Annotated in this window: 91 protein-coding genes, 3 tRNA genes and 1 other RNA gene (1 of these 95 cut by a window edge); 29 read left to right on the top strand and 66 right to left on the bottom strand. The window is 59.8% G+C overall.

What is annotated here, in order from left to right:
* The 5 genes in view from garR to MXF20_RS13735 are tightly spaced (at most 52 nt apart) and all read right to left on the bottom strand, a layout consistent with a single transcriptional unit that may run on beyond the window.
* A protein-coding gene (garR, locus tag MXF20_RS13755; RefSeq protein WP_325969825.1) for a 2-hydroxy-3-oxopropionate reductase crosses the window boundary here: on the bottom strand, nt 1-557 show its 5' portion. 328 nt of this gene lie to the left of the window's left edge; only the first 557 of its 885 coding nucleotides appear in the window; its start codon is at nt 555-557; its stop codon lies off the left edge, out of view.
* A 19-nt stretch (nt 558-576) separates the two neighbouring features.
* Nucleotides 577-1,344, bottom strand: a complete 768-nt coding sequence (garL, locus tag MXF20_RS13750) for a 2-dehydro-3-deoxyglucarate aldolase (RefSeq protein WP_325969824.1) — start codon at nt 1,342-1,344, stop codon at nt 577-579.
* Between the two features lie 52 nt (nt 1,345-1,396).
* Nucleotides 1,397-2,728: a glucarate dehydratase gene (gene gudD, locus MXF20_RS13745; RefSeq protein WP_325969823.1), complete on the bottom strand. Its 1,332-nt coding sequence runs from the start codon at nt 2,726-2,728 to the stop codon at nt 1,397-1,399.
* 10 nt (nt 2,729-2,738) lie between these two features.
* Complete coding sequence (locus MXF20_RS13740) at nt 2,739-4,085, bottom strand: enolase C-terminal domain-like protein (RefSeq protein ID WP_325969822.1); 1,347 nt, start codon at nt 4,083-4,085, stop codon at nt 2,739-2,741.
* 10 nt (nt 4,086-4,095) lie between these two features.
* Nucleotides 4,096-5,442 carry an MFS transporter gene (locus MXF20_RS13735; RefSeq protein ID WP_325969821.1) on the bottom strand — a complete coding sequence of 449 codons (1,347 nt, stop codon included), beginning with the start codon at nt 5,440-5,442 and terminating at the stop codon, nt 4,096-4,098.
* Nucleotides 5,443-5,949: 507 nt separating this feature from the next.
* Between MXF20_RS13735 and garD the strand changes: the two genes are divergently transcribed.
* Complete coding sequence (garD, locus tag MXF20_RS13730; RefSeq protein WP_325969820.1) at nt 5,950-7,509, top strand: galactarate dehydratase; 1,560 nt, start codon at nt 5,950-5,952, stop codon at nt 7,507-7,509.
* A gap of 72 nt (nt 7,510-7,581) precedes the next feature.
* On the opposite strand, the gene MXF20_RS13725 is transcribed toward garD, so the two are convergent.
* From MXF20_RS13725 to syd, 4 genes are all read right to left on the bottom strand, one after another.
* The gene (locus MXF20_RS13725) at nt 7,582-8,028 is read right to left on the bottom strand and encodes a flavodoxin (RefSeq protein ID WP_325969819.1); all 447 of its coding nucleotides are present in this window, start codon (nt 8,026-8,028) and stop codon (nt 7,582-7,584) included.
* 12 nt (nt 8,029-8,040) lie between these two features.
* Nucleotides 8,041-8,820 (bottom strand): tRNA pseudouridine(65) synthase TruC, encoded by a 780-nt coding sequence (truC, locus tag MXF20_RS13720; RefSeq protein WP_325969818.1) that lies wholly within the window; start codon nt 8,818-8,820, stop codon nt 8,041-8,043.
* Entirely contained in the window at nt 8,820-9,146 is a 327-nt protein-coding gene (locus MXF20_RS13715) for a YqcC family protein (protein WP_325969817.1), read from the bottom strand. The genes truC and MXF20_RS13715 overlap by 1 nt, the downstream gene beginning before the upstream one ends.
* Before the next feature lie 588 nt (nt 9,147-9,734).
* Nucleotides 9,735-10,283, bottom strand: a complete 549-nt coding sequence (gene syd, locus MXF20_RS13710; RefSeq protein ID WP_325969816.1) for a SecY-interacting protein — start codon at nt 10,281-10,283, stop codon at nt 9,735-9,737.
* A 62-nt stretch (nt 10,284-10,345) separates the two neighbouring features.
* Between syd and queF the strand changes: the two genes are divergently transcribed.
* The 3 genes from queF (at nt 10,346) to xni (ending at nt 13,548) form a co-directional block, all read left to right on the top strand.
* A complete protein-coding gene (gene queF, locus MXF20_RS13705) occupies nt 10,346-11,191 on the top strand; it encodes an NADPH-dependent 7-cyano-7-deazaguanine reductase QueF (protein WP_325969815.1) in 846 nt (281 codons plus the stop codon).
* A gap of 186 nt (nt 11,192-11,377) precedes the next feature.
* Nucleotides 11,378-12,742: a nucleotide 5'-monophosphate nucleosidase PpnN gene (gene ppnN, locus MXF20_RS13700; RefSeq protein WP_325969814.1), complete on the top strand. Its 1,365-nt coding sequence runs from the start codon at nt 11,378-11,380 to the stop codon at nt 12,740-12,742.
* Nucleotides 12,743-12,780: 38 nt separating this feature from the next.
* Nucleotides 12,781-13,548, top strand: a complete 768-nt coding sequence (xni, locus tag MXF20_RS13695; RefSeq protein WP_325969813.1) for a flap endonuclease Xni — start codon at nt 12,781-12,783, stop codon at nt 13,546-13,548.
* A 238-nt stretch (nt 13,549-13,786) separates the two neighbouring features.
* Here xni and rlmM read toward each other — a convergent pair whose 3' ends face one another.
* The 4 genes from rlmM to MXF20_RS13675 form a co-directional block, all read right to left on the bottom strand.
* Entirely contained in the window at nt 13,787-14,887 is a 1,101-nt protein-coding gene (gene rlmM, locus MXF20_RS13690) for a 23S rRNA (cytidine(2498)-2'-O)-methyltransferase RlmM (protein ID WP_021507383.1), read from the bottom strand.
* The gene (locus MXF20_RS13685; RefSeq protein ID WP_325969811.1) at nt 14,880-15,275 is read right to left on the bottom strand and encodes a DUF423 domain-containing protein; all 396 of its coding nucleotides are present in this window, start codon (nt 15,273-15,275) and stop codon (nt 14,880-14,882) included. Before MXF20_RS13685 ends, rlmM begins: the two co-directional genes overlap by 8 nt.
* 50 nt (nt 15,276-15,325) lie before the next feature.
* Complete coding sequence (locus MXF20_RS13680; protein ID WP_010616414.1) at nt 15,326-16,243, bottom strand: transcriptional regulator GcvA; 918 nt, start codon at nt 16,241-16,243, stop codon at nt 15,326-15,328.
* Between the two features lie 342 nt (nt 16,244-16,585).
* Entirely contained in the window at nt 16,586-16,810 is a 225-nt protein-coding gene (locus MXF20_RS13675; protein ID WP_010616412.1) for a YgdI/YgdR family lipoprotein, read from the bottom strand.
* A gap of 208 nt (nt 16,811-17,018) precedes the next feature.
* Between MXF20_RS13675 and csdA the strand changes: the two genes are divergently transcribed.
* Nucleotides 17,019-18,224 carry a cysteine desulfurase CsdA gene (csdA, locus tag MXF20_RS13670; RefSeq protein WP_325969810.1) on the top strand — a complete coding sequence of 402 codons (1,206 nt, stop codon included), beginning with the start codon at nt 17,019-17,021 and terminating at the stop codon, nt 18,222-18,224.
* A 4-nt stretch (nt 18,225-18,228) separates the two neighbouring features.
* Nucleotides 18,229-18,681 carry a cysteine desulfurase sulfur acceptor subunit CsdE gene (csdE, locus tag MXF20_RS13665; RefSeq protein WP_325969809.1) on the top strand — a complete coding sequence of 151 codons (453 nt, stop codon included), beginning with the start codon at nt 18,229-18,231 and terminating at the stop codon, nt 18,679-18,681.
* On the opposite strand, the gene tcdA is transcribed toward csdE, so the two are convergent.
* Complete coding sequence (gene tcdA / locus MXF20_RS13660) at nt 18,669-19,475, bottom strand: tRNA cyclic N6-threonylcarbamoyladenosine(37) synthase TcdA (protein WP_325969808.1); 807 nt, start codon at nt 19,473-19,475, stop codon at nt 18,669-18,671. The two genes, csdE and tcdA, sit on opposite strands and share 13 nt — an antisense overlap.
* A 61-nt stretch (nt 19,476-19,536) precedes the next feature.
* A complete protein-coding gene (gene mltA, locus MXF20_RS13655; protein WP_325969807.1) occupies nt 19,537-20,685 on the bottom strand; it encodes a murein transglycosylase A in 1,149 nt (382 codons plus the stop codon).
* A 206-nt stretch (nt 20,686-20,891) separates the two neighbouring features.
* On the opposite strand from mltA, the gene MXF20_RS13650 reads away from it, so the two are divergent.
* The 3 genes from MXF20_RS13650 to MXF20_RS13640 all read left to right on the top strand — a co-directional run bounded on the left by MXF20_RS13650 (nt 20,892) and on the right by MXF20_RS13640 (nt 21,226).
* A tRNA-Met gene (locus tag MXF20_RS13650) sits at nt 20,892-20,968 on the top strand.
* 52 nt (nt 20,969-21,020) lie between these two features.
* A tRNA-Met gene (locus MXF20_RS13645) sits at nt 21,021-21,097 on the top strand.
* A gap of 52 nt (nt 21,098-21,149) precedes the next feature.
* Nucleotides 21,150-21,226, top strand: a tRNA-Met gene (locus tag MXF20_RS13640).
* Between the two features lie 89 nt (nt 21,227-21,315).
* Here the strand turns inward: MXF20_RS13640 and amiC are convergent.
* Nucleotides 21,316-22,551, bottom strand: coding sequence for an N-acetylmuramoyl-L-alanine amidase AmiC (amiC, locus tag MXF20_RS13635; RefSeq protein ID WP_325969806.1), 1,236 nt, complete (start codon nt 22,549-22,551; stop codon nt 21,316-21,318).
* A gap of 232 nt (nt 22,552-22,783) precedes the next feature.
* Between amiC and argA the strand changes: the two genes are divergently transcribed.
* Entirely contained in the window at nt 22,784-24,112 is a 1,329-nt protein-coding gene (gene argA / locus MXF20_RS13630; protein ID WP_325969805.1) for an amino-acid N-acetyltransferase, read from the top strand.
* A gap of 52 nt (nt 24,113-24,164) precedes the next feature.
* On the opposite strand, the gene recD is transcribed toward argA, so the two are convergent.
* From recD to rppH, 12 genes are all read right to left on the bottom strand, one after another.
* A complete protein-coding gene (recD, locus tag MXF20_RS13625) occupies nt 24,165-26,012 on the bottom strand; it encodes an exodeoxyribonuclease V subunit alpha (protein WP_325969804.1) in 1,848 nt (615 codons plus the stop codon).
* Nucleotides 26,009-29,548, bottom strand: a complete 3,540-nt coding sequence (gene recB, locus MXF20_RS13620; RefSeq protein WP_325969803.1) for an exodeoxyribonuclease V subunit beta — start codon at nt 29,546-29,548, stop codon at nt 26,009-26,011. Before recB ends, recD begins: the two co-directional genes overlap by 4 nt.
* Nucleotides 29,545-32,442 (bottom strand): pitrilysin, encoded by a 2,898-nt coding sequence (gene ptrA / locus MXF20_RS13615; protein ID WP_325969802.1) that lies wholly within the window; start codon nt 32,440-32,442, stop codon nt 29,545-29,547. The genes recB and ptrA overlap by 4 nt, the downstream gene beginning before the upstream one ends.
* Nucleotides 32,443-32,549: 107 nt before the next feature.
* Nucleotides 32,550-35,930 (bottom strand): exodeoxyribonuclease V subunit gamma, encoded by a 3,381-nt coding sequence (recC, locus tag MXF20_RS13610; RefSeq protein WP_325969801.1) that lies wholly within the window; start codon nt 35,928-35,930, stop codon nt 32,550-32,552.
* A gap of 79 nt (nt 35,931-36,009) precedes the next feature.
* Nucleotides 36,010-36,282 (bottom strand): prepilin-type N-terminal cleavage/methylation domain-containing protein, encoded by a 273-nt coding sequence (locus MXF20_RS13605; protein WP_325969894.1) that lies wholly within the window; start codon nt 36,280-36,282, stop codon nt 36,010-36,012.
* A gap of 1 nt (nt 36,283) precedes the next feature.
* Complete coding sequence (locus tag MXF20_RS13600) at nt 36,284-36,712, bottom strand: DUF2509 family protein (RefSeq protein ID WP_325969800.1); 429 nt, start codon at nt 36,710-36,712, stop codon at nt 36,284-36,286.
* Entirely contained in the window at nt 36,709-37,248 is a 540-nt protein-coding gene (locus tag MXF20_RS13595) for a prepilin peptidase-dependent protein (RefSeq protein WP_325969799.1), read from the bottom strand. The genes MXF20_RS13600 and MXF20_RS13595 overlap by 4 nt, the downstream gene beginning before the upstream one ends.
* Nucleotides 37,239-37,709 carry a prepilin-type N-terminal cleavage/methylation domain-containing protein gene (locus MXF20_RS13590; RefSeq protein ID WP_325969798.1) on the bottom strand — a complete coding sequence of 157 codons (471 nt, stop codon included), beginning with the start codon at nt 37,707-37,709 and terminating at the stop codon, nt 37,239-37,241. Before MXF20_RS13590 ends, MXF20_RS13595 begins: the two co-directional genes overlap by 10 nt.
* A 202-nt stretch (nt 37,710-37,911) precedes the next feature.
* Nucleotides 37,912-38,706: a thymidylate synthase gene (gene thyA, locus MXF20_RS13585; RefSeq protein WP_325969797.1), complete on the bottom strand. Its 795-nt coding sequence runs from the start codon at nt 38,704-38,706 to the stop codon at nt 37,912-37,914.
* Complete coding sequence (gene lgt, locus MXF20_RS13580; RefSeq protein WP_325969796.1) at nt 38,703-39,584, bottom strand: prolipoprotein diacylglyceryl transferase; 882 nt, start codon at nt 39,582-39,584, stop codon at nt 38,703-38,705. The genes thyA and lgt overlap by 4 nt, the downstream gene beginning before the upstream one ends.
* Nucleotides 39,585-39,696: 112 nt before the next feature.
* On the bottom strand, nt 39,697-41,943 hold the full coding sequence (gene ptsP, locus MXF20_RS13575; RefSeq protein ID WP_325969795.1) for a phosphoenolpyruvate--protein phosphotransferase: 2,247 nt from the start codon (nt 41,941-41,943) through the stop codon (nt 39,697-39,699).
* 12 nt (nt 41,944-41,955) lie between these two features.
* Nucleotides 41,956-42,486: an RNA pyrophosphohydrolase gene (gene rppH / locus MXF20_RS13570; RefSeq protein WP_031279497.1), complete on the bottom strand. Its 531-nt coding sequence runs from the start codon at nt 42,484-42,486 to the stop codon at nt 41,956-41,958.
* 684 nt (nt 42,487-43,170) lie between these two features.
* Between rppH and mutH the strand changes: the two genes are divergently transcribed.
* From mutH to MXF20_RS13550, 4 genes are all read left to right on the top strand, one after another.
* The gene (mutH, locus tag MXF20_RS13565; protein WP_325969893.1) at nt 43,171-43,857 is read left to right on the top strand and encodes a DNA mismatch repair endonuclease MutH; all 687 of its coding nucleotides are present in this window, start codon (nt 43,171-43,173) and stop codon (nt 43,855-43,857) included.
* Nucleotides 43,858-43,954: 97 nt separating this feature from the next.
* Nucleotides 43,955-44,665: a TerC family protein gene (locus tag MXF20_RS13560; RefSeq protein WP_021506699.1), complete on the top strand. Its 711-nt coding sequence runs from the start codon at nt 43,955-43,957 to the stop codon at nt 44,663-44,665.
* Between the two features lie 116 nt (nt 44,666-44,781).
* Entirely contained in the window at nt 44,782-45,000 is a 219-nt protein-coding gene (locus MXF20_RS13555; protein WP_021506698.1) for a YgdI/YgdR family lipoprotein, read from the top strand.
* Between the two features lie 143 nt (nt 45,001-45,143).
* On the top strand, nt 45,144-46,184 hold the full coding sequence (locus MXF20_RS13550) for an NADP(H)-dependent aldo-keto reductase (protein ID WP_325969794.1): 1,041 nt from the start codon (nt 45,144-45,146) through the stop codon (nt 46,182-46,184).
* 233 nt (nt 46,185-46,417) lie between these two features.
* Here MXF20_RS13550 and lplT read toward each other — a convergent pair whose 3' ends face one another.
* The 8 genes from lplT to MXF20_RS13510 form a co-directional block, all read right to left on the bottom strand.
* The gene (lplT, locus tag MXF20_RS13545; protein WP_325969793.1) at nt 46,418-47,608 is read right to left on the bottom strand and encodes a lysophospholipid transporter LplT; all 1,191 of its coding nucleotides are present in this window, start codon (nt 47,606-47,608) and stop codon (nt 46,418-46,420) included.
* The gene (gene aas / locus MXF20_RS13540; RefSeq protein WP_325969792.1) at nt 47,605-49,755 is read right to left on the bottom strand and encodes a bifunctional acyl-ACP--phospholipid O-acyltransferase/long-chain-fatty-acid--ACP ligase; all 2,151 of its coding nucleotides are present in this window, start codon (nt 49,753-49,755) and stop codon (nt 47,605-47,607) included. Before aas ends, lplT begins: the two co-directional genes overlap by 4 nt.
* Before the next feature lie 90 nt (nt 49,756-49,845).
* Complete coding sequence (locus MXF20_RS13535; protein WP_418936855.1) at nt 49,846-51,237, bottom strand: efflux transporter outer membrane subunit; 1,392 nt, start codon at nt 51,235-51,237, stop codon at nt 49,846-49,848.
* A gap of 12 nt (nt 51,238-51,249) precedes the next feature.
* Nucleotides 51,250-54,351 (bottom strand): efflux RND transporter permease subunit, encoded by a 3,102-nt coding sequence (locus tag MXF20_RS13530; protein WP_325969790.1) that lies wholly within the window; start codon nt 54,349-54,351, stop codon nt 51,250-51,252.
* A complete protein-coding gene (locus MXF20_RS13525; RefSeq protein ID WP_325969789.1) occupies nt 54,348-57,491 on the bottom strand; it encodes a multidrug efflux RND transporter permease subunit in 3,144 nt (1,047 codons plus the stop codon). The genes MXF20_RS13530 and MXF20_RS13525 overlap by 4 nt, the downstream gene beginning before the upstream one ends.
* A complete protein-coding gene (locus MXF20_RS13520; protein ID WP_325969788.1) occupies nt 57,488-58,702 on the bottom strand; it encodes an MdtA/MuxA family multidrug efflux RND transporter periplasmic adaptor subunit in 1,215 nt (404 codons plus the stop codon). The genes MXF20_RS13525 and MXF20_RS13520 overlap by 4 nt, the downstream gene beginning before the upstream one ends.
* 444 nt (nt 58,703-59,146) lie before the next feature.
* Nucleotides 59,147-60,877 carry a penicillin-binding transpeptidase domain-containing protein gene (locus MXF20_RS13515; RefSeq protein ID WP_325969787.1) on the bottom strand — a complete coding sequence of 577 codons (1,731 nt, stop codon included), beginning with the start codon at nt 60,875-60,877 and terminating at the stop codon, nt 59,147-59,149.
* 309 nt (nt 60,878-61,186) lie between these two features.
* Nucleotides 61,187-63,460, bottom strand: coding sequence for a molybdopterin-dependent oxidoreductase (locus MXF20_RS13510; RefSeq protein ID WP_325969786.1), 2,274 nt, complete (start codon nt 63,458-63,460; stop codon nt 61,187-61,189).
* Between the two features lie 196 nt (nt 63,461-63,656).
* On the opposite strand from MXF20_RS13510, the gene galR reads away from it, so the two are divergent.
* Nucleotides 63,657-64,658: an HTH-type transcriptional regulator GalR gene (gene galR, locus MXF20_RS13505; protein WP_031279486.1), complete on the top strand. Its 1,002-nt coding sequence runs from the start codon at nt 63,657-63,659 to the stop codon at nt 64,656-64,658.
* Between the two features lie 128 nt (nt 64,659-64,786).
* On the opposite strand, the gene MXF20_RS13500 is transcribed toward galR, so the two are convergent.
* Nucleotides 64,787-65,239 (bottom strand): GNAT family N-acetyltransferase, encoded by a 453-nt coding sequence (locus MXF20_RS13500; RefSeq protein WP_058757074.1) that lies wholly within the window; start codon nt 65,237-65,239, stop codon nt 64,787-64,789.
* Nucleotides 65,239-66,492, bottom strand: a complete 1,254-nt coding sequence (gene lysA, locus MXF20_RS13495; protein ID WP_325969785.1) for a diaminopimelate decarboxylase — start codon at nt 66,490-66,492, stop codon at nt 65,239-65,241. The genes MXF20_RS13500 and lysA overlap by 1 nt, the downstream gene beginning before the upstream one ends.
* Before the next feature lie 110 nt (nt 66,493-66,602).
* On the opposite strand from lysA, the gene MXF20_RS13490 reads away from it, so the two are divergent.
* The gene (locus MXF20_RS13490) at nt 66,603-67,523 is read left to right on the top strand and encodes a LysR family transcriptional regulator (RefSeq protein WP_325969784.1); all 921 of its coding nucleotides are present in this window, start codon (nt 66,603-66,605) and stop codon (nt 67,521-67,523) included.
* Here MXF20_RS13490 and MXF20_RS13485 read toward each other — a convergent pair.
* Nucleotides 67,520-68,683 (bottom strand): MFS transporter, encoded by a 1,164-nt coding sequence (locus MXF20_RS13485; protein ID WP_021506684.1) that lies wholly within the window; start codon nt 68,681-68,683, stop codon nt 67,520-67,522. The two genes, MXF20_RS13490 and MXF20_RS13485, sit on opposite strands and share 4 nt — an antisense overlap.
* Nucleotides 68,684-69,073: 390 nt before the next feature.
* Between MXF20_RS13485 and MXF20_RS13480 the strand changes: the two genes are divergently transcribed.
* Nucleotides 69,074-69,700, top strand: coding sequence for a serine protease (locus MXF20_RS13480; RefSeq protein ID WP_325969783.1), 627 nt, complete (start codon nt 69,074-69,076; stop codon nt 69,698-69,700).
* A gap of 242 nt (nt 69,701-69,942) precedes the next feature.
* On the opposite strand, the gene lysS is transcribed toward MXF20_RS13480, so the two are convergent.
* Together lysS and prfB are read right to left on the bottom strand one after the other, a co-directional pair.
* The gene (gene lysS, locus MXF20_RS13475) at nt 69,943-71,463 is read right to left on the bottom strand and encodes a lysine--tRNA ligase (protein ID WP_325969782.1); all 1,521 of its coding nucleotides are present in this window, start codon (nt 71,461-71,463) and stop codon (nt 69,943-69,945) included.
* A gap of 9 nt (nt 71,464-71,472) precedes the next feature.
* A protein-coding gene (gene prfB / locus MXF20_RS13470; RefSeq protein WP_152999247.1) for a peptide chain release factor 2 occupies nt 71,473-72,571 on the bottom strand; the annotation gives its coding sequence in 2 pieces (ribosomal slippage) (nt 71,473-72,495 and nt 72,497-72,571; 1,098 coding nt in all).
* 551 nt (nt 72,572-73,122) lie between these two features.
* Here prfB and MXF20_RS13465 point away from each other — a divergent pair.
* On the top strand, nt 73,123-75,885 hold the full coding sequence (locus MXF20_RS13465) for an autotransporter domain-containing protein (protein ID WP_325969781.1): 2,763 nt from the start codon (nt 73,123-73,125) through the stop codon (nt 75,883-75,885).
* A 3-nt stretch (nt 75,886-75,888) separates the two neighbouring features.
* On the opposite strand, the gene recJ is transcribed toward MXF20_RS13465, so the two are convergent.
* Genes recJ through xerD form a run of 3 tightly spaced genes read right to left on the bottom strand, consistent with a single transcriptional unit; the run spans nt 75,889 to nt 79,255 of the window.
* A complete protein-coding gene (gene recJ, locus MXF20_RS13460) occupies nt 75,889-77,616 on the bottom strand; it encodes a single-stranded-DNA-specific exonuclease RecJ (protein ID WP_058771561.1) in 1,728 nt (575 codons plus the stop codon).
* Between the two features lie 9 nt (nt 77,617-77,625).
* Nucleotides 77,626-78,339, bottom strand: coding sequence for a bifunctional protein-disulfide isomerase/oxidoreductase DsbC (gene dsbC, locus MXF20_RS13455; RefSeq protein ID WP_325969780.1), 714 nt, complete (start codon nt 78,337-78,339; stop codon nt 77,626-77,628).
* A gap of 22 nt (nt 78,340-78,361) precedes the next feature.
* The gene (xerD, locus tag MXF20_RS13450; protein ID WP_058757089.1) at nt 78,362-79,255 is read right to left on the bottom strand and encodes a site-specific tyrosine recombinase XerD; all 894 of its coding nucleotides are present in this window, start codon (nt 79,253-79,255) and stop codon (nt 78,362-78,364) included.
* A gap of 100 nt (nt 79,256-79,355) precedes the next feature.
* Between xerD and fldB the strand changes: the two genes are divergently transcribed.
* Nucleotides 79,356-79,874, top strand: coding sequence for a flavodoxin FldB (fldB, locus tag MXF20_RS13445; RefSeq protein WP_010616927.1), 519 nt, complete (start codon nt 79,356-79,358; stop codon nt 79,872-79,874).
* Here the strand turns inward: fldB and MXF20_RS13440 are convergent.
* Nucleotides 79,871-80,290, bottom strand: coding sequence for a protein YgfX (locus MXF20_RS13440; RefSeq protein WP_325969779.1), 420 nt, complete (start codon nt 80,288-80,290; stop codon nt 79,871-79,873). The genes fldB and MXF20_RS13440 overlap by 4 nt on opposite strands.
* Nucleotides 80,265-80,531 (bottom strand): FAD assembly factor SdhE, encoded by a 267-nt coding sequence (gene sdhE / locus MXF20_RS13435; protein WP_325969778.1) that lies wholly within the window; start codon nt 80,529-80,531, stop codon nt 80,265-80,267. The genes MXF20_RS13440 and sdhE overlap by 26 nt, the downstream gene beginning before the upstream one ends.
* Before the next feature lie 228 nt (nt 80,532-80,759).
* Between sdhE and ygfZ the strand changes: the two genes are divergently transcribed.
* The gene (gene ygfZ / locus MXF20_RS13430; RefSeq protein ID WP_325969777.1) at nt 80,760-81,743 is read left to right on the top strand and encodes a tRNA-modifying protein YgfZ; all 984 of its coding nucleotides are present in this window, start codon (nt 80,760-80,762) and stop codon (nt 81,741-81,743) included.
* Nucleotides 81,744-81,795: 52 nt separating this feature from the next.
* Here ygfZ and trhA read toward each other — a convergent pair whose 3' ends face one another.
* Nucleotides 81,796-82,449 (bottom strand): PAQR family membrane homeostasis protein TrhA, encoded by a 654-nt coding sequence (trhA, locus tag MXF20_RS13425; RefSeq protein ID WP_262257245.1) that lies wholly within the window; start codon nt 82,447-82,449, stop codon nt 81,796-81,798.
* 177 nt (nt 82,450-82,626) lie between these two features.
* Here trhA and MXF20_RS13420 point away from each other — a divergent pair, with 177 nt between their 5' ends.
* Both MXF20_RS13420 and MXF20_RS13415 read left to right on the top strand, forming a co-directional pair.
* Nucleotides 82,627-83,358 (top strand): MurR/RpiR family transcriptional regulator, encoded by a 732-nt coding sequence (locus MXF20_RS13420; protein ID WP_325969776.1) that lies wholly within the window; start codon nt 82,627-82,629, stop codon nt 83,356-83,358.
* 124 nt (nt 83,359-83,482) lie between these two features.
* Nucleotides 83,483-84,922 (top strand): 6-phospho-beta-glucosidase, encoded by a 1,440-nt coding sequence (locus tag MXF20_RS13415; protein WP_325969775.1) that lies wholly within the window; start codon nt 83,483-83,485, stop codon nt 84,920-84,922.
* Nucleotides 84,923-84,985: 63 nt separating this feature from the next.
* Here MXF20_RS13415 and MXF20_RS13410 read toward each other — a convergent pair whose 3' ends face one another.
* From MXF20_RS13410 to MXF20_RS13375, 8 genes are all read right to left on the bottom strand, one after another.
* The gene (locus MXF20_RS13410) at nt 84,986-85,729 is read right to left on the bottom strand and encodes an SDR family oxidoreductase (RefSeq protein WP_325969774.1); all 744 of its coding nucleotides are present in this window, start codon (nt 85,727-85,729) and stop codon (nt 84,986-84,988) included.
* Nucleotides 85,730-85,802: 73 nt separating this feature from the next.
* Nucleotides 85,803-88,676, bottom strand: a complete 2,874-nt coding sequence (gene gcvP / locus MXF20_RS13405; RefSeq protein WP_325969773.1) for an aminomethyl-transferring glycine dehydrogenase — start codon at nt 88,674-88,676, stop codon at nt 85,803-85,805.
* Between the two features lie 99 nt (nt 88,677-88,775).
* Nucleotides 88,776-89,162: a glycine cleavage system protein GcvH gene (gcvH, locus tag MXF20_RS13400; protein WP_325969772.1), complete on the bottom strand. Its 387-nt coding sequence runs from the start codon at nt 89,160-89,162 to the stop codon at nt 88,776-88,778.
* A gap of 21 nt (nt 89,163-89,183) precedes the next feature.
* The gene (gene gcvT / locus MXF20_RS13395; RefSeq protein ID WP_325969771.1) at nt 89,184-90,281 is read right to left on the bottom strand and encodes a glycine cleavage system aminomethyltransferase GcvT; all 1,098 of its coding nucleotides are present in this window, start codon (nt 90,279-90,281) and stop codon (nt 89,184-89,186) included.
* A 553-nt stretch (nt 90,282-90,834) separates the two neighbouring features.
* Nucleotides 90,835-92,037: an FAD-dependent 2-octaprenylphenol hydroxylase gene (gene ubiI, locus MXF20_RS13390; protein ID WP_325969770.1), complete on the bottom strand. Its 1,203-nt coding sequence runs from the start codon at nt 92,035-92,037 to the stop codon at nt 90,835-90,837.
* A gap of 20 nt (nt 92,038-92,057) precedes the next feature.
* Nucleotides 92,058-93,236: a 2-octaprenyl-6-methoxyphenyl hydroxylase gene (gene ubiH, locus MXF20_RS13385; RefSeq protein ID WP_325969768.1), complete on the bottom strand. Its 1,179-nt coding sequence runs from the start codon at nt 93,234-93,236 to the stop codon at nt 92,058-92,060.
* Nucleotides 93,233-94,555: a Xaa-Pro aminopeptidase gene (gene pepP / locus MXF20_RS13380; protein ID WP_325969767.1), complete on the bottom strand. Its 1,323-nt coding sequence runs from the start codon at nt 94,553-94,555 to the stop codon at nt 93,233-93,235. Before pepP ends, ubiH begins: the two co-directional genes overlap by 4 nt.
* Nucleotides 94,556-94,605: 50 nt before the next feature.
* Complete coding sequence (locus MXF20_RS13375; protein ID WP_325969766.1) at nt 94,606-95,187, bottom strand: YecA family protein; 582 nt, start codon at nt 95,185-95,187, stop codon at nt 94,606-94,608.
* 170 nt (nt 95,188-95,357) lie between these two features.
* On the opposite strand from MXF20_RS13375, the gene zapA reads away from it, so the two are divergent.
* The 3 genes from zapA to MXF20_RS13360 all read left to right on the top strand — a co-directional run bounded on the left by zapA (nt 95,358) and on the right by MXF20_RS13360 (nt 96,586).
* A complete protein-coding gene (gene zapA, locus MXF20_RS13370) occupies nt 95,358-95,687 on the top strand; it encodes a cell division protein ZapA (protein WP_021506660.1) in 330 nt (109 codons plus the stop codon).
* A 39-nt stretch (nt 95,688-95,726) separates the two neighbouring features.
* A non-coding RNA gene (ssrS, locus tag MXF20_RS13365) (6S RNA) lies at nt 95,727-95,910 on the top strand.
* Nucleotides 95,911-95,980: 70 nt separating this feature from the next.
* A complete protein-coding gene (locus MXF20_RS13360) occupies nt 95,981-96,586 on the top strand; it encodes a 5-formyltetrahydrofolate cyclo-ligase (RefSeq protein WP_325969765.1) in 606 nt (201 codons plus the stop codon).
* A 30-nt stretch (nt 96,587-96,616) separates the two neighbouring features.
* Here the strand turns inward: MXF20_RS13360 and serA are convergent, their stop codons facing one another.
* Together serA and rpiA are read right to left on the bottom strand one after the other, a co-directional pair.
* Complete coding sequence (serA, locus tag MXF20_RS13355; RefSeq protein WP_021506658.1) at nt 96,617-97,855, bottom strand: phosphoglycerate dehydrogenase; 1,239 nt, start codon at nt 97,853-97,855, stop codon at nt 96,617-96,619.
* Between the two features lie 279 nt (nt 97,856-98,134).
* Nucleotides 98,135-98,794, bottom strand: a complete 660-nt coding sequence (gene rpiA / locus MXF20_RS13350; protein WP_325969764.1) for a ribose-5-phosphate isomerase RpiA — start codon at nt 98,792-98,794, stop codon at nt 98,135-98,137.
* 182 nt (nt 98,795-98,976) lie between these two features.
* On the opposite strand from rpiA, the gene MXF20_RS13345 reads away from it, so the two are divergent.
* Nucleotides 98,977-99,882 carry a LysR family transcriptional regulator ArgP gene (locus MXF20_RS13345; RefSeq protein ID WP_021506656.1) on the top strand — a complete coding sequence of 302 codons (906 nt, stop codon included), beginning with the start codon at nt 98,977-98,979 and terminating at the stop codon, nt 99,880-99,882.
* Between the two features lie 126 nt (nt 99,883-100,008).
* Here MXF20_RS13345 and MXF20_RS13340 read toward each other — a convergent pair whose 3' ends face one another.
* Nucleotides 100,009-100,740 (bottom strand): oxidative stress defense protein, encoded by a 732-nt coding sequence (locus tag MXF20_RS13340; RefSeq protein WP_150059333.1) that lies wholly within the window; start codon nt 100,738-100,740, stop codon nt 100,009-100,011.
* Between the two features lie 219 nt (nt 100,741-100,959).
* Between MXF20_RS13340 and MXF20_RS13335 the strand changes: the two genes are divergently transcribed.
* Nucleotides 100,960-102,267, top strand: coding sequence for an MFS transporter (locus MXF20_RS13335; RefSeq protein WP_325969763.1), 1,308 nt, complete (start codon nt 100,960-100,962; stop codon nt 102,265-102,267).
* Here MXF20_RS13335 and MXF20_RS13330 read toward each other — a convergent pair.
* On the bottom strand, nt 102,254-102,952 hold the full coding sequence (locus MXF20_RS13330; RefSeq protein WP_325969762.1) for an IclR family transcriptional regulator domain-containing protein: 699 nt from the start codon (nt 102,950-102,952) through the stop codon (nt 102,254-102,256). The genes MXF20_RS13335 and MXF20_RS13330 overlap by 14 nt on opposite strands.
* Before the next feature lie 61 nt (nt 102,953-103,013).
* On the opposite strand from MXF20_RS13330, the gene MXF20_RS13325 reads away from it, so the two are divergent.
* Entirely contained in the window at nt 103,014-105,290 is a 2,277-nt protein-coding gene (locus MXF20_RS13325; RefSeq protein ID WP_418936854.1) for an FAD-dependent oxidoreductase, read from the top strand.
* Here MXF20_RS13325 and argO read toward each other — a convergent pair.
* The 6 genes from argO to tkt form a co-directional block, all read right to left on the bottom strand.
* A complete protein-coding gene (gene argO / locus MXF20_RS13320) occupies nt 105,269-105,892 on the bottom strand; it encodes an arginine exporter ArgO (protein ID WP_021506651.1) in 624 nt (207 codons plus the stop codon). The two genes, MXF20_RS13325 and argO, sit on opposite strands and share 22 nt — an antisense overlap.
* A gap of 129 nt (nt 105,893-106,021) precedes the next feature.
* On the bottom strand, nt 106,022-106,897 hold the full coding sequence (mscS, locus tag MXF20_RS13315) for a small-conductance mechanosensitive channel MscS (protein WP_325969760.1): 876 nt from the start codon (nt 106,895-106,897) through the stop codon (nt 106,022-106,024).
* A gap of 188 nt (nt 106,898-107,085) precedes the next feature.
* A complete protein-coding gene (gene fbaA / locus MXF20_RS13310; RefSeq protein WP_325969759.1) occupies nt 107,086-108,165 on the bottom strand; it encodes a class II fructose-bisphosphate aldolase in 1,080 nt (359 codons plus the stop codon).
* Between the two features lie 104 nt (nt 108,166-108,269).
* Nucleotides 108,270-109,433: a phosphoglycerate kinase gene (pgk, locus tag MXF20_RS13305; protein ID WP_021506648.1), complete on the bottom strand. Its 1,164-nt coding sequence runs from the start codon at nt 109,431-109,433 to the stop codon at nt 108,270-108,272.
* Nucleotides 109,434-109,484: 51 nt separating this feature from the next.
* Nucleotides 109,485-110,504, bottom strand: coding sequence for an erythrose-4-phosphate dehydrogenase (gene epd / locus MXF20_RS13300; protein ID WP_325969758.1), 1,020 nt, complete (start codon nt 110,502-110,504; stop codon nt 109,485-109,487).
* A gap of 398 nt (nt 110,505-110,902) precedes the next feature.
* Nucleotides 110,903-112,894: a transketolase gene (gene tkt, locus MXF20_RS13295; protein ID WP_325969757.1), complete on the bottom strand. Its 1,992-nt coding sequence runs from the start codon at nt 112,892-112,894 to the stop codon at nt 110,903-110,905.
* Nucleotides 112,895-113,167: 273 nt separating this feature from the next.
* Between tkt and MXF20_RS13290 the strand changes: the two genes are divergently transcribed.
* Nucleotides 113,168-113,926 (top strand): M48 family metallopeptidase, encoded by a 759-nt coding sequence (locus MXF20_RS13290; RefSeq protein WP_325969756.1) that lies wholly within the window; start codon nt 113,168-113,170, stop codon nt 113,924-113,926.
* A gap of 363 nt (nt 113,927-114,289) precedes the next feature.
* On the opposite strand, the gene speB is transcribed toward MXF20_RS13290, so the two are convergent.
* Nucleotides 114,290-115,210, bottom strand: a complete 921-nt coding sequence (speB, locus tag MXF20_RS13285) for an agmatinase (protein ID WP_021506644.1) — start codon at nt 115,208-115,210, stop codon at nt 114,290-114,292.
* Between the last annotated feature and the right edge of the window lie 133 nt (nt 115,211-115,343).

Here is a 115,343-nt window from a genome sequence, read left to right as displayed (position 1 = left end):
TCTGACATCGCCGCGATGTTGAGCGCCACAATCACCTGATTGGCCAGCTTGGTGACGTTGCCCGCGCCGATATCGCCGGTGTGCACCACCGAACCGGCCATCGCCTTAAGAACATCGTAGCACTGATCAAACAGCGCTTTATCGCCGCCGACCATCACCGACAGCGTGCCTTCAATCGCTTTGGGCTCACCGCCGCTCACCGGCGCATCCAGCATCCTGATACCTTTTTCTGCCAGCGCATCATGCACTTCGCGGCTGGCCAGCGGCGCGATAGAACTCATGTCGATCACCACCAGCCCAGCCTTCGCCCCTTCGATGATGCCGTTCTCGCCCAGACACACCTCTTTCACCTGCGGTGAGTTCGGCACCATGGTGATCACCACGTCAACCTGTGCGGCCAGCTCTTTTGGCGTTTTCGCCACGGTCGCGCCCAGCTCCACCAGTTCGGCTTCGTTGCTGGCGTTGTGATCGCGCACTACCAGCGAATAGCCGGCTTTCACCAGGTTTTTACTCATCGGTTTGCCCATGATGCCGAGGCCGATAAATCCAATTTTCATTGCCTTTCCCCTTCGTTAGTTACTGCTTAAATTTGTCGCACAGCGCCTGCGTGGCGTGGCGGAAAACACCCAAATCGCTGCCGACGGCAACAAAGCTGGCGCCCCATTCGAGATAACGGCGTGCATCAGCCTCGACCGGTGCCAGAATGCCGCTCGGCTTACCGGCCGCTTTGGCGCGCTCAAGGATGTAACGAATCACTTTCAGCACTTCCGGATGCGCCGGCTGGCCGAGATAGCCCAGTGACGCCGAGAGATCGCCCGGGCCGACAAAGATGCCGTCTACGCCATCCACCGCCGCGATGGCGTCAATGTTATCCACCGCCTGCTGGGTTTCGATTTGCACCAGCACGGTGATGTTGTCATTGATGGTGGCGTTGTAGTCCGCCAGCGTGCCGTACATGTTGCTGCGATGCGAAACCGACACGCCGCGAATCCCGGCTGGCGGATAGCGGGTCGATGCCACCGCGCGCGCCGCCTCTTCTGCAGTTTCCACAAACGGAATCAGGAAGTTATAGAAGCCAATATCCAGCAGACGCTTGATGATGATCGGCTCGTTGCACGGCGGTCGCACCACCGGCGCGCTCGGGCTGCCTTTCAGCGCCATCAGCTGCGGAATAAAGGTGGTGATGTCGTTCGGCGCGTGTTCGCCGTCCAGCACCAGCCAGTCAAAGCCCGCCAGCCCCAGCACTTCCGTGGTGAGAGGATTGGCAAGGGCGCACCAGCTGCCAATCAGGGTTTCCCCTGCCAGCAGGCGACGACGAAAAGGGTTGGGCCAGGCATTGCTCATGGTCTCTACTCCTGTCATTAACTTGCGACGCCCGTGACGGGCGGCGGAAAAATCAGCGCACCAGGCACGGACGCTTGTTATCAAATGTCCAGTTCGGCACGAGGAACTGCATCGCCTGCGCATCGTCGCGCGCGCCCAGTCCATGTTGCTGATACAGCGCATGCGCCTGCATCACCTGATCCATGTCCAGTTCGACGCCAAGGCCCGGCTTCTGCGGCACCTGCACCATGCCGCCCTTGATCTGCAACGGCTCTTTGGTCAGGCGCTGGTTGCCCTCCTGCCAGATCCAGTGAGTATCAATAGCGGTAATCGCGCCCGGTGCGGCGGCGGCGACATGGGTGAACATCGCCAGCGAAACATCGAAGTGGTTGTTGGAGTGCGAACCCCAGGTCAGGCCGAAGTCGTGACACATCTGCGCCACGCGCACCGAGCCCTGCATGGTCCAGAAGTGCGGATCGGCCAGCGGGATATCGACCGACTGCAGCGACAGCGTGTGGCCCATCTGACGCCAGTCGGTGGCGATCATGTTGGTGGCGGTGGGCAGACCGGTGGCGCGCCGGAACTCGGCCATCACTTCACGTCCGGAGTAACCCTGTTCAGCACCGCACGGATCTTCCGCATAGGCCAGCACGCCTTTCAGCTGTTTGCCGAGCAGGATGGCCTCATTCAGCGACCAGGCACCGTTGGGATCGAGCGTTATGCGCGCCTGCGGGAAGCGCTTCGCCAGCGCGGTCACCGCTTCTGCCTCTTCACCGCCGCGCAGCACGCCGCCTTTCAGTTTGAAATCGTTGAAGCCATATTTTTCATAGGCGGCTTCCGCCAGGCGCACCACCGCGTCCGGCGTCAGCGCCTCCTCATGGCGCAGGCGATACCAGTCGCACGGGTCATCCTGCTGGTTCTGATACGGCAGCGCGGTTTTTTTGCGATCGCCGACATAGAACAGATAGCCGAGCATTTCGACGCGATCGCGCTGCTGACCTTCGCCCAGCAGCGACGCCACATTGACGCCCAGATGCTGGCCAAGCAGATCCAGCAGCGCCGCTTCGATGCCGGTCACCACGTGAATGGTGGTGCGCAGGTCAAAGGTCTGATTGCCGCGCCCGCTGGCATCGCGATCGGCAAAGGTGCTGCGCACCAGGTTGAGGACGTTTTTGTACTCGCCGACGGTTTTTCCGATCACCAGCGCCGCCGCGTCTTCCAGCGTCTGGCGAATTTTCTCGCCGCCGGGGATTTCGCCTACGCCCGTGTGGCCGGCGTTATCTTTGACGATCACGATATTGCGGGTAAAAAACGGCGCGTGGGCACCACTCAGATTCAGCAGCATGCTGTCATAACCGGCCACCGGAATGACCTGCATCGCTGTAATTTTCGGGGTCTGACTCATTTCCTGCTCCTTATGCATGGCGGCGTCCGAAGGCCGGACGCTTGCGGTCGAACGACCATCCGGGAACCAGATATTGCATTGCCGTGGCGTCATTACGCGCGCCCGCCGGCAGCGATTGATACAGAGCGTTAGCCTGGCGCAGGCGATCCCAGTCCAGCTCAACGCCGAGGCCGGGCTTATCCGGCACGGCAATTTTACCGTTGCGGATCTGCAGCGGTTCTTTGGTCAGGCGCTGATCGCCCTCCTGCCAAATCCAGTGGGTATCAATGGCGGTCGGTTTGCCCGGAGCCGCCGCGCCAACGTGGGTGAACATCGCCAGCGATATGTCGAAATGATTATTGGAGTGGCAACCCCAGGTGAGTCCCCACTCATCGCACAGCTGCGCCACGCGCACCGCGCCGCTCAGCGTCCAGAAGTGTGGATCGGCCAGCGGAATATCCACCGCGTTGAGCATCACCGCGTGGTTCATCTCCCGCCAGTTGGTGGCGATCATATTGGTGGCGACCGGCAGACCGGTGGCGCGGCGGAACTCCGCCATCACTTCGCGACCGGAATACCCCTGCTCGGCACCGCACGGATCTTCGGCATAGGTCAGCACCTTATCCATGCCTTTGCACAGCGCGATGGCTTCATCCAGATGCCAGGCGCCGTTGGGATCGACGGTGATGCGCGCATCGGGGAAACGCTGCTTCAGCGCTACTGCAGAAGCGATCTCCTGCTCGCCCGGCAGCACGCCGCCTTTGAGTTTGAAATCTTTGAACCCATACTTGTCCTGCGCGGCTTCGGCTAAGCGCATCACCGCGTCCGGCGTCAGCGCCTCCTGATGGCGCAGGTGATACCAGTCGTGACCGGCCGCCTCGCCGCTCAGATACGGCAAATCGGTTTTACGCCGATCGCCGATGTAAAACAGGTAGCCCAGCACCGTGACCTCATCGCGCTGCTGCCCCGGCCCCAGCAGCTCAGCTACCGGCACGCCGAGGCACTGGCCGAGCAGGTCAAGCAGCGCGGCTTCCAGCGCCGCTACCGCGTTGACGCGCAGCTCAAACGTCCAGGCACCGTTGCCGAAGGTGTCGAAATCCGCCGACTGATTGCCTTTGTGCACCTGCTGCACCAGCCGGTTCATGCGCGCTACCTGCTGCCCTTTTACCTGCGGGATGGCATCAATCAGCGTCTGGCAGATGGTTTCACCGCCCGGCGCTTCGCCGACGCCGGTGTGGCCGGCGCTGTCGGTCAGCACCACGATATTGCGCGTGAAACAGGCGCTGTGCGCGCCGCCGATGTTCAGCAGCATGCTGTCGTAACCCGCCACCGGAATCACCTGCATATCGGTAATCACCGGGGAACTTTGCGTATTCATGTTCCGCCCCTTATGGCCGTGGTTTGAGTTCGACACGTTTGATATCGCCGGTAATGATCAGGAAGCTGAACGCCGCCACAAAGGCGTGGATGCCGACATAAATCAGCGCGCCTTCAAACGATCCGCTGGAGGCGATGATGTAGCCAATGGCAATCGGCGTGACGATGCCAGAGAAGTTACCGAACATATTGAACAGACCGCCGCTCAGGCCGCTGATCTCTTTCGGCGCGGTATCTGCCATCACCGCCCAGCCCAGCGCGCCGATGCCTTTACCAAAGAACGCCAGCGCCATAAACAGCACCACCACCCATTCGGTTTCGGTGTAGTTACACATCACCATGCTGATGGAGAGCAGCATGCCGATGACGATTGGCGTTTTACGCGCGATGTTCAGCGAGCCGGTTTTACGCATCAGGTAATCTGAAATCACGCCGCCCAGCACGCCGCCGAGGAAGCCGCAGATAGCGGGAATTGAGGCGATCATGCCGGCTTTAAGAATCGACATACCGCGCGCCTGCACCAGATACACCGGGAACCAGGTAATGAAGAAGTAGGTGAGCGCGTTAACGCAGTACTGGCCCAGGTAAATGCCCCACATCATGCGGGTGGAAAGCAGCTGCTTGATTTGAAACCACTTCTCATCCCAGCTCACTTTGCGATCGGCTTTCTTCGCATCCATGTTGATCAGCGCACCGCCCTGCTCCATGTACTCCAGCTCGGCTTTGTTCACGCCAGGGTGATCGTTCGGATCGTGAATCACCTTCAGCCAGATAAAGCTCAGAATGATGCCCAGCCCGCCCATGAACCAGAACACATGCGCCCAGCCCACTTCGGCCACCAGCCAGCCCATGATCGGTGCGAAAATTACCGTGGCGAAGTACTGGGCGGAGTTAAAGATGGCGACGGCAGTGCCGCGCTCCTGCGCCGGGAACCAGGCGGCGACAATGCGGCTGTTGCCCGGGAAGGACGGCGCTTCCGCCAGCCCCACCATGAAGCGCAGCAGGAACAGCGACACCACAATGCCGAAGCCGCTAAAGATATCGACAAAGCCCTGCAGCAGGGTAAACAGCGACCACAGGAAGATGCTCCAGAAATAGACGCGTTTGGAGCCAAAACGGTCCAGCAGCCAGCCGCCCGGGATCTGACCGATAACATACGCCCACGAAAAAGCGGAGAAGATGTAGCCAAGGCCGACGGAATCGAGACCGATCTCCTTCGACATTGCCGAACCGGCAATCGAGATGGTGGCCCGGTCACCGTAGTTGAACGAGGTGACGATAAATAACATCACCACAATCCAGTAACGGGCGTTGGTGCGCTTCTGCACCGCTGCCGCTGTCTGGCTGTAACTATTCATGATGCACTCCTGAAATATAGCGAACGCTACATTCACTCTGACTGCATACACATCGCGTTGGGTATCAGAATGATGTTGGGTTAAACACGGCGATTGTTGTTATGGCAAAACGATGATGCGTCGTGACGAATAACCAAACGTCGAAGAACGGCAATCAGTATAGAAACAGCCCTGCCGCGAAACACTGGAAGAACGCCCGAGGATATTCCCCGCTGCGGTCTGATTTTGTGGCATTTGCCCATAACGCTGCGGCGTGGCTCACGGAACCATCAATCCAGCTGCGATATTGCTGCAAAAGTGAACAGCGCTGATGCGCTTTGTGAGGATCTTCACTTGCGTTTGGTAAAACGAACCAAACTGCGCGCCGATCGCGGCGTAAAGCCGGTCAGTTGCACAATGCGCACGCCTTTACCCCTGCTTATACTGAGGCTGGCAAATAACGATGATGTGACGGACACCATTTCAACCGCGCCGCCATGTACGGTGCGACCAACCGGAAGGTGAGCAATGAACCGACCTCTGACAGATAAACCGCTCTACATTAAAGTGCACGACGCCGATAACGTGGCGATTGTGGTCAACGATCAGGGACTGCCCGCCGGCACCTGCTTTGATGACGGTCTGCAGCTGACCGAACATGTGCCGCAGGGGCACAAAGTGGCGCTAAGCGATATCGCCCTGCATGGCGACATCGTGCGTTACGGTGAAGTGATTGGCACGGCGCTGCGTCCGATTGCGCGCGGCAGCTGGATTGAGGAGTCGCTGGTGGCGCTGCCCGCCGCACCGCCGCTGGCCAGCCTGCCATTAGCGAATAATGTTCCGCCGCCCTTGCCGCCGCTGGACGGCTACACCTTTGACGGCTATCGCAACGCCGACGGCAGCGTCGGCACGCGCAATCTGCTCGGCATCACCACCAGCGTGCACTGCGTGGCGGGCGTGGTGGATTATGTGGTGCAGCTGATTGAGCGCGATCTGCTGCCGCGTTATAGCAATGTCGATGGCGTGGTGGCGCTCAACCATTTATATGGCTGCGGCGTGGCAATCAATGCACCGGCCGCGGTCGTGCCGATTCGCACCATCCATAACCTGGCGCTGAACCCTAATTTTGGCGGCGAAGTGATGGTGGTGAGCCTCGGCTGCGAGAAATTACAGCCGGAGCGCCTGCTGACCGGAACGCCGGACGTGCAGGCCATCTCGCTGGATGAGCGCGATATCGTGCGCCTGCAGGATGAGCGTCACGTGGGTTTTGGCGCGATGGTCGATGAAATTCTGCAGGTGGCCGAGCGCCATCTGAAAAAGCTCAACCAGCGCCAGCGCGAAACCTGCCCGGCGTCGGCGCTGGTGGTCGGCACCCAGTGCGGCGGCAGCGATGCGTTTTCCGGCGTGACCGCCAATCCGGCGGTTGGCTTTGCCTCGGATCTGCTGGTGCGCTGCGGCGCGACGGTGATGTTTTCGGAAGTGACCGAGGTGCGCGATGCGATCCATCTGCTGACGCCGCGCGTGGTAAACGAAGCGGTGGGTAAACGGCTGCTGGAGGAGATGGCGTGGTACGACGACTACCTGAGTCAGGGGCAAACCGACCGCAGCGCCAATCCATCGCCGGGCAATAAAAAAGGCGGTCTGGCCAATGTGGTAGAAAAAGCGCTGGGCTCGATTGCCAAATCCGGCCGCAGCCCGATAGTCGAAGTGCTGTCACCCGGACAACGCCCGACGCAGCGCGGACTGATTTACGCCGCCACGCCGGCCAGCGATTTTGTCTGCGGCACCCAGCAGATGGCTTCCGGCATTACGCTGCAGGTGTTCACCACCGGGCGCGGCACGCCCTACGGTCTGGCGGCAATTCCGGTAATCAAAATGGCGACGCGCAGCGCGCTGGCAAACCGCTGGCACGATTTAATGGATATCAATGCCGGCACCATCGCGACGGGCGAAGAGAGTATTGAACAGGTCGGCTGGCGGTTGTTCGAGCTGATTCTGGATATCGCCAGCGGCCGCAAACAGACGTGGTCCGATCGCTGGGGAATCCGTAATCAGCTGGCAGTATTCAATCCGGCACCGGTCACGTGAGGTGGAAATTAACTTTCGGTGCGATCGGTTCCCTCTCCCGCCTGCGGGAGAGGGTTAGGGTGAGGGCCTGATTTACAACAACTTACCCCAGCTCTCAACCCACGGCGTGGTCACTGACTCGGGCTCCGGATTTTCCGTTGCATCCACCAGCAGCACCTCACCAACACGCTGCGCCTGCTGCTCCTGCAGCGTGGCATCGAAGGTTTTACCAGCCCCGCAGAAGTGGTCGTAACTGCTGTCGCCTAAAGCGATCACGCCATAGCGCAGCTCAGGCTGATAGCCCAGCTCATCGCGCACCTGCACATACAGCCGCGCGATATTGTCCGGAAAATCGCCCTGCCCGGTGGTCGAGGTAATAATTAACGCGACCTCTTTACTGTAAACCTGCCAGTCGGCGAGTGACGGATCTTCAAACACCTTCACCTCATGCCCCTGCGCTTCCAGCACCGGCTGCGCCTCTTCGGCAACCAGCAGCGCGTTGCCGTACACCGTACCTGTAAAAATGCCAATCTTTGCCATCTTGCCGCTCCTTTATTCTGTCGGCTTATCCTGGACTGCCTCAGCGGCAAACTCAACCCTCGGCACATCAGGCAATTGCTGCTGCCAGCCAAACGGGTGCAGCATCTGCTGCCAGACGCGATCCAGCCCGGCGCGAATTACCAGCGGTTCGCCGGTCACCGGGTGCGTCAGCGTCAGCGCACTGGCGTGCAGCATCAGGCGATCCATACCAAAATGGGCCGCGGCACCGCGGTTCTGCCGCAGATCGCCGTGCGAGCTGTCACCAATAATCGGATGGCGCAGGTGCGCCATATGGCGCCGCAGCTGATGCTTGCGCCCGGTGTGCGGCGACAGCTCAACCAGCGTATAACGGGCGCTGGAATACTTGCCGATAGCCACCGGCAGTTCCGCCTGCGCCAGCGCGCGGTAATCGGTGACCGCCGGCTGCGGCGCACGCGGTTCCGTGACAAACTTGTCCGCAATTTTATCCAGCTCTTCCAGCAGCGGATAATCCAGCGTTGCGCTCCCGTCCAGCCAGCCGCGCACCACTGCGTGATAGGTTTTCTGAATCTGATGCTGCTCAAACTGCTGCGCCAGCAGTCGCCCGACTTCGCTGGAGAGCCCCATCAGCAGCACGCCAGACGTGGGACGATCGAGGCGATGCGCGGTAAAGACGTGCTGGCCAATCTGGTCGCGCACCGTCTGCATCACCACCACTTTCTCTTTGCGATCGAGCCAGCTGCGATGCACCAGCCAGCCCGCCGGTTTATTCACCGCCACCAGCCATGCATCCTGATAAATGATCTCCAGCATCAGGCGGCCGGCGGCGCAAACAGCGCATCAAGCTGGCTGAGCGTCAGCAGCAGCGCTGCATGGCCCGGCGTGGTGGGTGGCAGGGCCATCTCATAATACGGCGTAACGGTGACGTTTTGCGGCAGCGCGGCGTCGGCGTCGATCAGCGCCTGCATGCGCGGCAGCAATACCCATTGCAGCCACTCGAGCGGTTGCAGAGTATCGAGACAGAAAGGTTGCGTGCTATTGAAGGCTTCCGCCACCGGGGGCTGCGCCTGCCAGTGGCCGTGTTCGCGCATTACCGCTTCGACCTGCTGCAGCCGCTGAATAATCAGGTGCGTCGACATACGCTACCTCCGCGTCAAAAAGGGGCGGCAAGCATATCATTAGTGGGTGCGCGTGCAAAAACGGCATAAAAAAAGGGAGCACTGTGATTACAGTGCTCCCGGTTCGTTTGCAGCATTCCCGCCACCGCTGTGCTCCCTGCTCATCCATGACAACTGTTCCTGCGCTTTCCGTCGCCTGTCGTCGTGACATTGGTCCTTAGCATCCTGGCCCGCCACATCCCGCGTGGCTCTCATTCTCCATCCTGGAGGTGTCCTTTACTCACTCCGGAGTGTCCTGCTTCATCCTGAAGCCTTCCCTGTGACGTAAACTCCGTTACGTTCCTGCCGCCTGGCTGACATTCTCCTGAACGTCTCTCAATCCGTGGCTTCCTGCCAGTGGTGACTATTCTGGCAGAAACCATCGCAATAACAAGTCAGTAAGCGCCGTTAAAGGATTAAGCCATGTCTTAATTTTCAGATTGATGCCATAACTGCATGATTCACAATCTTTTTACATTTAGTCCTTCCGGAAGTCTGCGCAACGATCTGGCGATCTCGCACAGCAGATGTGAGAGATCTCTCACAGTGGCTGCGAGAAAAATCTGCAACTCAAAGACTAACCGGTTGTAAAGCATTAAGAAATGTCTGAATACCTGAGGCCAGTACCTGCCGTTTTTTCGTGCCGGGCTGCTCGAGGATCACTTCGCCGCTCAGATTACACACCGCGATAACATCCTGCTCAGAATCTGTCGTGGCGATAAACAGTGTCGGGCTCTGTTTCAGGCGGCGCTTCATCACCAGGTGACCAATCAGGTTCTCCTGCAGACGCGTGAAATCGGCCTCGCTCCACACCTGCAGCAGCGTCAGCGGCTGCTGCGCAAACTGCGCGTGCATGTCACCGGCAAACTGCGTGGTGTAAAACGCGGTGATGTCCGGCTGCAGCTGAATATCCAGTGCGCGCTCAACGGCTGCCAGAGAAGCTGGCAAAGTAAAATCCTGCGGCTGCCACAGGACGCGCTGATCCAGCTCACTGATGATGCAGGGCGACGGCACGCCATACAGCTCTTCGCTGGCAGGAAAGTGGCCGTGCTGCTGCTGCCAGTGCGTTACATAACGGGCGGTAAAATCGCGCAGGGCCTCTGCGGTTTGCTGCATCATTCATCTTCTCGCTGGTGATCGGTTACACTGACTTTCTTTGATAGATTTTAGTGGTAACCGTTATGTCTTCTGAAAACCGGGATGCGGCGCTAAGCGGCCTGACTTTGGGTAAGCCCACCGCGTATGTTGATCGCTACGATAACACGCTGCTGCAGGCGGTGCCGCGCAGCCTGAACCGCGAGCCGCTCGGGCTCTATCCCGACAACCTGCCGTTCCACGGCGCAGATATCTGGACGCTGTATGAACTCTCCTGGCTGAACAGCAAAGGCGTGCCGCAGGTGGCGGTCGGCGAAGTGGTGCTAAGCGCCGACAGCGCGAATCTGATCGAGTCCAAAAGCTTCAAACTCTATCTTAACAGCTTTAACCAGACGATTTTCGCCGACTGGGGCGACGTGCGGCAAACGCTGGAGCGCGATCTCAGTGCCTGCGCCAATGGCGAGGTCAGCGTGGCGCTGTTTCGCCTGAGCGAAGTGGAAGGTCAGCCGATTGGGCATTTCGCCGGCGACGTCATCGACGAGCAGGATATCACCATCAGCGATTACGGTTTCAACGCTGACTACCTCGCCAGCGCCACCGGCAGCGAAGTGGTTGAAGAGACGCTGGTCAGCCATCTGCTTAAATCGAACTGCCTGATCACCAACCAGCCGGACTGGGGCTCGGTAATGATTCGCTATCAGGGGCCGCGTATCGATCGCGAAGCGCTGCTGCGTTACCTGATTTCGTTCCGCCAGCACAATGAGTTTCACGAGCAGTGCGTCGAGCGTATCTTCAACGACATTCAGCGTTTTTGTCAGCCGACGGCGTTGACCGTTTATGCGCGCTACACGCGGCGCGGCGGGCTGGATATCAATCCGTGGCGCAGCAATGTCCCCTTCACGCCGGGCTATTCCCGCCTGGTGCGCCAGTAACAGATTGCGAGATGTCTCGCAGGCCGCCGCACGGATGCGCGGTTCCACTTGAGCATTCGCGGCCGACAACGTTACTCTGGTGCAGGCGCGAGGGCGACAGCGTGCTTACCGAAGGATTTTCGTCACTGCGCTCAACGGGTTAAGCGCAGCGTCATCAGTCACGCATTTGCGTGTAAAGGAGTTCTCTTGATTACACATATCAGCCCGCTTGGCTCGATGGATCTGCTCTCCCAGCTGGAAGTCGACATGCTGAAGCGTACCGCCAGCAGCGATCTCTACCAGCTGTTTCGTAACTGCTCGCTGGCGGTGCTCAACTCCGGCAGCCAGACCGACAGTAGCCATGAACTGCTTTCCCGCTTTGAAAACTTTGACATCAACGTGCTGCGCCGCGAGCGCGGTGTGAAACTGGAGCTGATCAACCCGCCGGAAGAGGCGTTCGTCGATGGCCGGATTATCCGTTCACTGCAGGCGAACCTGTTTGCCGTGCTGCGCGACATTCTGTTTGTTAACGGTCAGCTCTCGGCAGCGGATCGTCTGCAGAATCAGGATGTCACCGACTCCGCGCACATCACCAACCAGGTGTTCTCCATTCTGCGCAATGCGCGCGCGCTGCACGTGGGTGAATATCCCAACACCGTGGTGTGCTGGGGCGGCCACTCCATCAACGCGGTCGAATATCAATATTGCCGCAATGTCGGGACGCAGATGGGCCTGCGCGAACTGAACATCTGTACCGGCTGTGGCCCGGGCGTGATGGAAGCGCCGATGAAAGGTGCTGCAGTAGGTCATGCGCAGCAGCGCTATCACGACAGCCGTTTTATCGGCCTGACCGAACCGTCGATCATCGCTGCAGAACCGCCTAACCCGCTGGTGAATGAACTGATCATCATGCCGGACATTGAAAAGCGTCTGGAAGCCTTTGTGCGCATCGCGCACGGCATTGTGATCTTCCCGGGCGGCGTCGGTACGGCAGAAGAGCTGTTGTATCTGCTGGGTATTCTGATGAATCCGCAGAACAGCGATCAGGTGCTGCCGCTGATCCTCACCGGGCCGAAAGAGAGCGCCGACTATTTCCGCGTGCTGGATGATTTTATCGTTAATACGCTGGGTGAAGCCGCGCGCCGGCATTACAAAATCATCATTGATGATGCTGCGGAAGTGGCGCGTCTGATGAAGAAAGCCATGCCGCAGGTGAAAGAGTACCGCCGTGAAACCGGCGATGCTTACAGCTTTAACTGGTCGATTCGTATTGCGCCGGATCTGCAGGTGCCGTTCCTGCCAACCCACGAAAATATGGCCAACCTGAAGCTGTTCCCGAATCAGCCAGCGGAAAAACTGGCGGCGGACCTGCGGCGTGCCTTCTCGGGCATTGTGGCCGGTAACGTTAAAGAGATGGGAATCCGCGAAATCCGGGAAAAAGGTCCATACAGACTGCACGGCGACGCCGATCTGATGCACCGTATGGACGAACTGCTGCAGGGCTTCGTCGCGCAGCAGCGCATGAAGCTGCCGGGCAGCGCTTACATTCCCTGCTACGAAATCATCAAATAACCCATCAGGAAGGCAGCCTGCGGGCTGCCGGTATCACTATGTCGCTTCATCTGCTTATTATCGACGCGCTCAATTTAATCCGCCGTCTGCATGCGGTGCAGGGATCGCCCTGTCGCGAGGCCTGCGTGGCGGCGCTGCATCAGCTGCTGGGCCACACGCGCCCGACGCACGTGGTGGCAGTGTTTGACAGCCATGAGCGACAGCCCGGCTGGCGTCATCAGTTATTGCCGGACTACAAAGCGGGTCGCCCGCCGATGCCGGACGATCTACAACAGGAGATGGCGTCGCTGCAGGCGGCCTTCGAGGCCAGCGGTGTCAGCTGCTGGGTTGCCGATCGTGATGAAGCGGACGATCTGGCCGCGACGCTGGCGGTGAAGATGGCCGACGCCGGTCATCAGGCCACCATCGTTTCCACCGATAAAGGTTACTGCCAGCTGCTGGCTCCAAATATCCGCATCCGCGATTATTTTCAGAAGCGCTGGCTGGACGTGCCGTTTATCGAACAGGAGTTCGGCGTCGCGCCGGCGCAGCTGGCGGATTACTGGGGATTATGCGGAATCAGCAGCAGTAAAATTCCTGGCGTACCCGGCATCGGGCCGAAAAGCGCGCGGGAACTGCTGCTGCAGTTTGGTTCGCTGGAAGCCCTGTATCAGCAGCTGGATCAGGTACCTGACAAATGGCAGAAGAAGTTACGCGATCACCGCGCCATTGCGGAGGTGTGCCGACAGGTGTCAACGCTGAAGCGGGATTTGGTGTTGCAGGGGAATTTAAATACGCTGCGGTATCAGGGTTCGGTGCGTCATTGAGGTCGCCATAAATGGCGCCCCTACAGCAGGATGGCGAGCCTGAGCTGCTCCGGGAAGTTTCACCCCTACTCATTGCGCGATGAATCGCGCCGCTACGGATGAGTGCAACTAAGTTCTGCGAAATAATTTGTGCTAGCGCAAGGCGGCAAGCCTGGGAGTCCCCGGGAGCATACATCAGTATGTGACCGGGGCGAGCAGGCGCAGCCAACGCCGCGATAGTGCAAAGTATGAAGCAGAACTAGCGTTCGTCGCGCCGTCCGCCGACGGCCGCCCAGATCCGGCGCACATGCACGGTCACTTCTTCGCGGTCGTGATACAGCTGGCGCGCCTGAATCTGCGCGTTTACGCCCTTCTCCTTCAGCGCCGCGTCCATCATTGCCAGGTTCTGCGTAACTTCTTCATAGCGCTTTTTCATCGGCAGCTTGAGGTTGAAGATCGCCTCACGACACCAGCCGTTGACCAGCCACTCGGTCATCAGGCTGGCGACGCGCACCGGTTTTTCCACCATGTCGCACACCAGCCAGCTGATGTTGCTGCGCGGCGGGCGGAATTTGAAACCGTCTTCGCGGCAGTGTGTAACCTGGCCGGTATCCATAAGGCTCGGCGCCATCGGACCGTTATCCACCGCGTAAACCCACATGCTGCGCTTCACCAGCTGATAGGTCCAGCCGCCTGGGCAGGCACCGAGATCGACCGCATACATGCCGCTGCCCAGCCGTTCATCCCACTCATCGGCCGGCACGAACACGTGGAATGCTTCTTCCAGTTTCAGCGTGGAGCGGCTGGGCGCATCGGCCGGGAACTTCAGGCGCGGAATGCCCATATAGAACGGCGAGTTGTTGTGCGGCAGCGAATAACCGACATAACAGGTGCCCGGTGCGATAAAGAACACATGCACTACCGGACGTTTGTTGCTCTCATAATTCAGCAGAATTTTGCTGTCGCGCAGGCTGGCGCGCAGCGGTACCGTCAGCTTGCGGCAAAATTTGGTCAGCTCTTTGGCTTCATTGGTGTCGGGCACTTCAACGCGCAGCTCGCCGCCCTTCTCCACCACGCCGCTCAGCATGCCGACGATCGGGGTAATACGATCTTCCGGCGGAAGATCGCGCAGCAGCTCGCCCACCACCAGCATTTGCCGGGCAAAAATCAGCTCCGCGAACGGCAGCGTGGCGATCAGTTTTTCCGCCTCTTCCGGCTGATAGCACTCAAACAGCACGTAACCGGCGTCATCTTTAACGCGCGGAAAACCGTAGATTTCGCGCTCCGCTGCTTTGGCACTGATTTCTGCCGCGCACTCTTTCTCAAATCCCGGACGGCAATAGAGTAAAACTTTATTCATGGCGATCTGCCTTTCGTTTCAGACGCAGCGCGCCAATCAACATCAAAAACCAGCCAATCAGGAAGCACAGGCCTCCAACCGGCGTAACAAACACCCAGAACTTCAGGTGCGACAGCGCCAGACAATACAGACTGCCGCTGAACAGGACGGTACCGAGCGCCATCGCGGCGCTGCTCCAGTAAAACCAGATATTGGCGCGACGCAGCATCGCTGCGCCAATACCGATAATCGCCAGCGTATGATACGCCTGATATTCAAGGCCGGTATGGATCCACGCCATCTCGGCCGCGCCAAGCGCTTTGCTCAGCACGTGCGCCCCAAAAGCACCAAACGCCACCAGCAGAAAGCCGCTGATGGCGGCAAATATAAACATGGCTCGACTGGACATTCATTTATCCTCAAGGTGAAACCGCACATCACTGTGCGGCAGGCAACGCGTTAGTGATCGTAGCGGAAGCGGAATTTTTCTTGTTCAGTTGCGGCTTTTTCCAGAATCCACTGCCGAAAGGCGGCTATTTTACCCAGTTCTGCCTGGCTGTCATGACAAACCAGATAAAAAGCATTTTTACTCACCAGCACATCGTTGAAGGGACAGACCAGACGCCCGGCCTCAATTTCACTCTGCGCCATCACGTTATTCGCCAGCGCCACGCCCTGGCCGTGAATCGCCGCCTGCAGCACCATGGCGCTGTGGCTGAAGATCGGCCCCTGCTGGACATTAATGTGCTGCAAGCCCAACTGACGAATATAGGATTGCCAGTCACGGCGCGAGGCGTCATGCAGCAGCGTGAAATGCGCCAGATCGGCCGGCGATTTGAGCGGATTGTCGCCGGTCAGCAGCAGCGGCGAGCACACCGGCAGCAGATATTCGGCATACAATTTTTCGACCCGCAGACCGGGCCAGTTGCCGCGGCCGTAAAAAATCGCCACGTCGACATCGTCGGCCAGCTTCTCCTCATCCCGGTCCACCGCCTGGATACGTACATCGATGCCCGGATAAGCCAGATTAAAGCTGGAGAGACGCGGAACCAGCCACTGAATGGCGAAACTCGGCAGCAGGCTGACGGTCAGCGCGCCTTTGGCACTGCGCGCCTGCAGCTTACGCGTGGCATCGTTCAGTGCCGAAAAAATTTCTTTGATATCGAGATAGTAGCTTTGACCCTCTTCGGTGAGTAACAGCGAACGATTGCGCCGGCGAAACAGCTTGAGACCGAGAAAATCTTCCAGCGATTTGATCTGATGGCTGACAGCCGCCTGGGTAACAAACAGCTCCTCAGCGGCTTTGGTGAAGCTCAAATGACGGGCCGCAGCGTCGAAGACGCGAAGAGCATTAAGCGGCGGAAGGCGTTTTGACATGGTTTTCCGTACCCGGATTGACAGCGTAACACTGCAACTTATACAAAGTCGTTACGTATTAGATTTTTTAATCCGAGACATTATAATTTGTCCGTTGAGGAAGCTCCAGCAAATACCTATAGTTGCCGCACTTCCTGAGCCGGAACGAAAAGATTTCTGGAAACGTGCGAGAGATCGCAGACTTTTGGAGAGCTTTTGGCTTGTGGTCGTGATGTTGTGTTTGCATTTTGATCTGACGATTGCAGATCAAACTTTTAATTCCTGTAGATTTACCCTGTCTGTCCATAGTGATTTTAAATAGCACCGCAAATTGCGGTGCTTTTTTTTACCTGCTTGCCGGGCTTACTGGCCCATTTCCACCATCTCTTTCACATCTGAGCGGTTAATCTGCTGCTCGTTGCCATTGGCATCTTTATAGCTGATCATACCGGTTTCATCGTCAACTTTTGGTTTGCCATCCGCAACAATGGTGCGACCATCATTGGTATGCATGACGTAGTTGCTGGAACAGGCGGCCAGGGTAAAGGCCATGGTGCACACGGCCAGCACTGCGGCGAGTTTATTCATCTTCTATCTCCTTGCAGATTGATTGCATTAAACCACCCGCGTGCGCTGACCAGTGGCAGCAAACAGAGCGATCGACTGGAACAGACCGATTCGTTATGCGGGTTTCGGTTCAAACCTTGCAATAATTAGCATAACGCGCTTTTCCAGCTTTGCCAGGCCACGGCGTGGCTTTCAGCCTGGTCCTAACATCCAAGTAAGTGAGCTGAGTATGACCCATTTCTCTCCTGGCGAGTTTCGTCAGCAGTTTCCCGCGCTGAGCGATGCGGGCGTCTATCTCGACAGCGCCGCCACCGCGCTGAAGCCGCAGGCAGTGATTGATGCGACCGCGCAGTTCTATGCGCTGAGCGGCGGTACCGTCCACCGCAGCCAGTTCGCCGCTGCCCGGGCGCTGACGGCACAGTATGAACAGGCGCGCGCACGCGTGGCGCACTGGCTGCATGCGGCGGACGATCGGCAAATTGTCTGGACGCGCGGTACCACGGAGGCGATTAACCTGGTGGCGCACAGCTGGCTGGCACCGCACCTGCAGCCGGGCGACGAGATTGTGGTCAGCGAAGCCGAGCACCACGCCAATCTGGTGCCGTGGCTGATGGTGGCGCAGGCCAGCGGCGCGAAAGTGGTGAAATGGCCGATTGGCGCAGACCGGCTGCCGGATATCGCGCTGCTGCCGCAGTTACTCAATGTGCGCACCCGGCTGCTGGCAATTGGCCAGATGTCCAACGTGACCGGTGGCTGTCCCGATCTGGCGCAGGCCATTTCGCTGGCGCACGGCGTTGGCGCGAAAGTGATGGTTGATGGCGCTCAGGGCGTGGTGCACTGCCCGCCGGATGTGCAGGCGCTGGACATCGACTTCTACGCCTTTTCCGCGCACAAGCTGTACGGTCCGATGGGCACCGGCGTGCTGTACGGCAAAGCGGAGCTGCTGGACGCGATGCCACCGTGGCAGGGCGGCGGCAAAATGCTGACGCAGGTGGATTTCAGCGGCTTCACGCCGCAGCCGGTGCCGTGGCGCTTTGAAGCAGGCACGCCGAACGTAGCGGGCGTGGTCGGGCTGAGCGCAGCGCTGGAGTGGCTGACACAGTATGATGCTGAGAAAGCCGAACGCTGGAGCCAGCAGCTGGCCTGCCTTGCCGAAGAGCAACTCAGCGCCATTCCCGGCTTTCGCAGTTTCCGCTGCGGCAGCGCCAGCCTGCTGGCGTTTGATATCGCCGGCATTCACCACAGCGATATCGTGACGCTGCTGGCGGAACAGGGCATCGCGCTGCGCGCCGGTCAGCACTGCGCCCAGCCGCTGATGGCGGCGCTTGGCGTCAGCGGCACGCTGCGCGTCTCTTTTGCCCCCTATAATAATCTGCAGGACGTGGACGCGCTGGTGCGCGCCATGCACCATGCCGTGGATTTACTGAGTGAGTAACGTAATGACATCAGCCCTGCTTGCCCCCCATCCGTTTGGCGACCTGATTACCGAAGCCAGCCTGACGGAGAAGTTTGCCCATTTTCATCAGTGGGAGGATCGCTATCGCCAGCTGATTCAGCTCAGCCGCCAGCTGCCGGCGCTGCCGGAAGCGCTGAAAACGGCGGAAATTGAGCTGTCCGGCTGTGAAAACCGCGTCTGGCTCAGCAGCCAGCAGCGGGGCGACGGCACGCTGCATTTTTACGGCGACAGTGAGGGACGCATCGTGCGTGGCTTGCTGGCGGTGCTGCTGACAGCGGTGGAAGGAAAAACGCCCGCCGCGCTGTTAGCCACGGACCCGCTGGCGCTGTTTGATACCTTAGGGCTGCGCGCGCAGCTGAGTGCCTCGCGCAGCAGTGGTTTACAGGCGCTGGCTGAGGCAGTACAGCGTGCCGCGCGCGCGCATCAGGCAGACTGACGCGCCGCACGCGCGAGGAATTTTTTCAGCGCGTGCGACACCGCAACAAAGCCAAAAGTGGCGGTCACCATGGTGGCCGCACCGAAGCCGGCGGCACAGTCCATGCGCTTTGGCCCTTCCGCCGTGCTGCGCGAAGCGCACACCGTGCCGTCCGGCTGCGGATACACCAGCGCCTCGGTAGAGAACACGCAGTCGATCCCCAGTTTGCCCTTGCTGTTTTTCACCACGCCAAAATCACTTTTCAGCCGCTCGCGCAGTTTGGCAGCCAGCGGATCCTGAATGGTTTTAGCTAAATCACTGACCTGAATCTGCGTCGGATCGATCTGCCCGCCCGCGCCACCGGTGGTGATCAGCGGGATCTTATTGCGCCGGCACCAGGCGATCAGCGCAGCCTTGGGGCGCACGCTGTCAATTGCGTCGATCACATAGTCGAATCCTGCCGCCATCAGCTCAGCGGTATTGTCCGGCGTGATGAAGTCATCGATGCAGATCACCTCACACTCCGGATTGATGGCGTGAATACGCTGCGCCATCACTTCAGTTTTGGCCTGGCCGACATTGCCCTGCAGCGCATGAATCTGGCGGTTGGTATTGGTAATGCACACATCATCCATGTCGATCAGGGTGATTTTACCGATGCCGGTGCGCGCCAGCGCTTCGGCCGCCCAGGAACCGACGCCGCCGATGCCGATGACGCAGAAATGCGCATCGGCAAAACGCTGCAGTGCTTCCTGCCCGTAGAGACGCGCCGTGCCGCCAAACCGCTGGCGCCAGGCGTCGCTGACAACTTTCATAGCTTACCTTTTAATACGATGCGCAGATGCGCACCCGTCAAAACCCAGGGTGCGCAGCCTATCAATTCGCACCGATAATCAATGAACCATTATTGCCGTTTTGCGGATTACTGAACAGCGGCTGACCGGTTCCCGGCGCAGCTTTCAGCACCCAGACGCGGCCATAATGGTTGTAGAAGCCCGCCAGATGCGCCGCATCCGGGCCGACGCCCTGATAGATATCGAAGTGCTGGCCTTTAATCGCGCCGCCCACGTCGAGCGCCACCATCAGGCGCATCTCGTATTTGCCGTTGAATTTGCCCTTCTCATTCAGCTGCGGCACTTCTGCCAGCAGCGCTGTGCCGGCGGGAATCAGTGAACGATCGGACGCCACCGAGGCTTTGGCGATCAGCGGTACCGCGCTGGCACCGCGCACCGGCACATACTCTTCCGGCTTGAAGAACACGAACGACTGGTTGGTTTCCAGTACGTTGCGCACTTCCTGCGGCGAGTGCTCCTGCGCCCACTGGCGAATCGCCTGCATCGACATGTCTTCGCGCTTCACTTCGCCGCGATCGATCAGCTCTTTACCAATGCTGTGGTAAGCCCAGCCGTTCTTGCCGCCGTAACCGAAGAAGCGCAGCGGACGGCCATCGCCGAAATCGACATAGCCGCTGCCCTGCACGTCCATCATAAAGTTGTCGATCAGCGAGTTGCTCCAGGCAATCACGTAGCGCTCATCCAGTGCGCCATTATAAATAGAAGCGCGACTTGGCAACTTCTGACCGCGCGGACGCGGCGGCATACGATAAATCGGATACTGGAATTCGCCCTGACGGGTATAACGCGCTTCCACTACCGGCGTGTAGTAACCGGTAAACTGCACGTTGCCGTAGCTGTCGGTGCCTTCCATCTGATAAGCATTCAGGCCGAACTGGCGCAGCTGGCGCGTATCGGCGCCGGAGAGCAGCCAGTTCTGAATCGCACTGTAGGTGCCGAGGTTGCGGCCATACAGACCGGATGACGCCGACTGAATCTGCTGCACCTGCACGCCGAAATCACGGCCATTGACCGGACGCCCTTTGGCGTTCGGCTCATTCACCAGCCCGAGCGGTTGCTCCAGCTTGCCATCAATATATTGCTGACCGCGATCGGTCGGCTTCGAGCTACAACCGGCTAACAGCGCCAGAAATGCGCCAGTAAGTGCATACTTCGCCCAATGTCCTTTCATTACCTTCTCTTTATACGCTGGTTGTTGGCACGGCGACGATAGCAAAGGGGCAGACAGAATGAAATCTGCCGCAGGCTACCGCGCTCACATCTGTATAATAAATCGCCCAATGGCCAAATAATTCAGCAACTGTTTGTCTATTTAAGGCTTTAACGCAAAAAGGGGTTGCATCATCATACGCCCGGTGTATAGTGCGCATCCACGGACGCGGGGTGGAGCAGCCTGGTAGCTCGTCGGGCTCATAACCCGAAGGTCGTCGGTTCAAATCCGGCCCCCGCAACCAATTCTTCGTGATGAAGAGACAATATGGCAGGTCGCTTAGCGCGACAGACGGACGCGGGGTGGAGCAGCCTGGTAGCTCGTCGGGCTCATAACCCGAAGGTCGTCGGTTCGAATCCGGCCCCCGCAACCAATTGTCTTAACGAAGAATACAATGTGCAAGGTCGCTCAGTGCGACAGACGGACGCGGGGTGGAGCAGCCTGGTAGCTCGTCGGGCTCATAACCCGAAGGTCGTCGGTTCGAATCCGGCCCCCGCAACCACTTCTTCTGCGGAAGAACATCACAACACCCTGACGGGTGTTTTTTTGTTTCTGCGCCCGGTAAAAAAGCGGCATCGCTGCCGCCCTGCCCTAACGTCGTGCCAGCACGCCGCCTTTGTCAAAATACGCCTTGATCCCGTGCAGAATGGCTTCCGCCACCTGATGCTGGTAGCGCGACGTGCGCAGCTTTCGCTCTTCTTCCACATTACTGATAAACGCCGTTTCCACCAGAATCGACGGAATATCCGGCGCTTTCAGCACCGCAAAACCCGCCTGATCCACCGTGCGTTTATGCAGATGGTTGATATGCCCCATGCGCGCCAGCACCTCTTTGCCAAACTTCAGGCTGTCGCTGATGGTCTGCCGCTGCACCATATCGAACATGGTGTGGTCGAGATAGCGATCGCCGCTCATGCTAACCCCACCGATCAAATCCGCCTCGTTTTGCGTCTGGGCGAGAAAGCGCGCGGCGGCTGAGGTCGCACCGCTGGTGGAGAGCGCGAACACCGAAGAGCCGCGCGCCGCCCGGCTGGTAAAGGCGTCGGCGTGAATAGAGACAAACAGATCGGCGCGCTGCTTACGCGCTTTCGCGACTCGCACGCGCAACGGTATAAACACATCTTCGTTACGCGTCATGTAAGCCTTCATATTACGTTCTTTGTCGATCAGCGCCTTCAGATAGCGCCCGATCTTCAGCACGATATCTTTCTCGCGCGTTTTGTACTTGCCGTGCGCACCGGGATCTTCGCCGCCGTGACCGGGATCGATCATGATAATAATCGGTCGATCGCGCCCGGCTTTACCCGGCAGCGGCGCCTGCGCCGGTTGATCGCGCTCCAGTTCGCCCTGGTTGTAATCCTTCAGTAACGCCAGCAGCGGATCCTCTTCCGGTGACGACTGGCTGGGATAGAGATCAACCACCAGCCGGTGGCGAATGCCGGCGACCGGATCGAGGGTGAAGGTTTTCGGTGCCACGCTGCGCTTCAGCTCCAGCACCACGCGCACCGTGGTGGGATCGAACTGACCGACACGCGCGGTTTTGATGTAAGGATCGTCCACCCGCACCAGCTTATCGATGCCTTTCAGCGCGCTGTTGATGTGCAGGTTCTGGATATCAATCACCAGCCGATCGGGATTGCTCAGCGTGAACTGCTTATAGTGCAGCGCCGCGTTGGATTCCAGCGTCACACGCGAGTAAGTCGAGGATGGCCAGATGCGCACGGCCACAATGTGCTGACTGGCCGCAAAACCGCTGCGCGTCACACTCAGTAACCACAGCGCACCTGCGCCCTGTAAAAGTCGTCTTCGGGTAAAAGCTTCGGACATGCCGCTCCAGCTACTGTGTTATGTCTAAAAAATCGTCAGTTGACGAGCAGAAGGCGAAAACTTTATTCAATCAGGAATGTCTTGTCTTGCCGGAAAAACCAGATAATGCAGTCTGTTAGCGTGGCATGCATCAGGAAAATCGTAAAGTAACGTCAGGTCCGATGCTTGCAATAAGCGGCGAAAGAGCATAAAAATACATAAATTCCGAATAACCATTCACAGAGGGTTTGCCGTGAAGGAACGCAGTACCGAACTGGTTCAGGGTTTTCGCCATACCGTTCCCTATATTAATGCCCACCGTGACAAGACGTTCGTCATCATGCTGGGTGGCGAGGCCATCGAGCACGAGAACTTCTCCAGCATCGTTAACGATATCGGCCTGTTGCATAGCCTCGGCATTCGCCTGGTGGTGGTTTATGGTGCACGGCCGCAGATTGATGCCAGCCTGGCCCAGCAGCAGCTGGAGCCGATTTACCATAAACACACGCGCGTAACCGATGCGCAGTCGCTGGAGCTTGTGAAGCAGGCGGCCGGGCGTTTACAGCTCGATATCACGGCGCGTCTGTCGATGAGCCTGAATAATACGCCGCTGCAGGGCGCGCATATCAACGTGGTGAGCGGTAACTTCATCATCGCCCAGCCGCTCGGCGTCGATGACGGCGTTGATTACTGCCACAGCGGTCGCATCCGCCGCATTGATGAAGAGGCGATTCATCGCCAGCTGGATAACAATGCGATTGTCCTGCTGGGTCCGGTGGCGGTCTCGGTGACCGGCGAGAGCTTCAACCTGACCTCGGAAGAGGTGGCGACGCAGCTGGCGATTAAGCTGAAAGCCGAGAAGATGATCGGTTTCTGTTCCGAACAGGGCGTGACCGATCGCGAAGGCACCATCATTTCAGAACTGTTTCCAAATGATGCGCAGACGCGTATCGATGAAATGGAGAGTGACGGCGATTTCCTCTCCGGCACCGTGCGTTTCCTGCGTGGTGCGGTCAAAGCCTGCCGCAGCGGCGTGCGCCGCAGCCATCTGATCAGCTATCAGGAAGATGGCGCGCTGCTGCAGGAGCTGTTCTCACGTGACGGGATTGGTACGCAGATTGTTATGGAGTCGGCCGAGCAGATTCGCCGCGCCAACATCAATGACATCGGCGGGATTCTCGAACTGATTCGTCCGCTGGAACAGCAGGGCATTCTGGTGCGCCGCTCGCGTGAGCAGCTGGAGATGGAGATCGACAAATTCACCATTATTCAGCGCGATAACATGACCATTGCCTGCGCGGCGCTCTATCCGTTCCCGGACGAGCAGATTGGCGAGATGGCCTGCGTGGCGGTGCATCCGGACTATCGCAGCTCTTCACGCGGCGAGCTGCTGCTGGATCGCGTGGCGCTACAGGCGCGGCAGATGGGGCTGAAGAAGCTGTTCGTGCTGACCACCCGCAGTATTCACTGGTTCCAGGAGCGCGGCTTCACGCCGGTGGATATCGAATCGCTGCCCGAGAGCAAAAAGCAGATGTACAACTATCAGCGCCGTTCCAAAGTGCTGATGGCAGACTTACGCTAAGCGCTACTGCTGATCAAAGCGCCGCTGAGGGAAAGGCCCCACAGCGGCGCACTCATCTGCCCTCTTCTCCCCCTAAGCGATCCAGCAGCCCGCTGCGCCGCTGCGTGCGCAGCTGCACCGCGCGGCGGAACACCGTTTCGTCACTGAACAGCGTCAGCTGGCTGCGCGCCCGGGTGATGGCAGTGTAAATCAGCTCGCGCGTCAGCACCGGCAGGAACTGGGCCGGCATCACCAGCGCGGTGTGATCAAACTCCGAGCCCTGTGATTTGTGCACCGTCATCGCCCAGGCCGTGTCATGGGCCGGCAGGCGACTCGGCTGCACCGCTTTGATGCTGCCATCGGGCAGCGGGAAGAACACTTTGAGCAGCCCTTCCTCATCGTACAACGTAATGCCGATGTCGCCATTGAACAGGCCCAGCGCGCTGTCGTTGCGCGTCACCATCACCGGACGTCCCTGATACCAGCGGCTGCCGCCCGGCGGACGGCGAATCAGCTGCAGCTGCATCAGCTTGTGCTCGATACGCTGATTGAGCCCCTGCACGCCAAACGGCCCTTCACGCAAGGCGCACAGCAGCTGGTAACGACCAAACGCAGCAATCACCTCAGCCGCTGCGGCGCGCTGGTTAATCAGCTGCAGAAACGGCCGGTAGCCTTCGGCAATCTGCGTCAGCATCGCCTGATAGGCTTCCGCATCGTTGAGCGGCTGGCGCACGATATCGCTGAAGCCCGCCTGGAAGGCCGCCTCGACCGCCTGCGCTTCGCCGGCGTTGACCGCTGCCGCCAGCTGCCCGATGCCGGAGTGCGCCGCAAAACGGTAGCTCTTGCGCAGCAGGCAGATGGCATCGCGCACCGCCGGGGCCACGGCGTCTTCGGTGCCGGCCACCTCGCAGCCGGTCAGCGTGGTGAGCTGCAGCGCGCGCACCGGGCTGTAGCCCGCCTCGGCGCAGCGACAGATGTCACCCAGTACCGCACCGGCTTCAACCGAGGCCAGCTGGTCACGATCGCCGAGAAAAATCACCCGCGCGTGGGCGGGCAGCGCGGCAATCAGGTTCGCCATCATGCCGAGGTCAACCATCGAGGCTTCATCGACCACCAGCACGTCGAGATGCAGCGGATTACCGGCATGGTAGCGCAGGCGCTGCGTCTCCGGCTGGGCGCCGAGTAAACGGTGCAAAGTGGTGGCTTCTGCCGGAAAACGCTGGCGCTCCGCGTCGCTGACGTCGAGACTGCGCAGCGCTTTACCCAGCGATTCGGTGAGCCGCGCCGCCGCCTTGCCGGTCGGCGCGGCCAGCTGAATCCGCAGGGCACCTTCGCTGAGGCGAATCAGCGCCGCCAGCAGCTTCGCTACCGTAGTGGTTTTGCCGGTGCCAGGGCCGCCGGAGATCACCGCAGTCTTTTGCGTGAGCGCTACCGCGGCGGCAATTTTCTGCCAGTCATCGGGCTCACAACCGAAAAAGGTATCCAGCACGCTGCGCACCTGTTCTGGCGCAAACAGCTGCGGCGCCACCTGCGGCTGGAAGAAGCGCGCCACTTCCCCTTCGTGATGCCAGAGCCGGTGCAGATAGAGCCGGTTATCACGCAGCACCACCGGCGCCGGACGATCGCTGGCGCTCAGCGCCGCCCAGTCCGCCAGCAGTGTCTGCCAGTCCTGCGGCTCGCCGGCGGCCTGCCAGATGGCGTGCGCCAGCTCCGGATGACGCCCGCTGAACAACCCTTCACGGGTGAGCTGAGACAGCGGCAGGCAGACGTGACCGTCACCGGCTTCCGCGCTGAGACAGGCTGCGGCCAGCAGGTGCGCGGGGCGATCGTCGTCGGCCAGCAGCCGGGCAAACTGAATATCCAGCGCCCGCAGCAGGCGCAGTTCTGCCGCCTGTGCCAATAGCGTACTCATGCTACTCATGCTGCTGCTCCCGGCCCGCGAAACAGGCTATCCAGTTGTAAAACGAAGTCTGAGGTTGGTCGGGTGTGGAACACCCCGTTATCCGGCGAACTGCCATCCATACCGCGTAAAAACAGGTAAAAGACGCCGCCAAAGTGCTGTTCATAATCGTAATCCGTCAGACGGTGCTGCAAATAGCGATGCAGTGCTAGCGTATACAGCTGATACTGCAAATCGTAACGGTGGTCGATCATCGCCTGCGCCATCGCCTGCGGCGTGTAAGCCTGATGGTTCTCGCCCAGCCAGTTAGATTTATAATCCAGCAGATAGTATTTGCCCTGCCAGCGAAACACCAGGTCGATAAAGCCTTTCAGCATGCCCTGCACCTGGCGGAAGTCGAGCGGCGGTGCCTGACGTGACAGCGGATCCTGGCGCATTAACGCGTCCAGCGCCGGTGCCGTCAGCAGCCCGTCGATCGGCAGATAAAACTCCATCTCGATTAAGCGATCGCCGGGCGTAACACCACTCAGCCGGATTCCGCCGGCGTTGAGCGGCGTGTTCACCACGCGCGTGATCCAGTCGCTCAGCATCGGCTGCCAGTGCAGTGGATAACCGCTCTGCTGCAGTTGTTGTTCCAGCTGCAGCGCTGACGGCGGCTGGGTGAAGTCGATCGATTCAAACAGCGTGTGCAGGAAGGTACCGGGCGCGGCGCCGCGCGGGAAATGGTGCGGCGTCAGCGCCGCTTCCAGCCCGTCCGCCTGACGATCTTCGCCAACTGCTTCCGCGTCGAAGCCCGGCATCACATCCAGCAGACGGTGACTGCCGTGCTGCTGCAGCCCGGAATAGCTGGTGACCCGCCACGGATCGGCCAGCGCACGCGTGATACTGCGCGCATCCAGCGTATCGTCAATCTCGTCCGGCGTCTGCCAGCGTTCGTGGCCCTGCGGCTGCGCCAGCACCACTTCGGTGCCCGTCACGTCGATGTCGTGCAGCAGGGTCGCCAGCTGTTCTGCCGTAGCCGGCTCACCGCGCTGCAGCAGAAAACCCAGCGCGCTTTTGTGCACATCGCTTTCGCCCTCTTTCTTACGCGTACCGCGAAACAGCGGGGCGACACCAACGCTGCAGTGATACACCGAACGCGTCAGCGCCACGTACAGCAGACGCAAATCCTCTGCCAGCCGCTCCTGTTCCGCCAGCGCCAGGCTCTGCTCATCATTCTGCAAATCCAGCACCGCGTTGTAATGCTCGCGGTCGTGATAGAGCGCGATATCGGCCTCGCGGAAACCGGCGGCAAACGGCAGCCACACCAGCGGATACTGTAACCCCTTGGATTTATGGATGGTGACAATCTGCACCAGATGGCGGTCGCTCTCCAGCCGCAGCTGCTGGCTCGCCGACTGGCTGTCCGGTCGGGCAATTTGCTGCGCCAGATAGCGCACCAGCGCGTGCGGACTGTCGAGCTGGGCCGCCGCCTCCTGCAGCAGTTCGCCGAGGTGCAGCAGATCGGTCAGGCGACGCTCACCGTTCTCTGAGGCCAGCAGGTTTTCTGCCAGCTGGCGTTCCAGCATCAGCTGACGCAGCATCGGCAGCACGCCACGCTGGTGCCACAATTGCTGCCAGCGGGCAAAGGTATCCACCAGCGCATCCCAGCCGCGCGCATCCTGATCCAGCGCGTCCAGCTGCGCGGCATCAAAGGCAAACAGCGAGGTGGCCAGCGCGGTGCGCAGCATACGCTCCTGCTCGGGCGCGAGGATCGCCTGCAGCAGCCACAGCAGCTCGCGCGCCTCGGGCGTGGTGTAGACGCTGTCGCGGTTGGAGAGATACACCGACGGGATGCCGAGCTGATTGAGCGCGGCACGAATCAGGTTGGCCTCGTTCCGACTGCGCACCAGCACGGTGATGTCCGAGGCCTGCACCGGCCGCTGCTCAGGCATTTTGCCCAGCAGCGCGCGCTGTTGCTGACCGGCCTGCAGCCAGCGGCTGATATCGGCGGCACACTGCTGCGCCATCAGCTGCTGGTATTCGCTGACGCTGCAGCCTGCGCCCGGCTGCAGCCAGAAGCGCAGCGCAGCCTGCTCGTCACCGTCGATGCTCAGCGACAAACGCTGATTGGGCGGCGCGGCATTGACCGGCAGAAACGGGATGTCCGCAAACAGAAACGGTGCGGGCTGGCGCATAAACAGCTGATTGACGCTCTCCACCATCGCCGGTGACGAACGCCAGTTGGTATCCAGCGTGTAGTGCGCGTGCACTTCACTGCGCGCGCGGATGTAGGTAAAGATGTCGGCGCCGCGGAAGGCGTAAATGGCCTGTTTCGGGTCGCCAATCAGCAGCAGCGCGTGCTGCGGCTGCTGTAAATAGAGCGTGCGGAAAATGCGGTACTGCAGCGGGTCGGTATCCTGGAACTCGTCAATCAGCGCCACTGGAAAGCGCTGACGAATCGCCTGCGCCAACTGCTCGCCGCCGGACTGCTGCAGGGCTTCATCCAGCCGGCTCAGCAGATCGTCGAAGCCCAGCAGCGCCTGCAGGCGTTTCTCTTTGCGCACCGCGTGACGCACCTCCACCAGCGCACGCGCAATCACCAGATCGCGTAGCGACAGCGGCTGCGCCAGAAACGTATCAATGGCGGTAAACAGCGGGTGCTGCGGTGGCGCGCCCTTTTTGGTTTTTTCATTCAGCACCTGCTGACCGAAACGCGCCAGCTCGGCGGGAATCTGATAATCCGCGGTCTCACTCTGCGCCCAGGCGCTGACTTTGCTGACCCACAGCGGCAGGTTTTTGCTGCTGTAGCTGCGCTTGTCGACGTCCGACTGCCCGACCAGCGTTAGCACCTCTTCGCCCAGCGCTCGCCACTGCGCTTTCATATCGGCAATGCGCGCCAGGTTACTGTGGTGGCGCGACGTCAGGGTTTCACTGTCGTGCGGCGCCAGGCGCAGGCTGGGCGATTCGCCCTGCAGCCACGGGCGCAGCGTCGACAACAGCTGTTCCGGCCCGTTCCATTCGGTCACGATGACGCGCGCAATATCCAGCGTCAGCGGATAGCAGTGGCGCCGCCAGAAATCGGCCGTCGCCTGACGCAGCAGCTGCTGTTCATCTTCAATCAGCTGCTGCTCGAACAGCATGCCGGACTCAAACGCGTTGAGGTTCAGCATGCGCTGGCAGAAGCCGTGAATAGTAAAAATCGCCGCCTCGTCCATCTGACGTTCAGCGGCCAGCAACAGCGAGGCCGCCTCAGCGGGCTGGGGAATGTCGGCCAGCAGCTGCATCAGCATCGGATTTGCGCTGACGCCGCGCAGGCAGGCCAGCCGCAGCTCGTGAATATTTTCCCGGATACGCCCGCGCAGCTCGGCGGTGGCGGCTTCGGTAAAGGTCACCACCAGAATCTCTTCCACCGACAGCGGGCGCGCATAGGCATTCTGCCCGCCAAGTCCCAGCAGCAGACGCAGGTACAGCAGACCAATGGTAAAGGTCTTACCGGTGCCGGCGGAGGCCTCAATCAGTCGCTCACCCTGCAGCGGTAGCGTCAGAGGATTGAGCGATTCAGGGCGCTGACTCATGGCGCATCACTCTGCACGGAGAGCGACTGCTGCAGCCGGGCGACTTCATCCCAGGTGGTAAAGCCCGGCAGCGGCGCGTAATCAGCATCGTGAGTACCATCGTGACTGCCGCCAATCTGCGAGATCATCGCCATACCCTGCTGCCCCAGCACCGCCTGATGGAAAAAGTCAGCCAGGCTGGCTGGCGTCAGCTGCTGAATTTGCGCAATGGCTTTTTCGCGCGTATCAAAGGCGAAGTTCTGGCGATTGAAATCGCGGCTGTAGCGGTTGGCTTCTTCATCCAGCGTTTGCGGACGCTGTTTCAGGTCATTGATCAGTGCCTGCTGATACTGGGCAAAATCCTCCGCTTTCATGCTGCGCAGACGCTGTTCCGCCTGCGGATAGAACGCCTGAAAGCGCTGCAGCAGATAAGCCGGTGGTTTACTGTTGCTTTGCAGCAGGAAGCCAATGCCCCACTGGCGGCCAATCGGCATCTGATAAGCGAACACCGCATAGCCCAGCTGCTCCTCGGTGCGCAGCTGATTGTAGAACCACGGCTGCACAATCTGGCTCAGCATGGTGCTGTTAGCCATACTTTGATACTCGCTGTAGCCGAGCGGTACATACAGCGTCGCCAGCGCCGAGTCGGTACTACTGCCGGCCTTCTGCAGGTTGGCTTTGGTCGGCTTGTCTACCACCACATAATCACTGTGCCAGTAACCGTTCCCAGTAGTGTGCAGCTGCTGTTTAAGCTCTTCGCCCAGCTGCTTTACGCGATCGGCCGACAGATTGCCGACCACCATCATTTCCGGCGTGGCGTGCTGGATCAGTGCATCGCGGTAATCGGTCACCTCCTGCAGCGTGATCTGTTTCACCAGCTGGCGTCGCGCCTCACGCTGGGTGTAGGGCAGCTGGGACAGCATTTGCATCGGCTGAATCGCCTGTTCAAACGCTTTGCCCTTTTCCGCTGCTTCCAGCCGATCCAGATACCAGGATTTCGCCTGCTCGAGCTGCTGCGCATCCGGCTGGAAGCTGGCGTAGCCTTCAACCAGCTTTTTCAGCAGCTCCGGCAGGCGCTGGGTGAAGCCGCTGGCATTGAACACCAGCCCGTCGTCCTCACCGGTAGAGAAGCTGATGCCGCCCACCGAAGCCTGCGAATTCAGCTCATCCAGCGCCAGGCTGGAGAGGTAGTCGTTGAGTCCAAACAACACCTGCTGGCGCGCATCGCTGATCGCGGATTTGTTTCGCAGTGCGAGCGTAATAGCGGCCTTCGGCTCGCTGGCGTAGAACTGGCTCGGCATCCAGTAGATGCGCATGCTGTCGCCATTGGTCAGCGCCACCGGATGATCGTAGTGCTTACCGTCAGAGGGGATGAGGGAGAAATCCGACGGAATGTAGGGATTCAGGGTCGGCAGCGACAGCGGGATCTGCTGCGCCTGCTGCTGCCAGGCGCTGAACTGCGCGGCGGTGATTTTATCCACCTGATAAGGCGCATTCACAAAGTAAGCCTGTTTGTTGTGCGGCTCAGCGGGACTGATGTACCAGATGCGGGCGTTCTGCGGCGTCATCTCAGCCAGACGGGCGTTGATCGCGGCCGCATCATAGCGGTCGGCCAGATAAGGCGCATCCAGCGTGTGCGTCACCGGCACGCGCAGCATGGTATCCACCAGCCACTCAATGTAATCCATATCGCGGGTAATTGACGGATAGCGGAAATCCAGCGCCAGCACATGCGCGACTTCATCGAAATAACGCTTGTCGATGCCTTGCTGGCACAGCATATCGAGGTAGCTGAATACCGCAGCCACCACGCGATCGCGCTGCGCCAGACCTTTATCGGTCAGCGAAACCGAGATGGCAAACACGCCGCTGTTGCGCTCGGTCATCGGATCCGCGCCGGCATTGACGCCATCAGCCAGTCCCTGCTGCTGCAGCCAGTCGTTCAGGGTATTTTTGCTGCGGTTGCCCAGCAGATAGCTGATTAAGGTGTCGGTTTTGCTGCGAAACTGGTCGCTGTCGTTGGCGATGCGAAACTCAATTTTCAGCTGCTTGCGCGGCTGCGCTGGCACGTAATGAATGATGATGCCTTTCTGCGCATCGGTAACCACCGGTACGCTAATCTCCGGCACGCTGGCCTGGTGATTGGCCACGCGACCAAAGGTCTGGGCAGCAATCGTCGCCATCTCCGGCAGCGGTTTATTACTGTAAATCACCGCTTTCATCAGATTAGCCGAGTAGTGACGGTGATAGAAATCCAGTAGCGCCTGATGCAGGTTGCTGTCGGGTTTGTCGCTCAGGGTATCAAGGTTACCGCCCGAATAACGCGAGCCGGGGTGCGCCGGATTGAGGGTTTCCGCGCCAACCTGCGCCATACGCAGCCCATCACGCGAGCGCGCCATCGTCAGCTCGGCGTTAACCGCATGCCGCTCGCGGTCGGCGTTGGTCGGGTCGAGTAAGGGTTGCGCGATCGCATCCGCCAGCCGATCCACCGCCGGTTGCAGCGCATCGTTTTCGACTTCCAGGTAAAACGCGGTGCGGTAAGAAGCTGTGCTGGCATTGTGGCTGCCGCCGTGCTTCTTGAGAAACTCCGCCAGGTTATCCGGCTGCGGATAATTTTTTGACCCCATCAGCACCATGTGTTCCAGATAGTGCGCCAGGCCCAGCTGACTGTCGGGATCGTCCAGCGAGCCGATCGGCAATGTCAGCGCCGCCAGCGATTTCGGCGCGGCGGCATCCGACACCAGCAGCACCGTCATGCCGTTGCTCAGGGTGATGGCCTGATAACTGCGCGGATCGTGATCGCTCTTGCGGATGGTTTCATCAATTGGCTGCCAGCCGCGACCGTCGTCGGCAAAGGCATTCAGCGCCAGCATGCTCAGCAGCAGCGCTCCTATCCAGCGTGCGTAAATCCGCATTTCAACCCCTTAACATTACCCTTATCCGCCGGCGTTGCGCCGGTCGGGCTACTCAAACACTTTCTTATAAGACGGCGGCAGCCGCTGTCCAGGCCGCACGTCCGTTGCTATTCATCATCCTGATGCGCGAGGCGCACCGGCAAGTACCACTGACGCGCCGCAGCGATAATCTGCTGCTGCGTCGGCTCGTCCAGCGTGCGGCACAGCCGCTGCAGATAAGGATCGCTGCCCTCACCTTCAACCTGATAGCCGCCCTGCCATGCCTGCAGCAGCTTGTTGAGCGCCTTTTTCTGCGTGGCGTCGTCTTCCTGTAGCTGGCCGGATTTGCTGTCAAAGCTGGCGTCCAGCCAGGCACCACCGGATTTATTCAGCAGCAGCAGCGGCTGGGCCAGCCCCGCTTCGCAGGCAGCCACATACTCTGTCAGCTGCGCCAGCGCCTGTTCAGGCGCCACGGCCGCAAAGCGCCAGCGGCTCTGTTTACGACCGTACATGCGGCTGGTGCCGCTGCCGCCCAGCGCACAATACACCAGATGCTCCAGCCACAGCAGCAGGCCATCGTTGATGTTGAGCACGCCCGGCCGCCAGCGCAGCAGCCCATCAGCTTGCACCTGAGTCAGCCAGCCGGTCAACTGCGTTGCACCCAGCGTCAGATTGACTTCCCAACTCTCTGCCGGCAGCCGTTGCGCGCTGACTTCTGCCGCCACCTCCTGCATCTCTTCGGTCTGGCTTTGCCAGAAAAGTTCCCCGAAGGCACCGTAAGGCAGATTACCGGCGGCGCGGTGGTGCGCATACAGCTGGGCCGGATCGTCACCGTTGACCAGCGTATTAAGCAGTTCGGCATTAATCTGGTAGCGCTCCAGGCTGTCCGGGGCAAACGGCTCGCTGTCCGGCAGCTCGCTCTCCTCCATCCAGAAGGCCACGCCAAGGCGCTGCTGAAACCACGCCCGTACCGGATGACGCCAGAAGCGCAGCAGCTGCTCCAGCGACAGCGTGGTCAGCGGCTGGACCGGCAACGGCTGGATAAATTCGGGCTGCGCCACGCCGCTGCCGGTCGCCGCCGGCAGCCATTCTGCCGCGAAGCTTTGCACGGGGCTTCCCGGCTGGAAATTTTCCGCCGCAAACGGCATGCGGCTATGCAGCCGTTGCAGATGCGCCCGCACGCGCTGCTCGCTGACGTCCGGCTCACAGGCTTCGTCCCCCGGTAAACAGAAACTCTGCGCCAGATAATCCACCAGCTCAGTCACCAGCACCGAGGGATAGCGCTCGGTGTTGTCCTGAATCGCCCGGCCAATGTAGCTGATGTACAGCTGCTGCTGCGCCGAAATCAGCGCCTCAAGGAACAGATAGCGGTCATCATCGCGCCGGCTGCGATCGCCTTTGCGCGACTGCTGCTGCATCAGATCAAAACCGAGCGGCGCTAAGGTGCGTGGATACACGCCGTCATTCATCCCCAGCAGACACACCACTTTAAAGGGGATTGAGCGCATCGGCATCAGCGTGCAGAAGTTGATCGGCCCGGCCAGGAAGCGCTGGCTGATGCGCTGCTGATCGAGGCGCGCACGCAGCTCATCACGCAGCAGCGTGACCGGAATCGGCTGCTGATAAGCGGCCTGCATGCCCTGCTCAATGATCTCCTGCCACTGGGTTTCCACCAGCAGCAGCGCCGCCTCGCTGTCGGCATCGCCGCTGAAGAAGCTGTCGATCAGCTCGCGGCACAGCGGCAGCCATTCGGCCAGGGTGCGTGTCTGCGCAAGGCGCGTGCGCCAGCTGTCGAGCCGTGCCAGCAGCTCGGCCAGATGGCCCGCCAGCTCGGCGATCAGGCCGCTGGATTCGTCATACGGCATAATGCCCTGCCAGTCACCGTTGCGGCTTTCCAGCGCGTAGCCCAGCAGCATACGCTGCAGGCCGAAGCGCCAGGTGTGCTGGCCGGTTACCGGCAGCGCCAGCGCTTCCACGCTGGCGTCATCCAGTCCCCAGCGGATGCCGGATTCCATCACCCAGCGGCGCAGCAGGCGCAGCCCGCTCTCCTCCACCGAGAAGCGCTGTGCCAGCGCCGGCACCTCCAGCAGCGCCAGCACCTCTTCCGAGGCAAAGCGGCTGTCCGGCAGCGCCAGCAGGCTGAGCAGCGCGAGGATTGCCGGATGCGCCTGACTGGCGCGCCGGTCAGAGATGGCGAACGGCAGGTAACGCTCAGGCGGTGCGCTGGCAAAAGCCGCCTGGATAAAAGGCGCGTAGCTGTCAATGTCTGCCACCATGACGATAATATCGCGCGGCTTCAGTTCCGGGTCGGCTTCCATCAGTGCCAGCAGGTGATCCTGCAGCACTTCCACTTCACGCTGGGCGCTGTGACACACCTGGAGCGTGATGGAACGATCGTGCGGATCGAGCCGGCGCTTGTCCGTGCTGTCTGCCAGTTCGCCAGCGCTGAGCCCGATCACCGCGCGATCCTCAAGATTGAGCAGATCGGCCTGCAGGCAGTGCAGCAGGTTGTCCGGTGACATCTCCACAAACGCATCAATGTCGTTGGCGGCGGACTCCATCTGGCTCAGCAGAAACAGGTTGTCGCGGCCCAGCTTGCCCCACGAGGCCAGCAGTGGATTGGTCAGTTGCTGCTCGCCCAGTTCGTTAAACAACGCCGGTGCGGCATCGGGATCGCGGAACAGCGGCTGTGTCTCCTGCGAATGCAGCCGCAACCGCTGGCGGCTCTGCAGCCTGGCGAGAAACGCATAATCCTGAATGTCGCCCCAGTAATCGCGACACGGATTGGTGAACAACAGGTGAATATCAATATGACGGCCGAGCGCTTCCAGCGCCTGCAGATACACCGGCGGCAGCGCAGAAATACCGCAGATGAAGACGCGTTGCGGCAGCCCCGGCGGCGGCGTTGACGCCTGCTCCAGCGCCTGGATAAACCGGGCGTAAAGATTGGCACGGTGCCACATCGGCTGACCGAGGCTGCGGGTGAATTCAACCAGATCGCGCCACAGCGCCGCCTGCCACTGCTGAGCATCGCTCAGGCCGTCCACCTTTTCACCGCGCTCCCAGCGGTTCAGCCAGTCGGAGCGGTAGACCAGATACTGGTCGAACAGATCCGCCACGCGTGCGCTCAGCTGGTAGAGTTTACGCTGATCGTCGTCATCATGCAGATAGCCGCGCAGCGGCTGGAATGCCTCCTGTTCCAGCAGCACCGGCAGGCGGTGCATCAGCTTCCAGCTCATGCTGGCTTTGGTGAAAGCACTCTCTTCCGGGATATCCGGCAGCACTTTGACGAACATGCTCCAGATGAAGCTGGCGGGCAGCGGAAAATCGATGTTGGCAGCAATATTGAAGCGGTTAGCCAGCTCCATTTGCAGCCACTGCGCCATGCCCGGGCTCTGTACCAGCACCTGCTCAGCCGCGAGCGGATCGGCCAGCGGCTGGAGTTTTATCAGCTCTACCGCTAAGTCTTTCAATAAATCTAACCGATTGGAGTGGTAAACCCGGAACATAAAACTCCTTAAACGAGGGAAAGCGCAGCCCGGTCACTCTACCCTTAATCGTCTGGCCTGCCTACCCGCCGGCATCACCTTAGCGGCAATTGAGCCGCGCCAGCGAAGCCGTGCGCTGATGAGGTCCGGTGACGGTAACGCGATCCAGCACGCAGCCGCCAGGTAAGCTCTGCGGCTGGTGCACAATCTGCCAGCCGGTGGTGTCGCGCCCGAGCAGCGCCTGCCCGGCCACCTGCCAGGCCTGGCGCTGCTGCCACTGCTGGCTGAACCCCAGCGCCAGCGCGCGATGATACTGCAGCAGCGCGCTGATGGTCATCGCCAGCAGCAGCATGGCAACCAGCGTTTCCGCCAGGCTAAAACCCTGCTGTTGCCTCGGGCTGCGGACACTGTTGCGCCTTCGCCAGCGGGCAGTAGTCGATCCAGCCATGCGGCTGTGGCTGCAGCTGACCGTTGCGCAGTGAAACCCATTGATAAAGCACGAGCGAGCGCCCGGTGCCAAGCGCCGATAATAAGCCATGATTCTCCTCCTGCCGCAGCAGACAGCTGTGCCACGCGTCGCCCAGACCGCTCTGACACTGCCAGCCCGCGGCCTGCGGCCAGTTTTGCTGCAGGCCCCACTGTAACGCGGCCCGCGCCAGCCAGAAATCCTGCTGATGCTGCTGCTCGTCGGCCACCAGCGCCATGCCCTGTGCCAGCTGCGTACGTGTGGCGTGCAGCGTAAGGCCGCCCATCAGCAGTAACATCACCACCATGCCGAGCGTGCTGTTGCCCTGCTGCTTCACAGGTTGAGTCCCTCAATCATCATCGTCAGCCCGGCCTGCTGGCTGCCCGCCGTGGCGGCCAGCTGCAACAGCAGCCGCGCGTCCTGACGCTCAACCCGGAAGGTGCTGAGGGTGAGGAATGCCGGATCGGTGATGCGCTCCCAGCCGTTGCTGCTGCACTCGTCCACGCCGCGCTGCATCTCCAGCTGTCCGCTGCGCAGGCGATAGCCGTAAAAATCGCTTTCACTGTGGCCGACGCCTTCCCAGCGTCCATTGCTGTTTTCATCCCAGCGCAGCAGTACACAGCTGCCGCCGCTCACCAGCGTGAGCGCCGCACCGCTGCACTGCCCATGACAGTAACCGGCACGGCGCAACGCTTTGGCCAGTGAGCCGGCAATCTGCTGCAGCTCCTGTTGCAGCTGGACCCGCTGCTGCAGGCGCAGGTTCTGCTCCAGCAGCAGCGGCAGAAAGCGGCCAATGCTCACCATCAGTACCGCACCAATTGCCATGGCGATCAGCATCTCCAGCAGACTGAAGCCCTGCTGCGCTATTCGCATCCCTTTTCTCCCGGCTGGCAGACGCGGATGCGCGCCCGGGCGGAAAGGATGACGCGCCAGCGGCCGGCCACGCTTTCCAGTTCGATACTGCCAGGCCGGGCAACATCGCGTCTGCCGTAAAAGCCCGGCTCACCGACCAGCGCGGTGATACGCACCTCGCGATAAGGCGGCCGGTACAGCCAGCGCGACGGCAGCTGACACCCTTCTGCGGGCTGCGGCCCGGTACCCAGGCAGCCGTTTTCGCCCGGCTGCAGCCACAGGCTGAGGTCGCGATTGTGCCAGCTGGCGTGCGCGCGCAGCCGCAGCAAAAAGCTCTGGAGCTGCAGTACGCTGTCGCGCAGTTGCTGATACTGCTGCCAGCGCTGCCAGCCCTGTAAGGCTGCGACGCTGAGGATGCCGGCGATCACCATCACCAGCAGCAGTTCCGGCAGCGTAAAGCCGGCGTTTGCGTTTCTGTTCATAGCCAGCACTCTGCGCCAGCCGGATGCAAAGCAACAGCAGCAAATGGAGAAGATGGAAAGTGTGCCGCAGGAGAATGATGTGCGTTGCAGACCCATACCGTTTTTTGCGCGGCGGATTCAGAAAACTTCCGGAGAAGCGAACGGAGAGCAGGCAAAAAAAAGCCCTGCGCGATGGCAGGGCCTGATGCGGAACAGCGGCAGATTACACGGCCACTGGCGCTTTGATCGCCGGATGCGGATCGTAGCCTTCTATCTCAAAATCATCGAACTGGTAATCGAAGATTGACGCGGGCTTACGCTTAATCACCAGCTTCGGCAGCGGTCGCGGTTCACGCGTCAGCTGCAGGCGCGCCTGTTCGAGATGGTTGCTGTACAGGTGCGTATCGCCGCCGGTCCAGACGAAATCGCCCACCTCAAGATCGCACTGCTGCGCCACCATGTGCACCAGCAGCGCATAGCTGGCGATGTTGAACGGCAGGCCGAGGAAGATATCGCATGAACGCTGGTACAGCTGGCAGGACAGCTTGCCGTTCGCCACGTAGAACTGGAAGAAGGCGTGGCAGGGCGCCAGCGCCATCTGATCCAGCTCGCCAACGTTCCACGCCGAGACGATAATGCGGCGCGAATCCGGATCGCGTTTCAGCTGCTCAATCACCTTGCTGATTTGATCGATCTCTTCGCCAGAAGCCGTGCCCCAGCTGCGCCACTGCTTGCCGTAGACCGGGCCCAGATCGCCGTTTTCATCCGCCCATTCATCCCAGATGGTGACCTTGTTCTCTTTCAGGTAACCGATGTTGGTGTCGCCTTTGAGGAACCACAGCAGCTCATGAATGATCGAGCGCAGATGCACCTTCTTGGTGGTGACCAGCGGAAAGCCGTCCTGCAAGTTGAAACGCATCTGGTGGCCAAAGATGGAGAGCGTGCCGGTGCCGGTACGGTCGGCCTTTTCTGCGCCTTCATTCAGCACATGTTGCATCAAATCCAGATACTGTTTCATTTTACCTCACGCGTTTGTTGCTGCGGGCGACGACGATACGCCCAGACCATCATAATTACGCCGGCCAGAATCATCGGGATCGACAGAATCTGGCCCATACTGATACCGCCTTCGAACAGGCCAAGCTGGGCATCCGGCTGGCGGAAAAATTCCACGATGATGCGGAATGCGCCGTAGCCAATCAGGAACAGGCCGGAGACGCTGCCCATCGGGCGCGGCTTGCGAATAAACAGGTTGAGAATGATAAACAGCACGATGCCTTCCAGGCACAGCTCATACAGCTGTGACGGATGGCGCGGCAGCACGCCGTACGTATTCAGCAGTTGCTGATACTGCGGGTTATTGGCCGCCAGCGCGAGGTCTTCACTGCGCGAACCCGGGAACAGCATGGCGAATTTAAAGTCAGGCGCCACGCGGCCCCACAGTTCGCCGTTGATGAAGTTGCCGAGACGGCCGGCACCGAGGCCAAACGGGATCAGCGGCGCAATGAAATCAGAGACCTGGAAGAAGGTGCGTTTGGTGCGACGGGCGAAGATCAGCATCACCACGATCACCCCAATCAGACCGCCGTGGAACGACATGCCGCCGTCCCACACTTTGAACAGATAAAGCGGGTTGTCGAGGAACAGCGGCAGGTTGTAGAACAGTACGTAGCCGATGCGGCCGCCGAGGAACACGCCGAGGAAGCCCGCGTACAGCAGGTTTTCAACCTCTTCTTTTTTCCAGCCGCTGCCGGGTTTGTTGGCGCGGCGCACCGCCAGCCACATAGCAAACACAAAGCCTACCAGATACATCAGGCCGTACCAGTGCAGCGAAACCGGTCCGATGGAGAAGATCACCGGATCGAATTGGGGAAATGAAATGTAGCCGTTAGTCATCTTTCACCATGTTTTTTCTGCCCGCAAAAGGGCGTGGCTAAAGGGCCATACAATAAAAGGCTGCGCATCATAGCACAGCCGCTTTTCACAATTTCCGCAGAAATGTAAACAGTTAACGTCCGCCGCGAATCAGTCCGCCCAGGCCGCGCCGCTCCATGAACGCCGATACCAGATGGCGCACCTCAGACGCGGTATGCGCCATTACGCCCTGCTGGCTCAGCTTGTGCGCCTCTTCATAATCGAGGTGGCGCAGCAGGTATTTGACGCGCGGAATGTTCTTGCCGTTCATGCTGAGATGGTGATAACCCAGCCCCACCAGCAGCGCGACGCACATCGGATCGCCCGCCATTTCACCACACAGACACAGCTCCAGTTTGGCCTGGCGGGCTTCGCTGGCGATGGTTTGCAGCGCACGCAGCATCGCCGGATGCAGCGAGTCGTAGAGGTTGGCGACGCGGGTGTTGTTGCGATCGACCGCCAGCAGATACTGGGTGAGATCGTTGGTGCCGACGGAGATAAAGTCCACGCGATCCGCCAGATGCGGGATCAGGAACAGCATCGACGGCACTTCAATCATCACGCCAATGCGCGGTTTCGGAATGGCATAACCGAGCATCTCCTCCACTTCGCGACCGGCGCGATCGATCAGGCGCCGCGCCTCTTCGATCTCGTCGATATGACTGATCATCGGCAGCAGAATGCTCAGGTTGCCGGAGGCGACGTTGGCGCGCAGCATGGCGCGCACCTGCACCAGGAAGATCTCCGGCTGATCGAGCGTCAGACGAATACCGCGCCAGCCGAGACACGGGTTCTCTTCGCTGATCGGCATATAGGGCAGCTGTTTGTCGGCACCGACATCCAGCGTACGCAGCGTCACCGGCTTGTCGTAAAACAGTTGCAGCATGCCCTGGTATTGCGCCACCTGCTCCTCTTCCGACGGGAAGCCGCTTTGCAGCATGAACGGAATTTCGGTGCGGTACAGGCCGATGCCATCGACCCAGCTGTCGAGCGCCTGTTCATGTTCCGGGCTGAGACCGGCGTTGAGCATCACCTGCACGCGTTCGCCGCTTTTCAGCTCGCCGGGCTGCTCCACCACGTCTTCGGCCATTTTGCTCAGCGCGTTCTCTTCGCTGATCAGCCGCTGGTACTCCTGCACCAGCACCGGTTCAGGATCGATCAGCACTTCGCCGCGATAGCCGTCAACGATCAGCAGTCGCTTATTGAGCTGCGACGGCAGAATGTCTGCGCCCATCACGGTCGGAATGCCCATGGCACGCGTCAGGATCGCCGCGTGCGAGTTGGCTGCGCCATCGCGCACCACCACGCCCGCCAGCCGCTCCTGCGGCAACTCTGCCAGCGTGGTGGCGGTGAGTTCATCGGCCACCAGCACAAAGCGTTCCGGCCAGGCATTGGTGCCCACCAGCGTGTCGTCAAGGTGGAACAGCAGGCGCTGGCCGAGCACGCGCAGATCCCCGGCGCGCTCGCGTAAATAGTGATCCTGCAGGCTGGCAAACTGAGCGGCGAACTTCTCGATCACCGTTTTCACCGCCCACTCAGCCACCGATCCCCGTTCGATCTCGGCAAACAGATCTTTTTTCAGCCGCGCATCGGTGAGCAGGTGTGAATAGAGATCGAAGATCGCCGCGCTCTCTTTCTGCACGCTGGCCGCGAAACGTTTGCTGAAGCGACGAAATTCGTTGCCCGCCTCGCCCATCGCAACGACCAGACGCTCGCGTTCACGCTGCGTATCAAGCGTGGAGGCGGCGGAAACCTGGTCGAGCAGCGGCTGCGTTTCATCAACCCAGCCCGGCGCGACGGCCACGCCCGGCGCGGCAGCAATCGCTTTAACGCGCGTCTGGCGGAACTGACCGAACAGCTGACCAAGCTGCGACTGCGACAGCAGCACGGCCATCTGCGTCGCCAGCGTCACCAGGAACGACTCTTCACTCTCGTCGAACTGGCGATGTTCGCGCTGTTGCACCACCAGTACGCCCAGTAGCTGACGACGGCTGATAATCGGCACACCGAGGAATGAGCGGTAGCGCTCTTCTTTTACGGAGGGAATGTATTTAAAACTGGGATGGCTTTGCGCATCGGCAAGGTTGATCGGTTCGGCCAGGCGGCCCACCAGCCCGACGATACCTTCGTCGAACGCCAGCGTAACGGTGCGGCCGCGCGGCTTTTTCAGGCCGCGCGTCGCCATCAGGTAGTAGCAACGTCGATCGTGATCGGCGAGGTAAACCGAGCAGACCTCGGTCTCCATCGCCAGGCATATTTCGTTGACCAAAATGTCGAGTGCTTCATTCAGACGCGGTGCACTCGCCACTTTCTCTACAATTTCGCGCAACTGAGTGAGCATAAAGGGCGTGGCCTATCCTCTTTTACGTCGATGGGCGGCGTTGTTATTGCGCTGCCCCGCACTCTCCTGCATAGACATCACCACGCCAGCGAATTCCTTCATCACGCGGCGATACACATCGCGCTTGAAAGAGACAACCTGACGTACCGGATACCAGAAGCTGACCCAGCGCCAGCCGTCGAACTCCGGCGTGCTGCTGTGTTGCACATTGATATCCGCGTCACTACACATCAACTGCAGAAGAAACCACTTTTGTTTCTGGCCGATACACACCGGCTTTGTGTCCCAACGCACCAAACGTTTTGGCAACTTGTAACGTAACCAGTTACGGGTTGAAGCAAGTATTCGAACATCTTTGCGGTGTAAACCCACTTCTTCGAACAGTTCGCGATACATCGCCTGTTCAGCGGTTTCACCCGGATTGATGCCTCCCTGAGGAAACTGCCAGGAGTGCTGTCCGAAGCGCCTGGCCCATAACACTTGTCCCTGCCTGTTACAGATTACGATACCAACATTCGGGCGGTAGCCATCATCATCGATCACTGGACTACCTCAAAGCTAAATTTGAATAGCCTGATTGTTTCACACTCCTTACAGGCGGTAAACCACTGGATATTCGTGTCGCCAACCGAATAACAATGGGATAACTCACAGATAATAGCCATGTTATAAACAGAAAGGGGCAATTAACGGCGATCTTATTCACCTTTTCTGTGGATAGCTTTGTGCAGAACACGGGAATTAGCTGAATAACCGCTTCAGAAAACTCTTATGGTCACCGTAAGCGATAGCATTTAAAAATATAAAAATCATAAAGATAAATAGCATCCGCGTTCAAATGCATCCCGCGATCGTCAGTTATTAAGCGCCTGACTTTTGCCGCTGCTCAAAGATCCATCACCGTTGATTTTATCCACAGAGAATGTCCTAAACCTGGGCAAAGAACGAAAAAAAAGCGTGCAAAACGCTAAAGTCAAGGCTGTAAATGGAAACAGGGGTGGGCAAAACACACGGTTATCCCACTTTTCTGTGGATAACTGGGTTTAAGATCCTGTTCATTGTCGATAACAAACCGGGATAACCGCATGTTACTTCTGCAGGCAGCAGGCCAGTCGCGTTAAAAAAGCATGCTGAATCATGCTATTATCACGGTTACTCAGTCCGGCATGATGTGAACAACCTGCACTGAGATTTACTGCTTACCTTTTAACCAATGCGAGCGTTATGATGAATTCCCCTGCCGCCTTGCCCGCTGCGCCCCTCAACGAAACCGAACTGCTGCAGCGTGCCCAACAGCTCGCTGGTCAGCGCTTTGAAGCGCTGGCGGCGCAGCTCGGTCTGGCGATGCCGGCTGATTTACGCCGCGACAAAGGTTGGGTTGGCATGCTGCTGGAGCTGCATCTGGGTGCCAGCGCCGGCAGTAAAGCCGAACAGGATTTTGCCCATCTGGGCATTGAACTCAAAACCATTCCGGTCGATGCGCAGGGCAAGCCGCTGGAAACCACCTTTGTCTGCGTGGCACCGCTCACCGGCAACAGCGGCGTTACCTGGCAAACCAGCCACGTGCGCCACAAACTGGCGCGTGTGCTGTGGATCCCGGTGGAGGGCGATCGCGCCATTCCGCTGGCCGAGCGCCGCGTCGGCACGCCATTGCTGTGGCAGCCGAACGCAGAGGAAGAGCAGCAGCTGCGCGAAGACTGGGAAGAGCTGATGGACATGATCGTGCTCGGCCAGGTGGAGCGCATCACCGCCCGCCACGGCGCGTGGCTGCAAATCCGGCCGAAAGCCGCCAACAGCAAAGCGCTGACCGAAGCCATCGGCGAACACGGCGAGCCGATCATGACGCTGCCGCGCGGTTTTTATCTCAAGAAGAGCTTTACCGGACCACTGCTGGCACGCCATTTTTTACTGTAATCCCCTCTCCAGCGTGGCTCTTGCAGGATCGCTTTAGGCACCACCGCCCGGGCCGTGTATAATTCCCGTTTACTTTTCGTTTAGGAATGAAGGATTCATGTTTGACTGGATTGCTGATCCCAACGCCTGGCTGGCGCTGGGAACATTAACCATTCTGGAAGTGGTGCTGGGTATTGATAACATTATTTTCCTGTCACTGGTGGTCGCGAAACTGCCGCAACACCAGCAAAACCGGGCGCGCCGGCTGGGGCTGATGGGAGCGATGTTGATGCGCCTCGGGCTGCTGGCCTCCATCGCCTGGGTGGTGCGGCTGACGCAGCCGTTGTTCTCTATCATGGATCACGCCTTCTCCGCGCGCGATTTGATCCTGCTGTTCGGCGGCCTGTTCCTGCTGTGGAAATCGAGCATGGAGATCCACGAAACCATCGAAGGCGGCGAAGAGGAGCACAAAACCAATGTGCACTCCTTCTTCGGCGCGATCGTGCAGATCATGCTGCTGGACATTATCTTCAGCCTCGATTCGGTGATTACCGCTGTCGGCCTGTCCGATCACCTGTTCATCATGATGGCAGCGGTGGTCATCGCGGTGCTAATGATGATGGTGGCCGCGCGCGCGATCGGCGAGTTTGTTGAACGGCATCCGTCGGTCAAAATGCTGGCGCTGGCGTTTCTGATTCTGGTCGGCTTTACCCTGATCCTCGAGAGTTTTGGTATGCATGTACCAAAAGGTTACATTTATTTTGCGATGTTCTTCTCCATGGCAGTAGAGTGTCTGAACCTGATGCGCAGCAGGAAAAACAAAGCGTAACCTGTCAAGGGCGAGCGCATCTCGCCCTGTTATTTTAGGAATGATGCGATTACTCCAGCTGGCAAAAGCATTTATTACTACACTTTTGCTGTTGAAGTGGCTTGAGGGAGCTGAGAATGAAAGGGTTGGTAAGTGCAGTGGGCCTGCTGCTGGCGGCGCTGGCATTAAGCGGTTGCAGCAGTGATTACGTTATGGCCACCAAAGATGGCCGCATGATTATGACCGAAGGTAAGCCGTCGATTGATAAAGAAACCGGTCTGGTGCAGTACACCGACGAACAGGGGCACGTTATGCAAATTAATGGTGACGAGGTGTCCACCATCATTGAGCGTTAAGTGCCAAATTGCCTCGCCTGTACGCGTTTTCCCCCTGTGCAGGCGATTTCCCGAACTTTCCCCCCTTCCTTCTCCGCCACTTCACAGGCTATAGTCCCAGAGAACACAACATTCCGTTTCATAATGAAAAAAGGAAGCCGGCAATGCATTATCACCGTATCCCCCATAGCACGCTGGAAGTCAGTCAGCTGGGGTTAGGCACGATGACGTTTGGTGAGCAGAATAGCGAAGCCGACGCCCACCAGCAGCTTGATTACGCCGTTAGCCAGGGTATTAACCTGATTGATACCGCCGAGATGTATCCGGTGCCACCGCGTCCGGAAACGCAGGGCCTGACCGAAAAATACATTGGCAGCTGGCTGCAAAAGCGCGGCAGCCGCGACAAAATCATTCTGGCGAGTAAAGTCGCCGGCCCGGTACGCGGCAGCGATGCGCTGATCCGTCCCAACCAGGCGCTGGACCGCAAAAACATCCGCGAAGCGCTGGATGCCAGCCTGAAGCGCCTCAACACCGATTACCTCGACCTCTACCAGCTGCACTGGCCGCAGCGCCAGACCAACTTCTTTGGCAAGCTGGGTTATCAGTACAGCGACAACACCGCCACCGTTACGCTGCTGGAGACGCTGGAGGCGCTGACCGAACAGGTGCGCGCGGGCAAGATTCGCTACATCGGCGTGTCTAACGAAACCGCGTGGGGCGTGATGCGCTACCTGCAGCTGGCAGAGAAACACGAGCTGCCGCGTATCGTCACCATTCAGAATCCGTACAGCCTGCTGAACCGCAGTTTTGAAGTGGGCCTGGCGGAAATCAGCCAGCACGAAGGCGTGGAGCTGCTGGCTTATTCCAGCCTGGCGTTTGGCACGCTGAGCGGCAAATACCTTAATGGGGCGAAACCGGCCGGCGCGCGCAATACGCTGTTCAGCCGCTTTACCCGCTACAGCGGTGAGCAGTCAGAACAGGCGATTGCTGCCTACGTGGCGCTGGCGAAACAGCACAACCTTGATCCGTCGCAGATGGCGCTGGCCTATGTGCGGCAGCAGCCGTTTGTGGCCAGCACCCTGCTCGGTGCCACCACCATGGAACAGCTGAAGGTTAACGTGGAGAGTTTTAATCTGACGCTGAGCGGCGAGGTGTTAGAGGCGCTGGAAGCGATTCACCGTCAGTACACGTATCCGGCACCGTAATCCCCCTGGTGCGCGTTAACGCGCACCCTACAGGCTTTGTGCTGCGGTTGTGGTGCGCGTAAACGCGCACCCTACAGGGTTTGTTACCCCTGGCGTACCTGCTGTGGTTTCGGTGCGCGTTAACGCGCACCCTACAGGGTTTGTGACCTTCGCATACCAGCTGTGGTTTTAGCGTACGCGCCAGTCCAGGGTAGGGTCGCCATTCATGGCGACCTGGTCCCTTTCTGCGCCGCTCAGCGACGCGCTTTCCACCACAGCACGGCAATCGCCATGGCGAACAGCGCGCCGAAGCCCACCCCCGTCGCGACCGCTGGCGCACCCAGCTTAATCGCCACGGTATACAGCCCCAGCATCATCAGCATCGCGCTGTTCTCACCGAGATTTTGCACCGCAATGGCATTACCTGAACCCACGGTATCTTTGCCGCGCTCCTGCAGCAGCGCGTTGAGCGGCACCACAAAGAAGCCGCCGAGCGCACCAATCAGCATCAGCAGCAGATACGCATTCAGCAGGCTGTGCTGCAGCGAGAACAGCACCACCATCACGCCAATCAGCACGCCGGCCGGCATGCAGCGCCGCACCGTTTGCAGCGTGACCAGCTTTGCCGCCGCGGCCGCGCCGATCACGATACCGATCGCCACCATGGCATTTAGCGTGGTCGGCGTTTTGTTGTCTGTAATGCCGAGCGCCACCGGCACCCACAGCACCAGCAGGAAGCGCAGCGTGACGCCGGCGCCCCAGAACAGGCTGGTGCCGAGCAGCGAGAAGCGCGTTTCACCGTTACGCCACAGCAGCTGTGCCGAGGCGATAAAGCTGCGCAGCATCACGCCAGCGTGCCAGCTCTGGCCGGGGCGCGCTGGCTGCAGACGTGGAATGAACAGGTTCGCCACCACCGCCAGTGCGTAAGTGAGCGCACACACCACCAGTGCCGCCAGCAGATGCCAGTCGGCGAGCACGCCACCCGCCACCGAGCCGAGCAGAATCGCCGCAATGGTTGACGACTCCATCAGTCCGTTGGCTTTCACCAGCCGTGCGCCGCTGGTGATCTCCGTCAGGATGCCGTATTTGGCGGGCGAATACGCCGCCGCGCCGACGCCCACCAGCGTATAGCCGAGGAACGGGTTGAAGCCGAAGCAGATCGTCAGCGCCCCAAGCAGCTTGAGGCTGTTGGCGAACATCATCACCCGCCCTTTGGCAAAGCTGTCGGCCATCTGCCCGACAAACGGCGCGAGCAGAATGTAAGTGGCCACAAACAGCATCTGCAGTATCGGCTGGCTCCAGTCCGGGTAGAACTGGTTTTTCAGCAGCGCCAGCGTGGCGAACAACAGCGCGTTGTCGCCAAAGGCAGAGAAAAACTGTGCCACGATCACCGCCAGCATACTGCGCGACAGCAAAGGGGCGTCCGGATTCACCGTCTGGCTCATGCCCGTTCCTCTTCTGCCAGCTGTTTCAGGCTGACGTAGTCTGGTTTACCACTGCCCAGCATCGGCAGTTGCTTCATGTAGCGAATGTCGCGTGGCACCGCCAGCTCTGGCGCACCGATCTCACGCGCGGCCTGCTGCAGCCGGTCGCGGCTGAGCTCGCTGTCGGTGGTAAACAACACCAGCGCTTCACCGCGCTGGCCATCGGGCCGCAGCGACGCCGCGTGCTGTTTCTCCGCCGAGGCTTTCAGGGCGATCTGCTCCACGCTCTCCAGCGACACCATCTCACCGGCGATTTTGGCGAAGCGTTTGGCGCGCCCCTGAATCTGACAGAAACCGCCCTCGTCAAAGCTGACAATGTCACCGGTATCGTACCAGCCGGCTTCCTGTTCGCCTTCGCCGTTATCCGCCACCGGCGGCTCCAGCACGCCGGGGTTTTCCACCCGCAGATAGCCGTTCATCACGTTCGGACCGCGCAGCTGCAGGCGTCCGCCCTGTTCAATACCCGGTACCGCAATCAGACGTGAATCCATGCCCGGCAGAATACGCCCGACGGTATGCGATTTGGCGGCCATCGGCACGTTAATGGCCACCACCGGTGCACACTCGGTCACGCCGTACCCTTCGAGGATGCGGATGCCGTATTTCTCCATGTAGATCTGGCGCGTGCCTTCCTGCAGCTTCTCAGCACCGGCCACCACGTAGCGCAGCCGGGCGAAATCGTACGGGCTGGCAAAGCGCGCATAGTTGCCAAGGAAGGTGGAGGTGCCAAACAGCACGGTGCAGTTACGGTCGTATACCAGTTCCGGCACGATGCGATAGTGCAGCGGGCTGGGATAGAGAAACACCTGCGCGCCGGTCAGCAGCGGCGTGAACAGCCCGACGGTGAGGCCGAAGGCGTGGAACAGCGGCAGCGCCGACATAAAGCGGTCGCGCGGGGTGAAATCCGCCACGGTGCGAATCTGCTCCACATTCGCCAGCAGGCTTTTATGCGAGTGCACCACGCCTTTGGGATTGCCTTCCGAGCCGGAGGTAAACAGCACCATTGCCGCGTCTTCTGGCTGCTGGGCAACCTGTGCCCGGCGTGGCAGCAGCAGGTGCGCGAGGATCCACAGTTTGTCCTGCAGCGTGACGGTATCTTTCAGATCCTCCAGATAGATCCACTGCACCTCCGTCAGCCCCTGCGGCAGGTGCCACAGGTTGCCCTTCTCCAGGAACTGGCGCGAGGTAAACACGGTTTTTACCTGCGAGGCGGTCAGCGCCGCGCGCATGCCGTTGATGCCGGCGGTATAGTTGAGCATGGCCGGCACGCGGCCGCGCAGTGAAGCGCCGAGAATCGCCGCCGCGGTCACCGTGGCGTTCGGCAGTAGCAGGCCAACGTATTCGCCCTGCTGGCTGTAGCGCTCCAGAATGCGTCCGACGCCGAGCGCTTTTTTCAGCAGCCCGGTGTAGCTGTCCGGCTTAAAGTTAATGTCTTCGATGCAGGATTTGGTCAGCCCGTAGCGAGTGCGCGCGTTGAGAAAGGCCTCAAACAGCGTTTCGCGCGGGCGCACCGCCATGCGCGCTTCCATCATCACGTGGTGTAAGTGCTCACCGGCCAGCACGCGACGGTCGCGCGCGCGTTTTGCCTCTGGCATCGGAATCACCGTGGCCGGCAGCACCGTCAGGGTGATGCGCGGGAACAGGCGGCGTTTAAACACCCCGGCCAGGCGGCCAAACGGCGTGTACTCTGCGCCTTCAATGCGCATCGGCACCACGGTGGCGGCAGATTTCGCAGCGACGAAGCCAGCACCGCTGTAGATTTTCATCAATGAGCCGGTGACGGTAATGCGCCCTTCCGGAAAGATCACCACCGGGCGCCCTTCGTTGATCATGCGCACCAGATGTTTGATCGACATCGGTTTGGTGGGGTCGAGCGGCACGAAGTCGATGACCGGCCTGAGCAGGCGCATATACCACTGTTCGCTGATCGAAGAATAGACGGCGAACACCGGTTTGATGGGCAGAAACAGTGCCAGCAGCACGCCATCGAGAAACGACATGTGGTTTGGCGTGATCAGCACTTTTTCTTTGTGCAGGGCAGTCAGATCGCCACGCAGCTCAACGCGCCATAACAGGCGACAGAGGAAACGCAGAACGGTAAATAGCATGCCAGCTCCTTAGCAGCGGTAAAAAATGGTTCTTACCTTGCAGGATCCGGGGATGTTCGACAAGTAGCGCAGTGATTTATCGTGATGCATTCAGGGTGATTCGCCCTGCCAGCCGCCGCCCAGCGCGGCGATCAGCGCCACGCTGCTCACCCACTGGCTACTCTGCAGCGACAGCAGGCTCTGCTGTTCGCTCAGGCTGCTGTTTTCCGTGGTAGCGACATCAAGGTAATCGATCATGCCGGCGTCATACTGGTTACGCGTCACGCGTGCTGAATCCTGTGCCGCCACGGCGGCGCGCTGCTGCGCGGCGATTTCCCCCTGCAGGGTGTTCAGTTCCACCAGGTTATCTTCTACTTCTCCCAGCGCCGTCAGCACCGTCTGGCGATAGGTGGCCACGCTGGCGTCATAGTCGGCACGCGCCTGCGCCACTTTCGCCGAGGTCGCGCCAAAATCGAGCAGCGTACCGCTAAGCTCCGGCCCCAGCGACCAGACGCGATTCGGCAGCGACAATAAGCTGTGGAGGGCTGAGGCGGTCACGCCACCGCTGGCGCTGAGCGTCAGGTCGGGATAGTAACCGGCAATCGCCACCCCGACCGCTGCGTTGGCGGCCGCCACGTTACGTTCGGCATAGGCGATGTCCGGCCGGCGCTGCAGCAGTGCCGAAGGCAGGCTCTGCGGAATGGACGGCAGCGTGACATCCAGCTTCGCCACCGGCAGCGTAAAGTCGGCTGGCGCACGCCCCAGCAGCAGCGCCACCGCGTGCTCCAGCTGCGCGCGCTGCCACTGATAATCCTGCGCCGAAGCGCGGGCGCTCTCCAGCTGCATCTGCGCCTGCGCCAGGGTGGCGCGGGATTCGCTACCGGCGCGGTACTTGTTGTCGATCACGCTGAGATAGCGCTGATAAGCTTCAATGCTGCGCTGATAGAGCGCGATCTTTTCGTCGATGATGCGCAGCTGAAAATAGTCCTGCGCCAGTTCTGACTGGGCACTCAGCGTGACATTGGCCAGTTCAGCCTGGCTGGCCTGCGCGCTGGCCTTATCCTCTTCCTGGGTGCGGCGCAGTTTGCCCCACAGATCCAGCTCCCAGCTGGCACTCAGCGTGGCACTGTGGCTGTTGCTGACGCTGCGCTGACCGCTGGTGCTGGCGCGGCTGCCGCTGCGCGTGCTGCTGGCATCGTAGTCGAGTGACGGGAACAGCGCGGCGCGGGACTGCGCGCTCAGCGCCTGGGCTTCACGATACTGCGCCGCATAACTGGCGACGTTCTGGTTGGAGATGCTCACCTGGCGCAGCAGGCTGGACAAGGTGGCATCGTGATACACCGTCCACCATGCCCCTTTGCGGCTGGCGTCCTGCGGCGTGGCCGGCGTCCAGCCTTTGGCCTCTTTATAATGCGTAGGCAGCGCCATCGCCGGACGCTGATAATCGGGGCCAACGCTACAGCCAGTAACCAGCAGCGCCGCCGTCAGCGCGCCAATGTTCATCATTTTCATCAATCAGGATTCCCCATGACGCACGCGCCGCCACTGACGCTGGGTGGCGCGGCTGAGACGATCCAGCCAGAGATAGACCACTGGCGTGGTAAACAGGGTCAGCAGCTGGCTCAGGGCCAGACCGCCGGCAATGGCAATCCCCAGCGGACTGCGTAAATCAGCGTCGCCACCGCTGCCCAGCGCCAGCGGCAGAGCACCGAAGAAGGCGGCCAGCGTGGTCATCATGATCGGCCGAAAGCGCATCAGGCACGCCTGCGTAATCGCCTGCTGCGGCGACAGCCCCTGGCTGCGCTCGGCGTGCAGGGCAAAATCGATCATCATGATGGCGTTCTTCTTGACGATACCGATCAGCAAAATGATGCCGATCAGCGCAATCACCGTCAGCTGCGTGTTGGTCAGCAGCAGCAGCAGCAGCGCCCCGACGCCCGCCGACGGCAGCGTGGAGAGAATGGTCAGCGGGTGAACGTAACTCTCATACAGCACGCCCAGCACGATATACACCGCCGCCAGCGCCGCGATGATCAGCCACGGCATGGTGGCGCTGAGCTGAGAGAACGCCGCGGCGGTGCCGGCAAAGCCCGCCTGAATGCCGGACGGCAACCCCAGCTGTGCCATCGCCTGTTTGATCAGCGTCTGCGCCTGCTCCAGCGACACACCGTCGTTGAGGTTGAAGGCGATGGTGCTGGTCGCTGACTGGCCCTGATGCGCGACCGACAGCGGCGCGTTGCCGCCGCTGAAGCGGGCAAAGGCCGCCAGCGGCACGCGATCGCCGCTGTCGTTAATCACATACAGTTGCTGCAGCATCGCCGGATCGCGCGTGTCGCTATCCTGCAGAGCCATCACCACATGGTATTGATTGAGCGTGTGATACAGCGTGGCAATCTGGCGCTGGCTAAAGGCATTGTTCAGCAGGGTGTCCAGCATCTTCACGTTAACGCCCAGCCGCGTGGCACGGTCGCGATCGATGTTGATCACCACCTCCTGTCCGCCGGTTTGCGCATCGGAATCCACGCTGTTGAGTTGCGGTATCGCGGCCAGCGCCGCCTGGACTTTTGGCGTCCAGCGGCGCAGCAGGTCGAGATCGTCCGCCTGCAGGCTGTACTGATAAGTGGCGTTGGCGCTGCGCCCGCCGATGTGCAGATCCTGCGCGGCCATCAGGAACAGCTGCGCCCCGGCAATATGGCGGGTTTTCAGGCTCAGCCGGTTAGCCACTTCGGTGGCACTGGCGCTGCGCTGGTCAAAATCTTTCAGCCGGACAAAAAAGTTGGCGCTGTTGCGCGCGCCAAACATGCCGCTGCCCATTGACGACATCACGCTGTCTACCGCCGGATCGGCCTCAATGATTTTGGTGAACGCCAGCATCTTTGGCTTCATCGCCTGGAAGGAGATGTTCTGGTCCGCACGCAGGGCGCCCATCAGCAGGCCAGTATCCTGGTTGGGGAAAAAGCCCTTTTGCACCACGCTAAACAAAAACAGATTGAGCAGCACGGTGAGCAGCAAACTCAGCAGGGTGATCTTCTGGTGCGCCATTACCCACGTCAGGCCACGCGCGTAGGCGGCCAGTAGCGCGTTGAGCGCCTTTTCGATCAGCTGATAGAGCGGATGCGGCCGCCGGGTGACCGATGGCTTCGGCCGCAGCAGCCGGGCGCACAGCATCGGGGTCAGACTGAGCGAGACAAACATGGAGATCAGCAGCGCGACCGTCAGCGTCACCGCAAATTCCCGGAACAGGCGGCCAACAATACTGCCCATCAGCAGAATCGGGATAAACACCGCCACCAGCGACACCGTCATCGACAGCACCGTAAAGCTCACCTCATGGGCACCGCGCAGGGCGGCGCGCAGCGGACTCAGGCCGGCTTCGATGTGCCGGGTGATATTTTCCAGCACCACAATGGCGTCATCGACGACAAAGCCGGTGGCGATGATCAGCGCCATCAGCGACAGGTTATCGAGACTGTAGCCGAGCAGATACATCACCGCGCAGGTGCCGATCAGCGACACCGGCAGCGCCAGCGCCGGAATCACCACCGCCGGCAGATTACGCAGGAAGACAAATACCACGGCGATCACCAGCAGCATCGCCACCAGCAGCGTCTCTTCGGTGTCATACAGGGAGGCGCGCACCGTTGGCGAGCGGTCGATTACCACTTTCAGCTGGGTATCGGCAGGCAGATCGTTCTCCAGCTGTGGCAGCTGCGCTTTGATGGCGTCAATGGTGTCGAGCATGTTAGCCCCGGCCTGACGCTTGATGGCGATCATCACCGACGGCTGTGAATTGAGAAAGCCGGCCTGATACTGATCTTCCACCGCGTCATACACCGTGGCGACGTCATGCAGTCGCACCGCTTTGCCCGCGTGGTAGCTGACTATCAGATCGCGGTACTGTGCCGCTTTGTCCAGCTGGCCGTTGCTGTCTACCATCCACGACTGGCTGCGGCCCTGCAGCATGCCTTTCGGCAGATTGGTGGTACTGCTGGCGACGGCGCTGCGCACCGTATCCAGCGCAATGCCATAGTGCGTCAGCTGTTGCGGCTGCAGATCGATGCGGACCGCCGGCAGCGCGCTGCCCATCAGCGACACCTCGCCCACGCCCCTGACCTGCCCCATCGCCTGCTCAATTTTACTTTCGGCGAGGTCGTACAGTTCACCCGGCGTGCGCGTGGCGGAGGTGAGCGCCAGCATTACAATCGGCGCGTCCGAGGGATTCGCTTTGCGATAGGTCGGCAGCGACTCCATGGCGCTCGGTAACAGGCTGCGCGCCGCGTTGATCGCCGCCTGTACGTCGCGCGCCGCGCCATTGATATCGCGGTCAAGTTCAAACTGCAGGATCACGCTGGTCGAGCCCTGCGAGCTGGTCGACGTCATCTCCGTCACACCGGCAATCTGGCCGAGCGAACGCTCCAGCGGCGTCGCCACCGTGGCCGCCATGGTTTCCGGGCTGGCACCGGCCAGGCTGGCGCTGACCATGATGGTAGGAAAATCCACCTGCGGCAGCGGCGCGACCGGCAGCAGGCGGTAGCCCAGTGCTCCGAGCAGCAGGATCGCCAGCGTCAGCAGCAGCGTCGCCACCGGGCGAAAGATAAACAGCCGGGTGAGGTTCATGACTCGCCCCGCGCCTGCTGCTGCCTGCGCTGCACGTAGCGCTTACCGCGCTGCGCCAGCCCATCAAACCACAGATAGATCACCGGGGTGGAGAACAGCGTCAGCACCTGGCTCACCAGCAGGCCACCGACAATCACCAGCCCGAGCGGCTGACGCAGTTCAGCACCGGAGCCGGAGGCCAGCATCAGCGGCAGCGCCCCGAGCAGCGCCGCCATGGTGGTCATCAGAATCGGCCGGAAGCGCAGCAGGCAGGCCTGATGGATCGCTGCGCGCGGCGTCATATGCTGCTTGTGCTGCGCCTCCAGCGCGAAGTCGATCATCATAATGGCGTTCTTTTTGACGATGCCAATCAGCAGAATGACGCCAATCAGCGCGATCAGGCTGAATTCGCTGCCCGCCAGCATCAGCGTCAGCAGCGCCCCGACCGCCGCCGACGGCAGCGTGGAGAGAATGGTCACCGGATGGATAAAGCTCTCATACAAAATGCCCAGCACCACGTACATGGTGATCAGCGCCGCCAGAATCAGCCACAGCGTGTTGCCGGTGGCGCTCTGGAACGCCGCGCTTTCACCCTGATAGCGCAGCGTTATGCTGGCGGGCAGTTTAAGCTGCTGCGTAACCTGCGCAATCGCCCGCTGCCCGTCCTCCAGCGAGTAACCGGGGTTAAGATTGAACGACACCATTACCGCCGGGAACTGATTCAGGCGCATGTGCATCAGCGCCCCGGTGCGGGAGTGAACGGTGGCGATCGCGGTGAGTTTCACCATGCCGTCGGTGGTGGTTTCGCTGTCGCTGCTGGTCGATGCGCTGCTGCTCACCGGCAGATACACGTCATCAAATGACGCCGGCGACTGCTGATACTGCGGCGCCACTTCCAGCACCACGCGATACTGATTCGCCTGGGTAAAAATGGTGGACACCAGCCGCTGACCAAAGCTGTTGTACAGCGCGGTATCGACGTCAGCCGCGGTAATGCCGAAGCGCGCCGCCTTGTCGCGATTCAGTTCCACATAGGCCACGCGTCCCTGATCCTGCAGATTACTGACCACGTTGTTAAATTCCGGCCGCTGCTGCAAAGCCGCAATCAGCTGCGGCGTCCAGCGCACCAGGTTTTCGCTGTCGGCATCATCGAGGGTGAACTGGTACTGGCTCGGCGTCACCTGATCGTTGACCGTCAGGTCCTGTGCGGGCTGCAGATAAAGCTGAATGCCGGGCACCTGACGCGCCGCCTGCTGCAGCTGCGCAATCACCTCATCGGCTTTGACGTCGCGCTGGTCAAACGCTTTCAGGTTGATCTGCAGACGCCCGCTGTTGAGGCTGGTGTTCGTGCCGTCAATACCAATGGTTGAGGACACACTCTCAACCGCCGGGTTTTGCAGCATCACCTTTGCCAGCGCCTGCTGACGCTGCGCCATCGCCGTGAAGGAGACATCCTGCGACGCCACGGTCACGCCCTGAATCAGCCCGGTGTCCTGGGTGGGAAAGAACCCTTTCGGGATGGCGAGATACAGCAGCGCGGTGAGCGCAAAGGTCGCCAGCGCCACCAGCAGCGTCAGCTTCTGATGGTTGAGCACCACGCTGAGCAGCCGGTCATAGCCGCGTACCAGGGTGTCAAACAGCGCGCCGCCTTTGCGCGCAAAGCGTGACTGCTGCGCCTCCGGAATATGCCTTAATAGCCAGGCACACAGCATCGGCGTCAGCGTGAGCGACACCACCATCGACACCAGAATCGACACGGCCAAAGTGATGGCGAATTCGCGGAACAGCCGGCCGACCACATCGCCCATAAACAGCAGCGGAATCAGGACCGCAATCAGGGAAAACGTGAGGGAAATGATGGTGAAGCCAATCTGCTGCGAGCCTTTCAGCGCCGCCTGCATGGGTGTCTCGCCCTGCTCCAGCCGGCGCGAAATGTTCTCCACCACCACAATGGCATCGTCGATGACGAACCCGGTGGCAATGGTCAGCGCCATCAGCGACAGGTTGTTGAGGCTGAAGTCGGCGAGATACATCACGCCAAAGGTGCCAATCAGCGACAGCGGTACCGCCACGCTGGGAATCAGCGTTGCCGCCACATTGCGCAGAAACAGGAAGGTCACCATTACCACCAGCGCGATCGACAGCATCAGTTCAAACTCGACGTCGCTGATCGAGGCACGGATGGTCTGGGTGCGATCGGCAAGCACGCGCATTTTCACGCCATCCGGCAGCGCCGCCTGCAGTGCCGGCAGCTGTTTTTTAATGCTATCCACCACCTGAATGACGTTGGCACCGGGCTGGCGCTGCACGCTGATGACAATCGCCGGACGGTCATTGGCCCACGCCGACTGAAAGCTATTCTCCGGCCCCTGTTCGATATGGGCGATATCCCTGAGCCGCAGCGCCGCGCCGTTCTGCCAGCTGAGAATCAGATTGCCGTATTCGGCCGCGGTGCGCAGCTGATCGTTGGCGTCGATGGTCACCGAGTGATATTTGCCATCGAAGCCGCCTTTCGAACCGTTAACGTTGCTGTTGGTAATCAGCGTATTGACGTCTTCCAGCGACAGCTTGTGCGCCGCCAGCGCTTGCGGGTCCATCTGCACGCGAATCGCTGGCTGATTGCCGCCCGCCAGCGTCACCATCCCCACGCCGTTGATTTGCGACAGCTTCAGCGCCACGCGCGTGTTCACCAGATCCTGCACCTCCGTCAGCGGCAGCGTGTCGGAACTGACCGCCAGCGTGATCACCGCACTGTCGGCCGGATTGACCTTTTTATAGGTCGGCGGATTGGGCAGATCGTCCGGTAACAGATTATTCGCCGCGTTGATCGCCGCCTGCACTTCCTGCTCGGCGACATCAAGCGACAGATCGAGGCTGAACTTCAGGGTGATAATCGATGACCCACCTGAGCTGGTTGAGGTCATCTGGCTGAGGCCGGCCATCTGCCCGAGCTGGCGCTCCAGCGGCGAGGTCACGGACGAAGCCATCACGTCCGGGCTGGCGCCAGGATAGAGCGTCGTGACCTGAATGGTCGGATAATCCACCTGCGGCAGCGCCGAGGTAGAGAGAAATTTCCAGGCGAACAGACCGGCGATCAGCACGCCGACCATCAGCAGAATCGTCGCCACCGGACGCTGGATAAACAGACGGGACGGATTCATGGCTGGGTACTTTTGCTGTCGTCAGCCAGCTGGACTTTGCTGCCGTTGGTCAGACGATCGATCCCCTCGGTCACCAGACGATCGCCCGGTGCCACGCCCTGCAGGATCGCCTGGCGATCGTCTCCCACGGCCGGACCGGTAGTGACCGCTTTGCGCGTTACACTATGGTCTTTGTTGATAATAAACACAAAGCTCCCATCGCTGCTCAGCTGCAGCGCCTGCGCCGGGATCACCGTGGCGTTTTTCAGCGTGGCAGTTTGCAGACGCAGATTAACAAACTGATTGGCAAACAGCGCTTCGTCTTCGTTGGGAAAGGTGGCTTTCAGTTCGATGGTGCCGGTGCTGGTATCGATCTGATTGCTGATGTACTTCACTTCACCCTGCGCCAGTACGCTGCTGTTGTCCTGATCGAAAGCGGTGGCGGGCAGGCTCTGGCCGCTGCGCAGGGCGCGCGTCAGCTGCGCGATGTTGCTCTGCGGCACGCTGAACGTCACGGCGGCAGGCTGCATTTGCGTCACCACCACAATGCCGGTGGTGTCGCTGGTTTGCACCATATTGCCGGGATCGACCAGCCGCAGACCGACGCGGCCGCTGACCGGCGAGGTGATGCGGGCATACTCAATATCCAGTTTCGCGCTGGCGATTTGCGCCTGATCCGCCGCCACCGCGCCCTGATACTGGCCGACGGTGGCAATCTGGGTATCCAGATCCTGGCGCGACAGCGAGTCCTGCGCCGCCAGCTTTTTGTAGCGTGCCAGCGTCAGTTGCGCACTGTGCAGCAGCGCCTGGTTCTGGCTGAGATCGCCCTGATACTGCGCCAGCGTCGCCTCATAGCTGCGCGGATCGATCTGCGCCAGCAGCTGACCGGCGCTGACTTTCTGCCCTTCCGTAAAGAACACCTGCTGCAGCTGCCCGGCCACGCGGCTGGTGACGGTGACGCTGGCGTTGGGGATCACCGTGCCGAGCGCGTTCAGATATACCGGCACATCGGCCGTGGTGGCAACGCCGCTGTGCACCAGCGTTGCCGGGCCGCCCTTCTGCGCCGCGCCCGCGCCGCCGCGCAGCGCGCCCGGCGGCAGGTCACCGGGTGCTCCACCTCGCTTGCCGCCTGCCACACGCCAGATCACGCCTGCCGCAATCAGCAGCACCAGCAACACAAGCAGCCATTTCAGCCAGCGGGAGAAACCAGAACGGGGAGCATGGATAGTCATCAGCGTCTTCAGATCAGCAAAAGTGTGGGTAAAACCCCGACAAACAGGGGATTATTGCAGCGAAAATCATCACGACGCGCATTATCAGCGGAACGCCAGCGCGTTTTCTATACGCAAAAAGTAAGCGTTTCGTTAAGAGATGCAGGATTTAAAACCCGCGCCCGGCAGCGGGCGGTGATGGCATGCGCAGGCGCGGCCAACGGGAGAGGAGGACAATTTACAGGCAAAAAAAACCCACGCATCCGCGTGGGTCGGTGCAACCGAACAGGGTGAATACCACAAGGGTATTGCTGCCGCAGCAGCCGATCTTCACACCAATCAATACCTCTGGGACCTTTATCGTCGCGCAATGGCGGCGCGGATAACAGCCGCAAATCGCAACGGAGTTCGGCGAAATGCAACGAGGTGTGAAAAGCTCGACTGCGCGTTTACATCCTGATTTCGTTAAGATTTATCTGAGGTTGGTTTGCTGTATATCGCGTCCGGTGCCACGTTCATGTGCTTCAGCACCGGCCCCATGATGTTGCCAAATACCGGCGCGGCCACCGAGCCGCCAAAGTGATCGCCAGCAGTCGGATGGTTAATCATCACCACCAGCGCCACCTCCGGATGGCTGGCCGGCGCGATGCCGGCGGTGTAGTTGACGTAGCCGCCGTCATATTTGCCGCTGCTGCCCATCTTCTCCGCAGTACCGGTTTTGGTTGCCAGCCGGTAGCCCGGCACTGCTGCTTTCACCCCGGTGCCGCCCGGCAGCACGTCGCTCTCCAGCATGTGCACCACGGTTTGCACAATCTGCGGATCGGCGACCTGTTTGCCCAGCACCGGCGGCGTCACTTTGGTGATCGACAGCGGACGATAGACACCGTATGAGCCGAGTGTGGCGTATTCACGCGCAATCTGCAGCGGTGTTACGCGCAGTCCGTAGCCGAACGAAAAAGTGGCGCGCTCAATGTCTGCCCAGCGCTGGCGGTGCAGCGGGAAGTAGCCCACGCTCTCGCCGGTCAGCCCCAGCCCGGTCGGTTTACCGAGGCCAAACGCCTGATAGGTGTTCACCAGCGCTTCCGCCGGCATCGCCAGCGCGATGTGCGACACGCCGATGTCGCTGGATTTCTGCAAAATGCCGGTCATGGTCAGGCGCGGCCAGTGGCCGACATCGCGAATCAGGTGGCCGTTGACGCTGTAAGGCGTGGTGTCGATCACCGAATCGGGCCGGACCAGATGGCGCTGCAGCCCTTCCATCACCACCAGCGGCTTGACCGTCGAGCCGGGTTCGTAGCTGTCGTTGATGGCGGTATTGCGCATTTGCGCGGGCGTGGCGTTGTCATAATTGTTGGGGTTGAACGACGGATAGGACGCCATGGCAAGGATCTCGCCGGTGTCGATCTTTACCAGCACCGCTGCGCCCGAGTCGGCTTTGTTGAGCAGCACGCCGTCGCGCAGTTTGCTATACAGCGTAAACTGGTCAAACTTATCGATGCTGAGCTGCACCGTCGGCGGCTGCTTCGGCGGCTCGTAATCGATCATCGCAATGATGTTGCCGTCCCCGTCCTGGCGATACACCTCTTTACCCGGCTCGCCCTGCAGCACCCGGTCAAAGCCCTTCTCCAGCCCGTTGAGCCCGTTGTTGTCCGCCCCGACGATACCAATCAGCGGCGCAGCGGCTTCACTCATCGGGTAGAAGCGGCTGTCATCATACACCGAACTGATGCCTTTCAGATGCAGCTCAGCGATATCTTTGGCAATGCCCAGCTCGATTTTGCGCCCGAGATAGAGGAAGCGCTTTTTCGGATTGGCGGTGATCTGCGCGCGCAGCTCTTCCGGCCGCAGGTTCAGCGCCGCCGCCAGATAGCTCCATTTGGCGCTGGTGAAATCGGGATTGGCCTCCAGCACGCGCAGCGGATCGGCGATGATATCGCGCGATGGTACGCTGAGCGCCAGCGCCTGGCCGTCACGGTCGAGCAGCGTGCCGCGATTGGTTGGCAGCGTCACGGTGCGCAGCGAGCGCTGGTCCGCCTCGTGCTCCAGCATCGGATGGTTGATCAGCTGCAAATCGCCGACGCGCGCCAGCAGCAGGCCCATGCAGCCTAATACGCCCAGACAAATCAGACGAAAACGAAACGGGTTGAACGGGGCTTTAATCTGGTCTTTTCCCAGAAATTTTTTAATCGGGGGCATGGCGATCCGCTGCGATAAAAGATGAATCCAAGGGGTTAGCTGCAGTTATAAAGAAAGGTAAAGCGAGTTGACAGGAAAACAATGTATCAGTTCGTTTATGCCCGGTTGAGGCACCAGCGGCTGACCGCATCACCCGGCAGATCGCGGGCAAAAAAAACCTGCGCATCTGCGCAGGTCGGTGTAATCAAGAAAACTGTTGATGTTCACCCATCAATACCTCTGGGACCCTGACTGTAGCAAGTTGCTCAGCGCAGAAACTATCACTCAAACGCAACAGTTACCGGCAAAATGTAACCAGCGGTGAGATTGTTAGCCGATTGTGCAACTGGCGTGTTTTTTGATTTCCACCAAGCAGCTCATGGCGTTTGGTCCCTGGGTTAACGACGACGTTCCGATGTCGAGCGTCAGCACGTTAGGATTGCCGGCGCGGTCCCACGGCTGCCACGCTTTGCCAAAACCGGGATCGAACCAGGCACCAGTGGCGATGATCACCACGCCCGGCGTCAGACCGTCCGTCAGGCGAACGCCAGCCAGCATACGGCCACGCGCATTGCTCACTTCAATCTCATCGCCGTCGCTGATACCGCGCGCGGCGGCATCTTCAACGTGCATATACAGCGTTTCGTGACCGGCGGTTTTGCCGGCCTGCACCGTAGCAGTGGCATCCAGCTGACTGTGCAGGCGATCCGCAGGCTGCACCGAGATCATGTGCAGCGGGAACTGAGCGCTGAGCGCTGCGCCAAGCCACTCCTGCGGCGCGCGCCACTCCGGATGCCCGGCGAAATCCGCCAGTTGGTAATCGGCGATGGTCTGGCAGAACAGCTCAATTTTGCCGCTGGCGGTGTGGATCGGATGCGCCTGCGGATCGGCGCGGAAATCATCCATAAACACGTACGGCTTGCCGCCCTGCGGAATTTCAACAAAGCCGCGCTGCCAGAATGCCTCGAACTCCGGGAAGGCGATGTCCAGCTGCGCATGTGCCTGCGCGCACTGCTGATAGAGATGCTCAATCCACTGCATCTCATTGCGTCCCTCGGTAAAGCGATCGTGGTAGCCAAGGCGATCGGCCAGGTCGGCAAAGATATCAAAGTCGTTGCGCGCCTGATGCTGCGGTTTAATCGCCTGGTGCATCGCCAGCACGAAGCGGTCACGCGACGAGCCGCCAATGTCGTTGCGCTCCAGCGTGGTAGTGGCCGGCAACACGATGTCCGCCATCTGCGCCGCGGGCGTCCAGACGATATCCTGCACGATGACCGTATCCGGGCGCTGCCAGCCTTCGACCAGCCGGTTAAGCTGCTGGTGATGGTGGAACGGATTGCCGCCCGCCCAGTGCACCAGGTGAATGTCGGGATAGTGCAGCGTTTCGCCCTGAAACGCGTACGGCTGGCCGGGATTGAGCAGCATGTCGCTGATGCGCGCCACCGGGATCGACAGGTTCGCCGGATTCGGGCCGGTGCTCATCATCGGCGCCGGGCCTTCCTGGCGCGGATTGCCGACGCTGTTCATCGAGCCATGGCCAAAAGAGAAGCCGCCGCCCGGCAGTCCCGGCTGGCCCAGCATCGACGAGAGCGCAATCATCATCCAGTACGGCTGTTCGCCGCGATGGGCGCGCTGCACCGCATAAGCGCAGGTGATAAAGCTGCGTTTGCCCGCCAGCTGCTGCGCCAGCAGCGCGATACGCGCCGCCGGGATGCCGGTTATCGCACTGGCCCACGCGGGCGTTTTCGCCACGCCGTCGCTTTCGCCCAGCAGATAGGCACGCAGCTGCGGCCAGCCGGTACAGTGGCTGGCGAGGAAAGCCTCATCGATGGCGTTGTGACGGGTAATTTCATGGCCGAGCGCCAGCATCAGCGCCACGTCGGTGTTCGGGCGAATCGGAATCCACTCGGCGTTAACGAACGCCGGGCAGTCATCGCGCATCGGGCTGATGTTAATGATCGGCGTGCCTTTGGCGCTCAGCTGCTGCAGCGCCGGTTTCAGGCTGTGCTCGCCGGCACCGCCGGAGGCCACCTGCGCGTTCTTCAGCGCCAGGCCGCCAAAGGCGACGAAAATTTCTGCGTGCTCCACCACCTGCGGCCAGTCGGTGACGCGGCCGGTGAGCGGCATGTAGGTGCCAATCACGTACGGCAGAAAGAACTGTGCCGCGCCCCAGCTGTAGTTGCCTTGCTGATCAACGCCGCCGCCGCCCTGGAAATAGAAGCGACGAATCAACGTGCGCGCGTGGTTAACGCGGCCAGCTGATGACCAGCCGTACGAGCCGTTGAAAATGCCGGCAGCGCCGTAGCGATCGCGCACGCGGCGGTTCTCTTCCGCCACCAGATCGAGCGCGGTGTCCCAGTCCACGGCGACAAAATCTTCCCGGCCGCGCAGCGTGCGATCGCTGTTTTCACGCGACTTCAGCCACGAACGGCGCACCATCGGCTGACGGATGCGCTTGTCCGAGTAGACCAGCTCAGGAATGGTGTGGATCATCGGTGACGGATCGGCATCGGCGAAGAAAGGTTCGCAGGCAATCAGGCGTTGATTTTCGGTGACGGCGGTAAACGCGCCCCAGTGCGCAAGGTGCGGCACACGAGTTTTCATGGTTATGGGTCCGGCAGGCAGGTGTGATTCAGGCTGGCAGCATAGCACGGTGCCGTTAGCGGGCTAAAGCCTCGCCGTGAGCGTCTGATTTTCCGCACTTTTGCGACAGCGCTGACATTCTGGCGGGTTGCGGCTGCCGGGCTTTTCCGTAACACTGAGAGCATGTGTAAACGTTTTCCCGGATGTCGACCATTGCATGGCTACTATTAAGGATGTTGCCCGCATGGCGGGGGTGTCGGTCGCGACCGTGTCCCGCGTCATCAATAATTCGCCCAAAGCCAGCGAGAGTTCGCGCCTCGCCGTTACCCAGGCCATGGAACAGCTGCAGTATCACCCTAACGCCAACGCCCGCGCGCTGGCGCAGCAATCCACCGAAACCCTCGGACTGGTGGTGGGCGATGTGTCAGACCCATTTTTCGGCGCGATGGTGAAAGCGGTCGATGAAGTCGCCGGACAAACCGGTAACTTTCTGCTGATTGGTAACGGTTACCATAATGAGCAAAAAGAGCGTCAGGCGATTGAACAGCTGATGCGTCATCGCTGTGCCGCGCTGGTGGTGCACGCCAAGAAAATTCCCGATGATGATTTAGAGCTGCTGATGAAGCAGGTGCCAGGCATGGTGCTGCTGAACCGGCTGCTGCAGGGGTTTGAGTCGCGCTGCATCGCGCTCGATGACCGCTACGGCGCCTGGCTGGCCACGCGCCACCTGATTCAGCAGGGTCATACGCAGATCGCCTTTATCTGTTCGACGCACACCATTTCTGATGCCGAAGATCGGCTGCAGGGCTACTACGATGCGCTGAAGGAGCACGGCCTGCCGTGCAACGACCGGCTGGTGGCGTGGGGAGAACCGGACGAAGTCGGCGGCGAGCAGGCGATGACGGAACTGCTCGGACGCGGCAAGCAGGTGAGCGCGGTGGCGTGCTACAACGATTCCATGGCGGCCGGTGCGCTGGCGGTGCTGAGCGATAACGGCATTCGCGTGCCGGAAGAGATGTCGCTGATTGGCTTTGATGATGTGCTGGTGTCGCGCTATGTGCGCCCGCGCCTGACCACAGTGCGCTATCCGATTGTGACCATGGCGCAGCAGGCCGCGCAGCTGGCGCTGGCGCTGGCCAACGGCACCGCGCTGCCGGAGGTGACCAATATGTTTAGCCCGACGCTGGTCAGGCGGCATTCGGTGGGTGGACCGGGTTAAACGGGTGCGGGCTTTCCCTCACCCTAACCCTCTCCCTGAGGGAGAGGGAACGTTGCAGAGCGCGCGGTCAGCCCCCTCGCCCGCTTGCGGGAGAGGGTTGGGGTGAGGGCCAGCGCGCACCCAACCCACTATAAATCCTGCGAATACACCTTCACCTGCACCTCGGGAAACTCCAGCGCATCACACTGATACTGCCAGCCGAAGCGCTCGTAATAACCGCCAAACGTTGACCACAGCCACACCGTTGCATAGCCGCGCTGGCGGGCGTAATCCAGCACGTGCTGCTGCAGCGCGGCGCTCAGCCCCTGCCCGCGCGCCGCTTCATCCACATACAGCGCGGCAACCCACGGATAGAGATCCTGGCGGCTGATCAAATCGCAGCGCCAGAACCCTACCGTGCCGTGCGGCACGTCATCGTCGTCCAGCGCGACAAAGGTCACCGGAAACGCGGCCCCGTTCAGGCTGCTGCGCACAATGCTGTCGTAAAACGCGCGCGAAGTGCCGTCACCAAACGCCTGCCACAGCCAGTCGGTGATCTGGCTGGCGTGATGCGGCACGCTGCTGAGCGGCACGATGCGCATCAGTTCAGCTCCAGCGCCAGCAGTTCCTGAATGGTCTGCGCGCGGCGAATTTCACGCGGCACGCCCTGCTCAAACAGAACCTCCGGAATCAGCGGACGGCTGTTGTAGTTGGAGGACATCGATGCGCCGTAAGCGCCGGTATCATGGAATACCAGATAATCGCCGACCTGTGCCGCCGGCAGCGCGCGGGTTTCCACTTTGCCCCCTTCCAGCTGGGTAAACACATCCCCCGACTCACACAGCGGCCCGGCCACCACGCTTTCCACATTCGCCTCACCTGGCGTGCGGCCATCGGCGGGCAGCAGCGAAATATGGTGATAGCTGCCGTACATCGACGGACGCATCAGGTCGCTGAAACCGGCATCCACCAGCACAAAGTGACGGCTGCCCATCTGCTTCACCGCGCGCACCTGCGACACCAGCACGCCCGATTCCGCCACCAGGAAGCGGCCCGGCTCAATCTCCAGCTTCACCGCATGGCCGAGGTGCGCCGCGATACGCTCGCGCGCGCCGTTCCACAGCCCGTAATAGTGCTGCGTATCTATCGCCTCCTCACCAAAGCGGTAAGGAATCGACAGCCCGCCGCCCGCCGAAATGGCCTGCAGGTCCTGGCCAAAGGCCACTACCTGATCGACCATCGCGTCGCACACCTGCTGCAGATGGCCGTAATCGACGCCGGAGCCAATGTGCATATGTAGCCCCACCAGTTGCAGGCCGTGTTGCTGAATCGCCGCCAGCGCCAGCGGCAGATCGCTGTGCCAGATGCCGTGCTTACTGTTTTCGCCGCCGGTATTGGTTTTCTGGCTGTGACCGTGACCAAAGCCCGGATTAATGCGCAGCCAGACGCTGTGGCCCGGCGAAACCGCGCCGAGCTGATGCAGCATATCCACTGAGCCAGCATTCACCGGCACCTTCAGCTCGGCGATACGCGCCAGCGTCGGCTGATCCAGCACGTCAGCGGTGAACACAATATCCTCACCGCCCGGCTGAAAACCGGCGGCCAGCGCACGTTCGATCTCGCCGAGCGAGACCGAATCGACCTTAACGCCGGCAGCGCGCATCAGGCGCAGAATATGAATATTTGAGCAGGCCTTTTGCGCAAAGCGCACCACGTCAAACGCGCTGAGCTGCGCAATACGCTGCTGAATGATTTCGGCATCGTAAGCCCAGAACGGGCCGCTGTAGCGCTGCGCCAGCGGCAGCAGAGTTGTGGCGTTAAGCGCCGTCTGGGAATCGTTAAGTGGACGTGGCATGAACATTCTCCTGAGTCGTTGCTGTCATTTAGCCACAGCACAGCGATGCAGAAAAATATCTGTTTAAGCATTAGCTATGCAAATATGATATGGGTGACACGGAGGCGACGATGGCAAAAATTAACTGGCGGCATATCGAAATCTTTCATGCGGTGATGACCAGCGGCAATCTGACGCAGGCCGCCACGCTGCTGCACACCTCGCAGCCAACGGTGAGCCGCGAACTGGCGCGGCTGGAACAGCAGCTGGGTTTACAGCTGTTTGAGCGCGTGCGCGGCCGACTGCAGCCTACTGTGCAGGGGCTGCGGCTGTACGAAGAGGTGCAGCGCTCATGGTACGGACTGGATCGCATCATGGATGCCGCCGAAGGGCTGCGCCAGTTCCGCCAGGGCGAGCTGTCGATCGCCTGCCTGCCGGTCTTTTCCCAGTCGCTGCTGCCGCCGCTGCTGCAGCCGTTTTTACAGCGCTATCCGCAGGTGAGCCTGAATATTATTCCGCAGGAGTCGCCGCTGCTGGAGGAGTGGCTGTCGGCGCAGCGCTACGATCTCGGTCTGACCGAAACCCAGCATGCGCCCGCCGGTACCGAACGCCTGGCGCTGCTGACCTGCGACGAAGTGTGCGTGCTGCCGCCGCAGCATCCGCTGTGTCAGCGGGCGGTGCTGACACCACAGGATTTCCACGGTGAAAACTACGTCAGCCTGTCACGCAATGATAGCTATCGTCAGTTGCTGGATGCGCTGTTCCATGAGCAGCAGGTGGAGCGGCGGCTGGTGCTGGAGACGCACAGCGCCGCATCGGTGTGCGCGATGGTGCGCGCCGGGGTGGGTATTTCGATTGTTAATCCGCTGACGGCGCTGGATTACGCCGACAGCGGTGTGGTGATGCGCCGCTTCAGTATCGCCGTGCCGTTCACGGTGAGTCTGGTGCGGCCCCAGCATCGACCGGCATCGGCGCTGGTCGATCACTTCTGCGACCACCTGCAGCAGCAGGTGGCCACCTTTCCGCAGCGCATCGCCCGGCGGCTGGCTTAAGCGCGCACCGTCTCACGCTGGCCACCCGATTTACGGAAGGTCAGCAGACAAACCACCAATCCCGCTGCCGCCAGCGCCGCCGCCGCGACCGGTACCGCCGTCAGGCCATAGCCTTTGTCGATCACAGCGCCACCTACCCACGCACCGAGTGCGTTACCGACGTTAAAAGCCGAGATGTTGAGCGTTGACACCAGGTTCGGCGCGTCTTTGCCGTGGCGCACCACGTTGATTTGCAGACCCGGCACGGTGGCGAAGGTCGCCATCGCCCACAGGAACAGGGTGATCTCTGCCAGCCACAGCGCATGGCTGGTCCAGCTGAACAGCAGCGAGAACACGGCGATCAGCGAAAAGCTGAGGATCAGGCTGAACGACACTTTCCAGTCCGCCAGTTTGCCGCCAACAATGTTACCCACCGTCAGACCCGCGCCAATCAGGAACAGCGTCCAGCTGACGCCGCGATCGCTGATGCCGGTCACCTGCAGCAGCAGCGGCGCAATGTAGCTGAACAGCGCAAACATCGCGGCAGCAAAACACACCGTCATCAGCAGGGACAGCCACAGCTTGCCGTTGGCCAGCGCGCTGATTTCGCTCGCCAGATGCACCGGTTTTTCATCTTTGTTGGTCGGCAGGCTGACAATCAGCGCAATGAACGCAAGGATGCCGATAATCGCCACGCCCCAGAAGGTGGCGCGCCAGCCGAACAGCTGACCAAACCAGGTGCCAAGCGGCACGCCCAGTACGTTGGCCAGCGTCAGACCGGTGAACATCAGCGCTACCGCCGACGCCTGACGGCTCGGTGCCACCAGGCTGGCCGCCACCACTGAACCGATGCCGAAGAACGCACCGTGACACAGCGCGGTAATGACGCGCGCCAGCATCAGCAGGTTATAGGTATAAGCCAGCGCACAGAGTACGTTGCCGATGATGAAGATGATCATCAGCAGAATCAGGGTACGTTTGCGCGGCAGTTTCGCGGTCAGCAGCGCCATGATTGGCGCGCCGATGGCCACGCCCAGCGCATAGCCGCTGATCAGCCAGCCCGCAGATGGAATCGACACCTGCAGGTCACCTGCCACTTCCGGCAGTAACCCCATGATGACGAACTCCGTGGTGCCGATGGCGAACGCACTCAGCGCCAGCGCAAGCAATGCAACAGGCATAACACACTCTCCCAAAATAATTTTGCAGGCGGCCGCACGACGATCGCCGTACGGTTAAGACAGACGCGTATCCCTCCGACAGTGCGGGGATGTTTATTTTTGAACTGCGTCACAGTCTGCTATTAAAGCACAGCCTCTGACTCTCAACCACCCGGGCGGCAGCAAGGCTATTTTGCCTGCGCGGCAATAATCCCGGCGCTAAAAAGTGTCGCTTATACATCACTAAGACAGGACGGGGATAACAGGCTACGCTTGATAGCAGGTTGTGATCGCTGTCACGGCGACGCCGCTTTCTGGCGTGAAATCAGGCAGTAAAGGATAGTCGCGCATTGCCGATACCCCAATGGATTGCCCGGTGATGCGGCGTCAACACAACAGGGGGACAGAGTTATGCGATGGATCATCGCGCTGGCGATCGGCGGCTTAAGCGGCTGCTCGGTCGGGCACTATGAATACAGCTCAGAAGCGGCCAGGCGCGTCGACATGACCGTCACCGGCATTCCCACCGTGCTCGGCGTCGGCGCGCTGGGCACCACCATCCCCCTGACGCGCGAGTACAGTCTGACGGCGGCACATGTCGCCAAATATTCGCTGTATCGGGTGAAAGCGTGGCATCCGGAGTGCGATATCGCCGTGGTTTATCATCAAAATAACGAAGCCAACCTGCCCCCGCAGTTCCGCAATAGCCATATTGGCGACAACGTTAATCTGTACGGTTATAGCTTTATCTCCGCGCTGCCGGTGGCATCAAGCGGGACCAACCTGATCAATACCACGCTGAGCAATGACTGGAACAAGGCCAGCTGCGTGGTGGTGGCGGCCAATGCCGGCGTGGTGAAAGGCATGTCCGGCGGCGCGGTGTATAACGCCAGCGACGACACGCTGGCCGGGGTGATTGTCGGCTATAGCAGTCGGATTGATGATAACAAGAGCGGTAAAACGCTGTTTAAAGATGTGGCGCTGTATGTGCCTTATGCGCGGTTTCAGGCGTGGCTGGAGGGCGTGATGAAGTCTTAGGGTGGGTGCGCGCTGATGCCCTCACCCCGGCCCTCTCCCACAGGGAGAGGGGGAAAACCAGAGCGGCCCTCTGCCACAGAGAGAGGGAGAAAACCAGAGCGGCCCTCTGCCACAGAGAGAGGGAGAAAACCAGAGCGGCCTTCTGCCACGGGGAGAGGAAGAAAACCAGAGCGCTCTCTCCCACCGTGGAACAAGCAAGTCCCCTCTCCCAATGGGAGAGGGTTAGGGTGAGGGCAACCTGATTACTTACCGGTCGGGCGCAGTGCCGGGAACAGGATCACATCACGGATGGTGTGGCTGTTGGTGAACAGCATGACCAGACGGTCGATACCAATGCCCAGACCCGCGGTCGGTGGCAGACCGTGCTCCAGCGCGGTGACGTAGTCTTCGTCGTAGAACATCGCTTCGTCATCACCGGCGTCCTTCGCGTTAACCTGCTGCAGGAAACGCTCGGCCTGATCTTCCGCATCGTTCAGCTCGGAGAAGCCGTTACCGATTTCACGGCCGCCGATGAAGAACTCAAAGCGGTCGGTGATTTCCGGGTTCTCGTCATTACGACGCGCCAGCGGTGACACTTCTGCCGGATACTCGGTGATGAAGGTGGGCTGAATCAGGTGCGCTTCGGCGGTCTCTTCAAAGATCTCAGTTACCACGCGGCCCAGACCCCAGCTCTTTTCCACTTTGATGTGCAGCGCATTGGCAATCGCTACCGCTTTGTCAAAGTCATCCAGATCGGCGAGGTCCGTTTCCGGACGGTATTTTTTGATCGCTTCACGCATGGTGAGCTTCTCAAACGGCTTGCCGAAATCGAAGGTGTGGTCACCGTAAGGCACTTCCGTGGTGCCCAGCACGTCCTGCGCCAGGGTGCGGAACAGGCTCTCGGTCAGCTCGATCAGATCTTTGTAATCCGCATACGCCATATAGAGTTCCATCATGGTGAACTCTGGATTGTGGCGCGGCGAGATCCCTTCGTTACGGAAGTTACGGTTGATCTCGAACACGCGATCAAAACCGCCGACCACCAGACGCTTGAGGTACAGCTCCGGCGCGATACGCAGGTACATGTCGATGTCGAGCGCGTTGTGATGGGTGATAAACGGACGCGCAGAAGCGCCGCCAGGAATCACCTGCATCATCGGGGTTTCCACTTCCATAAAGTCGCGGTTAACCATGAACTGACGAATGCCGGCCATGATTTGTGAGCGAATTTTAAACGTCTTGCGCGAATCGTCGTTGGAGATCAGGTCAAGGTAACGCTGACGGTAACGGGTTTCCTGATCGGCGAGACCGTGGAATTTGTCCGGCAGCGGACGCAGCGCTTTGGTCAGCAGACGCAGCTCAGAGATGTGGATCGACAGCTCGCCGGTTTTGGTTTTGAACAGCTTACCGCGCGCGCCGAGGATATCGCCGAGATCCCATTTTTTGAACTGCTCGTTGTAGACGCCTTCCGGCAGATCGTCACGGGAAACGTAGATCTGGATCTGGCCGCCCACATCCTGCAAAGTGGCGAACGACGCTTTACCCATGATGCGGCGGGTCATCATACGCCCGGCTACGCTCACCTCAACGCCGAGCGCTTCCAGCTCTTCGTTCTCTTTGCTGTCATAGTCGGCATGCAGACGATCGGAGGTGGTGTCACGGCGGAAATCGTTAGGAAACGCCACGCCCTTTTCACGCAGCGCGCTGAGTTTTTCGCGACGCGCTTTCAGTTCGTTGTTTAACTCAAGGGCGGCATCAGCGCTCTGCGGTTGTTGTTCAGACATGTCGGTTCCTTATAGCCCTGCTTTTAAACTTGCTTCAATAAAACGGTCAAGATCGCCATCCAGCACGGCCTGGGTGTTGCGCGTTTCTACGCTGGTACGCAGATCCTTGATGCGCGAATCGTCAAGAACGTATGAACGGATCTGGCTGCCCCAGCCGATGTCCGATTTGTTCTCTTCCGCCGCCTGCTTGTCGGCATTCTTCTTCTGCATTTCGTATTCGTACAGCTTGGCGCGCAGCTGTTTGAAAGCCTGATCTTTGTTTTTATGCTGCGAACGATCGTTCTGGCACTGCACCACAATGTTGGTCGGCAGGTGGGTAATACGCACCGCAGACTCGGTTTTGTTGACGTGCTGACCACCGGCACCCGAGGCGCGATAAACGTCGATACGCAGGTCGGCCGGGTTGATTTCGATGTCGATGTTGTCATCCACTTCCGGATAGATAAACACCGAGCTGAATGAGGTATGACGACGACCGCCGGAATCGAACGGGCTCTTACGCACCAGACGATGGACGCCGGTTTCCGTGCGCAGCCAGCCGTAAGCGTAATCACCAATGATTTTGATGGTGGCTGATTTGGTACCGGCCACTTCGCCTTCGGACTCTTCGATGATCTCGGTTTTAAAGCCTTTGGCTTCTGCCCAGCGCAGATACATACGCAGCAGCATGCTGGCCCAGTCCTGCGCTTCGGTGCCGCCGGAACCCGCCTGGATATCCATGTAGCAGTCGGCGCTGTCGTATTCGCCCGAGAACATGCGGCGGAACTCCAGTTCACCCAGCTTCACCTCCAGCGCGTCCAGCTCGACCACGGCTTCGTTGAAGGTCTCTTCGTCGTCGGCTTCCACCGCCAGCTCCAGCAGACCCTGCACATCTTCCAGCCCCTGCTGCATCTGGTCGAGGGTTTCAACCACCGCTTCCAGCGAGGCGCGCTCTTTGCCCAGCGCCTGCGCGCGTTCAGGTTCGTTCCAGACGTCCGGCTGTTCCAGCTCGGCGTTTACTTCTTCAAGGCGTTCTTTCTTGGCATCGTAGTCAAAGATACCCCCTAAGAACGCTGCTGCGCTCGCTGAGGTCCTGGATACGATTTTTGACCGGATTAATTTCAAACATGGCTTTTCAGTCTTTTTTGACGATTCGGTGAGAGGAGATAAAAGTAACGCGCTAGTTTACCCGAAAGCGCGTCTGGTTTGTAGCTTTGCACATCAATGGCTATACCGCGTATGAACCGGCAGAAAATAATTGCGCCACTTCTGGAAACTGACTGGCGTCGCCATTACCAAAAACGCCGCCAGCGCCTGCAGCCCGAACCGGGCACCTTCAGAATTTTCCTACATAATCACGGCAATAAACGCCAGCTGGCGTCATTAAACACCATGATTTATCAGGCAAAATCGTTAAAACTCCACCATCAGAAATGTCTGGTTCGTAGCGTGATATAGCGCGATTAACCTGCGCAATGCTGCGCTGTCCTGGCCATCGACCGGCCAGCGCATACCTTACCATTTCTGCACCCTGGCGGAATCTCAGGGGTTCGTGCTTCATCTCTTGCGCTCTGTCTGTCAACCACGTTGCTCAGGATTATTCGTGACAGGGAAAGACTGCATTCAGGCCCGTTGACGTGAACGGGCGACAACATGCCCTGAGAGGCATGAGGAGTTGCCATGCATTATCCTGTTGTTACTTTTCGACCCTCACCGCGCCTGCTGGCGCTCCTCATCCCGTTCCTGCTCAGCGCCTGTGGTGGCGGAGGCGGCGGCGGTGGTGGTAGCGGCGGCGGCAGCACCTTAACCCCGGTCACGCCCGTTGTTGAACCCACAGTGCCGGCCATCGCTGCCAGCAGTAAAGTGGGCATCATTGACTCCGGTCTGGCACCCGGGCGCAGCGAAATTAACTATGCCAACGTGAATTTCTCCAGCTATGTCGACAGCAACACTGCGCTGAACGACAACATGGGGATCAACGGCCACGGCACGCTGGTGGCGATGACGCTGCTGGGGCTGTCGCCCGACAGCGCGCTGTATGTAGCGCAGGCGTCACAAAATAACATTTTCAGCTATGACAATACTGCGCGCGCGGTGCAGGGCTTAGTGGCGCAGGGCGTGCGCATTTTCAATATGTCTTACGGTTCGCAGGAGCGCTTTACCAGCCAGCAGGCGCTAACCGATGCGCGCCAGCGCTATCAGTCCCTGTATCAGGGGCTCCACGCCGTGGCTGCGGCAGATGGGCTGGCGGTGATGATCACCGGCAACAATAGCGGCGCCACGCCGGCACCGGACGTGCTGACGCCGCTGATGTATAACGACCCGCAGCTGGCCCGTAATCTGCTGGCGGTCACCGGCATCCTGAGTCATACCGGTTATGATTTGCCGGGCCGCTCAGCCGGTACCGGGCCGTTTGACGCCTGCGGCGCGGCCGCCGCGTGGTGCCTGACCGCGCCGGGCTATACCGATTACCTGTATCAAAACTCTGATGGCAGCTGGGTGCAGGCGCGCAGCTACGGCACCTCGTTTGCCGCACCGCGTGTGACGGCTGCGGCCTCGCAGCTGCTGCAGCGCTTTCCGTGGATGAGCGGCCACAACCTGCAACAAACCCTGCTGACCACCGCCACTTACCGCAGCGATGCGCACGATAACGTCGCCGACAGCGCCAACGGACAGCCTTATAATGAGACATTCGGCTGGGGCGATCTTAACGCCGCGAAAGCCTTAAACGGTCCGGGACAATTCTGGGCAGAGGACTTCCACGCGCGCCTCGACGGCGGCCAGTATGTGTTCAGCAACGACATCAGCGGCGATCGCGGGCTGGTGCTGGACGGCAGCGAGCGCAGCGGTACGCTGCAGCTGACCGGTAACAACAGTTATCAGGGTCTGACGCAGGTTTCCGCCAATAGCCTGCTGATTGACGGTGCGATTGCCGGCAACGCGCTGGTGAACGGCAGCGGCAAACTGGGCGGCAGCGGACGCATCGGCGGCAACCTGGTTAACCAGGGATCGGTTAACGGCGGCCTGCAGGTGGCGGGCAACTATCAGCAAAGCGCCGACGGTACGCTGAACGTCACGCTGAATAATCCGCTGCGCGTGGCCGGTAACGCGGCGCTCGACGGTACGCTAAACCTGGCGCCGCCCTCCTCCAGCTACGTGGTGAAACAGCAGGAAACGCTGCTGACCAGCGCCGGTGGCGTAAGCGGTCAGTTTAGCCAGGTCAATACCGGCGTGTTTCTTGAGGGTTCCGTCAACTATGACGCCCATAACGTCACCGGCCAGCTGACGCGTAAAAACACCGCCGCCGCGGCACAGGCGATGGGAATGGATAGCACCAGCGCACAGCAGACCAGCCGCAATCTGGAGCAGGCGTTTGAGCTGGCGGACCGCTGGCAGGGTCAGGCGACGCTGAGCAGTGCGCAGCAGTCAGCGCTGGCGGCCGCTGGTGCCTTCCAGACGCTGGCGGACACCCGCAGCGCGCAGGCGGCGATCAACTCCCTGTCCGGTCAGGCGCATGCCTCCGGTAATGCGGTGCTGTTTAACGCGCTGGATTATCAGACGCGCCTGCTCAACAACCGCATCGATGATGCCAGCGAACAGGGGCGCTTTGGCTTCTGGCTGGAGAGCGGCCAGCTGCGCGGCTCGCTCGATCAGGACGGCTATCTCGGCAACCGCTATCGCAATACCCTGACGGCGCTGGGTGCCGACAGCGACTTTGGCCTGCCCGGCCTGCGCCTCGGCGTCGCCTGGACGCACACTCAGCTTGATGCCACCTATGACGACACCGGCGGCAACAGCCAGAACAGCCTGCAGGGCGTAATGCTGTATGGGCGTTATGCGGTGACGCCAGCCTGGTACTGGCAGGGCAACCTCAGCTATCAGCATGGACGCGATAAGCTGCAGCGCCTGGTGCTGCTGGACGAGGCCGCGCCGGTCTCCTCTTCCGCCCGCACTGACAGCTGGCAGGCTGCGCTGCAGAGCGGCTATCGCTGGACGCTGCAGGAGGATTATCGCATTGAGCCCTATCTCGGCTGGCGTGAAACCGGCCTGCAAACCGGCAGCTTCAGCGACAGCGGCAGCGCGTTTGGTCTGCAGGGCGACGGCGACAGCTATCGCCGCAGCGTCGGTTACGGTGGCCTGAATCTCAGCGCGCGCCAGGACTGGTCGGCGGGCTGGTGGAGCATGCTGAGCCTGTACGGCGAATACCAGTACGCGTTCAGCAATCCGTCGATGGACGTCAGCGCGCGCTGGAGCGGCTTCGGCAGCGGTCAGCAGAGCTTTACCATCCCGGGTATGCAGCTCGATCGTCGCTCGCAGTGGTTTGGTGCGCGCGTTGATCTGGTGCAGTCGGCACGCGCGCGGTTGTTCCTGCGTGCCGACCGCCACGTGGCCGATCGCGGCGATGAGAAGGTGCTGCGCGGCGGTGTCGATGTGACGTTCTAAGCGTTACGACTGCGGCCAGATATGGTCGATGATCAGCTGTACCGAGCGATTGCCGCGGTATTCGTTGATATCCAGCTTGTAGGCCAGCTGCACCTGACGCACGCTGCTGTCTGGCCACAGGCTGGTGTCCACGTTAAAGGCAATGCCATCCAGTAACGGGCCGCCGCCCAACGGCTCGACCATCACTTTAAGGTGACGCTCGCCGACCAACCGCTGCTGCAACAGCTTGAACTGACCGTCAAATACCGGCTCCGGGAACGCCTGGCCCCAGGGGCCGGCTTCACGCAGCATTTCCGCGGTGTGCAGGGTGAACTCCTGCGCATGCAGTTCGCCATCGGACCACATCACACCCTGCAGCGCCTCGCCTTCCAGCCATTCGTCGATCAGTGCGGCAAAGCGCTGGCGGAACTCATCATACTTCGCCTCTTCCAGCGACAGCCCCGCCGCCATGGCGTGCCCGCCAAATTTGATGATCAGGCCAGGATAGAGCGTGTCGATGCGTTCCAGCGCGTCGCGCAGGTGCAGCCCGGCAATCGAACGGCCGGAGCCCTTCAGCGTGCCGTCACCGGCGGGCGCGAAGGCGATCACCGGGCGGTGGAAACGCTCTTTCAGGCGTGACGCGAGAATGCCAACCACGCCCTGATGCCACTCCGGGTGATAAAACGCCAGCCCGAGCGGCAAATCGCGATGCTGGCGCTCCAGCTCATCGCACAGTGCCAGCGCTTCGCTCTTCATGCCCTGCTCAATCTCTTTACGCGTCTGATTGAGCGCATCAAGTTCGCTGGCCAGCATGCGCGCCTGGGCAATATCCTCGGTCAGCAGCAGCGCAACGCCAACCGACATGTCGTCCAGACGGCCGGCAGCATTGAGGCGTGGCCCGACGGCAAAGCCGAGATCGCTGGCCGCCAGCTGACGCGCATCACGGTTGGCAATCTCCAGCAGCGCGCGGATGCCGGCGCGGCATTTGCCGGCGCGGATGCGGCTTAGCCCCTGCCACACCAGAATGCGGTTGTTGGCATCCAGCGGCACCACGTCGGCCACGGTGCCGAGCGCCACCAGATCCAGCAGTTCGGCCAGATTGGGCTCACTGCGCCCGTCACTGAACCAGTTCTGCTGACGCAGATGGGCTCGCAGCGCCAGCATCAGATAAAACGCCACGCCGACACCCGCCAGCGAACGCGACGGGAATGCGCTGTCGCTCAGGTTAGGGTTAACGATGGCCTCGGCCGCCGGCAGCGTTTCGCCCGGCAGGTGGTGATCGGTGATCAGCACCGGAATCCCGTGCTGGTGCGCCGTGTCCACGCCCGCGTGCGACGAAATACCGTTATCCACGGTGAGGATCAGCTCCGCGCCGCGCGCGCGCGCCTGCTCCACCACTTCCGGGCTCAGGCCATAGCCGTCCTCAAAGCGGTTCGGCACCAGATAATCGACGTTACCGCCCATGCTGCGCAGCGCCAGCACGGTGAGCGCGGTGCTGGTAGCGCCATCGGCATCGAAATCGCCCACCACCACGATACGGCGTTGCTGCTGCAGCATTTCATGCAGCAGCGTCACGGCGCGCTCAATGCCGCCAAGACTTTGCCACGGCAGCAGGAATTTCGCGCCGCGTTCCAGTTCGGCGGCGTCTTTAACGCCGCGCTGCAGGTAGAGACGACGCAGCAGCGGCGGTAAATCATCGGGTAACTGCGCATCGGCCTGGGCTTCACGCCGACGCAATTCTACAGAGTGCATCACTGTGTCTTAACCACCACGCTTCTGGCCGTCCAGCACCTGCTTCAGCTCCTGCGGTCCCTGGTAGCCAGGAATCATCATGCCGCTGTCGGTGAGGATGGCGGGCGTGCCCTGAATACCAAACAGAATGCCCAGCTTGTAGTGCTGGTCGAGATTGATTTTGCAGCTCGCCGGCGCATCCATTTGCGGTGCGTCGCCCTTCATCGCGGCATCAAACGCCTTGTTGCGGTCAGCGCTGCACCAGATAGCCTTCATGGCTTTCTCCACCTGGCCGTGCAGGCCTTCACGCGGGAACGCCAGGTAACGCACGGTGATGCCCAGCGCGTTGTAGTCAGCCATCTGCTCGTGCAGCTTGCGGCAGTAGCCGCAGGTGATGTCGGTGAACACGGTGATCACGTGCTGCTCTTTCGGCGCTTTGTAGACAATCATTTCCGGGGCCAGCGCGGCGACTTTTTTATCCAGCAGCTGATTGGTGACGTTCACCGGCTGCGCGCCGCTGACATCGTACAGCGGGCCCTGAATCATGTGCTTGCCGTCCTCGGTGACGTACAGCACGCCGCTTTCGGTCATTACCGTTTTGATACCCGGCAGCGGCGACGGCTGAATTTCCGCCTGCTGCATACCCAGTTTTTTCAGGGATTGCTGAATCGCGCTGTCATCGGCATGGGCCAGCGCAGAAAAGGCGCTGACCAGCAGAGCCAGCGTCGTAACGGTTTTTTTCATCTCAAATCCTTGTTGCCGCTGCTCAGGCGCGCGGATGATGCTGTTGATGTAACTGACGCAGGCGCTCAGTCGCCACGTGCGTGTAAATCTGGGTGGTCGACAGGTCGCTGTGCCCCAGCAACATCTGTACGACGCGTAAATCGGCACCATGGTTCAGTAAATGTGTGGCAAATGCGTGGCGCAGCACGTGCGGTGACAGCTTTTCGCTGTCGATGCCGGCAAGGGTGGCATAGTGTTTGATGCGATGCCAGAAGGTCTGGCGCGTCATCTGCTGCGCGCGATTGCTGGGGAACAGCACATCAATAGTCTGTCCGTTCAGCAGCCACGGCCGCCCGTGTTCCATATAGTGCTCCAGCCAGTAAATCGCTTCTTCACCTAATGGCACCAGCCGCTCTTTATTGCCTTTACCAATCACGCGCACCACACCCTGACGCAGGCTGACATCGCTCAGCGTCAGACCGACCAGCTCGGACACGCGCAGCCCGGTGGCGTACAGCAGCTCCAGCATCGCTTTGTCACGCAGTTCGAGCGGTATGTCCGTCGCCGGTGCCTGCAGCAGGCGCTCGACCTGATTTTCTGACAGATCTTTCGGCAGGCGCTGCGGCAGCTTAGGCGCTGAAAGCAGCGCGCTGGGATCGTCACTGCGCAGCTTTTCGCGATACAGATACTGGAACAGACGGCGCATGGCGCTCAGGGTGCGCGCCGAGCTGGTGGCTTTGTAACCGCCCTCAATCCGCTCGGCGAGAAACTGCTGTAAATCGGCGGCTTCCAGCGTCAGCAGCGTGCGCTCATGGTGGTGCAGCCAGGCAGTGAGCGTCTGCAAATCCTGACGATAGGACGCCAGCGTGTTCTGCGCCAGGTTGCGCTCAATCCAGAGCGCGTCGAGAAACTGTTCTATCAGATCGCTGTCCTGCACTGTTGCCCCTCGCCGTGTGAAATCGTGCTCATTATGCCTGAAACTGGCCTGCTTCTGGTACAATTGCGCCAGAGTGAGTTTCAGTCAGAGCATTAATTGCATGAATATCGGTCTGTTTTACGGTTCCAGTACCTGTTACACCGAGATGACGGCGGAGAAAATCCGCGACTTTATCGGTGAAGAATTAGTCACACTGCATAACCTGAAAGATGACGACCCGTCGCTGATGGAGCAGTACGATCTACTGATTCTCGGTATTCCGACCTGGGATTTCGGCGAACTGCAGGAGGACTGGGAAGCGGTGTGGCAACAGCTGCCGGCGCTCAACCTGCAGGGCAAAATTGTGGCGCTGTACGGCATGGGCGACCAGGTCGAGTACAGCGAATGGTTCCTCGATGCGCTGGGCATGCTGCACGAACTGCTGCTGCCGATGGGCGTGCAGTTTGTCGGTTACTGGCCGCTCGACGGCTACCAGTTTACCAGTAAGAAACCGCTGACCGCCGATGGTCAGCAGTTTGTCGGTCTGGCGCTCGACGACGTTAATCAGTTTGAGCTGAGCGAAGAGCGCGTCGAGCAGTGGTGCGAACAGATCCTGACCGAGACCGCCGCGCTGCTTTAACGCGCCGCTGCCGCCTCACGCAAAAAACAGCAGGCGCGTAACGTGCGCCACGCGCCGGGCGGCATGCTGTCGTGCAGCAGCCACAGCCGCCAGCGCTGCCCGCGACGGTTACGCAGCACCAGCCTCACGCCCCACGGCAGCCAGTCCGGCTGGCGTTGCAGCTGCCAGCGCTCACCGCGCCAGTGCCAGTCACCTTTGTCATCCAGCATGAGCGCGCCGCAGCGCTGCTGCAGGCGACGCGCATTGCGCCAGCACTGCAGCAACAGCAGGATGAGCAGCGTGGCCTGAAGCCAGGCCCAGCCCGCCGGCCAGCGACAGGTCAGCAACAGCGCGCCACACAGCCCGAACAGCGTCACATTCAGCGCCCGCGCGCTGCGTGACGCGCGCAGATCACATTGCCACCGGCCCGCGTTCACAGTTGCGCTGCTGAATCAGTTTTACCATGCGTTTGAACTCGGGATCGGCCGGTTCGCCGTGGTTCATCATCCAGTTAAACAGGTCTGGATCGTCGCTCTTCAGCAGCGCGACAAATACCTGCTTGTCGATGTCGCTCAGCGAATCATACTCATATTTAAAGAACGGCATGATCGAGACATCCAGCTCCAGCATGCCGCGACGGCATGCCCACTGGACGCGCGCTTTGTCATGAATATCCATGTGTCTTCTTCCACAGCTGATAACAGTGGCGCTCAGTGTACCTGCTTTTTCGCCGCGCTGCAGGCGTGCAACCAGACGCTGCGCGCCGTGACGCACAGCAACGCCACCGGTTACAGGGTTATCACGCGATTTGTGCGCCAGATTCCGCAAACAGGTTGCAATGGCGCACTGCTCTTTTAACATTGGTAAGCATATTACTGGATAAACCTTATTGATCAGGACGGACTCATGCCGATTTTCACCCTTCCGCCTCGCCAGCCCGCTGCGGCGTCGCGCCTGCCTTTAACACTGATGTCGCTCGACGAGTGGGCGCTGGTGTCGGTGCAGGGCAAAGACAGCACTTCTTATCTGCAGGGTCAGCTGACGCTGGACGTGGCAGCGCTGGACGCGGCTCAGCATCGTCCGGCGGCGCACTGTGATGCCAAAGGTAAGATGTGGAGCAATCTGCGCCTGTTTCATCGCGGAGAAGGTTATGCCTACCTGGTGCGCCGCAATCTGTGCGAGCAGCAGGTCACCGAGCTGAAAAAGTATGCGGTGTTCGCCAAAGTGACCATCGCGGCGGACGATGATGCGGTGCTGCTTGGTGTTGCCGGTTTTCAGGCGCGCGCCGCGCTGGCTAACGTTTTCGCCACGCTGCCGGATGCGTCTACACCGGTGGTGCAGCAGGATGACAGCACACTGCTGTGGTTCGCCGAACCGGCCGAGCGTTTTCTGCTGGTTACCACGCCGGCGCAGGCCGAAGCGCTGCAGCAGAAGCTGGCCGGGGAAGCGCAGCTGAATGACAGCACGCAGTGGCTGGCGCTGGATATTGCGGCGGGCGTGCCGGTGATCGACAGCGCCACCACGGCGCAGCTGATTCCGCAGGCCACTAACCTGCAGGCGCTGGATGCCATCAGCTTTAAAAAAGGCTGTTATACCGGCCAGGAGATGGTGGCGCGCGCCAAATTCCGCGGCGCCAATAAACGTGCGCTCTACTGGCTGGCGGGCAGCGCCAGCAAAGTGCCGGACGCGGCCAGTTCGCTGGAGCTGCAGATGGGCGACAAATGGCGTCGCACCGGTACGGTGCTGAGCGGCGTGCAGCTGGATGATGGCAGCGTGTGGGTGCAGGCGGTGCTGAACAACGATCTGGAGCCGGATAGCGTGCTGCGCGTTGAAGGCGATGAAAGCGGTAAACTGACCATCCAGCCGCTGCCCTATTCGCTGGAAGAGTAACGGTTACGGCTGGTATGCCGCAGGGTCGCCATCAGTGGCGACCCTTGCCTTGTTACATCACGTAAAAATAGATGGCGCAAAAGTGCAGCACGCTGCCGCCCAGCACGAAACCGTGCCAGATGGCATGATTGTACGGGATACGGCGCGACACATAGAAAATCACCCCAAGCGAATAGACAATCCCGCCCGCCGCCAGCAGCCAGACGCCGCCGGCCGACAGTTTGGTTGCCAGCTGATAAATCACCACCAGCGACAGCCAGCCCATGCTGAGATAGGTCACCAGCGACAGCACTTTAAAACGATGCGCAATGGTCAGCTTAAAGATGATGCCCGCCAGCGCCAGACTCCAGATCACCACCATCAATCCCTGCGCCAGCGGCGATTTCAGCCCGACCAGCAGAAACGGCGTGTAAGTCCCGGCGATCAGCAAATAGATGGCGCAATGGTCAAATTTCTTCAGCCAGTACTTAGCGCGCTGATGCGGAATCGCGTGGTACAGCGTCGAGGCGAGGAACAGCAAAATCATGCTGCCACCGTACAGGCTGTAGCTGGTGATGGCGGTGATATTTGCCTGCATTTCAACCGCCTGCGTTAGCAGCAACACCAGCCCGACGATGCCAAACACACAGCCCAGACCGTGGCTGATGCTGTTGGCGATCTCTTCTGCCAGTGAATAGCCCTGGGCGATAAGTCGGTTCTGTACCATGGCGGCGAATTCCTGAGGGTGATAACAAAAATTGTGCTTTTTCTGTGCACCAGAGTAGCGAAGAACATTTTCAGAGTACACATGTACGCTAAAATAATTCTGTGAAGAGGTGTGACAACCCAGCGGCAAACCAATCTGTTACACTGAGGCTTCATTTTCTCCGCGAGCGCCGTCCGAATGTTTTCACACAGCGACCTGTCCCGTTTGAATGACCTTGAGATGCAGATATATCACTTCATCATCAAACACCGGGAAAGTGTCAGTTATATGACCATCCGCGAACTGGCGGCGCAGGCTGGCGTCTCGACCACCACGGTGCTGCGCTTCTGCCGCAAAATGCACTGTGACGGCTGGTCAGAATTCCGCATCCGTTTTCGCCTGGCGCAGGAGCAAAGCGCGCCGGTGCTGCTGCCCTCCGGCGTCGGGGAAATGCTGAGCTTTTTTAAAAGCATCAATAACGCCGAATTTGATCAGCAGATTGCCACTGCGGCGCAAATGATCATTGAGGCTGAGCACATTTTCTTTATTGGTGCCGGCACTTCAGGCAGCCTTGGCAAATATGGCGCGCGCTACTTTTCCAATATTGGTAAATTCAGCCATCACATCGACGATCCTTATTATCCGGTGAGTAAAAGCGCCTGGGAAAATGCGCTGGCGATTATTTTATCCGTCTCTGGCGAGACCGAAGAGATTCTGCGCTTTGCCAGCCAGTTCAGCCTGCATCACTGTAAAATCATCTCCATCACCAACCACGACAACTGCTCGCTGGCGAAAATGGCGGATTTCAATCTCTCCTATCATGTGCCGCAGGAGAAACTGCCTGACCGCTACGATATTACCACCCAGGTACCGGTCATTTATATTCTGGAGACGCTAGGCCGATATATTGCCCGCCTCACGCAGGTGTAAAACAACCTGTTTTTCGGCGGTAACAAGTCACATTTCCGCGCCGGTGTTATAGCGTGACTTTGCTATTTCAGTTGTTACACTGCGGGCAGTATTATTTTCGCCAACAGCGTGACGAGGTAATGAAATGAGTGAAGGATTGCAGTTACCCAGCGGATTTCTCTGGGGCGGCGCAGTGGCAGCCCATCAGGTTGAGGGCGGCTGGGATCAGGGTGGCAAAGGCGTCAGCATCGCCGATGTTCTCACCGGCGGCGCACACGGCGTTGATCGTGTTATCACGCCCGGTGTCCAGCCCGGCCAGCACTATCCCAACCATCAGGCGGTGGAATTCTATTCGCACTATAAACAGGATGTGGCGCTGTTTGCTGAGATGGGGTTCAAATGCTTCCGCACCTCGATTGCCTGGACGCGCATTTTCCCCAACGGCGATGAGCTGCAGCCCAATGAAGCCGGCCTGCAATTTTACGATGACCTGTTTGATGAGCTGCTGAAATACGGCATCGAACCGGTGATCACCCTGTCGCACTTTGAGATGCCTTATCATCTGGTTAAAGAGTACGGCGGCTGGGCTAATCGCAAAGTGGTCGATTTCTTTGTGCGCTTCAGTGACGTGGTGATGACGCGCTATAGCCACAAGGTGAAGTACTGGATGACCTTCAATGAAATCAATAATCAGCGCAACTGGCAGTATCCGCTGTTCGGCTACTGCTGCTCCGGCGTCGTGTTCACTGAGCATGAAAAGCCCGAGCAGACGATGTATCAGGTGATGCATCACCAGTTCATCGCCAGTGCCAAAGTGGTGAAGCGTGGCCACGAAATCAACCCGGATTTCCAGATTGGCTGCATGATCGCCATGGTGCCGGTCTATCCGTTCTCCTGCCATCCGGACGACGTAATGCGCGCACAGGAGTCAATGCATCAGCGCTACGTGTTCAGCGATGTGCAGATGCGTGGTGCGTATCCGGCTTATACGCTGAAAGAGTGGGCGCGCAAAGGCTATCACATTGAGATGGAAGCCGGTGACGCCGAGACGCTGCGTCAGGGCTGCTGCGACTACATCGGGTTCAGCTACTACATGAGCAACGCGGTGGACACCAAAGCCAGCGGCGTTGACGACCCGATCACCGGTTTCGACGGCGTGGTGCCTAATCCGCACGTCAAAGCGTCCGACTGGGGCTGGCAGATTGATCCGGTCGGCCTGCGCTATGTGCTGAACGCGCTGTATGAGCGCTATCAGAAGCCGCTGTTTATTGTTGAAAACGGCTTTGGTGCCATTGATAAAGCTAACGCGCAGGGCGTGATCGAAGATGATTACCGCATCGATTATCTGCGCGCGCACATCGAAGAGATGAAAAAAGCGGTGGCGCTGGATGGCGTCGATCTGCTGGGCTATACGCCGTGGGGCTGCATCGACTGCGTTTCCTTCACCACCGGCCAGTACAGCAAGCGTTACGGCTTTATCCACGTCGATAAAAACGATGACGGCAGCGGCAGCTTTGCCCGTTCGAAGAAGAAAAGCTTCGCCTGGTATCAGCAGGTGATCGCCAGCAATGGTGAAGTGCTGTAACGCTAATGGCGCGCGACGTGTTGATGTGCGCCGCGCGCTCACAGGCTATTTATGACGGGCCGCTCAACGCCCGCCTGACGCATCAATGAAGCTGCCGGTGACGTAGGAAGCGGCGTCACTGGCCAGCCAGGCGATGGCGGCAGCAATTTCTTCCGCCTGACCGCCACGCTGCATCGGCAGTGAAGCCGCCAGGCGATCAACGCGCCCCGGCTCGCCGCCGTCGGCATGCATATCGGTGTAGATCAGCCCTGGCCGCACGCTGTTGACGCGAATACCCTGCGCCGCCACTTCCAGTGACAATCCTCTGGTCAGCGTGTCCATCGCGCCTTTCGACGCCGCATAATCGACATACTCATTGGGCGAGCCGGTACGCGCGGCCGCCGATGAGACATTAACAATGGCGCCGCCCTGGCCGCCGTGCGCGGTGCTCATGCGCTTCACCGCTTCGCGGCAGCAGATAAACGTGCCGGTGACGTTGGTTGCCAGCACGCGCTGAATGCGCGCAGCATCCAGATCCTCAACCCGGCACTGGGAGAAGAGAATACCGGCGTTATTCACCAGCACGCGCAGCGCGCCCGGCTGCTGATCCAGCTGCTGAAACATGCGCACCACCTGCGCTTCGTCGGCAATATCCGCCTGTAAGGCAAACGCACTGCCGCCCTGCGCTTCGATATCTGCTACCACCTGCAACGCTTCTGCTTCGCGCTGCCGGAAATTGACCGCCACGCGATAGCCCGCCTGCGCCAGCAGCAGCGATGTTGCCCGTCCAATTCCGCGGCTACCGCCGGTCACCAGTGCCAGATCCATATGCTTCTCCCATAAAAAAAGGCCGACAAATCGGCCTTGAGTATTACTGAAGGGTTTGGCTTGTGCCTGGAAATTACTGGTATTCACTCATCGGAACGCATGAACAGAATACATTGCGATCGCCAAACACATCGTCCAGACGCTTAACGGTCGGCCAATATTTATTGACGCTGCCAGCCGGGAAGACCGCCAGTTCACGGCTGTACGGATGAGTCCAGTCGCCGACGATTTCCATCTGGGTGTGCGGTGCATTCACCAGCGGGTTGTCGTTTGCTGGCCATTCACCGTCGGCCACGCGGTCGATTTCCATGCGAATTGCCAGCATCGCGTCGATAAAGCGGTCCAGCTCGATTTTGCTTTCGGACTCGGTCGGCTCGACCATCAGCGTACCGGCGACCGGGAACGACATGGTCGGCGCATGGAAACCATAGTCGATCAGGCGTTTCGCGATATCCAGCTCGCTGATGCCGGTCTGCTCTTTCAGCGGACGAATGTCGAGAATGCACTCATGCGCCACGCGGCCGTCACGACCGGTGTAGAGAATCGGGTACGCCGACTGCAACCGGCTGGCGATGTAGTTGGCGTTGAGAATCGCCACCGAACTGGCCTGCTTCAGCCCTTCGGCGCCCATCATACGAATATACATCCAGCTGATGGGCAGAATAGACGCGCTGCCGAACGGCGCGGCAGAAACCGCGCCCTGCTGGGTCAGCACGCCGTCAATTTGCACCACACTGTGGCCGGGTACGAACGGCGCCAGGTGGGCTTTCACCCCGATAGGCCCCATGCCCGGACCGCCACCGCCGTGCGGAATGCAGAAGGTTTTGTGCAGGTTGAGATGCGACACGTCAGCGCCGATATAGCCCGGCGTGGTGATCCCTACCTGCGCGTTCATGTTTGCGCCGTCGAGGTACACCTGGCCGCCGTACTGATGCACGATCTGGCACACTTCGCGAATGGTCTCTTCGTAAACGCCGTGCGTCGACGGATAGGTCACCATGATGCACGACAGCGCATCACCAGCCTGCGCCGCCTTTTCACGCAGATCGCCGAGATCGATGTTGCCCTGCTTATCACAGGCCACCACCACGACCGCCATGCCCGCCATCTGCGCGGACGCCGGGTTGGTGCCGTGCGCCGAGCTCGGGATCAGACAGATAGTACGGTCACCTTCATTACGGCTCTCATGATAGCGACGGATCGCCAGCAGGCCGGCGTATTCGCCCTGCGCACCAGAGTTTGGCTGCATGCACAGCGCATCGTAACCGGTGAGCTGGACCAGCCACTGTGACAGCTGGCCGATCATCTGCAGGTAGCCAGTCGCCTGCTCTGCCGGACAGAACGGGTGCAGTTCAGCGAATTCCGGCCAGGTGATCGGGATCATTTCGGCAGCGGCATTCAGTTTCATGGTGCATGAGCCGAGCGGGATCATCGCCTGATTCAGCGCCAGATCCTTTTTCTCCAGGCTGTGCATGTAACGCATCATCTCGGTTTCGCTGTGATGACGGTTGAACACCGGATGGGTGAGGAAGTCGCTGGTGCGTAACTGGCCAGCCGGAATGGCGCTGTTTTCCGCCGCCACCGCCGCATCCAGCGCCTCGATGTCCTGTCCGTGCGCGTCGCCCAGCAGAATGGCAAACAGCGCCAGCACGTCTTCACGCGTGGTGGTTTCATCCAGCGTGATACCGACGGCGTTGAGAATGTCGCTACGCAGGTTGACGCCGAAGCTTAGCGCCCGGTTCAGCACCGCCGCCTTGTCCGCGACTTCAACGGTCAGCGTATCGAACCAGCTGTGATGGCGCAGCTTCAGGCCGCCGTTTTGCAGGCCTGCCGCCAGAATCGAGGTGAGACGGTGAATACGCGAAGCGATACGCTTCAGACCTGCCGGACCGTGATAAACCGCGTACAGGCCGGCGATATTCGCCAGCAGCACCTGTGAGGTACAGATGTTGGAGTTGGCTTTCTCACGGCGGATGTGCTGTTCACGCGTCTGCATCGCCATGCGCAGCGCGGTGTTACCGGCGGCATCGCGTGACACGCCGATGATGCGGCCCGGCATGGAACGCTTGTGCTCATCACGGCTGGCAAAGAAGGCCGCGTGCGGACCGCCGTAGCCCATCGGTACGCCAAAGCGCTGGGCGGAGCCGAAGACAATGTCAGCGCCCTGCTTGCCCGGCGCTTCCAGCTGCACCAGCGCCATGAAATCCGCCGCTACGCTCACTACCACTTTACGGCTTTTCAGCTCAGCAATCAGTTCACGGTAGTCATGCACTTCACCGCCGGTACCCACCTGCTGCAGCAGCGCGCCGAACAGATCGTCGTGCTCACGCGCTTTTTCGGCGCGATCGATAATCAGCTCAAAGCCAAAGGTTTCGGCGCGGGTGCGCACCACATCCAGCGTTTGCGGATGGATGTCATCAGCAATAAAGAATTTCGTCGCGTTCTTCAGCTTGCTGACGCGTTTGGACATTGCCATGGCTTCGGCCGCCGCGGTGGCTTCATCCAGCAGCGAAGCAGAAGCAATATCCAGCCCGGTGAGATCGAGTGTCAGGGTCTGGAAATTGAGCAGCGCTTCCAGACGGCCCTGCGACACTTCCGGCTGATACGGCGTATACGCCGTGTACCAGCCCGGATTTTCCAGCATGTTGCGCAAAATCACCGGTGGGGTGATCACGGCGCTGTAACCCATGCCGATCCAGGATTTGTAACGCTGATTCTGGCTGGCAATGGCTTTCAGCTCTGCCAGCGCCTGCTGTTCAGTCGCGGCATCGCCTACCGCCGGCGGACCCGGCAGCTGGATATCGGCAGGCACAATCGAAGCGATCAGCGAAGCCAGCGAGCTGGCACCAATCGCTTCCAGCATGGTGGCCTGCTGAGCGGCATCAGGACCGATATGGCGCTCAATAAAAGCACCGTTATGTTCGAGCTGGCTGAGAGTCTGGGTCATTTGCAGTACATCCTGAATCGGGCTGGGTGACAAAAATGGCATTAAATCAGGCAGATAAAAAAGAAGGCGCCGCAGTGCGGCACCTTCAGAGACTACCGGTTACTCGTCGATAGACGCTTTGTAGGCGGCGGCATCGAGCATCGCGTCGAGCTCGGACTCGTCGCTGGCTTTAATGCGGAACAGCCAGCCGGCGGCGTACGGTTCGCTGTTAACCAGCTCCGGGGCATCGCCCAGCGCGTCGTTAACCGCCACGATTTCACCGCTCAGCGGCGCGTAGATGTCCGACGCCGCTTTCACGGATTCGGCCACCGCGCAGTCGTCACCGGCGGCGAAGCTGGCACCCACGTCCGGCAGGTCGACAAACACCATGTCGCCCAGCAGTTCCTGTGCGTGCTCGGTGATGCCCACGGTAAACGTACCGTCAGCTTCTTTACGCACCCACTCGTGGCTATCACGGTACTTCAATTCATTTGGCACATTGCTCATCGCCATTTCTCCTGAAAAAAATTACTGAGCGACCGGCTTGCCGGCGCGAACAAAAATAGGTTTAGTCACTTTCACCGGCATTTCACGATTGCGGATTTCAACAATCGCCTGCTCACCGATACTGGCCGGCACGCGCGCCAGCGCAATGCTGTAGCCGAGCGTTGGCGAGAAGGAGCCGCTGGTAATGATGCCCTGCTGCGGTTGTCCCTGCGCGTCGGTAAAGCGCACCGTAAGACCGTTACGCAGCACGCCTTTTTCGGTCATCACCAGCCCGACCAGTTTTTCCGTGCCGTTCTCGCGCTGTGCTTCCAGCGCTTCACGGCCAATGAAATCACGCTCGGCGGGCTCCCAGCTGATGGTCCAGCCCATGTTGGCGGCCAGCGGCGAAACGCCTTCATCCATCTCCTGACCGTACAGGTTCATGCCCGCTTCCAGACGCAGCGTATCGCGTGCGCCCAGCCCGGCAGGTTTTACGCCAGCGGCCAGCAGTTGCTGCCAGAAATCGGCGGCTTCCGCGGCTGGCAGAGCGATTTCATAACCGGCCTCACCGGTATAACCGGTGGTGGCGATAAACAGATCGCCGGCCTGTACGCCAAAGAACGGCTTCATGCCTGCCACCGCGTCACGCTGTGCCGCGCTAAACAGGCTTTGTGCTTTTTGCTGTGCCTTCGGTCCCTGTACGGCGATCAGTGCCAGATCGTCACGCTCGGTCAGTTCAACACCAAACGGCTGCGCATGCTCAGCGATCCACGCCAGATCCTTCTCGCGCGTGGCGGAGTTGACCACCAGACGGAAGAAATCTTCGCTCATAAAGTAAACAATTAAATCATCGATGACGCCAGCTGACGCATTCAGCATGCCGGTATACAGGGCTTTGCCGGGCTGAGTCAGTTTGGCGACGTCGTTGGCCAGCAGGTAACGCAGAAATTCGCGGGTGCGCGCGCCGTGCAGATCGACGATGGTCATGTGGGAAACGTCAAACATTCCGGCATCGTTGCGCACCGCATGATGCTCATCCATTTGCGAGCCATAGTGCAGCGGCATCATCCAGCCGTGGAAGTCCACCATGCGGGCACCGCAGGCCTGATGCTGTTCGAATAGAGGCGTTTGCTGAGTCATAACCATCCTGTGAAGACAAGTGAGTGTGACGCGCCTGCGCCGTCAGTTTTGAGCGACGCAAACGTTCTCTTTCTACTGACGTTACCACCGAATGTGGCAATTAACCATAAGGAAAACGAGGGTGAAACCTTATCATCCTTTGTCCCTGCCCGGCAGCCATACCAGCATATTTCACTGCATTTATGTGATTTACCGCGCATACAATTCACCTGTTGCGCAGTAATTCAGCCGAATAATGGAAGCTGTGCCGCAGGAAGGAGAAATGGTTCGGTGGTAAAAACCACTTTAGATTAGTTTAAGTAATGCGAATTGAGACCTGAAATTAGAATAAATCAAATGAAGGGCAATTCGGGTGCAGCGATGCACAATAATGGTGCTGATGGGGTTTTGCAGTGCGTTTGCCGGGTGCGCACAAGGTCGCCATGGAGAGCGACAGCGCTGTGCAGTTTGGTAATTCATGAGCAGCAGCCGGCCGCTGGCCCACCCTTTAGGGCAATCGCGTAACGTCGGTGCAGAAAAAACGGCACCTGAAACGGTGCCGTGATGAGGAGAGTTAGCGGATCCAGCCGGGTAGATCACTGAGCCCCATAGCCTGCTTCAGCAGTAATGGCTTCACGCCGGGCAGCGTGTCGGCCAGCTTCAGCCCGACGTCGCGCAGCAGTTTTTTCGCCGGATGCTGCCCGGCAAACAGCTCACGGAAACCCTGCATACCGGCCAGCATCAGCGCTGCGCTGTGCTTGCGGCTGCGCTCATAGCGACGCAGATAAAGGTGCTGGCCAATATCTTTGCCCTGCTGATGCAGGCGGCGGATTTCGCCAATCAGCTCGGCGGCATCCATAAAGCCGAGGTTTACCCCCTGCCCGGCCAGCGGATGGATGGTGTGCGCCGCATCGCCCACCAGCGCCAGCCGGTGCGCAGCAAAGTTGCGGGCGTAACGCGCCATCAGCGGGAAGGTTTTGCGTTCGCTTTCCACCTGACACAGGCCGAGGCGCATATCGAATGCCACTGACAGCTGCTGGTTAAACAGCGCTTCCGGCATGGACTGCAGCCGCGCCGCTTCCTGCGGTGACAGCGACCAGACGATGGAACACAGGTGCGGATCCTGCATCGGCAGGAAGGCCAGAATGCCGTCGCCGTGGAACACCTGACGCGCAATGGCATCGTGCGGCATATCGGTGCGTATGTTGGCAACCAGCGCGTGATGTTCGTAATCCCAGAAGGTAATCGGAATGTCCGCTTTGTCACGCAGCCACGAGTTGGCCCCGTCCGCAGCAATCAGCAGGCGCGCGCTCATCATGCTGCCGTCCTGCAGAGTAATAAAGGCTTCGTTATCGCCAAACGCGACCTGCTGCAGCTGAGCCGGCGCGATCAGCGTTACGTCGCTACACTGGCTGGCGCGCTGCCACAGCGCGCTGTGGATCACCTCGTTTTCAATGATATGTCCGAGGTGCGACAGCCCCTGCTGCTCGTCATCAAAGCTGATCGAGCCAAAGCTGTCCTGATCCCACACTTCCATGCCGTGATACGCGCTGGCGCGCAGCGCGAGAATGGTGGACCAGACATCCAGTTTTTGCAGCAGACGCTCGCTGGCGGCGTTGATGGCCGAGACGCGAATCGACGCGGGCGCCGCCGCATCAAATTGTGGCTCTGGTGCTTTCTCCAGCACGGCAACGCGCAGGCCGCTGCCCTGTAAGCCACAGGCCACCGCCAGACCGACCATGCCGCCACCGGCAATCGCCACATCAAATGTTTGCATTGCTGCCCCTTAATTCATGCTTAACGCTTAACCCAGCCGAGCGTGCGCACGGCAAGTGGGTTTCGCAGCCATGGCAGGTGGTCCATTGCCACCAGCCCAAGATTTCGTCCTGCCACCAGCGGGGCATAACGGTTGGCGAACAGCCGCACCAGACCGTCGGTGACGCCAATGGTCGCCGCGCGATCTGGCTGGCGGCGCGCAGCAAAATGGTGCAATACCGCGTGGCTGCCGGGATCCTGCTGGTGACGATGCGCCGCCGCCAGGGTTTCCGCCAGCGACATCACATCGCGCAGACCGAGGTTAAAGCCCTGTCCGGCGATCGGATGCAGCGTCTGCGCCGCATTGCCGACCAGCGCCAGCCGGTGTGTCACCTGACGCTCTGCGGTCTGCAGCGCCAGCGGATAGATTTCGCGCTGGCCGGCATGGGTAAAGCGCCCCAGCCGCCAGCCAAAAGCACGCTGTAATTCATGCAGGAAGGTAGCGTCGTCCCACTGCTTAACCGTGGCTTCGGCGGCCGCCGGATGACACCACACCAGCGACAAACGGTTGCCGGACATCGGCAGCAGCGCCAGCGGACCATGCTGTGTGAAGCGCTCAAACGCGCGGCCCTGATGCGGCAGCTGCGTCGCGACGTTTGCAATCACCGCCAGCTGCTGATAGTCCTCGCGCTGCCAGCGCATGCCGCACGATGCTGCCAGCGGCGAGCGTGCGCCGTCGGCGGCCACCAGCAGCGCGCCCTGCAACGTGTCGCCGCTGCTGAGCGTCACCTGCACGCTATCGGCGCTGCGGGTTACTGAGGTGACGTGATCCGGACAGCGCAGCGTTACGCCGGGTGCCGCACGCAGACGTGTAAACAGGCGCTGGCCGACATCATACAGCTCGACCACGTTGCCCAACGCCGCCAGCTGGTAATCCTCCGCCTGCAGCTGGACAAACCCGCTGTGGCCGCGATCGGAAACGTGGATGTCGGTAATGGGCGTGGCGCAATCCGCCAGCGACTGCCAAAGGTCAATATCCGCCAGCTGCTGACAGGTACCCGCCGCCAGCGCGATGGCGCGCCCGTCAAAGCCCGGGTGCGCGCGGCTGTCCGGCTGATGACGTTCAATCAGCGTCACCGGCAACTGGCCCTGCGTCAGGTGCGAAATCGCCAGTGCCAGCGTGGCGCCGGTCATGCCGCCGCCTGCAATCAGGATACTCATACGCCGCGCGCCGCCGCCATTAGCGCTTCGATTGCCTCAGGGTCTTTCACCACGCTGTCGGTCAGGTTTTCATTACCGTCGGCGGTAATGACGATGTCGTCTTCGATGCGGATGCCGATGCCGCGATATTGCGCCGGCACTTTGGCATCCGGCGCGATATACAGGCCCGGTTCAACGGTGAGAACCATGCCCGGCTCAAGCAGACGGTCACGGCTGGGCGTGCCGTAATGGCCGACGTCATGCACGTCCAGCCCCAGCCAGTGGCTAAGGCCGTGCATGAAGAACGGCCGGTGCGCCTGCTCTTCAAACAGCGTATCGATATTGCCTTCCAGAATGCCGAGATCGACCAGGCCGGTGATCATGATGCGCACCACTTCGTCATTGACTTCATGGATGCTGATGCCCGGGCGGAACATCGACAGCGCCTTATACAGCGAGGCGAGCACGATGTCGTAGATCTCGCGCTGTGGCTGGCTGAATTTACCGTTGACCGGGAAGGTGCGGGTGATATCGCCGGCGTAGCCATGGAATTCGCAACCGGCATCAATCAGCACCAGATCGCCGTCGCGCATTTCGCTTTCGTTTTCGGTGTAGTGCAGAATGCAGCCGTTCTCACCGGAGCCCACAATGGTGTTGTAAGACGGAAAGCGCGCGCCGTGGCGGGTGAATTCGTGATGGATTTCGCCTTCCAGCTGATATTCAAACATGCCGGGACGGCACGCCTGCATGGCGCGGGTATGCGCCAGCGCGCTGATTTTGCCTGCGCGGCGCAGAATGGCGATCTCGTCTTCGCTTTTGAACAAGCGCATCTCATGCACCCAGGGACGCCAGTCGGTCAGCGTCGCCGGCGCGCTGAGGTTTTGCCGGAAACCGCGGCGCAGTTTCTCCAGCGCACTGAACACCCGCGTATCCGCTTCCGCGTATTCACCCTGTGCGTGATAGACCACGTCGAGCCCGTTGAGCAGTTGATGCAGCTGCTCGTCAATCGCGTCCCACGGCAGCGCGCGGTCAACGCCCAGCTTCGCCGGTGCGGCTTCCTGACCGAGACGCCGCCCGAACCAGATCTCCGCCGTCAGATCGCGCACGCGGTTGAACAGCACGCTGTGGTTATGAGTGTCATCGCTCTTGATTAATACCAGCAGCGCCTGCGGCTCGTTGAAACCGGTGAAATACCAGAAGTCGCTGTTCTGGCGAAAAGGGTATTCGCTATCGTTGCTGCGCGTCACTTCAGGTGCAGCAAAAATCAAAGCCGCGCTGCCGGGTGCCATGCGGGCGATCAGCGCCTGACGACGTTGCCGGAAGGTTTCCAGTGTAATCATATTTGCACTCCCTGTAGAAAACGGGCAGCGACCTGCCCACGATGACGCGCTTAGTGTAGCGTAGGTTTTTGCACTTCCGGTGCGATCGGCGTGCGTGGCCGGGTGAAGGTGTCATGGCACAGCAGCGCGGCAACACGCACGTACTCAATCACCTCTTCCAGCGACTGTTCGAGCTCTTCCTGATCTTCATCTTCATCGTAACCAAGTTGCGCAATGGTGCGCAGATCGTCAATCGCTTCGCCGGTCTCACCGGTCACTTTGTCCAGCTTCGGCTGCGTCACGCCCAGGCCCAGCAGGAAGTGATTGACCCAGCCGGCCAGCGCATCGGCGCGGTCGAAGACCGTGATGTCATCCTCGTCCGGCAGCATCAGCTGGAACAGGAAACCCTCTTCATCCAGCGTGTTGCTCAGGTGTTCATGCAGCGCCTGCAGCGGCTGTGACAGGCTCTGCGAGAACGCCATGCCCTCGTTTGTCAGGTCGTGCACCAGCGTTTTCCAGCTGCTGTCCTGGTTGCCGCCGCACAGAATGCCACACAGCAGTCCGTGCATCTCGGCGGGCGTCATGCCCACGCCCTGCTGAGAGAGTGCCGCGGCCAGCGCGTTGTAAGTGGGTGTTGCGTTCTGTAAAGACATAAGCTTTGGTCGTCGTTGGCAGAATAAGTTCGTGTTATGCTACCACCAGGTGCCTCAGGGTTTCCAGAAAAGGGGTTGTAACTTATCACGCGGGTCTATATAGTTGCGCACCTCCCAACCCATTGACAGGTAAGGGAGATGCGAACGAAGTAATCAGTCAGGATGGTGGCATGTCTGCACAACCGGTAGATATTCAGATTTTTGGTCGTTCATTGAGAGTGAATTGTCCGCCTGAACAGCAAGATGCGCTGAATCTGGCCGCAGAGGATCTCAATCAACGGTTGCAAGATTTAAAAGTTCGCACTAGAGTCACAAATACAGAGCAGCTGGTGTTCATCGCCGCGTTAAACATCTGCCACGAGCTGGCACAAGAGAAAGGTAAAACGCGCGATTACGCAGCCAATATGGAACAACGTATCCGTATGCTGCAGCAGACCATTGAGCAGGCATTAGTTGAGCAAGGTCGCATAACTGAACGTCAGGGCCCTAAATTCGAATAACACTTCATGGTTCTCGTGTTAGAGTGACGGTGAAGTCAATTTTCTCTGAGATGTTTGCAAGCGGGCCAGTCCCCTGAGCCGATATTTCATACCAACAGAGTGTGACGCTCTGTAACCTGTGAGCATGCTCGGTCCGTCCGAGAAGCCTGATGGTTGCGACGGCATACTCACCTTGAACCAAGGGTTCAAGGGTTACAGCCTGCGGCGGCATCTCGGAGATCTCCTCTTAGTTCCACCCTGTTATTCCCGGTGTGATAATGTGGCTAGCAACAGCCTTATCAGCCGGGGACATCATGACAGCACTCTCTCTTCTCGACCGTCAGGATATTCGTCAGCATGTGCGCCATCTGCGCCGCAATCTTACGTCTGAACAACAGGCCGAAGCCGCCGATCTGCTGGCTGAGCACGCCATTAACTTTGCCCCGCTGGCCAGTGCGCAACGCATCGCGCTGTTTCTTTCCGTCGATGGCGAAATCAATACCCGACCGCTGATTGCCAAACTGTGGCAGCAAAAGAAGCAGGTCTTTCTGCCGGTGCTGCACCCGTTTGCACCCGGTCATTTGCTGTTTATCCGCTACACGCCAGAAACGCCGCTGCAGCCCAACAAGCTGCGCATTCCTGAACCGCCGCTGGATATCACCCAGCTGGCAACGCTCGATCAGCTGGATGTGATGCTGGTACCGCTGGTGGCGTTTGACGCACAGGGGCAGCGCCTGGGCATGGGCGGGGGTTTTTACGATCGCACGCTGCAGCACTGGCAACGACATGGCTTTTTACCACTGGGTATTGCGCACGACTGCCAGCGCGTGGATGCGCTGCCGGTAGCAGCCTGGGATGTGCCGTTGCCGGCGATTCTGACGCCGTCAAAGCTGTGGCAGTGGGAGACGCTTGCGGGATAAAGCCAGGGCGCCCAGCGGCGCCCTGCATCATCAGTACAGCAGACGGGCGCGCATGGTGCCCGGGATGGCCTTCATCAGCTGCAGCGCTTTCTCCGCCACATCCTCTTCGGCATCAATGTCGATGACCACATAACCCATCACTGGCGAGGTTTGCAGATACTGGGCGGCAATGTTGATGCCCTGCTCGGCAAAAATCTGGTTGATGGCAGTCAGCACGCCCGGACGGTTTTCATGGATGTGCAGCAGACGGCTGGCGCTGGCGGCGTGCATTGGCAGCGACACTTCCGGGAAGTTAACCGCAGAGAGCGTCGAGCCGTTGTCAGAGTACTTGGCCAGCTTGCCAGACACTTCCAGACCGATGTTCTCCTGCGCTTCCTGGGTGGATCCGCCGATGTGCGGCGTCAGGATCACGTTGTCGAATTCGCACAGCGGCGAATTGAACGGATCGCTGTTGGTCGCCGGTTCAACCGGGAAGACGTCGATAGCGGCACCGGCAAGGTGCTTGCTGGCCAGCGCATTGCACAGTGCCGGGATGTCAATCACCGTACCGCGTGCGGCGTTGATCAGCAGCGCACCTGGCTTCATCAGCGCCAGCTCTTCGCTGCCGATCATATTCTGCGTGGACGGCGTTTCCGGTACGTGCAGGCTGACCACGTCGCTCATATTGAGCAGGTCAGAGAGGTGGCGCACTTGGGTGGCATTGCCCAGCGGCAGCTTGTTTTCGATATCGTAAAAGAACACGTGCATGCCAAGGCTTTCTGCCAGCACGCCAAGCTGCATACCAATATGACCGTAGCCAATGATGCCGAGCTTTTTCCCGCGCGCTTCGTACGAACCGGTGGCGATTTTATTCCAGATGCCACGGTGTGCTTTGGCGTTGGCTTCCGGAATACCGCGCAGCATCAGCAGCATTTCGCCGATCACCAGTTCGGCAACCGAACGGGTGTTAGAGAACGGGGCGTTGAATACCGGCACGCCGCGCTTTGCTGCTGCGCTGAGATCAACCTGGTTAGTACCAATACAGAAGCAACCAACCGCCACCAGCTTTTCAGCCGCCGCGAAGATCTCTTCGGTCAGTTGGGTACGGGAACGGATACCAATGAAGTGGGCATCGCGGATGGAGGACTTCAGCGTCTCAGCATCCAGTGCGCCTTTGTGGAACTCGATGTTGGTGTAACCTGCGGCGCGCAGATTATCCAGCGCGCTCTGGTGAACGCCTTCCACCAGCAGGAACTTAATCTTGTCTTTTTCCAGTGATACCTTTGCCATTTCCCGACCCTATTCAGAATTCAACGAGGACTACCATAAGGTAGCCTTCTGTCAAAATATCAAAATTTTCCGGCGCGGCAATACAAACGATTGCCTGCACGCCAGCACGCGCCCACGTGCAGACAACACAAATCCACACAAAATCGTGAGATGGCGTGAGCGCAAAGTACGAACCTGCTGTTGATGAATCATTTGTGACATAAGTCACCAAATTTCACTGCAGCAAGAAAAGATGTTTTGCGCATGGAAATAACCGGCGCTGGCGGCGCGCCGGTGAGATCAATTGGTGATGGTTTTCACGCCGTCCGGCGTGCCAATCAGCGCGATATCCGCCCCGCGTGTGGCAAACAGCCCCACGGTGACGACACCCGGCAGCGCATTAATGGTTTTTTCCAGCGCAATCGGGTCAAGGATGCGCAGATTATGTACGTCGAGAATAATGTTGCCGTTGTCGGTGACCACGTGCTGGCGATACTCCGGCAGGCCACCGAGCTTGACCAGCTCCCGCGCCACATAGGCGCGCGCCATCGGAATCACTTCCACCGGTAACGGGAAATTGCCCAGCACGTCGACCTGCTTGGACGCATCAGCGATGCAGATAAATTTCTGCGCCACCGCCGCGACAATTTTCTCACGCGTCAGCGCCGCGCCGCCGCCTTTGATCATCTGCATCTGCGGGTTGATCTCATCGGCACCGTCGACATACACCGACAGCGCATCCACGTTGTTGAGATCGAACACCGGAATGCCCAGCGATTTGAGCTTTTCGGTGGAGGCTTCCGAACTGGAGACCGCGCCCTCGATCTGATTCCTGATCGTGCCGAGCGCGTCAATGAAGTGCGCCGCCGTAGAACCGGTGCCTACGCCAACAATGGTGCCTGGCTGCACGTACTGCAGCGCTGCCCAACCTACCGCTTTTTTCAGTTCATCCTGGGTCATGGTATGTTTAAAACCTGTGCGACATCGAAGTGCGCGTAGTATAAAACAAGGCGCTGTCAAAAAGCGCGGCTGACCGGCGTTGAATGTAAGCCTTTGGAAGCCAGCCCGCAAAAACGCGGCGACCGCACAGATTTGCCATTTTATGGCATAGTAGTTTCCACCCTGAACGAGAGAGAAAAACAATGAAACGCCCGGATTATCGAACGCTTCAGGCGCTGGATGCTGTGATTCGCGAACGCGGCTTTGAGCGCGCTGCCCAGAAACTCTGCATCACGCAGTCTGCAGTGTCGCAGCGCATTAAACAGCTGGAAAATTTATTTGGTCAGCCGCTGCTGGTGCGCACCGTGCCGCCGCGCCCGACCGAACAGGGACAAAAATTGCTGGCGCTGCTGCATCAGGTTGAGCTGCTGGAAGAAGAGTGGCTGGGTGATGATAACGGCGGCACTACGCCGCTGCTGCTGTCGCTGGCAGTGAACGCCGACAGTCTCGCCACCTGGCTGCTGCCGGCGCTGAAAGATGTGCTGGCCGACTCGCCGGTGCGCCTGAATCTGCAGGTGGAAGATGAAACCCGCACGCAGGAGCGTTTGCGGCGTGGCGAAGTGGTGGGCGCAGTGAGTATCCAGCCGCAGCCGCTGCCCAGCTGTCTGGTGGATCAGCTGGGTGCGCTGGACTATCTGTTCTGCGCCTCGCCAGAGTTCGCCGCGCGCTATTTCCCCAATGGCGTGACGCGTTCGGCGCTGCTCAAAGCCCCGGCGGTGGCGTTCGATCACCTCGACGATATGCATCAGGCCTTTTTGCAGCAGAACTTTGATTTATCGCCAGGCAGCGTGCCGTGCCACATCGTGAACTCGTCAGAGGCCTTTGTGCAGCTGGCGCGTCAGGGGTCGGTGTGCTGTATGATTCCGCATCTGCAGATTGAGCGCGAGCTGGCGCAGGGAGAGCTGGTTGATTTGACGCCGGGTCTGTATCAGCGCCGGATGCTGTACTGGCACCGCTTCGCGCCGGAGAGCCGTCTGATGCGCAGCGTGACCGATGCGCTGATTGCCCACGGCCACCGCGTACTGCGCCAGGATGAGGTTGCGGCCTGATCCACATCTTCAGGCTGTATGTTCATCATTTTTCCTGGTGCGCATAAATACGCACCCTACAGTAAACAATTGTGGTTCACGTAGGGTCGCCATTTATGGCGACCAGCAAACGCTAACAGCTTGTGATTACTGCGCCGTATTCGGTTTGATTTCGAAGACCACATCCACCTGATCGTCAAAATGGATGCTCTGCTGCTCGTAGGTCTGCTGCGCGGTGGTGTCCGCCGCGGCACCAGCCGCTTTGTACATGCGCGCCATTGGCATCGGCTGGTAGTTAGCTACGTGGTAGCGAATGCTGTATACCGGGCCCAGTTTGGCGTTGAAGCCTTCGGCCAGGGCGTTCGCCTGCTGCGTAGCATTGGCAATTGCTGCTTTGCGCGCCTGATCTTTATAGCTGTCCGCATTAGCCACGCCCAGCTCAACCGAACGGATCTCATTCAGGCCCGATTTCAGCGCACCGTCCAGCAGCTCATTCAGCTTGTCCAGCTGGCGCAGCGTGACTTCTACCTGACGCACCGCACGGTAGCCTTTCAGCACCGATTTACCCTCTTTGGTGTAATCATACTCCGGCTGAGTGCTGAGGTTAGCCGCATCAATATCTTTCTTCTCGATGCCGTTCTTTTGCAGAAAATCAAAATATTGCGCCACGCGGTCGTCAGCCTGTTTCTTTGCATCCGCCGCGTCTTTCGACGAAACATTCACCACGATGGAGAGTGTAGCCATATCCGGACGGGCATCCACGCTGGCCTGTCCTGATGTCACCACGTGCGGTCCGTTTGGCACTTCTCCCGCCTGGACCAGACCGGACAGTGCGCCCGTGCTCATTACGGCGGCCAGCGCCAGTGCTTTCAGTTTCACGAAAGTCCTCCTTGAAGGGTTCAATTTGCAGGTCGCCACTATGGCGAAACCCAAAACACATTACTATGCGTGATGGTCTGAGTTTGAAATTAGCAAAAAGTTCGGCTTCGCTCAGGTTTAACGTATCCGCGATCGCAAATTTATCTGCACAGATTCGCTGAAAAGCCCTGCTCGTGTTTCTATTAAAGAAACACTTCTGACCTTCGGGAGAGTTGCAGTATGACAGAACAACCACTTAGCCAAAGCGCCGTCAGCGTGCGGGCCGGACGCACGCGCTTTATGATGCTGGCACTGGTGTTTATTAACATCATCATTAACTACATGGATCGCACCAACCTGTCGGTGGCCGCCACGCAGATGGCCGGTGAACTGCGCTTCACGCCGCTGGAAATGGGGCTGATTTTCTCGGCGTTTGGCTGGATCTATGCGGCGCTGCAGATTCCTGGCGGATTCCTGATCGATCGTCTTGGCGCGCGGCTGGTGTATGGCGCTGGCCTGTTCGCCTGGTCGCTGATCACCGCGCTGCACGCCCTGGCCAGCAGCTTCGGCGCGCTGTTCGGTCTGCGCCTCGGCGTGGGCGCTTTCGAAGCGCCGGTGATGCCGGCTAACAATCGGGTGATCTCCAGCTGGTTCCCGGAGCAGGAACGGGCCAGCGCGATTGGCATCTACTCATCTGCGCAGTTTGTTGGCCTCGCCTGTATGACGCCGCTGCTGTTTCACGTGCAGGCTGCATTTGGCTGGCGCGGGCTGTTTCTGATTACCGGCGTGGCGGGCATGATATGGGCGCTGGTGTGGTATCTGCTGTATCGCGAGCCGAACCAGCACAAAGGCGTCTCTCAGGCTGAACTGAACTATCTGCGTGATAACGGTGCACTGCTGGAAAATCGTCACGGCAGCCAGCCGCCGCGCGCGCGCTGGGCCGATCTGGCGCAAATGTTTCGCAGCCGCAAGCTGGTCGGCATCTATATCGGCCAGTTCACCATCTCGGCGACCTTCTGGTTTTTCCTTACCTGGTTTCCCACCTATCTGGTGGAATATCGCCACATGGACTTCATTAAGAGCGGCTACGTGGCGTCGCTGCCCTACTTCGCGGCGTTTTGTGGCGTGCTGCTGGCCGGCTTTGCCTCGGACCGGATGATCCGGCGCGGCGTGTCAGCCAGCGTGGCGCGCAAGCTGCCGGTGATCCTTGGCCTGTTTCTCACGCTGTTCATTCTTGGCGCCAACTACACCGAAGATTCGCGGCTGATCATCCTGTTCATGTCGCTGGCGTTTTTTGGCAATGGCCTGGCGACCATCACCTGGGTGTTTGTTACCGCGCTGGCGCCACGCCATCTGATTGGTCTGGCCGGCGGCGTATTTAACTTTACCGGCGCGCTGTCATCCATCGTGGTGCCCATCGCCATCGGGGCTCTGATTGATGGCAGCAACTTCGCGCCGGCGCTGGCCTTTATCGCCGTGCTGGCCGCCATCGGTATCTGCAGCTATCTGTTTATTGTCGGTAAGATCGATCATGTCAGCGCGCGCTGATAAGCCGTTTCGCCAGCGCGCGCAGCTGTTGCAGACGCTGCGCCAGCTGGTCCTCATCGGCCTGCCAGATTTTGGCGAAAGCCAGCGCCGCGCGATTGTTATTGATCGGCTGCGCCATGCTGATTTCACCGTCCTCGCGATGCCACATCAGATAATCCTGCGCCCGCTTCTGCGCCAGCAGCGGGGCAATCTGCGTCCACTGTTCGTCAGTGAAACGCGGCCGCAGCACCTCATCACTTTCCGCCGCCAGCAGCGCGACGCCAATCACCGACTGCCACGCCGGCAGCATGCGGAAACCGGCCAGCGCCTGGCTGGTACTGGTGCGCTCACCGGGCTCCGAGTGCCAGATGTAGATCACCTGGTCTTCCCACAGCACACCGAGCGCCACCACGATGTCGCGTGGCGCATGCGCTTCCAGCTGCGGCAGTGCCGAAGCAAACAGCGACGAACCGCGGATCGCCTGTGCCGCCAGCGCATGAATGCCCGGGCCCGGCAAATAGCGCCGGTGCTCATCCTGAATCGTCAGGCCGATGGACGCCATGGTCATCAGCAGGCGGTTTACCCGCGTGCTGTTCATCCCCATCTGGCGCGCCAGTTCGCGGCCGCCGACCGCTTTATCACTGGATACCAGATATTGCAGGCAGCGAATTCCGTCAATCAGGCTCTGGTTGGGTTGCGAAGACATAAATCACCTTGTGACGGTAAAAACTCAATCTTAGCAGCCTTCAGGCAGGAGTAACCTCATGATGCAAACTTTCTCTTCTCAGGCCGCGCGCAGCTTTCCGCTGCAGTCACTGCACGCCGATGTGCTGGTCGCCGGTGGCGGTCTGGCTGGCGTGTGCGCCGCGCTGGCGGCGGCGCGTGAAGGCCAGCAGGTGGTGCTGATTCAGGATCGTCCGGTGCTCGGCGGTAACGCCTCCAGCGAAGTACGGCTGTGGGCCAACGGCGCGACGTCGCACATGGGCAATAATAACCGCTGGGCGCGTGAAGGCGGCATCATGGGCGAGATCATGGAGGAGAATCTGTGGCGCAATAAAGAGGGCAATCCGGTGCTGTTCGACATGGTGCTGCTGGACATCGTGCAGGCGCAGCCGCGTCTGACGCTGCTGCTCAACACCGTGGTCAGCGACATTGAAAAATCCGCGCAGCGCCTGCAGGCAGTTCAGGCCTTCAACGCCATCAATCAGACGCATTATCGCGTGACGGCCGACCAGTTCATTGATGCCAGCGGCGATGGCGTGCTCGGCTATCTGGCCGGCGCAGCGCACCGCGTGGGCGCAGAATCACCGCAGGAGTTCGGTGAAAAAATGGCGCCGGGCGAGCAGTTTGGTCACAAGCTCGGCCACTCAATCTACTTCTATACCAAACGCAGCGCGCAGCCGGTGCGCTTTGTGCCGCCCTCCTTCGCGCTGAAAGAGATCACCGCGATCCCGCGTTATAAACGCCTGAGTTCCGATCTCAACGGCTGCGATCTGTGGTGGCTCGAATGGGGCGGACGGCTGGACACCGTGCACGAAAGCGAAACCATCAAGTGGGAGCTGTGGAAGATTGTCTGGGGCGTGTGGGATTACATCAAAAATTCCGGCGAATTCGACGATGCCGACACGCTGACCATTGAATGGGTTGGGCTGATTCCCGGCAAACGCGAGAGCCGCCGCTTTCTCGGCGACACCCTGCTGTGTCAGCAGGATATCATCGCGCAGCGCGATCACTATGATGCGGTGGCCTACGGCGGCTGGTCAATTGATCTGCATCCGGCCGACGGCGTCTACAGCGCTCACGATGGCTGTCGCCAGTTCCACAGCAAAGGCACTTACACCATTCCATTCCGCGCGCTGTACAGCCAGTCGCTGGATAATCTGCTGCTGACCGGTCGGCTCATCTCCGCCACGCATGTTGCCTTTGGCAGCGCGCGCGTAATGTGTACCTGTGGCGTGCTGGGCGAAGTGGTGGGCCGCGCGGCAGCGCTGTGCCAGCAGCATAACCAGACTCCGCGTCAGCTGGCGCAGCCGGAGCATATTGGTCAGCTGCAGCAACAGCTGCTGCGCCACGGCGCGTTCATTCCGCGTCAGCCGCTGGCGCATCCGGCCGGTGCCGCTCAGGTCAGCGCCAGCAGCACCTTCGCGCTGCGCGCTCTGCCTGCAGATGGCGGCTGGCACGCCCTCACCTCACGCTGCGCCCTGCTGCTGCCACTCAAAGCCGGAGAACAGCTGCCAGCGCTGACGGTGCGGCTGCGGGCAGCCTCAGCCCAGACGCTGCAGGTGTCACTGCTGACCAGCGAAAATCCGGCCAACACCTGCGGCGATCGGCTGCTGGCCACGCACAGTTTGCAGATTGGCGGGGAAGAGGCGTATTCGCTGCCGTTTGACTACCGTGCGGAGTGCGATCGCTACCTGTTTATCGCCTTTGAAGAAAATCCGGCGATTGAAGTAGCGCTCACCCGCCAGCGCCTGCCAGGCATCATGATGGTGTTCAACAGCCTCAATCCGCGCGTCGCGAAACGCACCCGGCAAATAAACGACGGCGATTACGGCGTGGATGAGTTTGATTTCTGGCTACCGCGCCGCGCGCCTCATCAGATCCTGATCGCGTTTAGTCTGGCGACGCCGCTGCGGCTGTGGCATTGCGACTATTTGCTCAACGGTAAATTGCGACCGGAAAGCCACACCAACGGCTGGCTGCCAGCGGCGGACGATCGCCAGCCGTGGGTGTGCTGGCAGTGGCCGGACGCGCAGCGCGCCAGCCAGATTACGTTGCTGTTCGATAACGATTTCGATCATGCGATGGAAACGGTGCAGATGGGCCATGCGCAGGCGGTGACGCCGCACTGTACCACCCATTATCGCCTGTGGCTGGATGACACGCTGCTGGCCGACGTCAGCGATAATCATCACTCGCTGTGCCATCATGCGCTGCCCCCGGATAACACGTTCCGCCAGATTCGGCTGGAGCTGCTGGCCAGCGCAGGCGCCCTGCCCGCGCTGTATGGACTGCATGTGCATCACCAGCCGGCGATGCCCTGACGCGCCAGCTGCAGGGCGATAAACCACATCACGCCGCCCACCAGCAGATTAATGATGCGCTGTGCGCGCACGGTGCGGAGGCGCGGCGACAGCCAGGCGGCCAGCAGCGCGAGGCCAAAAAACCACAGCAGCGAGGCGCTGGCGGTGCCGAAAGCGAACCAGCGGCGCGCCTCCGCCGACGGCAGCTGGCTGCCGAGACTGCCGAGCACCACAAAAGTGTCGAGATAGACATGCGGATTGAGCCAGGTCACCGCCAGCATAGTGGCGACAATGCGCCAGCGCCCCTGCTTCAGCGCCGCCTCTGACGCCAGCGTGACATCGCCCTGCCAGGCACTGCGCAGCGCGCCCCAGCCGTACCACAGCAGAAACGCCACGCCAGCCCAGGTGATCAGCATCAGCAAAACCGGCGACTGCTGCAGTAGCGCGCTGCCGCCAAATATTCCGCCGCAGATCAGCGCAATGTCGCTCAGTGTGCACAGCGACGCGGTCATCAAATGGTAGTGGCGCTTAATGCCCTGGTTCAGGACGAAGGCGTTCTGCGGGCCTAACGGCAGGATCAGCGCAGCGCCAAGAGCAAGCCCTTGTAAGTAAACAGATAACACAAAAGAGTTCCTGAGAAAGTGGTGTTGCTGTGCAGTATAGTGAGGCGCGGATATTAGCGGAAATGGAAAGAATTAATCGGTCATTAGCAGAACTGATAAAATAAGGGCACCCGCAGGTGCCCTGATAACTTACTCGCTGCGCGCAGGCTGCTGCGCTTCGCTCTGCACCTGGTGCAGGTGCACGTCCATCTGCGGATAAGGAATGCCGATACCGTGCGCATCCAGCGTGCGCTTAAAGTTCTTCATCAGATCCCAGTAGACGTTCTGCAGGTCACCGCTTTTGCTCCAGCAGCGCACCACAAAGTTCAGCGACGAGGCCGCCAGTTCGTTAAGGCCAATCTGGATACCCATGTCTTTCAGCACGCGCTCGTCCGCTTCCACCACGTCACGCAGCAGTGCGATCACCTGATCGACATCCGCATCATAGGCGACACCAATGATGAACTCGTTGCGGCGCATCGGCTCGCGCGAGAAGTTGACGATGTTGCCGGCGATGATTTTGCCGTTTGGCACCACGACGATTTTGCCGTCAGCGGTTTTCAGCGTGGTCGAGAAGATCTGCACATTCTGTACCGTGCCCATCACGCCGCCGAGATCGACGAACTCACCGGTGCGGAATGGACGGAAGGTCACCAGCAGCACGCCTGCCGCGAGGTTGGAGAGCGATCCCTGCAGCGCCAGACCGACGGCCAGACCGGCAGCACCGAGCACCGCAATCACCGAGGCAGTCTGCACGCCGACGCGACCCAGCGCGGCAATAATGGTGAAAGCAATGATACCGTAGCGCACCAGCGCCGAGAGGAAATCAGCTACGGTGGCGTCAATGTGACGCGCCACCAGCAGGCGATTGACGCCGTTTGATACCACGCGCGCGATAATCATGCCGACGATAATGATGGCGATGGCCGCCACGATGTTCACCGCATAGCTGAGGATCAGCGCCTGGTTGCGCACCAGCCAGCCACCTGCAGTGTTAATGCCGTCAACGACGTTTAAATCTTCCATTTGTTAGCCCTGTTGTTGAGTTTCCCGCAGGAAAGTACAAAAACTGCCAGATTCAATCCGACACTCCCGAGTACAAGGGTAAACAATAATGGGGCGAAGCGCCAAAAATGTGCTGGATAAACCGGGATTTCCAGACGGGACGCATAAAAAAAGGCCCTTTCGGGCCTTTTTTGTACGGTAAGCAAAAATTACAGTACGTCGACAGCGTTCAGCTCTTTGAAAGCCTGCTCTAAGCGCACAACCATGGAAGACTGTGCCGCACGCAGCCAGACGCGTGGGTCGTAGTATTTTTTGTTCGGGCTGTCAGCACCGTTCGGGTTGCCAAGCTGACCCTGCAGGTACGCTTCGTTGGTTTTGTAGTACTGCAGGATGCCGTCCCAGGTTGCCCACTGGGTATCGGTATCGATGTTCATCTTGATCACGCCGTAGCTGATAGACTCTTCGATTTCTGCAGCAGAAGAACCGGAGCCGCCGTGGAACACGAAGTCCAGCGCGTTGTGCGGCAGACCGTGTTTCTCGGCAACGTATTTCTGCGAATCACGCAGAATGGTTGGGGTCAGTTTCACGTTACCTGGCTTGTACACGCCGTGCACGTTACCGAAAGATGCGGCGATGGTGAAACGCGGGCTGATTTTGCTCAGCTCGGTGTAAGCGTAATCCACGTCTTCTGGCTGAGTGTACAGTGCAGAAGCGTCCATGTGGCTGTTGTCCACGCCATCTTCTTCACCACCGGTGCAACCCAGTTCGATTTCCAGCGTCATATCCAGTTTCGCCATGCGCGCCAGATATTTAGAAGAAATCTCGATGTTCTCTTCCAGTGACTCTTCAGACAGGTCGATCATGTGAGAAGAGAACAGTGGCTTACCGGTTTTCTTGAAGTGCTCTTCGCCAGCATCCAGCAGGCCGTCGATCCACGGCAACAGCTTCTTCGCACAGTGGTCAGTGTGCAGGATTACTGGCACGCCGTACTGTTCAGCCATCAGATGCACATGGTGTGCACCAGCGATTGCGCCGAAAATCGCAGCGCCCTGTGGTTTGTCGGTTTTAAAACCTTTACCGGCGATGAAGGCAGCACCACCGTTGGAGAACTGAACGATGACCGGCGCTTTAACTTTAGCCGCAGCTTCCAGTACCGCGTTGATGGAATCCGTGCCGACGCAGTTAACGGCTGGCAGAGCGAATTTGTTTTCTTTCGCTACTTTGAAGATTTTCTGAACGTCATCACCAGTGACAACGCCGGGTTTTACGAAATCAAAAATTTTAGACATGGTTGTGTCCTGTTTCGTTTATCGTCCACTCCCCAATGGGAATGCGATCTGTTCGCCCACAGCGGGCAAGCCTTCAGGCAGCGCCTAAGCGCCGCCCCCAAAAATTACTGCTTCGCGCGCTCTTCCAGCATGGCAACTGCTGGCAGTTTTTTGCCTTCCACGAACTCGAGGAACGCACCGCCACCGGTAGAGATATAGGAAATTTTGTCTTCGATACCGAACAGGTCGATAGCCGCCAGGGTATCACCGCCGCCAGCGACAGAGAACGCGTCGCTGTCTGCGATCGCATTCGCCACGATTTCGGTGCCCTTACGGAAGTTCGGGAACTCAAACACGCCAACCGGACCGTTCCACAGAATGGTTTTTGCGTCTTTCAGCAGCTTCGCCATGTTCTGTGCGGTTTCGTCACCGAAGTCCATAATTTCTTCGTTATCCGCTACCTCGGAAACCTTTTTCACGGTTGCCGGGGCAGTTTCGGAGAATTCCGTGCCGACCCGTGAATCGGTAGGTACCGGAATGCCGTACTGGTCGCGCAGGCCTTTAGCGGCTTCCACGAAGTCTGGCTCGTACAGGGATTTGCCGACGTTGTTGTCGATCGCCACGAAGGTGTTAGCGATACCGCCACCAACAATCACGGTGTCAGCAATTTTCACCAGCGACTGCAGCACGTCGAATTTGGTCGACACTTTAGAGCCACCGACCACGGCGACCAGCGGACGCTGTGGGTTGCTCATTACTTTGCCCAGCGCTTCCAGCTCGGCTGACAGCAGCGGACCGGCACAGGCGATAGGGGCGAATTTGCCCACGCCGTGGGTTGAAGCCTGTGCGCGGTGCGCGGTGCCGAAGGCATCCATGACGAACACGTCACACAGCGCGGCATATTTCTTCGACAGGGTTTCGTCGTCTTTTTTCTCGCCTTTGTTAAAGCGAACGTTTTCCAGCACCACCAGTTCGCCCGCGCCCACTTCAACGCCGTCGAGGTAGTCTTTCGCCAGGGTCACGTTAGTGCCGTTCAGTTTTTCTTTCAGGTAGTTAACAACCGGCAGGAGGGAGAACTCTTCGTTGTATTCACCTTCGGTCGGGCGACCCAGGTGAGAGGTAACCATCACTTTCGCGCCCTGTTTCAACGCCGCTTCGATGGTAGGCAGAGAAGCACGAATACGTGCATCTGACGTCACTTTCCCTTCTTTCACTGGTACGTTGAGATCGGCACGGATCAGAACGCGTTTACCAGCAAGATCCAGATCGGTCATCTTAATTACAGACATGGTGAACCCTCTCGTTGATTCTCATAAGTTTTGCCAGACGCAGTCCGCGTCTTACCTGAAACCGCTTGCGGCCATTGCTAACGTGGTGTCGATCATGCGGTTAGCAAAGCCCCATTCGTTGTCACACCAGACCAGGGTTTTGATCAGGTGATGACCGCTGACCCGCGTTTGCGTGCCGTCCACTATGGCACTGTGCGGATCGTGGTTAAAATCTACTGAGACTAACGGTAATTCCGTATAGTCAACTATACCACGAAATGCCCCCTCTGACGCGTTTTGCAGCAACGCGTTGACCTCACACGCCTTCACCGCCTGGCGCACCGAAACGCTCAGATCAATGGCGGTCACGTTGATCGTCGGCACGCGCACCGCGATAGCCTCGAAGCGATCGTTAAATTTCGGAAAAATACGGGTAATGCCAGCGGCAAGACGCGTATCGACCGGAATGATCGACTGGCTGGCGGCACGGGTACGGCGCAGGTCGCTGTGATAGGCGTCAATCACCTGCTGATCGTGCATCGCCGAGTGGATGGTGGTCACGGTACCCGACTCAATGCCAAAGGCGTCATCCAGCAGCTTGATCACCGGAATAATGCAGTTGGTGGTGCAGGATGCGTTGGAGACAATGCGGTCAGTTTGTTTAAGAGCCTGTTCGTTAACGCCGAACACTACGGTGGCATCCAAATCGTTGCCGCCGGGATGCGAGAACAACACTTTCTTTGCGCCAGCCTGCAGATGTGCTTCACCATCGTCGCGGCTGCCGTACACGCCGGTGCAGTCCAGCACGATATCCACATTAAGCTCGCGCCACGGCAGCGCGGCAATCTCAGCCTGATGCAGGATACGGATGGTATCGTCGCCGACCCACAACTGATCGCGCTCCTGGCGTACGTCAAAGGCAAAGCGGCCGTGGCTGGTATCGTACTTCAGCAGATGCGCCATGCCGGTCGCTTCCGCCAGTTCGTTGATCGCCACTACGGTGATTTCCGCCCGGCGACCGGTTTCATACAGCGCACGCAACACGTTACGTCCGATACGACCAAAACCATTTATTGCGATACGAATGGTCATCTCACTTCCTGCAGCCACACCTGAAAAAACGTGCCAAATACCTTGAGCGTTTCGCTGCGTTTTGTACAGGGAATTCTTGCCCGGTTACGGTTGCTGACGGAGAGCACACGGCTGCAACTGAAACGGTTCAGCGAGAATAAAGCATGGAAGGAATAACAGGAATGATTGCGATCAACTGTGCTGCTGATTATTGGATCTGTGTCACAAATTCAGGCAATGAAAATTATTACTGCAGGAATAATTGAACCGTTTCAGGTTCAGGTGATAACAGGTCCGCCAATCTGCACATGGGTGTCGCGGCGCAATTTATTGCGCTTAGTTAAGCCTGAAGATGGCAGCAGAACTGCGCGATGAATCGCGCCGCTACAACACGCAGCGGCGCGATGGGTTACGCGAAATTACAGAATCGATTTCGCGGTTTTCACTACGTTGGCCACGGTGAAGCCGAACTCTTCGAACAGCTGCTCAGCCGGTGCTGACTCACCGAAGGTGGTCATGCCTACCACGGCACCGTGCAGGCCGGTGTACTTGAACCAGTAATCCGCGATGCCGGCTTCGATGGCTACGCGCGCGCCAACCGCTTTCGGCAGTACAGCTTCGCGGTAAGCCGCGTCCTGCTTGTCGAACGCATCGGTAGACGGCATAGACACTACGCGCACCTTACGGCCTTCCGCGCTCAGCTGCTCGTAAGCGCCGACCGCCAGTTCAACTTCGGAACCGGTCGCGATCAGGATCAGCTCCGGCGTGCCGTCGCAATCTTTCAGCACGTAACCACCGCGCGCCACGTTAGCCAGCTGCTCAGCGCTACGATCCTGCTGCGCCAGGTTCTGACGCGAGAAGATCAGGGCTGATGGGCCGTCAACGCGCTCAATAGCGTATTTCCACGCCACCGCAGACTCGACCTGGTCACACGGACGCCACAGGCTCATATTCGGGGTGGTGCGCAGGCTGGCCATCTGCTCAACCGGCTGGTGCGTCGGGCCATCTTCACCCAGACCGATAGAGTCGTGGGTATAAACCATTACCTGACGGATTTTCATCAGCGCCGCCATGCGCGCCGCGTTACGGGCGTACTCGACGAACATCAGGAAGGTCGCGGTATATGGCAGGAAGCCACCGTGCAGCGCGATACCGTTGGCGATAGCGGTCATACCAAACTCACGCACGCCGTAATGAATGTAGTTGCCAGCGGCATCTTCATTGATTGGCTTCGAGCCGGACCACATGGTCAGGTTGCTTGGTGCCAGGTCAGCCGATCCGCCCAGATATTCCGGCAGCAGCTTACCGAAAGCTTCGATGGCATTCTGCGACGCTTTACGGCTGGCGATTTTCGCCGGATTAGCCTGCAGTTGCTCGATGAACTTCTGCGATTCCGCCTGCCAGTTGGCTGGCAGCTCATTGTTCACGCGGCGTTTGAACTCGGCGGCCAGTTCCGGATGTGCAGCGGCGTAAGCGGCGAACTTCTCGTCCCAGGCTTTCTCTTTCGCCTGGCCGGCTTCTTTGGCATCCCACTGTGCGTAGATGTCAGAAGGGATTTCGAATGGCGCGTGGTTCCAGCCCAGCTGTTTGCGGGTCAGCGCGATTTCGTCGTCGCCCAGCGGCGCGCCGTGCGAGTCGTGCGTACCGGCTTTGTTCGGCGAACCGAAACCGATGATGGTTTTGCACATCAGCAGTGATGGCTTGTCGGTAACGGCTTTGGCTTCTTCCACCGCTTTTTTGATCGCGTCCGCATCGTGACCGTCGACGCCACGCACCACGTGCCAGCCGTACGCTTCGAAGCGTTTGGCGGTGTCGTCGGTGAACCAGCCATCCACGTGACCGTCGATTGAGATGCCGTTGTCGTCATAGAACGCCACCAGCTTGCCGAGCTTCAGGGTACCGGCGATGGAGCACACTTCGTGCGAGATGCCTTCCATCATGCAGCCGTCGCCCATGAACACGTAAGTGTGATGGTCTACGATGTCGTGGCCCGCACGGTTAAACTGCGCCGCCAGCGTGCGCTCAGCAATGGCGAAGCCTACGGCGTTCGCGATGCCCTGACCCAGCGGGCCGGTGGTGGTTTCCACGCCTGGGGTGTAGCCGTATTCCGGGTGGCCTGGGGTTTTAGAGTGCAGCTGACGGAAGTTCTGCAGCTCGCTCATCGGCAGGTCATAGCCGGTGAGGTGTAGCAGGCTGTAAATCAGCATCGAGCCGTGGCCGTTGGACAGCACGAAACGGTCGCGATCTGCCCACAGCGGGTTAGTTGGATTGTGGTTCAGGAAATCACGCCACAGCACTTCAGCGATATCGGCCATGCCCATTGGGGCACCCGGATGTCCCGATTTCGCTTTCTGTACTGCATCCATACTTAACGCGCGAATGGCGTTGGCAAGCTCTTTACGAGAGGGCATCTTCTACTCCAGGTCGGATTAATGCTCCGCCACGCTTAACTGATTGTAATTAATGAGTTATAAGGCGAAGCGAGAAAAAAGTCGCACATCAATGTACATGAAAATCGGGGCAAAAGTACATGTATCAGGATGCTAAATCTGCGGTTCCGGGTTGCAATTCGGGGCCTGTCTGCTAGCCAATCCGCCACGGGCACGCTATAACCAAAGCGTTTGAACACCTGCGTGGTTTTTCAGGTGTTTGTTTTCTCTACTTGTTACTCAAAGGATGCTGATATGAAAATCCGGGCCATGGTTGTAGCTCTGGGAATGGTTTCGCTGCTGAGCGGCTGCGAAGGAATGGATAACAACGCACTGTTGCAGTCTGGCGCGCAGGCGTTTCAGGCTTACTCACTGAACGATGCCCAGGTTAAAGAGCTGAGCGATCAGTCGTGTGCACAAATGGATAAAGATAACCAGCTGGCGCCGGCGAACAGCAGCTATCAGCAGCGCCTGAACAAAATCGCTGCCGCGCTGGGCGATAACATCAACGGCGTGCCGGCCAACTACAAGGTTTACCTGACCAAAGACGTTAACGCCTGGGCGATGGCCAACGGCTGCATCCGCGTTTATAGCGGTCTGATGGATATGATGACCGACAACGAAGTCGAAGGCGTGCTCGGCCATGAGATGGGCCACGTGGCGCTCGGCCATACGCGCAAAGCAATGCAGGTGGCTTTCGCCACCACGGCGGCACGCAACGCTGCGGCGTCGGTGGGCGGCGTAATTGGTTCGCTGTCGCAGTCACAGCTGGGCGAAATGGGCGAGAAACTGGTTAACGCGCAGTTCTCACAGACCCAGGAGTCGCAGGCGGATGACTATTCGTACGATCTGCTGAAGAAGCGCGGCATTAATCCGCTCGGTCTGGCGACCAGCTTCGAGAAGCTGGCGAAGCTGGATCAGGGCCGCCAGAGCTCGATGTTTGACTCGCATCCGGACTCTGAGTCACGCGCGCAGCATATTCGCGACCGCATTGCGGCGGATGGTAAGCAGTAGCCGATCTTCCCCTCACCCCAGCCCTCTCCCGCACGCGGGAGAGGGAGCAGTCCGTGCGAAGTTGCACTTCAGTACTGTCCTCACCGCCCGCTCGATCGGTTCCCTCTCCTGGGGGAGAGGGTCAGGGTGAGGGCCACCATCCGCATCGCGGCGTATGGTAAGTCGTCGCCGATCTTCCCCTCACCCCAGCCCTCTCCCGCACGCGGGAGAGGGAGCAGTCCGTGCAGCGGTTTTCACTCCTGCACGCGAGAGAGGCAGCAGTCCGTGCGAAGCTGCACTTCAGTACTGCTCTCACCGCTCGCTCGATCGGTTCCCTCTCCTGGGGGAGAGGGTTAGGGTGAGGGCAGCCGCCCGCTCCGCCGCTTACCCTTTATTCGCCGCCTGCACGTGCAGCATATCCAGCGCCAGCGTCGCAGCGGCCAGTGAGGTCAGGTCGGCGTGATCGTAACCCGGCGCCACTTCCACCAGATCCATCCCCACAATGTTCATGCCCTGCAGGCCGCGGATCAGCTTAGTGGCTTTATCGCTGGTCAGGCCACCAATCACGGGCGTACCGGTGCCTGGCGCGTGAGCCGGATCGAGGCAGTCGATATCAAACGTCAGGTACACCGGCAGATCGCCCACGGTGCGCTTCACTTCGGCCAGGATGTCATCCACGCTGCGGTCATTAACCTGCGCGGCGTCCAGCACGTTAAAGCCCAGGCTCTTATCGAACTCGGTACGGATACCAATCTGCACCGAATGCTGCGGATCGATCAGCCCTTCCTGCGGCGCGGTGTAGAACATGGTGCCGTGGTCAAAAGTCGGGCCGTTGGAGTAGGTATCGGTGTGCGCATCAAAGTGCACCAGCGCCATCTTGCCGAAGTGTTTGGCGTGCGCGCGCAGCAGCGGCAGCGTGACGTAGTGATCACCGCCAAAAGTCAGCATGCGCTTGCCGTTCGCCAGCAGCTTTTCCGCGTGCGCCTGCAGCTTGTCGGATAGATCCTGTGAATCGCCGAAGGCGTACACCAGATCGCCGCAGTCCACCACATTGAGGCGCTGACGCAGATCGAAATCCCACGGCCAGCGGCAGCCTTCCCACGCCAGGTTGGTAGAGATCTGACGGATCGCACCCGGCCCTAAACGGCTGCCCGGCCGGCCTGACGTCGCGGCATCAAACGGCACACCGGTAATCACCCACTCGGCGTCGCTGTCGTAAGGCTGGAAGTTCAGCGGAAAACGCATGAAACCGAAGGCGTTTGAAACCAGGGAGTTGTCGTACTGATTGCCCAGCGTGTTGTACATAACGAGTCCTCTTAAATCCTTAAATCGGTTAGCCAGTTAAGGTATAGATGAAAAAAATCCCCTCCGCGTCGTTAGGCCCGACGAGGAAGGGATTGATGGGCGTGATTATCGCCGAGATTGCCGCGCACCGCAA

The organism is Pantoea dispersa (genome assembly GCF_035783935.1).
In the GTDB taxonomy this organism is placed as follows: domain Bacteria; phylum Pseudomonadota; class Gammaproteobacteria; order Enterobacterales; family Enterobacteriaceae; genus Pantoea; species Pantoea dispersa_C.
The sequence above is the reverse complement of the archived record's forward strand: the minus strand, read 5'-3'. Positions and strand labels throughout refer to the sequence as shown.

Bases quoted from the DNA above. Each gene is read 5' to 3' on its own strand.
- garL (WP_325969824.1), bottom strand. From the start codon at position 1,344: ATGAGCAATGCCTGGCCCAACCCTTTTCGTCGTCGCCTGCTGGCAGGG.
- gudD (WP_325969823.1), bottom strand. From the start codon at position 2,728: ATGAGTCAGACCCCGAAAATTACAGCGATGCAGGTCATTCCGGTGGCC.
- MXF20_RS13740 (WP_325969822.1), bottom strand. From the start codon at position 4,085: ATGAATACGCAAAGTTCCCCGGTGATTACCGATATGCAGGTGATTCCG.
- MXF20_RS13735 (WP_325969821.1), bottom strand. From the start codon at position 5,442: ATGAATAGTTACAGCCAGACAGCGGCAGCGGTGCAGAAGCGCACCAAC.
- garD (WP_325969820.1), top strand. From the start codon at position 5,950: ATGAACCGACCTCTGACAGATAAACCGCTCTACATTAAAGTGCACGAC.
- MXF20_RS13725 (WP_325969819.1), bottom strand. From the start codon at position 8,028: ATGGCAAAGATTGGCATTTTTACAGGTACGGTGTACGGCAACGCGCTG.
- truC (WP_325969818.1), bottom strand. From the start codon at position 8,820: ATGCTGGAGATCATTTATCAGGATGCATGGCTGGTGGCGGTGAATAAA.
- MXF20_RS13715 (WP_325969817.1), bottom strand. From the start codon at position 9,146: ATGTCGACGCACCTGATTATTCAGCGGCTGCAGCAGGTCGAAGCGGTA.
- syd (WP_325969816.1), bottom strand. From the start codon at position 10,283: ATGATGCAGCAAACCGCAGAGGCCCTGCGCGATTTTACCGCCCGTTAT.
- queF (WP_325969815.1), top strand. From the start codon at position 10,346: ATGTCTTCTGAAAACCGGGATGCGGCGCTAAGCGGCCTGACTTTGGGT.
- xni (WP_325969813.1), top strand. From the start codon at position 12,781: ATGTCGCTTCATCTGCTTATTATCGACGCGCTCAATTTAATCCGCCGT.
- rlmM (WP_021507383.1), bottom strand. From the start codon at position 14,887: ATGAATAAAGTTTTACTCTATTGCCGTCCGGGATTTGAGAAAGAGTGC.
- MXF20_RS13685 (WP_325969811.1), bottom strand. From the start codon at position 15,275: ATGTCCAGTCGAGCCATGTTTATATTTGCCGCCATCAGCGGCTTTCTG.
- MXF20_RS13680 (WP_010616414.1), bottom strand. From the start codon at position 16,243: ATGTCAAAACGCCTTCCGCCGCTTAATGCTCTTCGCGTCTTCGACGCT.
- MXF20_RS13675 (WP_010616412.1), bottom strand. From the start codon at position 16,810: ATGAATAAACTCGCCGCAGTGCTGGCCGTGTGCACCATGGCCTTTACC.
- csdA (WP_325969810.1), top strand. From the start codon at position 17,019: ATGACCCATTTCTCTCCTGGCGAGTTTCGTCAGCAGTTTCCCGCGCTG.
- csdE (WP_325969809.1), top strand. From the start codon at position 18,229: ATGACATCAGCCCTGCTTGCCCCCCATCCGTTTGGCGACCTGATTACC.
- tcdA (WP_325969808.1), bottom strand. From the start codon at position 19,475: ATGAAAGTTGTCAGCGACGCCTGGCGCCAGCGGTTTGGCGGCACGGCG.
- mltA (WP_325969807.1), bottom strand. From the start codon at position 20,685: ATGAAAGGACATTGGGCGAAGTATGCACTTACTGGCGCATTTCTGGCG.
- amiC (WP_325969806.1), bottom strand. From the start codon at position 22,551: ATGTCCGAAGCTTTTACCCGAAGACGACTTTTACAGGGCGCAGGTGCG.
- recD (WP_325969804.1), bottom strand. From the start codon at position 26,012: ATGAGTAGCATGAGTACGCTATTGGCACAGGCGGCAGAACTGCGCCTG.
- recB (WP_325969803.1), bottom strand. From the start codon at position 29,548: ATGAGTCAGCGCCCTGAATCGCTCAATCCTCTGACGCTACCGCTGCAG.
- ptrA (WP_325969802.1), bottom strand. From the start codon at position 32,442: ATGCGGATTTACGCACGCTGGATAGGAGCGCTGCTGCTGAGCATGCTG.
- recC (WP_325969801.1), bottom strand. From the start codon at position 35,930: ATGTTCCGGGTTTACCACTCCAATCGGTTAGATTTATTGAAAGACTTA.
- MXF20_RS13595 (WP_325969799.1), bottom strand. From the start codon at position 37,248: ATGCGAATAGCGCAGCAGGGCTTCAGTCTGCTGGAGATGCTGATCGCC.
- MXF20_RS13590 (WP_325969798.1), bottom strand. From the start codon at position 37,709: ATGAACAGAAACGCAAACGCCGGCTTTACGCTGCCGGAACTGCTGCTG.
- thyA (WP_325969797.1), bottom strand. From the start codon at position 38,706: ATGAAACAGTATCTGGATTTGATGCAACATGTGCTGAATGAAGGCGCA.
- lgt (WP_325969796.1), bottom strand. From the start codon at position 39,584: ATGACTAACGGCTACATTTCATTTCCCCAATTCGATCCGGTGATCTTC.
- ptsP (WP_325969795.1), bottom strand. From the start codon at position 41,943: ATGCTCACTCAGTTGCGCGAAATTGTAGAGAAAGTGGCGAGTGCACCG.
- mutH (WP_325969893.1), top strand. From the start codon at position 43,171: ATGAATTCCCCTGCCGCCTTGCCCGCTGCGCCCCTCAACGAAACCGAA.
- MXF20_RS13560 (WP_021506699.1), top strand. From the start codon at position 43,955: ATGTTTGACTGGATTGCTGATCCCAACGCCTGGCTGGCGCTGGGAACA.
- MXF20_RS13555 (WP_021506698.1), top strand. From the start codon at position 44,782: ATGAAAGGGTTGGTAAGTGCAGTGGGCCTGCTGCTGGCGGCGCTGGCA.
- MXF20_RS13550 (WP_325969794.1), top strand. From the start codon at position 45,144: ATGCATTATCACCGTATCCCCCATAGCACGCTGGAAGTCAGTCAGCTG.
- lplT (WP_325969793.1), bottom strand. From the start codon at position 47,608: ATGAGCCAGACGGTGAATCCGGACGCCCCTTTGCTGTCGCGCAGTATG.
- aas (WP_325969792.1), bottom strand. From the start codon at position 49,755: ATGCTATTTACCGTTCTGCGTTTCCTCTGTCGCCTGTTATGGCGCGTT.
- MXF20_RS13535 (WP_418936855.1), bottom strand. From the start codon at position 51,237: ATGAACATTGGCGCGCTGACGGCGGCGCTGCTGGTTACTGGCTGTAGC.
- MXF20_RS13530 (WP_325969790.1), bottom strand. From the start codon at position 54,351: ATGAACCTCACCCGGCTGTTTATCTTTCGCCCGGTGGCGACGCTGCTG.
- MXF20_RS13525 (WP_325969789.1), bottom strand. From the start codon at position 57,491: ATGAATCCGTCCCGTCTGTTTATCCAGCGTCCGGTGGCGACGATTCTG.
- MXF20_RS13520 (WP_325969788.1), bottom strand. From the start codon at position 58,702: ATGACTATCCATGCTCCCCGTTCTGGTTTCTCCCGCTGGCTGAAATGG.
- MXF20_RS13515 (WP_325969787.1), bottom strand. From the start codon at position 60,877: ATGCCCCCGATTAAAAAATTTCTGGGAAAAGACCAGATTAAAGCCCCG.
- MXF20_RS13510 (WP_325969786.1), bottom strand. From the start codon at position 63,460: ATGAAAACTCGTGTGCCGCACCTTGCGCACTGGGGCGCGTTTACCGCC.
- galR (WP_031279486.1), top strand. From the start codon at position 63,657: ATGGCTACTATTAAGGATGTTGCCCGCATGGCGGGGGTGTCGGTCGCG.
- MXF20_RS13500 (WP_058757074.1), bottom strand. From the start codon at position 65,239: ATGCGCATCGTGCCGCTCAGCAGCGTGCCGCATCACGCCAGCCAGATC.
- lysA (WP_325969785.1), bottom strand. From the start codon at position 66,492: ATGCCACGTCCACTTAACGATTCCCAGACGGCGCTTAACGCCACAACT.
- MXF20_RS13490 (WP_325969784.1), top strand. From the start codon at position 66,603: ATGGCAAAAATTAACTGGCGGCATATCGAAATCTTTCATGCGGTGATG.
- MXF20_RS13485 (WP_021506684.1), bottom strand. From the start codon at position 68,683: ATGCCTGTTGCATTGCTTGCGCTGGCGCTGAGTGCGTTCGCCATCGGC.
- MXF20_RS13480 (WP_325969783.1), top strand. From the start codon at position 69,074: ATGCGATGGATCATCGCGCTGGCGATCGGCGGCTTAAGCGGCTGCTCG.
- lysS (WP_325969782.1), bottom strand. From the start codon at position 71,463: ATGTCTGAACAACAACCGCAGAGCGCTGATGCCGCCCTTGAGTTAAAC.
- MXF20_RS13465 (WP_325969781.1), top strand. From the start codon at position 73,123: ATGCATTATCCTGTTGTTACTTTTCGACCCTCACCGCGCCTGCTGGCG.
- recJ (WP_058771561.1), bottom strand. From the start codon at position 77,616: ATGCACTCTGTAGAATTGCGTCGGCGTGAAGCCCAGGCCGATGCGCAG.
- dsbC (WP_325969780.1), bottom strand. From the start codon at position 78,339: ATGAAAAAAACCGTTACGACGCTGGCTCTGCTGGTCAGCGCCTTTTCT.
- fldB (WP_010616927.1), top strand. From the start codon at position 79,356: ATGAATATCGGTCTGTTTTACGGTTCCAGTACCTGTTACACCGAGATG.
- sdhE (WP_325969778.1), bottom strand. From the start codon at position 80,531: ATGGATATTCATGACAAAGCGCGCGTCCAGTGGGCATGCCGTCGCGGC.
- ygfZ (WP_325969777.1), top strand. From the start codon at position 80,760: ATGCCGATTTTCACCCTTCCGCCTCGCCAGCCCGCTGCGGCGTCGCGC.
- trhA (WP_262257245.1), bottom strand. From the start codon at position 82,449: ATGGTACAGAACCGACTTATCGCCCAGGGCTATTCACTGGCAGAAGAG.
- MXF20_RS13420 (WP_325969776.1), top strand. From the start codon at position 82,627: ATGTTTTCACACAGCGACCTGTCCCGTTTGAATGACCTTGAGATGCAG.
- MXF20_RS13415 (WP_325969775.1), top strand. From the start codon at position 83,483: ATGAGTGAAGGATTGCAGTTACCCAGCGGATTTCTCTGGGGCGGCGCA.
- MXF20_RS13410 (WP_325969774.1), bottom strand. From the start codon at position 85,729: ATGGATCTGGCACTGGTGACCGGCGGTAGCCGCGGAATTGGACGGGCA.
- gcvP (WP_325969773.1), bottom strand. From the start codon at position 88,676: ATGACCCAGACTCTCAGCCAGCTCGAACATAACGGTGCTTTTATTGAG.
- gcvH (WP_325969772.1), bottom strand. From the start codon at position 89,162: ATGAGCAATGTGCCAAATGAATTGAAGTACCGTGATAGCCACGAGTGG.
- gcvT (WP_325969771.1), bottom strand. From the start codon at position 90,281: ATGACTCAGCAAACGCCTCTATTCGAACAGCATCAGGCCTGCGGTGCC.
- ubiI (WP_325969770.1), bottom strand. From the start codon at position 92,037: ATGCAAACATTTGATGTGGCGATTGCCGGTGGCGGCATGGTCGGTCTG.
- ubiH (WP_325969768.1), bottom strand. From the start codon at position 93,236: ATGAGTATCCTGATTGCAGGCGGCGGCATGACCGGCGCCACGCTGGCA.
- pepP (WP_325969767.1), bottom strand. From the start codon at position 94,555: ATGATTACACTGGAAACCTTCCGGCAACGTCGTCAGGCGCTGATCGCC.
- MXF20_RS13375 (WP_325969766.1), bottom strand. From the start codon at position 95,187: ATGTCTTTACAGAACGCAACACCCACTTACAACGCGCTGGCCGCGGCA.
- zapA (WP_021506660.1), top strand. From the start codon at position 95,358: ATGTCTGCACAACCGGTAGATATTCAGATTTTTGGTCGTTCATTGAGA.
- MXF20_RS13360 (WP_325969765.1), top strand. From the start codon at position 95,981: ATGACAGCACTCTCTCTTCTCGACCGTCAGGATATTCGTCAGCATGTG.
- serA (WP_021506658.1), bottom strand. From the start codon at position 97,855: ATGGCAAAGGTATCACTGGAAAAAGACAAGATTAAGTTCCTGCTGGTG.
- rpiA (WP_325969764.1), bottom strand. From the start codon at position 98,794: ATGACCCAGGATGAACTGAAAAAAGCGGTAGGTTGGGCAGCGCTGCAG.
- MXF20_RS13345 (WP_021506656.1), top strand. From the start codon at position 98,977: ATGAAACGCCCGGATTATCGAACGCTTCAGGCGCTGGATGCTGTGATT.
- MXF20_RS13335 (WP_325969763.1), top strand. From the start codon at position 100,960: ATGACAGAACAACCACTTAGCCAAAGCGCCGTCAGCGTGCGGGCCGGA.
- MXF20_RS13330 (WP_325969762.1), bottom strand. From the start codon at position 102,952: ATGTCTTCGCAACCCAACCAGAGCCTGATTGACGGAATTCGCTGCCTG.
- MXF20_RS13325 (WP_418936854.1), top strand. From the start codon at position 103,014: ATGCAAACTTTCTCTTCTCAGGCCGCGCGCAGCTTTCCGCTGCAGTCA.
- mscS (WP_325969760.1), bottom strand. From the start codon at position 106,897: ATGGAAGATTTAAACGTCGTTGACGGCATTAACACTGCAGGTGGCTGG.
- fbaA (WP_325969759.1), bottom strand. From the start codon at position 108,165: ATGTCTAAAATTTTTGATTTCGTAAAACCCGGCGTTGTCACTGGTGAT.
- pgk (WP_021506648.1), bottom strand. From the start codon at position 109,433: ATGTCTGTAATTAAGATGACCGATCTGGATCTTGCTGGTAAACGCGTT.
- epd (WP_325969758.1), bottom strand. From the start codon at position 110,504: ATGACCATTCGTATCGCAATAAATGGTTTTGGTCGTATCGGACGTAAC.
- tkt (WP_325969757.1), bottom strand. From the start codon at position 112,894: ATGCCCTCTCGTAAAGAGCTTGCCAACGCCATTCGCGCGTTAAGTATG.
- MXF20_RS13290 (WP_325969756.1), top strand. From the start codon at position 113,168: ATGAAAATCCGGGCCATGGTTGTAGCTCTGGGAATGGTTTCGCTGCTG.
- speB (WP_021506644.1), bottom strand. From the start codon at position 115,210: ATGTACAACACGCTGGGCAATCAGTACGACAACTCCCTGGTTTCAAAC.